The sequence below is a fragment of the Rhizobium sp. NXC24 genome (assembly GCF_002944315.1).
GTDB lineage: Bacteria > Pseudomonadota > Alphaproteobacteria > Rhizobiales > Rhizobiaceae > Rhizobium.
The window spans coordinates 1,660,691-1,776,033 of record NZ_CP024314.1 but is presented as its reverse complement, the minus strand read 5'-3'; the positions used below and the strand labels follow the sequence as shown (position 1 = coordinate 1,776,033).

Annotated in this window: 95 protein-coding genes and 7 pseudogenes (2 of these 102 running past the window's edge); 53 read left to right on the top strand and 49 right to left on the bottom strand. The window is 58.7% G+C overall.

What is annotated here, in order from left to right; all coding sequences use genetic code 11:
* The 10 genes from NXC24_RS32335 to NXC24_RS32290 form a co-directional block, all read right to left on the bottom strand.
* Positions 1–160, bottom strand: partial view of an alpha/beta hydrolase-fold protein gene (locus NXC24_RS32335; protein WP_158704605.1) — the start only. It extends 311 nt beyond the left edge of the window; only the first 160 of its 471 coding nucleotides appear in the window; its start codon is at positions 158–160; its stop codon lies beyond the left edge, outside the window.
* 122 nt (positions 161–282) lie between these two features.
* On the bottom strand, positions 283–1,125 hold the full coding sequence (locus NXC24_RS32330) for a VOC family protein (protein WP_104827354.1): 843 nt from the start codon (positions 1,123–1,125) through the stop codon (positions 283–285).
* Positions 1,126–1,138: 13 nt separating this feature from the next.
* Complete coding sequence (locus tag NXC24_RS32325; RefSeq protein WP_104827353.1) at positions 1,139–2,371, bottom strand: MFS transporter; 1,233 nt, start codon at positions 2,369–2,371, stop codon at positions 1,139–1,141.
* A 14-nt stretch (positions 2,372–2,385) separates the two neighbouring features.
* A complete protein-coding gene (locus NXC24_RS32320) occupies positions 2,386–3,492 on the bottom strand; it encodes an FAD-dependent oxidoreductase (RefSeq protein WP_104827352.1) in 1,107 nt (368 codons plus the stop codon).
* A 272-nt stretch (positions 3,493–3,764) separates the two neighbouring features.
* On the bottom strand, positions 3,765–4,445 hold the full coding sequence (locus NXC24_RS32315) for a cupin domain-containing protein (RefSeq protein ID WP_104827351.1): 681 nt from the start codon (positions 4,443–4,445) through the stop codon (positions 3,765–3,767).
* Positions 4,432–5,472: an alcohol dehydrogenase gene (locus tag NXC24_RS32310; RefSeq protein ID WP_104827350.1), complete on the bottom strand. Its 1,041-nt coding sequence runs from the start codon at positions 5,470–5,472 to the stop codon at positions 4,432–4,434. Before NXC24_RS32310 ends, NXC24_RS32315 begins: the two co-directional genes overlap by 14 nt.
* A 13-nt stretch (positions 5,473–5,485) precedes the next feature.
* Positions 5,486–6,625 (bottom strand): FAD-dependent oxidoreductase, encoded by a 1,140-nt coding sequence (locus tag NXC24_RS32305; RefSeq protein WP_104827349.1) that lies wholly within the window; start codon positions 6,623–6,625, stop codon positions 5,486–5,488.
* A gap of 211 nt (positions 6,626–6,836) precedes the next feature.
* On the bottom strand, positions 6,837–7,760 hold the full coding sequence (gcvA, locus tag NXC24_RS32300) for a transcriptional regulator GcvA (RefSeq protein WP_104827348.1): 924 nt from the start codon (positions 7,758–7,760) through the stop codon (positions 6,837–6,839).
* Between the two features lie 159 nt (positions 7,761–7,919).
* Positions 7,920–9,371 carry an NADP-dependent succinate-semialdehyde dehydrogenase gene (gene gabD, locus NXC24_RS32295; protein WP_104827347.1) on the bottom strand — a complete coding sequence of 484 codons (1,452 nt, stop codon included), beginning with the start codon at positions 9,369–9,371 and terminating at the stop codon, positions 7,920–7,922.
* 50 nt (positions 9,372–9,421) lie between these two features.
* Entirely contained in the window at positions 9,422–10,246 is an 825-nt protein-coding gene (locus NXC24_RS32290; RefSeq protein WP_104827346.1) for a bifunctional allantoicase/(S)-ureidoglycine aminohydrolase, read from the bottom strand.
* A gap of 438 nt (positions 10,247–10,684) precedes the next feature.
* Here NXC24_RS32290 and NXC24_RS32285 point away from each other — a divergent pair, with 438 nt between their 5' ends.
* Together NXC24_RS32285 and NXC24_RS32275 are read left to right on the top strand one after the other, a co-directional pair.
* The gene (locus NXC24_RS32285; RefSeq protein ID WP_104827345.1) at positions 10,685–11,377 is read left to right on the top strand and encodes a hypothetical protein; all 693 of its coding nucleotides are present in this window, start codon (positions 10,685–10,687) and stop codon (positions 11,375–11,377) included.
* Between the two features lie 352 nt (positions 11,378–11,729).
* On the top strand, positions 11,730–14,348 hold the full coding sequence (locus NXC24_RS32275; protein WP_158704604.1) for a hypothetical protein: 2,619 nt from the start codon (positions 11,730–11,732) through the stop codon (positions 14,346–14,348).
* Between the two features lie 625 nt (positions 14,349–14,973).
* On the opposite strand, the gene NXC24_RS32270 is transcribed toward NXC24_RS32275, so the two are convergent.
* The 5 genes from NXC24_RS32270 to NXC24_RS32250 are packed head-to-tail and all read right to left on the bottom strand — an operon-like array spanning position 14,974 to position 18,973.
* Positions 14,974–15,882: a homocysteine S-methyltransferase family protein gene (locus NXC24_RS32270; protein ID WP_104827342.1), complete on the bottom strand. Its 909-nt coding sequence runs from the start codon at positions 15,880–15,882 to the stop codon at positions 14,974–14,976.
* A gap of 57 nt (positions 15,883–15,939) precedes the next feature.
* The gene (locus NXC24_RS32265) at positions 15,940–16,629 is read right to left on the bottom strand and encodes an ABC transporter permease (protein WP_104827341.1); all 690 of its coding nucleotides are present in this window, start codon (positions 16,627–16,629) and stop codon (positions 15,940–15,942) included.
* 12 nt (positions 16,630–16,641) lie between these two features.
* Positions 16,642–17,367: an ABC transporter permease subunit gene (locus NXC24_RS32260; protein ID WP_104827340.1), complete on the bottom strand. Its 726-nt coding sequence runs from the start codon at positions 17,365–17,367 to the stop codon at positions 16,642–16,644.
* Positions 17,368–17,379: 12 nt separating this feature from the next.
* The gene (locus NXC24_RS32255; protein ID WP_104827339.1) at positions 17,380–18,150 is read right to left on the bottom strand and encodes a transporter substrate-binding domain-containing protein; all 771 of its coding nucleotides are present in this window, start codon (positions 18,148–18,150) and stop codon (positions 17,380–17,382) included.
* A gap of 43 nt (positions 18,151–18,193) precedes the next feature.
* Positions 18,194–18,973 carry an ATP-binding cassette domain-containing protein gene (locus tag NXC24_RS32250; RefSeq protein WP_104827338.1) on the bottom strand — a complete coding sequence of 260 codons (780 nt, stop codon included), beginning with the start codon at positions 18,971–18,973 and terminating at the stop codon, positions 18,194–18,196.
* Between the two features lie 170 nt (positions 18,974–19,143).
* Between NXC24_RS32250 and NXC24_RS32245 the strand changes: the two genes are divergently transcribed.
* The 6 genes and pseudogenes from NXC24_RS32245 to NXC24_RS32220 all read left to right on the top strand — a co-directional run.
* Positions 19,144–19,629 (top strand): Lrp/AsnC family transcriptional regulator, encoded by a 486-nt coding sequence (locus tag NXC24_RS32245; protein ID WP_104827337.1) that lies wholly within the window; start codon positions 19,144–19,146, stop codon positions 19,627–19,629.
* A gap of 151 nt (positions 19,630–19,780) precedes the next feature.
* Positions 19,781–20,179 carry a DUF1236 domain-containing protein gene (locus tag NXC24_RS32240; RefSeq protein WP_104827336.1) on the top strand — a complete coding sequence of 133 codons (399 nt, stop codon included), beginning with the start codon at positions 19,781–19,783 and terminating at the stop codon, positions 20,177–20,179.
* A 687-nt stretch (positions 20,180–20,866) separates the two neighbouring features.
* Positions 20,867–21,928: a porin gene (locus tag NXC24_RS32235; RefSeq protein ID WP_104827335.1), complete on the top strand. Its 1,062-nt coding sequence runs from the start codon at positions 20,867–20,869 to the stop codon at positions 21,926–21,928.
* 332 nt (positions 21,929–22,260) lie between these two features.
* The gene (yghU, locus tag NXC24_RS32230; protein WP_104827334.1) at positions 22,261–23,136 is read left to right on the top strand and encodes a glutathione-dependent disulfide-bond oxidoreductase; all 876 of its coding nucleotides are present in this window, start codon (positions 22,261–22,263) and stop codon (positions 23,134–23,136) included.
* 161 nt (positions 23,137–23,297) lie between these two features.
* Positions 23,298–23,696 (top strand): annotated as a pseudogene (locus tag NXC24_RS36065) (winged helix-turn-helix domain-containing protein); the annotation flags it as partial.
* A gap of 129 nt (positions 23,697–23,825) precedes the next feature.
* Positions 23,826–24,620: pseudogene (locus tag NXC24_RS32220) on the top strand (ATP-binding cassette domain-containing protein); the annotation flags it as partial.
* An 86-nt stretch (positions 24,621–24,706) separates the two neighbouring features.
* Here NXC24_RS32220 and NXC24_RS32215 read toward each other — a convergent pair.
* Positions 24,707–25,033: a DUF6665 family protein gene (locus NXC24_RS32215; RefSeq protein WP_104827332.1), complete on the bottom strand. Its 327-nt coding sequence runs from the start codon at positions 25,031–25,033 to the stop codon at positions 24,707–24,709.
* Between the two features lie 401 nt (positions 25,034–25,434).
* Here NXC24_RS32215 and NXC24_RS32210 point away from each other — a divergent pair, with 401 nt between their 5' ends.
* Positions 25,435–25,581: a DUF1127 domain-containing protein gene (locus NXC24_RS32210; RefSeq protein ID WP_104827948.1), complete on the top strand. Its 147-nt coding sequence runs from the start codon at positions 25,435–25,437 to the stop codon at positions 25,579–25,581.
* Positions 25,582–25,673: 92 nt separating this feature from the next.
* Here NXC24_RS32210 and NXC24_RS35635 read toward each other — a convergent pair whose 3' ends face one another.
* Positions 25,674–25,820 (bottom strand): hypothetical protein, encoded by a 147-nt coding sequence (locus NXC24_RS35635; protein WP_199773631.1) that lies wholly within the window; start codon positions 25,818–25,820, stop codon positions 25,674–25,676.
* Positions 25,821–26,381: 561 nt separating this feature from the next.
* On the opposite strand from NXC24_RS35635, the gene NXC24_RS32205 reads away from it, so the two are divergent.
* The 12 genes from NXC24_RS32205 to NXC24_RS32160 all read left to right on the top strand — a co-directional run bounded on the left by NXC24_RS32205 (position 26,382) and on the right by NXC24_RS32160 (position 44,774).
* Complete coding sequence (locus tag NXC24_RS32205; protein ID WP_104827331.1) at positions 26,382–27,053, top strand: invasion associated locus B family protein; 672 nt, start codon at positions 26,382–26,384, stop codon at positions 27,051–27,053.
* Positions 27,054–27,074: 21 nt separating this feature from the next.
* Complete coding sequence (locus tag NXC24_RS32200) at positions 27,075–28,823, top strand: ShlB/FhaC/HecB family hemolysin secretion/activation protein (protein WP_104827330.1); 1,749 nt, start codon at positions 27,075–27,077, stop codon at positions 28,821–28,823.
* The gene (locus tag NXC24_RS32195; protein WP_245464107.1) at positions 28,824–29,432 is read left to right on the top strand and encodes a hypothetical protein; all 609 of its coding nucleotides are present in this window, start codon (positions 28,824–28,826) and stop codon (positions 29,430–29,432) included.
* Positions 29,433–29,858, top strand: a complete 426-nt coding sequence (locus tag NXC24_RS36325; protein ID WP_348632773.1) for a hypothetical protein — start codon at positions 29,433–29,435, stop codon at positions 29,856–29,858.
* Positions 29,851–39,915 (top strand): hemagglutinin repeat-containing protein, encoded by a 10,065-nt coding sequence (locus NXC24_RS32190; RefSeq protein ID WP_348632772.1) that lies wholly within the window; start codon positions 29,851–29,853, stop codon positions 39,913–39,915. Before NXC24_RS36325 ends, NXC24_RS32190 begins: the two co-directional genes overlap by 8 nt.
* 15 nt (positions 39,916–39,930) lie before the next feature.
* Positions 39,931–40,272, top strand: coding sequence for an Imm45 family immunity protein (imm45, locus tag NXC24_RS35365; RefSeq protein WP_158704603.1), 342 nt, complete (start codon positions 39,931–39,933; stop codon positions 40,270–40,272).
* Between the two features lie 294 nt (positions 40,273–40,566).
* Complete coding sequence (locus NXC24_RS32185) at positions 40,567–41,247, top strand: hypothetical protein (protein WP_104827329.1); 681 nt, start codon at positions 40,567–40,569, stop codon at positions 41,245–41,247.
* Positions 41,248–41,471: 224 nt separating this feature from the next.
* Positions 41,472–41,729 (top strand): hypothetical protein, encoded by a 258-nt coding sequence (locus NXC24_RS32180; protein WP_158704602.1) that lies wholly within the window; start codon positions 41,472–41,474, stop codon positions 41,727–41,729.
* 335 nt (positions 41,730–42,064) lie between these two features.
* Complete coding sequence (locus NXC24_RS32175; protein WP_104826327.1) at positions 42,065–42,445, top strand: transposase; 381 nt, start codon at positions 42,065–42,067, stop codon at positions 42,443–42,445.
* Positions 42,442–42,789, top strand: a complete 348-nt coding sequence (tnpB, locus tag NXC24_RS32170; protein WP_104826328.1) for an IS66 family insertion sequence element accessory protein TnpB — start codon at positions 42,442–42,444, stop codon at positions 42,787–42,789. Before NXC24_RS32175 ends, tnpB (NXC24_RS32170) begins: the two co-directional genes overlap by 4 nt.
* Positions 42,790–42,852: 63 nt before the next feature.
* A complete protein-coding gene (locus NXC24_RS32165) occupies positions 42,853–44,478 on the top strand; it encodes an IS66 family transposase (RefSeq protein ID WP_104826329.1) in 1,626 nt (541 codons plus the stop codon).
* Positions 44,478–44,774: a hypothetical protein gene (locus NXC24_RS32160; RefSeq protein WP_104827840.1), complete on the top strand. Its 297-nt coding sequence runs from the start codon at positions 44,478–44,480 to the stop codon at positions 44,772–44,774. Before NXC24_RS32165 ends, NXC24_RS32160 begins: the two co-directional genes overlap by 1 nt.
* Before the next feature lie 11 nt (positions 44,775–44,785).
* Here the strand turns inward: NXC24_RS32160 and NXC24_RS32155 are convergent, their stop codons facing one another.
* A complete protein-coding gene (locus NXC24_RS32155) occupies positions 44,786–45,844 on the bottom strand; it encodes an ATP-binding protein (RefSeq protein WP_104827327.1) in 1,059 nt (352 codons plus the stop codon).
* A 59-nt stretch (positions 45,845–45,903) separates the two neighbouring features.
* Between NXC24_RS32155 and NXC24_RS36060 the strand changes: the two are divergent.
* The 3 genes and pseudogenes from NXC24_RS36060 to NXC24_RS35625 all read left to right on the top strand — a co-directional run.
* Positions 45,904–46,148 (top strand): annotated as a pseudogene (locus NXC24_RS36060) (hypothetical protein); the annotation flags it as partial.
* A 218-nt stretch (positions 46,149–46,366) separates the two neighbouring features.
* Complete coding sequence (locus tag NXC24_RS35630) at positions 46,367–48,304, top strand: hypothetical protein (protein WP_199773630.1); 1,938 nt, start codon at positions 46,367–46,369, stop codon at positions 48,302–48,304.
* Positions 48,305–48,487: 183 nt separating this feature from the next.
* Positions 48,488–51,676 (top strand): hypothetical protein, encoded by a 3,189-nt coding sequence (locus NXC24_RS35625; protein ID WP_199773629.1) that lies wholly within the window; start codon positions 48,488–48,490, stop codon positions 51,674–51,676.
* A 182-nt stretch (positions 51,677–51,858) separates the two neighbouring features.
* Here NXC24_RS35625 and NXC24_RS32145 read toward each other — a convergent pair whose 3' ends face one another.
* The 3 genes from NXC24_RS32145 to NXC24_RS32135 form a co-directional block, all read right to left on the bottom strand.
* Complete coding sequence (locus NXC24_RS32145) at positions 51,859–52,998, bottom strand: M12 family metallopeptidase (protein WP_104827326.1); 1,140 nt, start codon at positions 52,996–52,998, stop codon at positions 51,859–51,861.
* Positions 52,999–53,061: 63 nt separating this feature from the next.
* Entirely contained in the window at positions 53,062–53,616 is a 555-nt protein-coding gene (locus tag NXC24_RS32140) for a hypothetical protein (protein WP_158704601.1), read from the bottom strand.
* A 405-nt stretch (positions 53,617–54,021) separates the two neighbouring features.
* Positions 54,022–55,176, bottom strand: coding sequence for a hypothetical protein (locus NXC24_RS32135; RefSeq protein WP_104827324.1), 1,155 nt, complete (start codon positions 55,174–55,176; stop codon positions 54,022–54,024).
* A 79-nt stretch (positions 55,177–55,255) separates the two neighbouring features.
* Between NXC24_RS32135 and NXC24_RS32130 the strand changes: the two genes are divergently transcribed.
* Complete coding sequence (locus tag NXC24_RS32130; protein WP_104822827.1) at positions 55,256–55,501, top strand: DUF6429 family protein; 246 nt, start codon at positions 55,256–55,258, stop codon at positions 55,499–55,501.
* Here NXC24_RS32130 and NXC24_RS32125 read toward each other — a convergent pair.
* The 8 genes from NXC24_RS32125 to NXC24_RS32095 all read right to left on the bottom strand — a co-directional run bounded on the left by NXC24_RS32125 (position 55,470) and on the right by NXC24_RS32095 (position 65,978).
* On the bottom strand, positions 55,470–57,113 hold the full coding sequence (locus NXC24_RS32125; RefSeq protein ID WP_104822826.1) for an IS66 family transposase: 1,644 nt from the start codon (positions 57,111–57,113) through the stop codon (positions 55,470–55,472). The genes NXC24_RS32130 and NXC24_RS32125 overlap by 32 nt on opposite strands.
* Positions 57,114–57,160: 47 nt before the next feature.
* Positions 57,161–57,511, bottom strand: a complete 351-nt coding sequence (gene tnpB / locus NXC24_RS32120) for an IS66 family insertion sequence element accessory protein TnpB (RefSeq protein WP_104822825.1) — start codon at positions 57,509–57,511, stop codon at positions 57,161–57,163.
* Positions 57,508–57,936 (bottom strand): transposase, encoded by a 429-nt coding sequence (locus NXC24_RS32115; protein ID WP_104822824.1) that lies wholly within the window; start codon positions 57,934–57,936, stop codon positions 57,508–57,510. Before NXC24_RS32115 ends, tnpB (NXC24_RS32120) begins: the two co-directional genes overlap by 4 nt.
* Positions 57,937–58,208: 272 nt before the next feature.
* Complete coding sequence (locus NXC24_RS32110; protein ID WP_158704600.1) at positions 58,209–58,484, bottom strand: hypothetical protein; 276 nt, start codon at positions 58,482–58,484, stop codon at positions 58,209–58,211.
* Between the two features lie 288 nt (positions 58,485–58,772).
* A complete protein-coding gene (locus NXC24_RS32105) occupies positions 58,773–59,786 on the bottom strand; it encodes a hypothetical protein (protein WP_245464106.1) in 1,014 nt (337 codons plus the stop codon).
* 118 nt (positions 59,787–59,904) lie between these two features.
* On the bottom strand, positions 59,905–64,563 hold the full coding sequence (locus NXC24_RS32100; RefSeq protein ID WP_245464105.1) for a DUF3320 domain-containing protein: 4,659 nt from the start codon (positions 64,561–64,563) through the stop codon (positions 59,905–59,907).
* A gap of 141 nt (positions 64,564–64,704) precedes the next feature.
* A complete protein-coding gene (locus tag NXC24_RS36055) occupies positions 64,705–64,887 on the bottom strand; it encodes a hypothetical protein (protein WP_245464104.1) in 183 nt (60 codons plus the stop codon).
* Positions 64,884–65,978 carry a hypothetical protein gene (locus NXC24_RS32095; RefSeq protein WP_245464103.1) on the bottom strand — a complete coding sequence of 365 codons (1,095 nt, stop codon included), beginning with the start codon at positions 65,976–65,978 and terminating at the stop codon, positions 64,884–64,886. The genes NXC24_RS36055 and NXC24_RS32095 overlap by 4 nt, the downstream gene beginning before the upstream one ends.
* Before the next feature lie 138 nt (positions 65,979–66,116).
* Here NXC24_RS32095 and NXC24_RS32090 point away from each other — a divergent pair, with 138 nt between their 5' ends.
* Positions 66,117–66,470 (top strand): hypothetical protein, encoded by a 354-nt coding sequence (locus NXC24_RS32090; protein WP_104827322.1) that lies wholly within the window; start codon positions 66,117–66,119, stop codon positions 66,468–66,470.
* 168 nt (positions 66,471–66,638) lie between these two features.
* Positions 66,639–66,967 (top strand): annotated as a pseudogene (locus NXC24_RS32085) (serine protease); the annotation flags it as partial.
* 186 nt (positions 66,968–67,153) lie between these two features.
* Here NXC24_RS32085 and NXC24_RS32080 read toward each other — a convergent pair.
* Positions 67,154–67,714: pseudogene (locus tag NXC24_RS32080) on the bottom strand (transposase); the annotation flags it as partial.
* Positions 67,715–68,434: 720 nt separating this feature from the next.
* On the opposite strand from NXC24_RS32080, the gene ltrA reads away from it, so the two are divergent.
* A complete protein-coding gene (gene ltrA / locus NXC24_RS32075; RefSeq protein WP_245464102.1) occupies positions 68,435–69,664 on the top strand; it encodes a group II intron reverse transcriptase/maturase in 1,230 nt (409 codons plus the stop codon).
* A gap of 89 nt (positions 69,665–69,753) precedes the next feature.
* On the opposite strand, the pseudogene NXC24_RS32070 reads toward ltrA, so the two are convergent.
* From NXC24_RS32070 to NXC24_RS35360, 5 genes and pseudogenes are all read right to left on the bottom strand, one after another.
* Positions 69,754–70,845: pseudogene (locus tag NXC24_RS32070) on the bottom strand (IS66 family transposase); the annotation flags it as partial.
* Positions 70,846–70,909: 64 nt separating this feature from the next.
* Positions 70,910–71,263: an IS66 family insertion sequence element accessory protein TnpB gene (tnpB, locus tag NXC24_RS32065; protein WP_104827321.1), complete on the bottom strand. Its 354-nt coding sequence runs from the start codon at positions 71,261–71,263 to the stop codon at positions 70,910–70,912.
* The gene (locus tag NXC24_RS32060) at positions 71,260–71,703 is read right to left on the bottom strand and encodes a transposase (protein ID WP_104827320.1); all 444 of its coding nucleotides are present in this window, start codon (positions 71,701–71,703) and stop codon (positions 71,260–71,262) included. The genes tnpB (NXC24_RS32065) and NXC24_RS32060 overlap by 4 nt, the downstream gene beginning before the upstream one ends.
* Positions 71,704–72,009: 306 nt before the next feature.
* Positions 72,010–73,534 (bottom strand): annotated as a pseudogene (locus tag NXC24_RS32050) (transposase).
* A 68-nt stretch (positions 73,535–73,602) separates the two neighbouring features.
* Positions 73,603–73,758, bottom strand: a complete 156-nt coding sequence (locus NXC24_RS35360) for a hypothetical protein (protein ID WP_158704599.1) — start codon at positions 73,756–73,758, stop codon at positions 73,603–73,605.
* 223 nt (positions 73,759–73,981) lie between these two features.
* Between NXC24_RS35360 and NXC24_RS32045 the strand changes: the two genes are divergently transcribed.
* From NXC24_RS32045 to NXC24_RS31970, 15 genes are all read left to right on the top strand, one after another.
* On the top strand, positions 73,982–75,328 hold the full coding sequence (locus NXC24_RS32045; RefSeq protein WP_245464101.1) for an AAA family ATPase: 1,347 nt from the start codon (positions 73,982–73,984) through the stop codon (positions 75,326–75,328).
* An 891-nt stretch (positions 75,329–76,219) separates the two neighbouring features.
* Positions 76,220–77,212: an MsnO8 family LLM class oxidoreductase gene (locus NXC24_RS32040; protein WP_104827944.1), complete on the top strand. Its 993-nt coding sequence runs from the start codon at positions 76,220–76,222 to the stop codon at positions 77,210–77,212.
* Between the two features lie 23 nt (positions 77,213–77,235).
* Positions 77,236–78,585 carry an LLM class flavin-dependent oxidoreductase gene (locus NXC24_RS32035; RefSeq protein ID WP_104827318.1) on the top strand — a complete coding sequence of 450 codons (1,350 nt, stop codon included), beginning with the start codon at positions 77,236–77,238 and terminating at the stop codon, positions 78,583–78,585.
* Positions 78,586–78,603: 18 nt separating this feature from the next.
* The gene (locus tag NXC24_RS32030; RefSeq protein WP_104827943.1) at positions 78,604–79,791 is read left to right on the top strand and encodes a M20 aminoacylase family protein; all 1,188 of its coding nucleotides are present in this window, start codon (positions 78,604–78,606) and stop codon (positions 79,789–79,791) included.
* A 25-nt stretch (positions 79,792–79,816) separates the two neighbouring features.
* On the top strand, positions 79,817–80,341 hold the full coding sequence (locus tag NXC24_RS32025) for a GNAT family N-acetyltransferase (RefSeq protein WP_104827317.1): 525 nt from the start codon (positions 79,817–79,819) through the stop codon (positions 80,339–80,341).
* Between the two features lie 39 nt (positions 80,342–80,380).
* Positions 80,381–82,159: an amino acid ABC transporter permease/ATP-binding protein gene (locus tag NXC24_RS36215; RefSeq protein WP_104827316.1), complete on the top strand. Its 1,779-nt coding sequence runs from the start codon at positions 80,381–80,383 to the stop codon at positions 82,157–82,159.
* A 75-nt stretch (positions 82,160–82,234) separates the two neighbouring features.
* Complete coding sequence (locus NXC24_RS32015) at positions 82,235–83,179, top strand: ABC transporter substrate-binding protein (protein WP_104827315.1); 945 nt, start codon at positions 82,235–82,237, stop codon at positions 83,177–83,179.
* A 79-nt stretch (positions 83,180–83,258) separates the two neighbouring features.
* Positions 83,259–84,200: an ABC transporter substrate-binding protein gene (locus NXC24_RS32010; RefSeq protein WP_104827314.1), complete on the top strand. Its 942-nt coding sequence runs from the start codon at positions 83,259–83,261 to the stop codon at positions 84,198–84,200.
* A gap of 29 nt (positions 84,201–84,229) precedes the next feature.
* A complete protein-coding gene (locus tag NXC24_RS32005) occupies positions 84,230–85,285 on the top strand; it encodes an LLM class flavin-dependent oxidoreductase (RefSeq protein ID WP_104827313.1) in 1,056 nt (351 codons plus the stop codon).
* A 312-nt stretch (positions 85,286–85,597) separates the two neighbouring features.
* Positions 85,598–86,338: a FadR/GntR family transcriptional regulator gene (locus NXC24_RS31995; protein WP_104827312.1), complete on the top strand. Its 741-nt coding sequence runs from the start codon at positions 85,598–85,600 to the stop codon at positions 86,336–86,338.
* A 71-nt stretch (positions 86,339–86,409) separates the two neighbouring features.
* Positions 86,410–87,315, top strand: coding sequence for a 5-dehydro-4-deoxyglucarate dehydratase (gene kdgD, locus NXC24_RS31990; RefSeq protein ID WP_104827311.1), 906 nt, complete (start codon positions 86,410–86,412; stop codon positions 87,313–87,315).
* A 110-nt stretch (positions 87,316–87,425) separates the two neighbouring features.
* Positions 87,426–88,358, top strand: coding sequence for an amidohydrolase family protein (locus NXC24_RS31985; protein ID WP_104827310.1), 933 nt, complete (start codon positions 87,426–87,428; stop codon positions 88,356–88,358).
* 174 nt (positions 88,359–88,532) lie between these two features.
* The gene (locus NXC24_RS31980) at positions 88,533–89,510 is read left to right on the top strand and encodes a TRAP transporter substrate-binding protein (RefSeq protein ID WP_104827309.1); all 978 of its coding nucleotides are present in this window, start codon (positions 88,533–88,535) and stop codon (positions 89,508–89,510) included.
* A gap of 130 nt (positions 89,511–89,640) precedes the next feature.
* On the top strand, positions 89,641–90,219 hold the full coding sequence (locus NXC24_RS31975) for a TRAP transporter small permease (RefSeq protein ID WP_104827308.1): 579 nt from the start codon (positions 89,641–89,643) through the stop codon (positions 90,217–90,219).
* Positions 90,210–91,490 carry a TRAP transporter large permease gene (locus NXC24_RS31970; protein WP_104827307.1) on the top strand — a complete coding sequence of 427 codons (1,281 nt, stop codon included), beginning with the start codon at positions 90,210–90,212 and terminating at the stop codon, positions 91,488–91,490. Before NXC24_RS31975 ends, NXC24_RS31970 begins: the two co-directional genes overlap by 10 nt.
* An 84-nt stretch (positions 91,491–91,574) precedes the next feature.
* On the opposite strand, the gene NXC24_RS31965 is transcribed toward NXC24_RS31970, so the two are convergent.
* Positions 91,575–94,319: a glycosyltransferase family 39 protein gene (locus NXC24_RS31965; protein ID WP_104827306.1), complete on the bottom strand. Its 2,745-nt coding sequence runs from the start codon at positions 94,317–94,319 to the stop codon at positions 91,575–91,577.
* A 463-nt stretch (positions 94,320–94,782) separates the two neighbouring features.
* On the opposite strand from NXC24_RS31965, the gene NXC24_RS31960 reads away from it, so the two are divergent.
* The 4 genes from NXC24_RS31960 (at position 94,783) to NXC24_RS31945 (ending at position 98,545) form a co-directional block, all read left to right on the top strand.
* A complete protein-coding gene (locus NXC24_RS31960) occupies positions 94,783–95,847 on the top strand; it encodes a glycosyltransferase family 2 protein (RefSeq protein ID WP_104827305.1) in 1,065 nt (354 codons plus the stop codon).
* Between the two features lie 72 nt (positions 95,848–95,919).
* Entirely contained in the window at positions 95,920–97,203 is a 1,284-nt protein-coding gene (locus NXC24_RS31955; protein WP_104827942.1) for a DUF763 domain-containing protein, read from the top strand.
* Positions 97,204–97,282: 79 nt separating this feature from the next.
* Positions 97,283–97,495 carry a hypothetical protein gene (locus tag NXC24_RS31950; RefSeq protein ID WP_104827304.1) on the top strand — a complete coding sequence of 71 codons (213 nt, stop codon included), beginning with the start codon at positions 97,283–97,285 and terminating at the stop codon, positions 97,493–97,495.
* A gap of 111 nt (positions 97,496–97,606) precedes the next feature.
* Complete coding sequence (locus NXC24_RS31945; RefSeq protein WP_245464100.1) at positions 97,607–98,545, top strand: NADP-dependent oxidoreductase; 939 nt, start codon at positions 97,607–97,609, stop codon at positions 98,543–98,545.
* A gap of 98 nt (positions 98,546–98,643) precedes the next feature.
* On the opposite strand, the gene NXC24_RS31940 is transcribed toward NXC24_RS31945, so the two are convergent.
* Positions 98,644–99,036 carry a GFA family protein gene (locus NXC24_RS31940; RefSeq protein WP_104827303.1) on the bottom strand — a complete coding sequence of 131 codons (393 nt, stop codon included), beginning with the start codon at positions 99,034–99,036 and terminating at the stop codon, positions 98,644–98,646.
* Between the two features lie 206 nt (positions 99,037–99,242).
* On the opposite strand from NXC24_RS31940, the gene NXC24_RS31935 reads away from it, so the two are divergent.
* Entirely contained in the window at positions 99,243–99,833 is a 591-nt protein-coding gene (locus NXC24_RS31935; RefSeq protein WP_104827302.1) for an isochorismatase family cysteine hydrolase, read from the top strand.
* A gap of 30 nt (positions 99,834–99,863) precedes the next feature.
* On the opposite strand, the gene NXC24_RS31930 is transcribed toward NXC24_RS31935, so the two are convergent.
* Positions 99,864–102,200 carry a glucose/quinate/shikimate family membrane-bound PQQ-dependent dehydrogenase gene (locus NXC24_RS31930; RefSeq protein ID WP_104827301.1) on the bottom strand — a complete coding sequence of 779 codons (2,337 nt, stop codon included), beginning with the start codon at positions 102,198–102,200 and terminating at the stop codon, positions 99,864–99,866.
* A gap of 375 nt (positions 102,201–102,575) precedes the next feature.
* Here NXC24_RS31930 and NXC24_RS31925 point away from each other — a divergent pair, with 375 nt between their 5' ends.
* A complete protein-coding gene (locus tag NXC24_RS31925) occupies positions 102,576–102,767 on the top strand; it encodes a hypothetical protein (RefSeq protein WP_245464099.1) in 192 nt (63 codons plus the stop codon).
* A gap of 89 nt (positions 102,768–102,856) precedes the next feature.
* On the opposite strand, the gene NXC24_RS31920 is transcribed toward NXC24_RS31925, so the two are convergent.
* Both NXC24_RS31920 and NXC24_RS31915 read right to left on the bottom strand, forming a co-directional pair.
* A complete protein-coding gene (locus tag NXC24_RS31920; RefSeq protein WP_104827299.1) occupies positions 102,857–103,585 on the bottom strand; it encodes an alpha/beta hydrolase-fold protein in 729 nt (242 codons plus the stop codon).
* Positions 103,582–104,541 carry an acetylxylan esterase gene (locus NXC24_RS31915; RefSeq protein ID WP_104827298.1) on the bottom strand — a complete coding sequence of 320 codons (960 nt, stop codon included), beginning with the start codon at positions 104,539–104,541 and terminating at the stop codon, positions 103,582–103,584. The genes NXC24_RS31920 and NXC24_RS31915 overlap by 4 nt, the downstream gene beginning before the upstream one ends.
* Before the next feature lie 247 nt (positions 104,542–104,788).
* Here NXC24_RS31915 and groES point away from each other — a divergent pair, with 247 nt between their 5' ends.
* A complete protein-coding gene (gene groES / locus NXC24_RS31910) occupies positions 104,789–105,103 on the top strand; it encodes a co-chaperone GroES (protein WP_104827297.1) in 315 nt (104 codons plus the stop codon).
* A 55-nt stretch (positions 105,104–105,158) separates the two neighbouring features.
* Positions 105,159–106,787, top strand: coding sequence for a chaperonin GroEL (groL, locus tag NXC24_RS31905; protein WP_104827296.1), 1,629 nt, complete (start codon positions 105,159–105,161; stop codon positions 106,785–106,787).
* Positions 106,788–106,944: 157 nt separating this feature from the next.
* Here the strand turns inward: groL and NXC24_RS35620 are convergent, their stop codons facing one another.
* From NXC24_RS35620 to NXC24_RS31865, 9 genes are all read right to left on the bottom strand, one after another.
* Positions 106,945–107,118: a hypothetical protein gene (locus NXC24_RS35620; RefSeq protein ID WP_181316012.1), complete on the bottom strand. Its 174-nt coding sequence runs from the start codon at positions 107,116–107,118 to the stop codon at positions 106,945–106,947.
* Positions 107,119–107,287: 169 nt separating this feature from the next.
* Entirely contained in the window at positions 107,288–107,620 is a 333-nt protein-coding gene (locus NXC24_RS31900) for a cytochrome C oxidase subunit IV family protein (RefSeq protein WP_104827295.1), read from the bottom strand.
* A 10-nt stretch (positions 107,621–107,630) separates the two neighbouring features.
* Entirely contained in the window at positions 107,631–108,353 is a 723-nt protein-coding gene (locus NXC24_RS31895) for a heme-copper oxidase subunit III family protein (RefSeq protein ID WP_104827294.1), read from the bottom strand.
* 12 nt (positions 108,354–108,365) lie between these two features.
* Positions 108,366–109,073, bottom strand: a complete 708-nt coding sequence (locus NXC24_RS31890) for a cytochrome c oxidase subunit 3 (protein WP_104827293.1) — start codon at positions 109,071–109,073, stop codon at positions 108,366–108,368.
* Positions 109,070–110,848: a cytochrome c oxidase subunit I gene (locus NXC24_RS31885; RefSeq protein WP_104827292.1), complete on the bottom strand. Its 1,779-nt coding sequence runs from the start codon at positions 110,846–110,848 to the stop codon at positions 109,070–109,072. The genes NXC24_RS31890 and NXC24_RS31885 overlap by 4 nt, the downstream gene beginning before the upstream one ends.
* A 55-nt stretch (positions 110,849–110,903) precedes the next feature.
* Positions 110,904–111,719, bottom strand: coding sequence for a cytochrome c oxidase subunit II (locus tag NXC24_RS31880; protein ID WP_104827291.1), 816 nt, complete (start codon positions 111,717–111,719; stop codon positions 110,904–110,906).
* Positions 111,720–111,952: 233 nt separating this feature from the next.
* Complete coding sequence (locus NXC24_RS31875; protein ID WP_104827290.1) at positions 111,953–112,339, bottom strand: cytochrome c family protein; 387 nt, start codon at positions 112,337–112,339, stop codon at positions 111,953–111,955.
* A gap of 103 nt (positions 112,340–112,442) precedes the next feature.
* Positions 112,443–113,258, bottom strand: coding sequence for a DUF2189 domain-containing protein (locus NXC24_RS31870; protein ID WP_104827289.1), 816 nt, complete (start codon positions 113,256–113,258; stop codon positions 112,443–112,445).
* 194 nt (positions 113,259–113,452) lie between these two features.
* On the bottom strand, positions 113,453–113,761 hold the full coding sequence (locus NXC24_RS31865) for a hypothetical protein (RefSeq protein WP_104827288.1): 309 nt from the start codon (positions 113,759–113,761) through the stop codon (positions 113,453–113,455).
* A 254-nt stretch (positions 113,762–114,015) separates the two neighbouring features.
* Between NXC24_RS31865 and NXC24_RS31860 the strand changes: the two genes are divergently transcribed.
* Together NXC24_RS31860 and ada are read left to right on the top strand one after the other, a co-directional pair.
* Entirely contained in the window at positions 114,016–114,465 is a 450-nt protein-coding gene (locus tag NXC24_RS31860) for an ester cyclase (RefSeq protein ID WP_104827940.1), read from the top strand.
* Positions 114,466–114,595: 130 nt separating this feature from the next.
* Positions 114,596–115,343 carry the 5' portion of a bifunctional DNA-binding transcriptional regulator/O6-methylguanine-DNA methyltransferase Ada gene (gene ada / locus NXC24_RS31855; protein WP_104827287.1) on the top strand. Its footprint extends 344 nt past the window's final position, so 748 of the gene's 1,092 nt are visible here — the first part of the coding sequence; it begins with the start codon at positions 114,596–114,598; the stop codon falls past the right edge of the window.

The following is a 115,343-nucleotide window of genomic DNA, read 5'->3' as shown; positions in this document are numbered from 1 at the left end:
TGCTGTTTGCAAGCGCTCGGGCGTCGCAACTTAAGGTCGGAAAAGCCCGGCCGCCATCGGCGATGATCACCAGAGGATAGGTCTTTCCGGAACTCTCGGAATAATCCGCAGGCAGGCTGACATAGATCTCGTAACGGCGGCGCGAAACAGGATCCGGCAATTGCACCGTCAGATAATCGCTTTTCGAACAAAGCGATTTGGTTTCAGAGGCTGAAGAAGGCAATGAAACCGACATTGCCGTCACGAGCACTAGCAAAAGGACAAGGGCAGCTCGGATATGCATCAGTCGGCCGAGACAAAGCTGATGGCTACACCGAAGGCGTTCTCGGGCTTCACGACAACGCAATCGCCGACCATACTGAATGCGATGCCCGCTTCCGATAGCAGAGCTTGCTGTCGCGCCAAATCTGGAACGGAGACCGTATAGCCCGTGAAGCCGCCGTCGCTTCCACTCTTCTCCGCGACGAGTTTGCCATTTTTCGCCAGCTCATAAGTCACCTGGGTGTGGTCGGGCCTGTTCGGCTGGACATCTGTGAAGTCTGCCAGGAAGCCGGCATGATCTATGGGGTCCGCGCTCGCCAGCGTGACCGCCAGGATGTTTGTCGCGCCGTTCGGGTGCTTCTGAAAATCCGGGTTCCAGAAGTTCTCAGGAAAATGCTGCCGGCAAACGAAGAAGGAAGCGTTTGGAAGCTTAGGGTTCATGGCAAAGGCCAGCGTGAAGGCGACATGCGTCTCGCGGCCATCTGGACGGCGCCCCTTGCGTTCGAAAAAGAACGGTTCGAATTCGCCGATCTTCCTTTGCGAAAACGCCGCCGCGTCCGCCTTTGCGTCCGGGCTGTCGAGCACCAACATCGCAAAGCCTTCGCGCTTCCTGAGGTAATCCCGCACGAAAGCGCCGAAGCTGAAGCGCCGAGGTTCATGCGGCGGGATCACTCCGGGCTCGTCGCCCACCGTAATCAGCTCGATGAAGGAAGAGCCGAACTGGACAAGCCGGTTTTCGGTGCCCCAGGGATGGCGATTGCGGGCTCCAACCTTGAATCCGAGGCGCGCATAAAACTCCGCTGCGGCCTCAAGATCATGAACCGCGAGTACGATGTGATCGATACGGCGTTTGGAAACGGGCATTGCACTCAACCTTTCATCTGCTTTTTGTCAGCCTCGCCGCACGCCAAACCAGCGGAACAAGGATGAAGGCCACCGCGGGCAGCACTAGCCAATTGATAGTGCTCCAGCCAGAGCTATGCAGCAGCGATCCCGAAAAGAATGAGGCGCAAGCGACTGTACCGAAGACCATGAAGTCATTTGCGCCCTGCGCCTTGCCGCGTTCGGACGGAGAATGGCAACCGGCAACCATGGCGGTGGCGCCGATGAAGCCGAAGTTCCAACCGATCCCCAAAAGCACCAGTGCCCCCCAGAAATGCGCGACATCGAGGCCGCTCAGTGCAATGAGCGCCGAAGCGCCGATCAGGAGGAGACCTACCGCGGCGACACGCTCTTTGCCAAAGCGCGCCATCAGCCGGCCGGTGATGAAGCTTGGTCCAAACATCGACAGAACGTGCCATTGAATGCCGAGCGCTGCGGAATCGACGGAATGGCCGTGGCCAACCATAGCCATCGGTGCAGCCGTCATAACGAAGGTCATCAGCGCATAGGATACGACGCCGGTTGCGACCGCCAGGAGATAGCGCGGCGAACACAGGATTTGAGACAGTGGCCGGCAATCTGCCATTTCTGTCGATCCCGCCTTGGGTGTCTCAGGACGACGGAGTGCCAGCAGGATCGGAAGGGCGAGCATCGCCAGTGCCGCTTGACTGAGGAAGCTGCCGGCAAAAGAATGCCCCGGAAGCGCCTCACGCGTCCAAATGACCAACTGTGGTCCGATCACCGCCGCAATCAATCCGCCGACCATCACGCGGGAGATCGCCTTGTCGCGCGCTGCGCCAATCAGGCCGTCGGTCGCTGCGAAGCGGTAGCTCTGCACATAGGCCGAATAGAAGCCAGCCATGAACGTGCCGATGCAGAAGACGATAAAGCTCGCGTTGAGGATGCCGATGGTGGCGACAAGGCCCGCTGTCATGCCGATCGTTGCACCGAGAAGATAGCCGGTTCGACGCCCGAACCGCCGCATGATGGCCGCCGCCGGCAATGTCCCGAGAGCAAGCCCCAGATTGAACATGCTGACCGGCAAAGTGGCAGCGGTGGGATTGGATGCCAATTGTTGCCCGACAAGTCCGCCCAAGGAGATGATGATGGGGGAACTCGCCCCTCCGAGAGATTGGGCAGCCGTCAGCACCCAGACATTCCGGGAAGCGACATTCTGTTGTTCCGACAAACCGGTCGTGTCGCGGAACGTCCGATCGACGATTCCCATGAGCAAAAGTCCTTTCAATTCCTATTTGTCGCGAGCTTGTTGATAAGGTCGGTAGCCGCGCGAGTGGATGCCTCCACTGCGCCAGCCAGATAACCGGCTTCTACCGAGCTGGCCTCGCTCCCGGCCAGCACAAGCCGATCCTTCCACGGGCCGGTGATCCAGCCTTCATCCGGGGCGTGCGGATGGCCGGCGGAAAACCAGTCGGCGGATGTTGCCGTCAATGGATCGGCGGCCCAGTCCTTGTAGAGCGTGGCCCGCGGCTGGGCAGCTTCCGGCCCGAAGATGCGAGCGAACTGCTGGACGCAGGCCATAGTCAGCGCTTCCTCACCTATCGCCGCGCGTTGCTCCGCACCCATTCCAACGAAGCCGAACAGCGCCGCACTGCCGGTGGACGTCGTCGCATCATGGATCTCCGCCAGAGGCCCGACCATGCTCTGCGCCGTGCCCGAAAAGCCCGCCTCCCGCCAGAAGGGACGATCATAGACGGCAAAGAACTTTGCATGCGGCGCCATCCAGGTCGGGGTTTGTCGCCATAGCTCAATCGTCGCGGGTTCCTGGGGCGGCTCGAACCGGATCGTCGATTCCAGGATACGCGGCGGCAGGGCCGCTATGACCTGTGATGCCTGCAATTTCTCTTTCTGTCCGTCTGCGAACCGGATCGACAGCTTCACTCCGGCGTCCGTCAGGCGCATCTTGGTGACCTGCGCTCCGCACCGGAGCCGCGCTTCCGGCAAGTCCCGCGCCAGCGCCCGGACCAGCGCGGCAGACCCTCCGACAAGCCGCATCGTCTCGGGTTCCTGATCCAGTCCGGGATAGCGCTTTGCCGATTCCCGCGACATCCGTTCGAAGACGATGTCGCCATCACTATTCTGCGCGAAGGTTGGCAGATCGAGCTCCGCGACGAGCGCGGTGATCGCAGGCTGCATCCGGGGCCAGAACCAGGAGGGCCCAAGGTCGAAGCCATCTGCGTCGGGTTGGCCTGTCTCGTTGACGGTCTGGATCCGGCCGCCGAGCGTTGTTCTTGCCTCAAGGAGCAGGAATTCGATCCCTGCCGCATGCAACAGGCGCGCCGCATTCAGTCCCGCCAAACCTCCGCCGATAATCGCAACATCTGTGTTCATCTGTCTCTTTTCCGGGAAGTTGATCCCAGCGGCGCTTGCGTCGTTCAAGGCGGCGAATATGCCAATAAGGGAGTGGCAAGTGGTCCGCTAGGTCAAGGGCCGGTGGCCGGCGGGACGAATTCGTTGATCCGCGCGGCCATACCATGAGGCCTATCAAATCAGAAATGACGTTGCGTCATGTATCGATGAACTGCGCTCATAATGCTGAGATTCGACGTACCTCAAGCAGATGGCGCTGGCTCACGCGCGGATAAGAGTCCTTCCCGCTGGTTTCAGTCGGGCATCGGCAACACGTCGGGGTGCTGGAGAGGGGCATCCTTGATCCAAATCTGCGCACCCTCCGGCCCCGTCATTGCTTCAAGTGGCTCGCCTGCAGGCAAGCGACCCCAGCTCTGTGGCTCCAGTAGCTCGCCCCGAACTGTAAGGCTGCCCGAAAGCACTAAGAATTCGAGGCCGCGGCGATTTTTAACCGTTATGGTGAAATCCGGCTGCCAGTTCTCAAGCGAAACCTGTTCTTTTTCGTCTTCGAAAAGGACACGTGTTGTTTCGGCTCCATCGCGCAACGATGCCGCCTTGCCCTCGCCAGGCTGGCAGACGATTTGCACGTCGTCGCCCTTCCGGAACTGCCAAAGACGCACGAAGATCGTGCAGCCCTCTTCCGATGCGGGCACATGCGAGGTGCCGGGCGGATTGCGGAAATAACTTCCCACCGGATAATCCCCATGCTCGTCCTGGAAGGTCCCCTCGAGCACGAGTATTTCCTCGCCGCCGGCATGGACGTGGCGCGGAAAGGCGCTACCCGGCGCGTAGCGCACGATCGAGGTTGCCCGGGCGATTTCGCCGCCGACGCGATAAAGCATCCGCCGATCCACGCCGGCGGCAGGACTCGGCTTCCAATCGAGCCCGGCCGCGTGGACGATGACCGGTTTTGTCAGGTCTTCATTGATGCGCATTGGACTGATCTCCCATCGTCAGGACGATCCGGAACTTCACGTCGCCGGATCTCATTCTTTGAACGGCTTCCGCAGCTTGTTCCAGCGGCATGGTCTCGATCATCGGGCGCACTCCCGCCAGGACGCTGAAATCCAGCGTTTTCTCATTCTCGAACGGCGTACCCGTCATCGAGCCGATGAGGCCTCGCTCGCCGCCGACCAGGTATCGCGTCGACACAGGGAGCGGATCCTTGCCAACGCCGAGCACGACAAGGCGACCTTCCGGTGCAAGCGCGGGCATCAGCGCCGTGACCGCCGCCGGATTGCCGGTCGTCGTCAGGATCGCTTTCGCGCCGCCCATCTCGTTGAGAACGTCGGTGGCGTTTTCCTTATTCGTATCAATGTAGCGATGGGCACCAAGGTTCATCGCATCTGTGGCAATATCTTCGCCGCGCCCGACCGCCACGACGCGAAAACCGATCCTGCGGGCATATTGCAGCGCCATGTGGCCGAGGCCGCCAATTCCGAGAATAGCGACGGTGTCGCCAGCCTCGGCGCCCGATTTCTTCAGCGCGTTGAATGTGGCAAGCCCCGCGCACAGAATGGGAGCGGCCTCCTCGGACGACAGTTCGTCCGGAATGGAGACAAGCCCGGTCGCCCGCACGATCATCATTTCCGCATAGCCGCCATCGCTGGAGGCGCCGACCACGGTCTGGTTGCGGCAGAGATTGAAGCGGCCACGACGGCACTCGCGGCACTCGTTGCAATGGCCGCCGAGACGGCCGACGCCGACGCGCTGTCCCACCTTCCAGATCGAGGGCGTATTCGGACCAACAGCGGCAATACGGCCGATCACCTCATGGCCGGGAACACGGGGCGGCTGCAATGTGGGATCAGCATTGTCGATGTCGCTGGCATCGGCACCGCAGATGCCGCAGGCTTCGATGGCGATCAGGACTTCGCCCGCCTTGGGTACAGGGGTTTGCCGCTCCACGAGTTCAAGACCGTGTTGCGCGGTAATCTGCATCGCCCGATAAGTTGCCTTCATGACTTCCGCTCCTTTATGCGTTGGACATTGTCGGGATCGCTGTTTGCGGACCCGATCTGTTGATCAGGCTGATAGCGGCACGTTCCCCGGCTTCGACGGCGCCAGCCAGATAGCCGGGGTCGTGAACTGCGGTTTCGCTGCCCGCCAAGGTGATCCGATCGCTCCAATTATTGTCGGTCCATTCTCGACGGCGGCCGTCGGGATAGCCCGTCGCCATCTGGTCCAGGAAGGTGGCCGTCAGGGAATCTTCGGCCCAGTCCTTGTAGAGCGTTGCCGTCGGCCTCAATGCATCCGGTCCAAACAATTGCCCGAGTTGGGCGATCGAAGCGTCGGTGATGGCGTCGCGACCGACTTCTCTTCTGTAGTGTGCCGGAACGCCGACGAAGCCGAAGAGGGCTGCTTTCCCCGACGCGGTGGTGGCGTCATGGATCTCGACGAGTGGACCGGCCATGCTCCTTGCCGCGCCGGAAAGTCCGGCCGATCGCCAGAAGGGGGCCTCATAGAGAGCGAAGAACTTTGCATGCGGCGCCATCCAGGTCGGCGTCTCGCGCCAAAGCTTCTGAAGCAATGCACCCGGCGCCGGATCGAATTCGACCGTCTCGGCCAGCAAACGCGGCGGTAGCGCGAAGATGACATGGCCGGCAGCGATTTCTTCGACGAAACCGTCCGCCCCAACGACATGGATAGTAACGCCCCTGTCTGTTCGCTCGACCCGGGTCACTTTGGTTCCGAGACGTATGCTGTCCGGCGGCAAACGCGCTGCCAGCGCAGAAATGATCGAACCACTGCCGCCCACCAACCGCATGGACGGTGGGTCTTGCCGGAGCGTGCGATAGTGCTCGGTCGCCGTTTCCTGCGCACGCTGAAACACCGTCGCGCCATGGCTGTGCTGGGCAAAGAACTCAAGGCCCAATTCGTGTGCGAACCGGCTGATGGCGGGATGCACATCCGGCCAGAACCAGGATGGACCAAGATCAAATCCATCGTTTGAAGTTTTGCTGTCGGGATCTGCCGTCAGGATACGTCCGCCCAGACGATCCTGCGCCTCGATCAAGCTGAAACTGATGCCCGCGCGATGAAGGCGATAGGCGGCCGTCAGGCCGGCGAGCCCGCCGCCGATGATCATTATGGAGTTTGAAAAGGAAGATATCATTGGAGCGGCCTAAGGGTCGGCGTTCCGGCCCTCCTGTTACGGGTGGCTCAAGCCACGGCGTAGAAGCGGATCTCCTACGCGGCGGCCAGAAGCGGTTTGAGCCATTTGATGCCCCTGAAAAGTCGCCCTGACAAATGAGAGTTTCTTGCGTCCGACAAAGGAAATCTTTGCCGTGCTTGCGGGGAACCGATTGGGAGAAGACTCATCCCCGTCAGGATCGGATCGTGGATGCTTCCTCGATCAGCCAACTACGAAACGCCTGCAACTTCGGCAGCGAAGCGTATTCCGAACGATAGACCACGTAGTAGGCTAGCTTTGAAGGTACGCTTATCCCGGGAAACAGGCGCCGGAGCCGCCCGGCGGCCAGATCATCATGCGCCAGAATACTGCGCGCCAGCGCGATACCATGTCCCTCGATCGCGGCCTGAAGGACGGCGGCGGAATTATCGATCCTCATGCCTCTTTGCGGTTGGCTCTCGGGCACACCAGCCGCCCGCAGCCAGATGTCCCAGGTGACGAAGCCTATCGCGGGATCGACCGAGAGGTCATGGATGAGCGTGGTTCGCGTGAGATCGGGCGGTGCGGTCAAATTTCCCCTGTCGCAGAAACTGGGTGAGCAGACCGGAAAGACCTCCTCATCCATCAATTTCTCCGCAAGCAGTCCCGGCCAGTTCCCGTCGCCATATCGGACCCCCACGTCTATGCCATGTGCCTTGTAGTCGACGAGTTTCAGGCTCGTCTCAAGGCGGATATCGGTGTCCGGCGATCTGGCCTGGAAGCGGTCGATGCGCGGAAGCAGCCACTTGGCGGCGAAGGCCGGACTGACCGTAACGTTGAGGATGCGGCTGGTCGCAGAGTCCCGAAGCCGTTCCAGTCCAATCCCGAGGCGATCGAGTCCCGCGCGGATATCCGGAAGCGCGCGTTCGGCGCTTTCAGTCAAGGTCAATCTGGTTTTCCCGATAGCGCTGCGATGAAACACTGGGGCTCCCAGCCAGTCCTCGAGCCCGCGCACCATTTGCCCGACGGCCGCCGCGGTCACATTGAGTTCTTCAGCGGCGCCGGAAAAGCTGCCATGACGCGCACTGGCTTCGAAAGCCCGCAGCGCATTCAGATAAACCGGTGATTTCTTGTTCAAGGGACTTTCTCTTGCGCGGATTGCGGACGACTGATCGCCTAAAGATATTAAGCAACGTCTCCGTTTTGCGCTATCCGCCTCGCCGTCCTTGTACGCCGTTGCGGTCACGGCGAGGGGAACGAGGCGACAAGCCTCGATCACCCTCGCGTAGCGTCGGCGTCAGACGACGCCGCCGAGGCAGACATATTTGATTTCGGTGAACTCCTCGATGCCGTAGCGCGATCCCTCGCGGCCGAGACCGGAAAGCTTGACGCCGCCGAAAGGCGCTTCGGCCGTCGAGATCAGGCCGGTATTGACGCCGACCATGCCGTATTCGAGCGCTTCTGCGACGCGGAAGACGCGGGCGAGGTCCTTGGCATAGAAATAGGAGGCAAGACCGAATTCGGTGTCGTTGGCCTGGGCAATGACATCGGCCTCATCCTTGAAGCGGAAGAGCGGAGCCACCGGCCCGAAGGTCTCTTCCTTGGCGACAGCCATCGCCGGTGTGACATTGGCAAGTACGGTTGCCTCATAAAAGCGCCCGCCGAGCGGATGGCGATGACCGCCGGCAACGACGCGGCCGCCCTTGGAAAGCGCATCGGCGACATGCTCCTCGACCTTGGCAAGGGCTGCTTCGTCGATCAGCGGGCCGAGATTGATGCCTTCGTCGAAACCATTGCCGGTCTTCAGTGCGCCGACCGCCTTAGAGAGTTTTTCGGCAAAGGCATCATAGACACCGTCCTGCACATAGAGACGGTTGGCACAGACGCAGGTCTGGCCATTGTTGCGGAACTTGGCGATCAACGCACCTTCGACGGCGGCATCGAGATCGGCATCGTCAAAGACGATGAAGGGTGCATTGCCGCCGAGCTCCAGGCCGAGTTTCTTGATAGTCGGCGCGCTCTGCCTGTAAAGCTCGGCGCCGACTTCCGTCGAGCCGGTGAAGGTCAGCTTGCGCACGACCGGGCTTGCTGTCATCTCGCCGCCGATGGCGCGGGCCGAGCCGGTCAACACGCTGAACAAGCCCTTGGGAAGACCGGCACGTTCGGCAAGCACAGCTATTGCGATTGCCGAAAACGGCGTCTGCGAGGCCGGCTTCAGCACCATGGCGCAGCCGGCGGCAAAGGCAGGACCCGCCTTGCGGGTGATCATCGCATTCGGGAAGTTCCAGGGGGTGATCGCGGCGACGACGCCGATCGGCTGCTTCATCACCAGAATGCGCTTGTCTTTCTGGTGGCCGGGAATGATGTCGCCATAGACGCGGCGGGCTTCTTCGGCAAACCATTCGATGAAGCTGGCGCCATAGGCGATCTCGCCCTTGGCCTCGGGCAGCGGCTTGCCCTGTTCGGCCGTCAGGATGCGGCCGAGATCATCCTGGTTTTCCATCATCAGCTCGAACCAGCGCTTGAGGATGCCGGAGCGTTCCTTGGCGGTGCGGGCGGCCCATTCCTTCTGGGCGGCTTCGGCCGCGGCAATCGCCTTCCTGGTCTCGGCAGCCCCCAGATTGGGAACACGGCCAATGATCTCACCCGTCGCCGGATTGTCGACCTTGATTGCGTTGTCCCCTACCTCGATCCAGTCGCCACCGACCAATGCGGCCTGCCGGAACAATGTTGCGTCTTTCAAATGCATGACGGCCTCCTCGCAGATCCTTAAGGTCCAAATATCACATGCCAGCCTTGTTATCGGGACAGCTTCATATGGCGATTGACGTCCTTGTAAAGCAGGTAGCGGAATTTCCCCGGACCTCCGGCATAGCAGGCCTGTGGGCAGAAGGCGCGTAGCCACATGAAATCGCCGGCCTCGACTTCGACCCAATCCTGGTTCAGCCGATAAACGGCTTTGCCCTCGAGTACATAGAGACCATGCTCCATCACATGGGTTTCCGCAAACGGGATGACGGCACCGGGTTCGAAGGTAACGATTGTGACGTGCATGTCATGGCGCAGGTCTAGTGGATCGACGAAGCGGGTGGTTGCCCATTTCCCTTCAGTCCCAGGCATTGGCGTTGGTGCAATTTCCTGCTCATTGGTGAAAATTGGCTCTGGTGCGTCCAGGCCCGGAACGGTCTCATAGGCCTTGCGAATCCAGTGGAATCGCGTGGCGACCGATCCGTGATTGCGAAGTTGCCAACCGCTCGAGGGTGGCAAGAAGGCGTAGCCGCCGGGATGGAGCACATGAACGTCTCCCCCCAACTCGATCGTCACCTCTCCTTCCAAAACGAAGATTACTCCTTCGGCGTGCGGATCCGATTCCGGCTGCTCGCTACCGCCGCCTGGGGCGACCTCCATGATGTACTGCGAGAAGGTTTCCGCGAAGCCGGAGAGCGGGCGGGAGAGCACCCAAAGGCGTGTTCCGTTCCAGAAAGGCAAATAGCTGGTGACGATGTCCATCATCACACCCTTGGGGATCACAGCATAGGCTTCGGTAAAGACCGCACGGCCGGTCAGAAGGTCAGTCTGCGCCGGAGAGCCGCCCTTCGGCGCGAAATAGGTCGGTTTTGTCATTTTGCACTCCGCGAAATATGACGCCTCTGATCTTCGCCTGATCGAGGGCGTCAGGATGTGGCGAACATGATATCGGTTTGCCTATATCCGGCGGGCTTGTCCAGTCGCCGATGGTTCTGCAGCAAACTTTCCTACCCGTTTATCATGATGGCGCGTCGATCTCTCCTGGATGCTCAAAGCGTCTCAGACGCAGCGGTTGGACCGGGTGGTGGTCTCCGATGAGCCGAAAAACTCGATCTAACTTCGAAAATTAATGCCCGCATAAGGGGATAAAATGGGTAGAACAAGTTGAAATGGAAACAACTTAAAGGAATAGTGGCGGCCACGGTCAAAGTCGGGGCCGGAACGTCGAATTCTAAAATATCTGTTTTTGCCCGTCGTTGAAATCTCATCCGAGAGCGATGCGCGCGCTAGGCATACTTTGAGAAAAGGTTCGGAATGAAAAAGCTTATGATTCTGGTGGCTATCACTGTGGCGACTCTTTCTGCATCCGCCAGCGCCGGACCGGTCACGACCAAGGGCGGGTATGAATATGATCGAAATCAACTGAGCGATGCCACTGTTCTCAACTGGAACATCCAGGCATGCAGCCACGGTGGCATCAACCCGGACGCGCAACAGAAACTTGCGAAACTGATGGGCGTTTCAGAGGCCAATGTCCGTCTTGAGTTCTGTCGCCGCGTCCTCACCGCTTACGCGAAGGGAGCCATCCCCTACGAGGATTACGTTCAGTTTGTCCAGGGTCACCTCATGGCTCCAAGCATCATGAAGGCCTTGAGGATCGCCGGTTCGGCCCCGCTGAAGCCGCAGAGCCATGGACAAGGCGACATAGTTCTTCCGGTTTCAGCGAAAATGGACTCTGGCGAGACGTTCAAAGGCTCCACGATAGCCTCGCGCGAAGGCGGACGTTTCTCGGTTCAATCGTCGCGCCATTCTGTGAAATGTTCCGGCACCTACGATCCCAAGGATCGGCGCCCGACAGTCACTCTTCCGGTCAAATGCTCGGACGGTCGCACAGGCCAGGCCGAGGTCACGAGAGCGCCGGACCTCATGTCCGGATGGGGGAAGGTGAAACTGTCCGACGGAAGCGCCGGTCGACTGGTCGTTGGGTCAGTTCGCAAGCAGCCGTAACAGGCAGCTAAAGCGCCCACGGGCCTTCGGGCTGCTGTCTCTGTCGCGAAATAAAACGCCAGCCCCGATCTGGGCTGGCGATCCCGGTGCCGCGTTCTTCCATGAGAACCACGCAATCGATGACCGCGCTTCGCGCAAGCTTCGGATCAGGTGCCACTGCTACGGATACTTGTAAGAAACATCCTAGCGAGTAGCGCGGGCACCATGAAATTAAAAGCAGTCAGCTAGTTCGCAGTCGCGTTTATTCCTGCGCCTCTGCCAGCGTCGCAGCCTACTATCCGAAAGCCGCTGTGGCGGCTTGATGGGGCGGACAAGCAAGGCGTGATCAAGCTAACATTTGGAACGCTCGTTTATGACTTCAATCATTTCTTCTCTGTCCGCCAGTGCAATCCGGTCTCTCTCCACCGCCACGATCGCTGCTCTGACCACAGACGACGTCGCGGCGATGGGTACTAGCCAAATCAACGCGCTTACATCAACCCAGATCGCTGTGTTGAGTACGGAAGATATTGCTGTTCTCTCGACGAAACAAATGAAGGCCATATCGCCGAGCGCCATTGTGGGTTTGGGGCTGGATCAACTGGCGGTTCTTTCATCGGTCCAAATTGGAGGCCTCTCCACGGTCGAAGTGAGGGCGCTGACCACCGCTCAGGTCGCAGGGCTGTCGACGACGCAGATCAGTTCATTGACGACGACGCAGATCGCCGCTCTCTCTGCGACAGAGGTCGGCGCCCTTTCGACGGAGGATATTGCGGCGCTGTCGAGCAGCCAAATCGGGGCCATCAGCTCGTCCTCTCTGTCAAAGCTCTCCACCGATAATGTCGCGTTGCTCAGCACCGGCACGATCGCCGCCTTGAAGACGGCGCAGATCGCGGCACTGACATCCAGCCAGATCGCTGCGCTCACGACCAAGCAGATCGACGTTTTGAGTTCTACACAGATCGGCGCCTTGAGTCTGAAGCAGGTTGCGGCTCTAAGCACCGAGGCTGTGGCCGCACTCTCGACCGAACAAATCGCTTCACTGAAGTCTGCCTCGATTGCGGGTCTGACTACCAGTGAGATTGCGGCGCTGTCGACGACGCAGATCGCTGCATTGACGACGACGCAGATCGCGGCTCTCTCTGCCACAGAGGTCAGTGCCCTTTCGACCGAGGATATCGCGACACTGTCGAGCAGCCAGATCGGCGCCATCAGCTCCGTCGCCCTCTCGAAGCTTTCCACCGATAATGTCGCATTGCTCACCACCAGCACGATCGCCGCGTTGAAGACGGCGCAGATCGCGGCCCTGACGTCCAGCCAAATCGCTGCGCTTACGACCAATCAGGTCGACGTCTTGAGTTCGACGCAGATCGGCGCCTTGAGCCTGAAGCAGGTTGCATCTCTGAGCACCGCCGCCGTTGCTGCACTCTCTACCACGCAAATTGCCGCGCTGAAGACTGCTGCGATCGTGGGTCTGACCACGAGTGAGATCGCGGCGCTGTCGACAACGCAGATCGCTGCACTCTCCACCACGCAGATCGCAGCTCTCTCTGCGACAGAGGTCGGCGCCCTTTCCTCGGCGGATATTGCGGCGCTGTCGAGCAGCCAGATCGGGGCAATCAGCTCATCCGCGCTGTCGAAGCTCACGACGAGTAATGTCGCGTTGCTCACCACCAGCGCGATCGCCGCCTTGAAGACGGCACAGATCGCGGCGTTGACGTCCAGCCAGATCGCTGCGCTCACAACCAGTCAGATCGACGTTTTGAGTTCGACACAGATGGGCGCCTTGAGCCTGAGGCAGGTCGCGTCTCTGAGCACCGTCGCCGTGGCTGCACTGTCGACCACGCAAATCGCTTCACTGAAGTCAGCCTCCATCGCGGCCCTGACCACCAGTCAGATCGCGGCGCTGTCGACAACACAGATCGGTGCGTTGACGACGACGCAGATCGCGGCTCTCTCTGCCACAGAGGCCAGTGCTCTTTCGTCGGCGGATATTGCAGCGCTGTCGAGCAGCCAAATCGGAGCCCTCAGCTCGGTCGCTCTGTCGAAACTCTCTACCAGTAATGTCGCATTGCTCACCACCAGCACGATCGCTGGTTTGAAGACGGCCCAGATCGCTGCGCTGACATCCAGCCAGATCGCGGCGCTTACGACCGGTCAGGTCGAGGTTTTGAGTTCGACACAGATCAGCGCCTTGAGCCTGAAGCAGGTTGCGGCTCTGAGCACCGCCGCTGTGGCCGCGCTCTCGACCACGCAAATTGCCGCGCTGAAGTCCGCCTCGATCGCGGGGCTGACTACCGATGAGATTGCCGCGCTATCGACGACACAGATCGGTGCGTTGACGACGACGCAGATTGCCGCTCTCTCTGCCGCTGAGGTTGGTGCCCTTTCGACGGAGGATATAGCGGCGCTGTCGAGCAGCCAAATTGGAGCCCTCAGCTCGGTCGCTCTTTCGAAGCTCTCCACCGATAATGTCGCGTTGCTCACCACCAGCACGATCGCCGCCTTGAAGACGGCGCAGATCGCGGCACTGACATCCAGCCAGATCGCTGCACTCACGACCAAGCAGATCGACGTCTTGAGTTCGACGCAGATGGGCGCCTTGAGTCTGAAGCAGGTTGCGGCTCTGAGCACCGTCGCCGTGGCTGCACTCTCCACAACGCAGATTGCCGCGCTGGCGTCAGCCTCGATCGCGGCTCTGACCACCAGTCAGGTCGCGGTGCTATCGACGGCGCAGATCGGTGCATTGTCGAGCACGCAGATCGCCGCCCTGACCTCCGCGGAGATTGGCGCTCTGACGTCGAAGGATATCGAGGCGCTGTCGACCGAGCAAATCGAAGCCATCAGCACCCGAGGCATAAAAGGACTATCAACCTCTGATATTTCCGTGCTCTCCAGCGAACAGCTATACGCTATCACGACAACCCAGGCACAGGCTTTGGATTCCGAGCAAATTGCGGCGATCATTGCGGCCTATGCTGCTTATAGCTGACCATGACGTCTGTGATTGCTGAAACGTTGCGGTTTCCGCGAAATGATGACGAGGGACGGCGGCACTTCTTCGAATAGTTTTCGATCTGGAAGGCTATTTCGGCTGAAAGCCACCTGAGCGTCCCATTGCCATCAGCATTCTTGCTCGTGGAATAGAGAAGCGGCTCTACCTTGTGGGGCAAGGTAGAGCCGGGAGACCGCATAACGGCTCACTGAGCGCGCCCAAGCGTCGGGGAAACTTGTCCGCTTGCTAATTTTATACTACTCAAGGCTGAATATCCAGCTAAACCTAAGCGCGCCGACCGGTTTTAACAGCGACTGTTCCCGATATCTCAAGGACGCTGATCCATGTCGTCCGGTTAGGATGTTTGAATGACGGCTTTTGTCCGGCTACCGCAGGTTCCAGCTCCGGGTAATGCCTGGGGGCGCCCTGAGAAAACCCGCCGCTGGCAGGGGCGCTACCAACGACGGGCTCGGCTTGGAGACAGTTGGTCAGTGCGCGCGCCTGCCAACTGACAATTCAACATCCGCAGGGGCGAATTGTTCCATCGCCGCGTGAATTTGTCGCCGCTTGCGGTCGGATCATAGAGCATGACGAGCTGATTCTGGTCATTGCGCAGCTAGTTTCAGCGCAGGAGCGCCCTTGTCAGCCGGTGGATATGCTCTGCTCCGATGCCGCAGCAGCCGCCGATCATGGTCGCACCAGCTTCCGCCCATGAGCAGGCGAAGCGCGAATAGGTGTCGCTGGTCATATCCTCGCGGGTATCGTGGAGGCCCTCATTGGCGGCCGAATCACCTTGTTCGCCTTCAAAGGCATTGGCATAGACGCCGATCTCGAGCGCAGAGCCTTTATCTTTGAACACGCGAGCCGCTGTTTCGACCGCCGCCTGCATCACTTCCGGCTTGCTGCAGTTGAACAAGAGAGCCTTCGCGCCGGACGAGACCGCCCAGATCGCCGCATCTTCCACCCGTTCGCCGGAGCGCAGCTTCGGTTCGCCGCCTTTGACCTGTGCCTCGTCATCGGCCAGCGTGAACGAGATCCAGAATGGCTTCCCCGTTGCGGCAACCGCGGTGCGTACGGCTTCTCCCTCGGCGATCAGGCTGAGGGTCTCGCCAAGCCATACGTCCACATAGGGCGCTAGATTTTCAACCAGCACCTTGAGATAGGTCTGGACCTGCGAAGGATCGAAGTTCTGCGGCTCGTAGGAGCCAAAGATCGGCGGCAGCGAACCGGCAACCAGAATTTCCCGGTTGCTGACGGCATCGGCGGCTTCGCGCGCCAATTGGCCCGAGAGACTCATCAGCGACGCACCGTTCTTCTGAAACCGTTCCTCGCCGATGTGAAAGGGTACCAAGGCATAGCTGTTGGTGGTGACGACATCAGAGCCGGCAGCGATGAATTCCTCATGGACCTTTCGAACGATGTCTGGGGAATTGATCAGCGCTAAAGCTGACCATTCCGGCTGCTTCAGTTCGGCCCCGAGGCGCAGGAGTTCGCGGCTCATGCCGCCATCGAGAATATGAAGTTTGCTCATGGGTAGGGTCTCCGTAAATGCGTCGGGTCTGCGCGAAGGCACGACCCTTCCTGCGTGCTAGCGCCGCACCGGCACCTGCGCCTCCAAGTGGCGGAAGGCTCGTGCGATAATGGCGGTGAGAATGAGATAGAAGACGGTAACGACGATCAGCGGCTCGTAGACCAGCAGCGTGTCCTGACGCACCTTGCTGGCGACAGCGTAGAGATCCATCACCGTGACGGTGAAGGCGAGCGGTGTCGCCTTGAGCTGCATAACGATTTCGCCGCCGATCGTCGGTAAGGCGATGCGAATGGCGCGCGGCAGCCAGATGCGCCGGGTCAGCGTGAAGGGCCGCATCCCAAATGCACGGCCTGCTTCCAACTCCCCCTTCGGCACTGCGAGCAATGCGCCTCGCAACACTTCCGCCTCGTAGGCGGCATAGTTCAGCGTAAAGCTCAGGGCGGCAAAGAAGAAGCCCTCGCGTAGGATCGGCCAGAACAAGCTCTGACGGATGCCGGGGATCATCGGCAATAGCGAACCGACGCCATAATAGAGAAGCCAGAGCTGGATGAGCAGAGGCGTGCCGCGGAAGAAGGTGCAGTAGCTTCGGGCGAGAAGTTGCGTCAGCGGACCGCCGCTCACCTGCGCAAAGGCAAGGCCGATAGCGATGATGAAGCCGAAGACGACCGAGATCACCAGCAGCGCCACCGTCTGCGTAGCGCCTGCCAGAAGAAGCGGCCAATAGGAGGCTATCCATGAGAAGGTCATGCCGTTCGCTCCTCAGGCAGGTTTCGGCTGACCACGCCGCACATGGCGCTCGATCAGGTTGAAGACGACATTGGAGGCGAGCGTGAGGGCGAGGTAGAGAAAGGCGGAGGCTAGGAAGAAGATGAAATAATGCTTGGTGCTCGCGCCGGCGAGGCGCGTGGCGAGCGCCAGTTCCTGGTAGCCGACGACGGCGACCAGCGCGCTGTCCTTGGTGATCGACATCCACAGATTGGCAAGGCCCGGCAGTGCATTCGGCAGGAGTGCCGGCAGCATGACGCGGCGGAAACGCAGCATCGGCCCCATGCCGAAGGCCTTCGCCGCATCAATCTGACCGGCGGGGATTGCGAGGATCGCGCCGCGCAGCACTTCCGTCATGTAGGCGCCCTGCACGATGCCGAGCACGACGACGGCGACGACGAAGCCGTTCACTTCGATCGCAGGCAGGTTGAACGCGGCCAGGAGCCGGTTCAGCCCATCCATTCCGGCATAGTAGAGCCCGACGATCAGAATCAATTCCGGAATGGCGCGGACCGCTGTCGTATAAATATTGAGCAACAGGCCGAGCGGCCTGTTGCCGGAAAGCTTGCCAAGCGCGCCTCCGACCCCGAGCAGGAGGCCGATTATAAACGCGCCGGCGGAGATGGCGATCGTGGAGGCCGCACCCACGAGCAGCACACCACCCCACCCGGGCGGATACGGAGAGAGCAGGTCGAAGATACCTTGTGGAGCGGCCGCCATCGTCGAGATCGCTTACTTTGCGCCGTAGATGTCGAAGTCGAAATACTTCTTGGTGATTTCGTCGTACTTGCCGCTGGCACGGATCGCGGCGATCGCTGCATTGAGCTTGGTTTTCAGCTCGGTATCTTCCTTGCGAAGACCGCCGGAAACGCCAGCTCCGAGAATTTCCTTGTCGTCGGCGACGTCGCCCATCTTGGCGCAGCAATCCTTGCCGGCATCACTCTTCAGGAAGGCATCAAGAGCCAGCGAATCGCCGAAAACATAATCGATGCGGCCGGCGGCGAGATCCTGGAATGCCTCGTCCAGGGTCTGATAGGTTTTCTGATCCGCGACTTTGGCAAAGTACTTATTGAAGTAGTCGGACTGAATGGTTGAAACCTGAATGCCGATGGTCTTGCCCTTCACATCGTCGGCGGTTGCGCCGGGCTTCTGGTCTTTCGGGCCGATCAGGGTGCTTGGCGTGTTGTAATATTTATCGGTGAAGTCGATGATTTTCGAGCGTTCCACGGTGTTCGACATCGATGACCAGATCACGTCGAACTTTTTGCTCTGCAGGGCTGGAATGAGGCCATCCCAGGAGAGTTCGACGATCGAGCATTTTTCCTTCATCTGATCGCAGACGGCATTCATCAGGTCGATTTCCCAGCCCTGCCACTGACCGGAGGCATCCTTGGCGAAGAAGGGCGGATAGGATTCGTTCATAATGCCGAAACGAACGTCGGCCTGAGCCGTAAAGGCAGAAACGGCAAGCATGGCGCCGGCAAGAAGCAAGGGCAGTTTCATTCTGTGGATTCTCCTGATGTTGTTTTGTGAAAGCGGGGAGGGATCAGTGGCTGAGTGCGCCGGTGAATTCCCGGCAGCGGGCACTCAAGGGGGCATCGAAGATCTGCCGCGGCGGACCCTCCTCCTCGACCCGCCCTTGATGCAGAAAGAGAACATGACTGGAGACGTCACGGGCAAAGCGCATCTCATGGGTGACGAGCAGCATGGTTCGGCCCTCTTCCGCGAGGTCGCGGATGACCTTTAGCACCTCGCCGACCAGCTCGGGATCGAGTGCTGACGTTGGCTCGTCGAACAACATGACGGCGGGATCGACACAAAGCGCCCGGGCAATAGCGGCTCGCTGCTGCTGACCGCCGGAGAGGAAGGCGGGGTAAGCGTGGCGCTTTTCGTAAAGTCCGACTTTTTCGAGCAAGGCTTCCGCCTTTTCGACGGCCTCCCGGCGGGCAACGCCCATGACATGAACCGGCGCTTCGATAATGTTTTCGAGTACGGTTCGGTGTGCCCAGAGATTGAAACTTTGGAAGACCATGCCGAGACCGGTGCGCAGCCGCTCGACTTGCCGCCAGTTCGTCGGCTGCACCTGGCCGCCACGGCTGCGCTTTAAAGCGATTTCCTCGCCGTTCACGACGATGCGGCCGCGATCCGGTATTTCCAGCAAATTGATGCAGCGCAGAAAGGTGCTCTTTCCGGAGCCTGACGAACCGATGATCGAAATCACATCGCCTTTTTGGGCTTTCGTCGAAACGCCTTTGAGGACTTCATGGGGACCAAAGCTCTTGTGAAGATCATCCACATGAAGGGCTTGGAGAGGCGGTTCTGTCATACGGGGTTCCGAGTAAAAATAATTTGCGGAGAATATCGCGTATATGTGCCGTTTTTGCGCGCAAATTCTGATTGATTTGCATAATATATGCAGAAATTTGTTTCATATGCATCAAATGTGACAGAATGCCGGTATTGCCGGGCAATTCACGACTACGGTCTGGGGGTAGGATGGAAAAACTGGATCGCTTTGATCGCGATATTCTCGAGATCATCCAGCGCAATTGCCAGCTAACGGCGGAAACCATCGCCGAAAGGGTGGGGCTTTCGACCTCGGCCGTGCAACGGCGCCTGAAACGCCTGCGCGAGGAGGGGATCATCAAAGCGGAAGTCGCCGTCGTTGACCGCAAGGCGACCGGCACCCCCATGGTATTCATCACCGGGATGGAAATCGAGCGGGACAATTACGATGCGCTTGCGAAGTTCCGCCTTTGGGCGGAGAAGCAGGATCATATCCAGCAGGTCTATTATGTCACGGGCGCAGTTGATCTCATTGCCATCATCACGGCTCGGGACGTCGAACACTACGACGACATCGCTGCGCTGATCATGGCGGAAAACCCGCAGATCCGACGCATGCATACCAATGTTGTCCTGCGAGACGTCAAGCTCGGTCTGGTCGTCCCGTTGGCGACCGGGGATGATGACAACAAATAGAGTCGCAGATGCCGTCACCGACGGACGTCTCACGAATTCTATCGCCGTGGCGCAACTTGTGATAATTGCAGGTAACTCCGCAAAGGAACTTTCGGATGCAGTAGTCATTCCCCTTCCAGCTCACATGAGCCGAAAAGGAAAGGAGAATGCTATGAATACGAAACTCATCGTTTCAGCAGCGGCCGCCTTCGGCCTTCTCACTGGTTCAGCCTTCGCGCAGTCCTCGACGGTCACTGGGGCCGCGGGTGGCGCGGTTACCGGAGCAGTTGTCGGTGGCCCGGTGGGTGCGGCAGTCGGTGGTGTTGCGGGCGCTATTGTCGGTACCGCGATCGATCCGCCGCCACAGAAGGTTGTCACCTATGTGCAAGAGCAGCCGATGCCTCCGGCTGAAGCCGTCGTGCAAGAAAGAGTCGTCGTCGGTCAGCCGCTCCCCGAGACCGTTGTCGTAACGCCGGTTCCGGATAACCCGACTTACGCCTATGCCGTCGTCAACCATCAGCGTGTCATCATCCAACCGAAGACGCGCAAGGTTGTCAAAATTCTCGATTAATCCTACCGGAAGGACCTCTGCCGGAGGTCCTTCCTCTGCCGGCTCGCGCATAGATGCCGGACGCTTTTACCCAATTCCCTCATCGACCAGATTCCTGGCGCTTAGTCCCGCCATGTCCCGGCGGCCAGGGCAGGCGAAAGTTGGTGCCTCCTGCTATTTGTAAGCTTGCGCTTATGCCTGGGGGCTGTGACGCCCTTTATTGGTTGCCGCTTGTTTTCCGACAAGTTCAGCGCTTGGCGCCTGCACCAGTCGTGGCAGCATTCATTCATGACAACCCATGGAGGCAATATGGGGTGACGCTTTTGCAGCCCTGAGGATTCATTTTGCGCAATAACTCGACGGGAAAATGATAATATCGTCTTACAATATGGGCGCTATCGATAAGTATTATAAGTACAATATTCATTATTATACGTGCAGCGCGTATGTTTCTGAATATTTCTGCGGCCATATTTAGGGTTATATATTCGGTTATTCTTAATTTAATGATGCATTTCTGCATCTATGACAGGTTTATGTCAGCGTATTTCCATGGATTTATCAAAATATTGTGTTGGCGACGGAGCTTCTCTGGCTATCGTGCGCCCGGAAGTTCACGAACTTTCGATTCAAAGGGAACAGCCGGATGAATGAACGTAACGGATAATCTCCGGGTCGTTCCGATCAGGCACACAGATTGGAGACAAAATGAACATCAAGAGCCTTCTTCTCGGCTCCGCTGCTGCGCTTGCAGCAGTTTCCGGCGCTCACGCGGCTGACGCTGTCGTCGCTGCTGAACCGGAGCCGCTCGAATACGTCCGCATCTGCGACGCATACGGCGCTGGCTACTTCTTCATTCCGGGCACCGAAACCTGCCTCAAGATCGGCGGCAAGGTTCGTACGGAAGGTGAATGGTACAACGCCTACAACCCGAACGACGTTCGTGGCACGCTCTGGCACACCCGCGCTGAACTGCAGCTTCAGACGGCTACCGACACCGAATATGGTCCGCTGAAGACCAACACGGAACTGCGTTGGGATTGGCAGGAAGGCGGCTCCACGAGCACCAACTTCCTCCACGGCAGCATCAGCCTCGGTGGTTTCACCATCGGTAAGGAAGATTCGCAGTTCAACGTATTCACCGGTTACGCCGGCGACGTCATCAACGACGACGTGGTCTATGACGGCCCGTACGAACTGAACCAGATCACCTACAACTACGACGCCGGCAACGGCTTCACGGCTGTGATCTCGCTCGAAGACACCAATTCTGGCGTTGGCGCAACCGGCTCCAACGGCGAAGACAGCTCGGATCACTACGCTCCGGACGTCGTTGCCGGTGCTGGCTACAAGGCTGGCGCATGGTCCTTCAAGGTCGTCGGTGGTTATGACTCCATCGTCGAAGAAGGCGCCATCAAGGCTCGTGTCGATGCCGACTTCGGCGTCTTCTCTGCCTTCGTTATGGGCGGCTGGAACACGGACGGCGACAAGCTGAACAAGTACGCTGGCGCGAACGGTGGCGGCGACGCTTCCGGTATCGGCTGGGGCGACTGGGCAGTTTGGGGCGGCGCAAGCGTTCCGATCAACGAAAAGCTGAAGTGGAACTTCCAGGTCGCTTATACCGACTCGAAGATCTTCGCCGCTACGACGAACCTGAAGTGGAACCCGGTTAAGAACCTGCTCATCGAGCCGGAAGTTTCCTACACCAACTGGGATTCGATCAACGAAGATCAGTGGGCTGGTATCCTCCGCTTCGAGCGTAGCTTCTAATCTGATCTGAATTTGACCTCCGATCAGAAAAGGGAGAAGGCCCGGTTTCCCTCCGGGCCTTTTTCTGTTCTGTCGCAAGCATTTCCGCAGCGCGCAACTGCGCTAAATGATGCGCTCTAATGGTGTCTGCTGTCCTCAAGGGCGTAGGCGCCCCATTGTCGTCCTTGACAATCCAGCCACCGAAAATCTCAACGCTCATTTCGATAATTGTCTCACTGTTATGTGAAGTGGCATTCTCGCCCCTGACAAAACATCGTTACCTCTGCTAGGTGCATACAGCCTATCTACGCGATATCGATTGTACGTCCCTGTCAAATATCAGGAGTTTGAGCATGACCGGTTCTTCCGACTATACGCCGCCGAAAATCTGGACTTGGAACAAGGCGAATGGAGGCCAGTTCGCGAATATCAACCGTCCGATCGCTGGACCGACCCACGACAAGGATCTGCCGGTCGGCCGCCATCCTCTTCAGCTTTATTCGCTCGCAACGCCGAACGGTGTGAAAGTCACGATCATGCTGGAAGAGCTGCTGGCGCTCGGCCACAGCGGCGCGGAATATGACGCCTGGCTGATCAAGATCGGCGAGGGTGATCAATTCGGAAGCGGCTTCGTGGGGGTCAATCCCAATTCAAAAATTCCGGCCCTGATGGATCGCAGCGGCCCGACGCCGATTCGCGTCTTCGAGTCCGGTTCCATCCTGACCTATCTCGCCGAAAAATTCGGCGCCTTCCTGCCGACCGACCCCGCCGTGCGCGCCGAATGTTTTTCATGGCTGTTCTGGCAGATGGGAAGCGCACCTTATCTCGGCGGCGGCTTCGGCCACTTCTACGCCTATGCGCCGACGAAGATCGAATATGCGATCGACCGCTTTGCCATGGAGGTGAAGCGCCAGCTCGACGTGCTCGATCGCCGCCTTGCCGAAAGCGAATATCTCAGCGGCAAGGAATATACGATCGCCGACATGGCCGTTTGGCCCTGGTATGGCGGCCTGGTCAAGGGCTGGCAATACGGTGCGGCCGAGTTCCTTCAGGTCGAGGACTACAAGAATGTCCAGCGTTGGGCCGATGCAATCTTCGAACGGCCGGCAGTCAAACGCGGGCGGATGGTCAACCGGGTATCCGGTGAGCCCTCAAGCCAACTGCATGAGCGCCATGACGCCAGCGATTTTGAAACCAAGACGCAGGACAAGCTCGCAATTGCGAGCTGAACGATTCCTTTGCTATCAAAGCTGGGCGCTATTGCGCCCGGCTTAGCCGCTAAGGCTATCAGCCTTCGGTGAGCCTTTTGCTGCCGCCTCGACAAGAGATGTTCCGATGATAAAAGGCATCGGTGTTATCATGCGTCGAAATGTGACGAAGAAGAGGGTTCATGCGGCACTCCCGGTCAGATGTGCAAGGGCGCGCGCGCGTCGGACCTAACGTGCCGGCGACATCTAAGAAGGTGGGCCTTCGCTCGACTGAGATCGCCGATCGGAATTTCCGCGTCATCCTCGAAGCCATTCGCCGCTACGGTCCGTTGACGAGGCTCGAACTGGGACAGCGGACCGGACTGAGCGGGCCGGGCATCACCAATATATTGCGCCGGCTGAGCGATGACGGCCTCATCACATCCAGGCGGCGCAGGGATGCGGCCAAGGGGGCTTCGTCCACGGAATTTGCACTCAATCCGGATGGCGCCTTCTCGATCGGCGTCCGGCTGGGCGGGGCCTGCCCGGAAGCCGTGCTGATCGACCTCAGCGGTCAGATCCGAGAGCGGACGCAGCTCGACCAGACGATCGAGCTGCCGGCCGGCCTTGAAAAGGCGGCACGCGATCTTCTTGCCGGCAATAAGAGTATCGAGCAATCCGAGCTTGTTCATATAGCGATAGAGCGGCACCATGATCACCAGCGGTGAAATCCGCACGTGACGGTAGCACAGAACATGGGCTTTTCCCTGCGGCTGAAGCGCATGCCGCGGCCGGACATGAAGACGAGGGTCGATCGGGCGGCGCGCATTCTTGGCCTGGAGAGCCTGCTTGAACGCTATCCGAAACAGCTCTCCGGCGGCCAGCGCCAGCGCGTTGCCATGGGGCGCGCCATCGTGCGCGATCCGGCGGTGTTTCTCTTCGATGAGCCATTGTCGAACCTCGACGCGAAGCTGCGCGTCCAGATGCGTTCGGAAATCAAGGAGCTGCATCAACGCCTGAAGACGACGACGATCTACGTGACGCATGACCAGATCGAGGCGATGACCATGGCCGACAAGATCGTCGTCATGAAGGACGGCAAGATCGAGCAGATGGGCTCGCCGCTTGATCTCTACGATCAGCCGAGCAATCTCTTTGTTGCCGGCTTCATCGGCTCCCCGGCGATGAACTTTATCAAGGGCACGATGACGCAGGAGGGTTTTCGGACGGCCGATGGAATCCTGCTGCCGACGCTCAAAAAGCCCGAGAATGCCGCAACCTACGGCATCCGCCCGGAAAACATCCATCTCGATCCCCAGGGCATCGACATCAGCATCATCGTGCTGGAGCCGACTGGATCGGAAACGCTGATCATTGCCAAACTGGGCGAACAGACCATCACCTGCGTCTTCCGCGAGCGTATTCGTGCCAAGCCGGGAGAGATATTGCGGGTTTCGCCCGACATGTCGGCAATCCATCTCTTCGACGATGCCGGTGTGAACATACGCCACAGTCGCGTCCGATGATCTGGCCTGTGCAGGCGGAAGTTTGAGGCAATGCTGCCTGCACGAGAGGCTGCGCCTACGCGCTTATGTCGAAGATTCTGCCCGGTTTATCGGCGGATAACGCCGACCTTTGCGAGCACCTCGTTGGGGATCGCGTAACGTTGTATGATGTCGCGACCGTTTCGCAGACCGCAGATTTCGCGCTGGATGAAGAAGGCCCACACGGCGTCGGAAGCCTTATTGATAAGGTTCTCGCGTTCCGCATCGCTGTGGCGGGTTGCGTCCCATGCCCGCAACTCCGCAAGCGCGGACTCTACCTTCAGGCCGTTGCGACCAAGAGAAGCGGCGCGTTCGGACATGAGTTCGTATTCGAGAACATTGAAGCCGCCACTCGAATTGAACTGCCTCAGAGATTGCGGCGGACGAAGGCTCATGGATGAGTATCCTTTTGCTCTGCGATGATGTTAACCGATCATGTCCGGGAGATCGATAGGCCAGGCTTTTATGGTCCACCGGTGCTATGTTGTGGCAGGTATGCCGCAATCGCATGTCGACTATTCAAGCGTCGTAAGTGTGCAGTCAAAATTTGGCTCGCAGTCCAATTTGCGAAGCGTTTCGATCAATAATCGCGATCTTGCCATCGCGCCAAGCGCAATTTCCCATCTTTATCGTCTAAAAAATATGCGATCGTCTTAAAGATATGCGCTCATTGCAATGGTGCATTGACCGAACGGCCCTGTTAACCGGCGAGGGCGAGTCTTATATTCCAATCATCGAAAACACGGCGGCGCCCGGATGGCAGCCGCTTTTCCAAACCCGCAGAAAGGGGATGAACATGAGCGTAGCGCATTCCTTCAACAACTGGCGCAAGTATCGCCGGACCGTATCGGAACTCGGCCGCATGTCGAACCGCAGGCTGAACGATCTCGGTATCGAGCGCTCGGACATCCAGCGCATCGCTCGCGAAGCACTCGCACGGTAATATTGAATTCTCTCGCACGGTGACAGTGCGATGTTTGAACGCCCGCTCTCATACAGCGGGCGTTTTGCTTTATAAGGATGGCCGTATTCTCACTAGACCGGTTGGCCGAAAAGCTGGAAATATCCCCAGGCGGCAACGAAAACCGCAATCACGACGAGGATGACAAGCAACTTGCGTAGGCCGGGGCGCGGTGTCTTGGGCGGCTTAGGTCTCCGAAATTTGATGACATTGTCGTTCATTTGACCTCGGCTATCTGGCATTATGCAAGCTTCTCTTTCGCTCCAAATCCATGGGGCCATAGATAGAGCTGTAAGGCCCCCAAGAGCAACCCATTGCGAAACTGAAAGCGATGGCCGTAGCAGCCCCCTGTCAGATGGCACCTATCCTCTAATGCACCATGGCACGCGACTCTTGTTTCTGATGAAGGTAATCGCTAAGATTTTCGGCTTTTCACTCCATGAATGAGGAATGGAGCCGCAGCGCGAGCGCCCGGCTCCATTGTCTAACCACTGCGCTGAAATCGCCATTTAGTTGCAGTATCTTCCCGCGATCAGCGTGACAGCGGCGAATGGGCAACCATTGATGTTGCAAAATCAGCACGTTTCTCCAAAAACGAGCGCGAATTTGTGCGATGCACCCACTACTTTATGATGCACAAACCGGAATTCTGCTATTGACCTGCCTAGCTGATGATCAGCCGCGCAGAGTATTGAGCGCTGTTTCAAGAATTTGATAGTCCGTAAAAAAAGGGCAGGGGGCTCTCCTGCCTGATTGGAATTATTGCTTTCAGGAAGGTTTGCATGACGTTTTCGGCTGTGGCTAAGGCATTTTCCGTCAAAACCCTCGCATCGACGCTCCTCGTTTCGGCGTTCTGTTCATCGTCCGGCCTTGCTCAAGAACAGCCGGCTGCGCCCGCGAATACGGACGCCCAGCAGAAGCCCGCCGAAGCTGCAAATAACTCGCAGCCGCCGGTTCCGCAGGCGCGCGTTCAGAAGTTCGACGACTGGTACTATCGCTGTATCGATGGCAAGGCGGCCGATGGTTCGGCGGCCACGCATTGCGAAGTCGCGCAGATCGCCACGGTCAAGCAGGGTGACCAGGACGTCAATATCCTGACGCTTGCGATCGCGAAGGTAACGGACGAGCCGGCAACACCGAACAAGAAGGCAGCAAAGCAGCCGGCAAGCGAATTGGTTCTGACGGCGCTCGTGCCGCTCAACATGTACATTCCAGCGGGTCTTGGCATCTATGCCGCCGACAAGCCTGTGGTGCAGCTCGCCTACCGCAACTGCAATCAGGCCGGCTGCTGGTCGCAGCAGAAGCTGGACGGCAAGATGGTTGCGGCGCTGACCAAGGCTTCCGATGGCACCGGCCACGTACAGATGATGAATGGCCAGAAGGTCAACATCAAGTTCTCGCTGAAGGGATTGCCGGCGGCGCTGGATGCGCTGCAGAAGGCCGCTTCCAACTAAGGCCGGTCGGACACGCTTATTATGTCAATCCGGCGAGCAGCTTCCGCCCTAGATCGCATCGGTTTGGCCGCCAGTGCTCTGCTGGCGGTGACTTTTACTGCCTCCATAGCGGCCGCCCAGACACCCAATGCAGATTTCGCACGCCGGCAGGCGCAAGAGGCGGAACAGCAGCGCCTCAAGGCCCTCGGTGAGATGACCCCGAAACCAGCTCCGGCCGAGGCTCAAACGCCGCCCGCAGCGGGCGGCAAAAAGGCTGGTCCCTGTTTCGAGATCAATCGTATCGATGTTGAAGGTGTCACCAAGTTCCCGGCCAGTGTCATCGGCAAGATCACGGCACCGTATGCGAACCGCTGTATCGGTGTCGGCGAGATCAATGCGCTGCTGCGGGACCTGACGCAGCTTTATCTCGACAAGGGTTTCGTGAGCTCGCGCGTCTACGTGCCGGCGCAGGACATCGCCAAGACCAAGGCGCTGCGCCTGGTCGCCGTCGAGGGCACGCTTGCCGACATCTACATCAACGGCAAGCCGGCTCCGGGTTCCGGCATGCTTGCCACCGCCTTTGCCGGCCTAAAGGACCATATCGTCAATCTGCGCGGCATCGAGCAGGGTCTCGACCAGATCAACCGCCTGACCTCCAACAACGCCAAGACGGCGATGCTGCCTGGCAAAACCGACGGCACGTCGATCCTCAATATCGAGAACAAGCCAAGCCATCCCTGGCACCTCTCGGTCGGCAACAGCAATCTCGGCGAGGAACAGACGGGATATTCCAAGAGCTCGGCCTCGGTCGGCTATGACAACCTCTTCGGCATCAACGATCAATGGAACTTGGCCTATGAGCGAACCGGGCCGGACTACCCGTGGCGGGACGACGGCCAGGGGAGGAGCAACAGCTATTCCGGCAATACCAGTGTGCCTTACGGGTACTGGACGTTTTCGGTCAACGGCTCCTGGTATGAATACAATAGCTCCGTGCCTGGGAATTTCGGCACCCTGCAGACATCGGGCGATTCCAAGCAGCTCGGCATTGGTGCCGACCGCGTCATCCTCCGCGACAAGGATTCGATCACGACCTTCAACAGCGGCCTGACCTACAAGGAAACCAACAATTTCCTGCTCGGCAGCAAGATCGAGGTTGGCAGCCGCAAATATACCGTCGGCGATCTCGGCATCTCGCATTCGCGCCGCATGCTCGGCGGGCTCTGGGTCTTCGACCTTTCCTACAGCCAGGGACTGAACCTCTTCGACGCCGTCGACCCCGGTGATGTCGGAGCCGGCGATGCCGATCCGCGCTTCTCGAAGTTCACCGGTACGATTACCGCGACGAAGCCCATCGAAGTGGCTGGTCAGCACTTCGAGATCGATTCGCTCGTAACCGGCCAATATTCCCCCGACAACCTGTTCGGCGCGGAGCAGATCTCGGTCGGCGGCTATTCCACCGTGCGCGGCACGAGAGAGACCATGCTGTTCGGCAACAACGGCTTCTTTGTCCGCAACGACCTGGTCTGGCGGACGCAGCCTTTTGCCGGCAATGGCGAACTTGCCAAGATCCTTGGAGAGTTCCGGCCCTATCTCGGGCTCGATTACGGGCGCATCGCCTCGCAGGCCCGCTCTCGCATCGAGGGCGGCGACATGTTCGGCTGGACGGTGGGAGCCAAGCTCGCCGGCGGCTACGTCAATTTCGACATGGGTTATTCGGATGTCCTCGGCGGCACGGTCAGCCGGCGCGACACCGGGCTTTTGTTCGTCAGTACATCGGTGAAGTGGTGAATGAGAAAGGTAATCAAGGTGAAAGACAACAATAAAAGGCTGCAGCGCGGAACGGTCAGAGCCCTGTTTGTCGCGGCTCTTATGGGTTCCGCTGTCGGGACCGGATGCACCACGCAAGATCCACGCCTCACCGCAGCGCTTGGCACCGCCAGTATCGCTGATGTCCGTATAGAAGTGGCGCCCGATCTGAGGATGGGAGCACCTCTGATGAACGGTGACACGCGGGAATCCCAGGTCGCGCTTGTGTCGCGCGTCCTGCAGCAAAGACTTGCGCAGGATCTGAAGGGCTATCCAGGGGGTAAAATTCCCGCGAGGTTGATTGTTACCCTTCATGATCTGGATGTGGCGTCGGCTCCCGGCAGAATTATCGCAGGTAACAACAGCTTTATCGATGGAACCGTCCGCCTTGAGGACATGCGCACCGGCAACTTGATCGCGCAGGCCCAAGAGATACGCGCCGGCGACATGACAGTCCGCGGCAATGGGTTAGCTCTCCTCCCTGCGATGGTCATCAATGCGGCTGTCACACCCAATCAAACCGCAGTGGCAACCCAACTGGCCGAAACATTTATGAAGCAGGTGAAGGCGTGGCTGACGCCACGAAAGTAGTTGGCAAAAAATCCGAAGCGAGCAGGAAACGTTCAACAGGACAGGGCGATGACCAGGACGTCAGCATCTATTTCAAGCGGCGGAAATGACGAGGTAAGTGCCGATCGCTCGGGCAGATTTGCCCGCAAAACAGTTGCGATCTTGCTGAGCAGCCTGCTTATCTTCCAGCCCATGCTGGCCAATGCCCAGTCCGTCTCCGCAAGTACGACGGCGCCAACGGCCAATCAGCCAGGTGTCGGTACCGCGTCAAACGGCGTGCCGCTGATTGATATCGTCACGCCGAACAGCACGGGGCTATCTCACAATAAATACAATGACCTGAATGTCGGCACACAGGGCCTGATCCTCAATAACTTCAACGGCGAGGTTGGCACGTCGAATCTCGGCGGTGTCACCCCCAGGGCCGGCCTCGGTCATTTTGAATGAGGTAACCAGCGGCAATCGCTCGGCACTCAACGGCCCCACCGAAGTCTTCGGCACCAAGGCCGATGTCATCATCGCCAACCCTAATGGGATCTCGTGCTCCGGGTGTGGCTTTATCAATACGCCTCATGCGACGCTGACCACGGGTGTTCCGAATATCGGCACCGACGGAAGTCTCACCGGCTTCACCGTCAATGGCGGCGATGTCACCTTCGAAGGGGTAGGGGGCAACTTCGCAGTCAGCCCCGGTGCTGTCGATCTTTTCGATGTCGTTGCGCGCAACATCCACGTCAATGCGCCGATCTATGGCAAGACCATCCGGCTGACGGGCGGTGCGAGCCAATACAACTATGCGACCGGCGAGGCGACCGCGCTGACCGCCACCTCCGGCACACCGGAATACGCGATCGATGGCACCGCGCTTGGCGCGATGCAGGCCGACCGCATCAAGATTGTCGTCACGGAAAAAGGTGCCGGTGTCAACATGAGCGGCGACATGGCCGCCAATGCCGGCGAGCTGTCGCTGTCGGCCGACGGCAAGATCTCGATCGGCAATGCGTCGGGCAGCCAGGGCGTCAGCATCACCTCGAAGAAGAAGGTGACGGCGGCCAAGGTGACATCGCAGCAGAAGGTTGCGATCCAGGCCGACCAAGGCATCACGCTGCAGTCTGTGGCAGCCGACAGCGATATCGTTCTGTCCAGTGGTGCTGGTCTGCTCAGCGTTTCCGGCGATGTCAACAGCGGCACCGTCGTGCAAATGACTTCGGACGGGGGTATTGCCGCTGGCAGCGTCACGGCGGGCAGTGGTGCCGCTACGCTTTCGGCTACCTCCGGGGATGTGACGATTGCTGGTGCTGCCAACAGTGCCGGTGACCTCAATCTGACGGCGACGGCGGGCTCGATCTCGGCCGCCTCTCTGCTGAGCAACCAAAACATCGCGCTGAATGCCGGTCTCGACATTGCCGTCGCCGGCAACGTGCTGGCGCAAGGCAATGTCACCGCCATTGGCCGCGCGGTTTCCACGGGCTTGGTCGTCGCAGGTATCGATGTTGCCGCAACCAGCGCCGATCCGAGTGGTAACGTGGTGCTCGGCTCGACCGGCGACCTCAGCCTGACGGCGACAGGTGGCGATATTGCCACGGGCAATCTCCTGTCGGCTGGAGTCTTGAATGCCAGTGCCAGCGGTAGCATGAGCGCTGGCAGCCTCCAGTCGACCAACGACCTTACCGTGACCGCTGCGTCGCTGACGGCAAGTGCTGTCACTTCGGATGGGACGGTCACTATCAACGCCGCGACAAATGTGAGCGGCCAAGTCCTTGCTGCGAGTAACATCCTGATCTCGGGTTCTGCGATCTCGGTCGGGGCCATTGTCTCTGGGGTCGACTTTGCGCAAACCGCTGCGAACGGCGGCAATCTCGTCCTCGGCAGCGCCGGCGACATGACGCTGACCGCCTCCGGCAATCTGTCAGCCAACACGCTGCTTGCGGCCGGAACGACTTCCGCCACATCCACCGATCTCACTGTCGGCAATGTAACCGGCCACGGTGATGTAACCCTTGCCGCTAGCAATAGCCTGACCGCAACCGGCCAGGTTCTGGGAGCGGGCAACGTCTCGCTTACGGGCGGCACGGTTACGGCCAATGAGATTGTCGGCGGTCTGGACTTCGCGGCAACCGAAGCCAGTGGTGGCAATATCACGCTCGGCTCGGCTGGTGATCTGACGTTGCAAGCCTCCGGAAGTCTCACGGCCAATGCCCTGATTGCAGCCGGCACCATCACCGCCACCGCCGCAGATCTCAGTCTTGGCAGCGTCACCGGCCACACGAATATCGCGCTGACCGGCAATTCCAGCCTGACCGCGACCGGTCAGATCCTTGGTGCCGACGACATTACCCTTTCAGGCGGCACGGTCACGACCGGTGAGGTGGTAACTGGTGTTGATTTTGCCGCCATGGCGCAATCCTCGACTGGCGCTATCGTCATCGGCTCGGCTGGTGACCTGGTCATCAACGCCACGAGTGCAAGCACAGGACCACTACTTGTTGCTGGCGATCTCGACGTGACAGGTGGTTCGTTCACAGCCTCGGACATCACAGGCCACGGCGATGTCACGGTCAACGCCACTGCGACCATAACCGGTACACTCCTTGCCGCCGGCAATGTCGACATAACCGGCGCGAGCATTACCGCTGACACGCTTGTCTCCGGCGTCGACTTCGCCGCCACCAGTGCCGATCCGAGCGGTAGCGTTGTGCTTGGCTCGGCCGGCGCGCTGACGCTCAAGGCCACCGCCGGCAATATCAATGCCGCCAGCCTGCTGTCGGCCGAAGGTATCACGCTGACCGCCAGCGGTAGCATCGGCAATAGCGTCGCCACGAATGCGGTTGCGCACCAAAAGCTGACGATGACGGCTGGCGGTACGATTGCCCTTGCCGGCCAGTCGATGGCGGCGGGCAATGTCACCCTGCAGGGCCAGTCGATCTCAGCCGCAAGCCTGGTGTCTGGTGTCGATTTCACCGCCACCAGTGCATCGACGAGCGGGGCGCTGATGCTCGCGCAGGGCAGCAGCCAATCCGGCACCATGACGCTCACCGCGACGAACGGCGATGTCACCGCCAGCAATGCGCTGCTGTCCGGTGGCGATCTCACCGCTACGGCAAGCGGCGGCATCAGCTACGCGTTGCTGCAGAGCCTTGCCAGCGCCTCGCTGACCGCGCCGGGCAGCATCAGCTATACCAACAACAGCAATGTCACCGGCAATTTGACGATCGATACCGGCACGATCGATCTTTCCGGGACGCGCGGCGCCAATCTCGCTGTCGGCGGCACCCTGGCCGTCACGGCGACGTCCGCGAACCTGACCGGAAGCAGCCTGGTCCTTGGCGGCTTGACGCTCGATCTCACCGGTCAGGCCGATCTGACCGGCGCTGAGGTGAACACGGTCACGAATGCCGGTGGCTCCGGCGATATCGTGATCACCGCAGGCGGCATGACCACAAGCAGTGCCACGACGCTGCTGGCCGCCCATGACCTGACGCTGACCCTGTCAGCGCAATCGCCTGCGATTGTCGCGACGACGCTCTCCAACAGCGGACAGATTGCCGCCGCAAACAACCTGACCATCAATACCAGCGGCGATGTCACCAATACGGCGACTGGTCTGCTCTATGCCGGGAACGACGCGTCCCTGCTGGTCGCGGGAACGCTGACCAACAATCAGGGCGCCATTCTCGCCGGCAATGACCTGACGATCGCGGGCAGCTCGCTCAGTCAGCGCAACGCTGCGACCACAAATATCTCCGGCCTTATCCAGGCTGGCGGCGACATGTCGATCCTGACATCCAATCTGACCAACGAGCGCCTGACGACGCCGACCTGGACGACGGGCGTACTCATCTCGTCCGGTTCCGTTGTCGGCACCTTCGTGCTCAATCCAGCTGTCGCGGGCCAGCCGTTCGCCTATCTGGAATCGACCGACCAGAATATGTTCCAGCTTTACGCAGGGGTCGATCCGGGACTGTTTTCCGATTACCAGCCGCTACTCTGGTCGCAGGCGACGCTCGCCGACGGCACGAGCTATCATGCCTGGACCTGGATCAGCGCCAACGGGCCGACGGAAGTTGGGCCGATCTATGATTGGATCCTGGCGAGAGTACCGAAGGATGCCAACGGCAATCCGGTGCTCGATGCGAACAATCCATCCCGATACTTCATTGTCGACGAAGTCATCAATGGCGGTTCGGACGCTAGCACGACCTACACCTGGGACGGCAGTGCCAATATCAGCCAATCGGTCTACGAGGACCAGTTCACCAGTGCGTTGAGCCCGGAAGCGGTAATCCGCGCCGGCGGCAATCTCACCGTCGATGCCACCAATCTCACCAACTCCTATAGCCGGATCGAAGCGGGCGGCAATGCGACGCTCAGCGGATCGACGCTTACCAACCAGGGTGTCGTCCTTAACCGCACCACGACGCTGACCTGTAATGCCCAGGGTGCCTGCACGGCCTACAATGCTGATGGCACAGCCGATCCGTCGCACAATATCGCCAATGGCACGTCGATCGTGTCGGGATCACAGGTCATCGGCGGTGCGGCCGGTACCCTCAAGGCGGCCGGCGCATTGACCCTCAACTTTGGCACGGTCAACAACTCCTCCCTCGGTTCGACGAGTGGTGGCGCGGCCGTCAGTGCGGCATCGACATCAAGCAATCCGCTGTCGGCCCTCAGCGGCATGACCGCTGGCGGTGCCCTGTTCACGGTCAACAGTGTGCTCTCCAGCGTCGCCGGCAATAGTTCACTGACCACAAGCGGCGGCTTGACCGCCGCACTTGGCAATCTCACCCAGATCTCCGCCGCGAACGTGGCTCAACTCGCGGCACTCGCCAAGCCGCAGTCGGGCGGTGTCGGCGGCACCATTCCTGGCCAAGCCTTCATCTTCGAAACCCGCGCGGCCTTTCTTGATGTCTCGAAGTTCTACGGCTCGGCCTATTTCCTGAACCGCGCCGGTTATGATCCCGAGACGAACATTCCGTTCCTCGGCGATGCCTATTTCGACAACCAGTTGGTCGACACCCAACTGCGGCAACTGGTCGGCGACGGGCTCGGAAACGGCTCCTTCATTCCCGGCAACAGCGCCATCGAGCAGATGAAGTCGTTGCTGGACAATGGCGCTGCTTACGCAGAAGCCAACGGCCTTGCCTTCGGCGAGGGACTGACGCCCGAACAGGCAGCCAATCTGAAGCAGTCTATCGTCCTCTACCAGGCCCAGACCGTCAACGGGGTTCAGGTAATGGCTCCGGTCGTCTACCTGTCGGCCGCCGACCGCGCCAAGGCGGGCACGTCGGCCGGCGCGATGATCGCTGGCAACACGGTCGATCTCAACGCCACTGATGTCAACAATTCCGGCGCCGTGGCAGCAGCCGGCGGTCTTAATGTCGCCGCCAGCACGATCAAGTCGACCGGCACCTTCTATGCTGGCGGCAACCTGAATCTGACCGCCTCGAACGGCATCACACTCGCCGCCCAGACGATGACTATCGGCGGCCAGAATGTCGTCAACCGGAATGCCGGCGTGTCGGCCGGTGGCAATGTCCAGCTTGCCGCCGACAACAGCGACCTCAATCTCCAGGGCGCCAGCGTCAAGGCGGGCGGCTCGGCCCAGCTTTCCGGCAACAATGTCACCCTTGGCGCGGTCAAGGTCGACAATGGCGGCCAGCAAAATGCGACCGGCGCACGCGTCACCGCCGGGGGTAACCTTGCTATTGCCGCCAACAACGATGTCAACGTCATCGGCTCCTCCGCCAAATCAGGCGGCAATCTCTCGGTGACTGCCAACAATGGCGCGGTCAATGTCGTTTCGACCGATGTCGCCCGTCGCACGAACGACGGCTACACCAAGACCGCAGGCACCGACCAGCAGGCTTCGCAACTCTCGGCCGACGGCAATCTGCAGATCAATGCCAATACTGGCGTCCTGATCTCCGGCTCTGACCTGACGGCCAAGGGCGATGTCGGCCTGACCTCCAACGGCGACATCAACGTCACCACCTCGCAGAACCAATCAAGCTCGACTTTCGGCAAAAACTCAGCGTCTTCGCTCACCCATAACGGCTCGACCATCACGGCTGGTGGCGATCTCGTCGCGAAGTCCAACAACGACATCAACGTCATCGGCTCGACGATGGCGGCCGACGGCACCCTTGGCCTGCAGGCGAAAAACAATGTCACCATCGCCGAGGCGACCGATAGCGCTACCCTCGATGTCAAGAGCTCCACCAAGAAGAGTGGTTTCCTCGGCTCGACCAAGGAGAATGCCTCCGGCCACCTTGAGACCACGACGGAGGTGGGATCCTCGGTCTCTGGCAAGGGCAATGTCACCATTATCTCCGGTGGCGACACGACCGTCTCGGCCTCCAAGGTGACGGCGGGTGACGTCACGCATACATCGGATCTCAATATTCAGACCGTCGGCAATCTCATCGTCACCGCTGGCAAGGATACCGAAACCGAAAACGACAAATCAAAGCGCAAGGGTTTCCTGCGCAGCGGCAGCTCAAGCTATGACGCTTACAATGAGACGACCGTTGGATCGCAGCTCTCGGCCTCGGGCGATGTCAACCTGGACGCCGGCAAGGCGGCCGCCATCGTCGGCTCGAAGGTCAATGCCGACGGTTCGCTCAACGTCTCCGGCGAGAGCGTTTCCATCATCGGCGCACAGGAGAACCATCAGTCCGACAGCCAGCGTAAAGATTCCGGCCTGTTCGTCGGCTCCGGCGGCGGCTTCATCTCGCTCTATGGCAAAAACGAAAAGCAGGGCGAGCAATCCTCCACGGACAATGTCGGGTCCACGCTTTCGGCCGGTCAGGACGTCAATCTGACGGCCAAAGCAACCGACGTGAACATCATGGGTTCGTCGGTCAGTGCCGATCAGGATATCAACCTGTCGGCAGCCCGTGATGTCAATGTCACCCCAGGCGCCGAGAGTTCGTCGCAGTCCGAACAGCAGAAGAAATCCGGGTTTGGTCTCGCCTTCTCCACAGGCGGCGGTGGCTTCTCCATTGGTATCGGAGCGCAGTCGACGAAGGACAGCAGCGCGGAGCAGTCCGACACCAACGCCATGTCAACACTCTCGGCCGGACGTGATCTCAATGTTTCGGCGGGTCGTGATGTCAACTTTCAGGCGACCAGCGCGTCGGCCGAGCGTGATGTCAATCTCTTTGCCAAGAACGACATCAACCTTCTCTCGGCCAACGATGTCACAAATTATCAGGAGGTTCACGAGAAGACCTTCGCTGGTGTGACCCTGACGGTTTCGAGCAAGGTGGGGAAGGCGGCTCAGAGCATCTATAACTCGGCCGAGCGGCTCAGCGACAGTGGAGGCGTCAACGCCGTCACCAATACGGCCATTGCCGCTCTGGGCTTCTATCAGGGCTATGAAGACCTGAAGAGCGCTAATCAGCAGCTCAACAGTAAAGATGGTCTTGCCTTGGATGTCTCGCTCTCCGCCGGCATCAGCCATCAGCAAAGCAGCTCCTCGTCGTCGTCTACGACACCGGTCGTAACTAACATCCGCGCCGGCCGCTCGATCACAATGGCGGCGCAAGACGGTTCGATCACCAGTGATGGTGCGCAGATTTCGGCAGGGTACGGCAAAGATGGCTTGCCCACTGTCTCCAGCGATCCCTTGACCGGTGACATCTTCCTGTCGGCACAAAACGGCGACATCAATCTCAATGCAGCCACCGGCACGTCAGATTCATCAAGCTCCAACAGCTCTTGGAGCGCGGGCATCGGCGTCGGCTTCTCCTGCGGCACGAAGAGCGGCTGCGATAAAACTGGCGTTTACGCCAGTGCCTCCTATGGTGAAGGTGGAAGCGGTACAACCACCGTCACCCACACCAACACTCATGTTGATGGAACGGGTGATGTCACCATCCTCACCAATGACCTTCTCCTGAAAGGCGCGACCGTTGCCGGGAACTCTGTCACCGCAGACGTCAAGAACCTTACGATCGAAAGTCAGGTTGATACGGGCAAGGCCAGCGCCAATCAGCTCAACCTTTCCGGCTCGATTGGTACCGGAAGCTTTAGTGTCTCGGGTGTGACGCAAAATGCAAGCGGTGACGCGGCGATGGTCTCCGAGCAGTCCGGCATTCATGCGGGCGCGGGCGGCCTCGATATCAATGTCGCCGGTCAAACATCGCTCATCGGTGGCCTGATTACCAGCGGCGCGGCGGCCGATCAAAACCACTTTGCCACCGGTACGCTGACGGTTGCCGATATCGATACTCACTCGACCTGGAAGGCCGAGACCTACGGCGGCTCGATCGGCACGAGCGGCCTCTCCATCGCACCACCAGTCAAGGACGGTGAGAACAAGACCGGTCAGGCCCTGTCGGCGATCGGCGGTAATATCGGCATCACCATCACCGATCCTACCCATCAGGTCCTGGACATCGCCACCATCCGCCGCGATACTGAAAACACCAACACCTCACTGCCCAGCTTGCCGGACCTGCAGAACATCTTACGGAACCAATACAAGACCCAGGCCGATCTTCAGGAAGCGCAGAAGACGATGGCGGGATTGGTGGGGACGATCGCCGATCAGCTTGAAGCGCAAGCTCTGGCTGCGCGGCATCCGGAGGATGCCGCGTATTGGGAAGAGGGTGGTGCCGGCCGCGCACTACTACACGCCATCGGCGGCGGTCTGCTTGGTGGCGTCAACGGCTGGGAGGGAGCGCTCAAAGGCGCCCTCGGCGGCGCGGCCTCGACTTTGCTCGCGCCGGCGATCGCAGATCTCGTTAAGGGCATGCTGAAGGACAGCACATTGTCGGCCGCAGACAAGCAGACCCTTGCCACGCTGCTCGGTGCCAGCTTGAGTGCGGCCGCCGGTGGTATAGTTGGCGGAGGTGAAGGTGCCGCCTATGGGGCGGCCAACTTCCAGTACAATTACCTGGCACAGAACAAGGCGCGTTCTCGTGTTGTGGCAAAAGCAAAGCTGGCGGAATGCCAGGACAGTGGAACCTGCTCTGATGCGCAGATCACCAAATACCAGTCTATGGTCGATCAATACGATCAAGAGGACAGACAGACCGATCAGCAGCTCAAGACAGCATGTGATGCGGCACCAAAGGGACCCGCTTGCGTATCGGCCATCAAGGATGCGCTGATCGCTGCGGAATACTATGTATCATCGGACTATCTTTCGACACTCATGGATTTGCCCGACAACGGGTATCGTGAAATCGAGGACGAAATTCTCAGCGGTCATTTTGAGGGGACCGCAAACCAAGCGCTCAAGCAGGCGGTGTATGACGAACGCCAGAGCATCATCGCGCTGCTGCAGCAATATCGACCGTCTGTGGCGGAGACGTGGAAACAGATTGGCTATGATAGTATCGCCCAGCTCGTCATCGCTGGTGCCTCCCTCGGGCTCGAAGTATATGCCGGTGGTGGAACCAACGCAGGGAAGGCGATTGAAGGGGAAGGCGCTTGCGCTGGAGGCACGTGCTCAACGGGCTGCTCCTTTGATGCTTCGACCTTGGTCAAGACGGTCGATGGCTTCACGGCGATCAGCCGAATTCGTCCAGGAAAGACACTCGTCTGGTCACAAGATGAACAGGGTCACGCAGCCTATAAGCTAACGCTTGCGAGGATCACCGAGAAACATACGGAAACCTTACGTCTCACTGTGAGGTCGGATGCAACTGGAGCGCGTCAAACAATTACTACGACGACGAACCATCCGTTCTTCGCTGTCCTCTCGGAGGGTAGGACTGTCCCGGTATCACTGCCGGAAGGTCACCTATATCAGGGGGCAATTAAAAACGGCGCGTGGGTAGCCGCCCACGACCTGCGTCCAGGCGAAAAATTGTTTAATGCCGACGGAGGCTGGAGTTCGGTTGTCAACGTCCGCGTCGAGGATAAGTCGTTCGACGCCTACAATCTGACGATTGCAGATTTTCATACTTATTTTGTCAAGCAGGCAGGCAACGACCAAGCGGAACCAGTATGGGTACACAACGAGTGTTTGGGACCCAGCAAACCTTCAGGCGCATATAGTTTGGCGGACGAAGTGATTGATACTGTTAGTGGGTTGGCCCTGAAGGATGGCATTCAGGAGATTAACACGTACTACGTCAACGGCGAGCAGCGATTTGCTGTCCAAGGGGCGGATGGCCAATGGTATCGCGTGGCACAAGCGACAGATGGAAATTGGAGCGTTTACCAACCCCCAGCTTCGACAATTCCATCCTCTACCGATTTCTACTCGTCGCTGCAGAATTTGGCGCCAAATGAAAGGGTAGCTAAAATTAATACCATTACCAGACAGGTGGCCGATGCCAACGGTTGGACGAAATCGACAACGATCTCTGCGGCAAACAATAGAACGGTATATCAGGCGCAAGACGGGACCCTATATGCAGTTGACACAGCTCACGGCTCATTCGAAGTGTTGAATTCCAGGGGCGTGCATCAGGGCGAAATTCGAATCGATGGCTCCGAGTTGGACACCGCTGATCTTAGCGGGGGGCACGATCTAATAATCCCGTGACGCAGAGGACCGACAATGTCAGAAATGTGGAAAAGAATATCTGAATGCCCAGACTGCCTCTTTTACAAAGGCACGGTATTTCGATTTCCTGCCGCTTATCCCTATGAAAAGATCGTAGAATTTATGCTTGTTCTCTCCGATAGCCAAGACGGTTTAAAAGTTGTCGTTCGGTCCGGTTATAAAGCGGGACACATAGTTGCTAATCTGCCGTCAAACGCGATGGCACCAAATAAGATCGCTTTGTACGGAAGTTGGATCGTTGAGAACTGGCAGACGTGGTTTTATCCGGAGGGCGATCCTGCAGTGGTTCTGGCGCGTCATATTCCGCATGTTCCAGAAGACATGCTGGAATCGTGACAGATCTGACAAGCTAGGCAACGATTGCACGTTCATTTTAACGATTCGAATCGTGAGAAGCCGTCGCAGCCGAGGCGGAGGAGTGCCAAACTTCGCTAATCTACCACAACTCGCGAAACGCGATATTAGTCAAGCTTGTTGAAGCCCTGGGCAGTGTATCGCGGGTCCAACAGCGGGGTTGCAACTTCACTTGGTCGCGCGCAAGAACGTGCCCGCAAGATTAGTGGGATGTCAGGTCGGCATGGTTTCAAGACGTGCTGCCGCCCCTGCCGTGGTTATTAAAAGGATATTGGAATGCGCTTTGCCCTATTGGCATTTATTGGGCTCGGTTCGGTTATCAGCCTGCTGAGTGGATGCGCTGGGAGTACTGATCCGGCCAAAACCGCCGCTCAACAACAGGCAGTGTCCGCTCAGATACTCGCGAATAAAAACCGGAAGGGTGCGTTGCTTCTCCTCCGTATTTACGAGCCGGGTCTGTTCGCTGACCAGCCATGTTTCGGAGGCATCCGCCTGCGCAGGCTTGGCAGTGGAGTGCCCGACGACAAGGCCGAGGTCGTCGATCTTGGTGGTGCGCGCCGCATGTTTTTGCCTAAGGAGACGAAGGCCGAGGGCAAGAAGGCAGGTTTCCTCAACAACGTTCCGGACGCCAATACATATGAGGATTCCTTCTACCCGATTGCATCTGGCCGTTACGTGATCACAAAAATTCGCTGCCAATACGGTGCGCCCATTGTTGAGCTCGAAGGCGGACACGATGACGATGGATTATTTAGTCACGTCACGCCCTTTGCTGGGGCGAGCACGATCACGATCGGCCAAGGCCAGATCGTCGACGCTGGCTATGCGCACTTCGAAGGGAAGCGCGACGAGCCGACTGTGGTCGCAACCGAAGCTTCGGCTACCGAGCGCGAGTTCATGAAAAAAGTTATCCCGGAAGTGTATCCGGCGATTACGTTCAAGAAATTTGGTGAATAGGCGATCCAGGTTCGGAAGGAATGAGCCGCCTGCTTTGTGGTAGTCGGCGGGCTGGCGCAGGCGAACGCGGGTTTGCGTCTGAAAGTTGGCATTTTGGTAGTCGGGGGATCGTTAGGTACCATCTCCTATGGATCGCGCCGATCGCATGTTGCGTGATGTCAACACTTTCGTCGCCAACATAATGGCACCAGCCATTCTGGTGGTCGCAGTCCTATGGTGCATAATTGGGTGATCCCGAGATAATTGAAGCTGATATGCGGCCGGTAATTTTTTGCTCAATGCAAGAAGTGGCAGATATTATGTTCATATCGGACGAGAACCAATTTCTGGCTACTTTCCAGAATGCTGCCAAAGAAGAGTTCAAAGGATGGTCGTTACGCGAGGTAAGAAGGTCAACGGCCGCCGAGGGGGTGGGGCGTGCCTATCCCCTGGACATAAACGATCTGTTGCCATGGTGGGCGGATATTCGCGACGCCAAATGAAAGCGCGGTTGATCGGGGGCTTGCCCGATTTAAGGAAATGTCCCGATAGCCGTTGGTGGCAGCAGAGATTCGGCGAATGAGCCCTTGGTCGGTGAGAAACCTCACGATGCAAGAATATTGCCGTTCGCGTCGTACACATCGCAATGATAGTGGCCAAAGGCATTCCAAAGCACGTTGAACGCGGGGCGCATGACCTTAGCCACATCTATATCAAAGCTATCGATGTAAATTTCCGGGTAACCGCCCGATTGTGGCCGCCTGTCGGAGATCGGCTTACTTGTTTATGACCCGTCTATAACGACGTCGTTAGCGACGTGCTTTAGGCGAGACCTGTGATGCGCGTGGAAATTCTCGGCGATGAACGTCGCCGACGTTGGAGTGATGAGAGCAAGCTGGAGGTCGTGCTGTCGGTAGGCGTCGACGGCGCGTCGGTGACAGAGGTGGCGCGCCGGTATTCGGTCACGCGGCAGCAGGTTTACACCTGGCGGCGTGAATTGCGGAAGAAGGGCCTGCTGTCGCCGCCGTCGACGACGGTGTTTCTGCCGCTGGACATGCCGCCGGCAGGGGACAGCAAAGAGGCTCGGGCTTTTGAAGGCATGCAGGTTTTGCCTGCAATGATGGAATTGCAACTGCGCTGCGGACGAAGCCTTCGCTTCAGTGGCGATGTTGATGTGGTTGCACTGAAGCGCCTGATCCGGGCAATCGAGGCGGCATGATCGGGCCTGGGACAGGTGTTCGGGTTTATATCGCCTGCGGTGTCACGGACATGCGCAAGGGGATAGAGGGGCTGGCTGCTCTTGCCCAGGATGTGCTGCGCCAGAAGCCGACGGGAGGTGCGGTCTTCGCGTTTCGGGGCAAGCGGGGCGACCGTTTGAAGCTATTGTATTTTGACGGCCAGGGGTTCTGCCTTTATTACAAAATCTTGCAGAAAGGGCGGTTTCCATGGCCCTTGGCAGCAGATGGAGCAGCCCGGTTGACGTCTGCTCAACTGGCAATGCTGTGGGAAGGGATTGATTGGCGACGGCCCGACTGGGGCGTTCCTCCGGCCCGTGTCGGTTGACTTTATCTCCCTGAATCTGCGTGTTTTTATGGATATTGACCCTGACCTGTGGTAGTCAGGTTCATGTCAAACGCGAGCCAAAATCTTCCCGATGATCCGGCCTTCCTGAAGGCGATGATCGCCTCGCTTGAGGCGAAGAACGCGAAGATGTCTGCGACCTTGCAGGCGCATGATCAGTTGATCCAGTCCCTGCGGCTGCGCATCGCCAGGCTGAAGAAACATGGCTTCGGCAAGTCGTCGGAAAAGATCGAACGGGAAATCCAGCAGTTGGAACTGGCGCTCGAGGACCTGATGATTGCCGCTTCGGAAGGCAGCAGCGAGCCACTCGCCGAGGACGAAGAAACGGAGCCTGCCGCGCCTGAGGAAAGCATGCCTGAAAAGACCATGCGCCGCCGTCCGCGCGTGTCGGACAAGGCCGCTCGCGAGCGCAGGGAACTTGATCCCGGAACGTGCTGCCCCGCTTGTGGTGGCGAACTGCGGCTTGTCGGCGAAGACGTCAGCAAAATCCTCGACATGATCGCCGCACAGATGAAGGTCATCGAGATCGCCCGGCTGAAGAAGTCCTGCCGCTGCTGCGAGAAGATGGTGCAGTTGCCCGCGCCCAGCCGTCCGATATCGGGCAGCATGGCGGGCGCTGGTCTTCTGGCCTATATCCTGGTCTCGAAGTTCGACGACCACTTGCCGCTCTATCGCCTGAACGAAATCTTCGCCCGCATGGGCGTTGATATCCCCGACAGCACGTTGGTCGATTGGTGTGGCCGCGCCATGCAGGTGCTCCTGCCGCTGATCGAGTTGATCGAAGCCGCGATCATGAGCAGCGACCTTCTCCACGCCGACGACACGCCGATCCGGGTTCTGGATCGTTCTCTACGCGACAAGGGGCTGGGGAAAGGGGTGAAGAAGGGCAGGCTCTGGACCTATGTCCGGGACCAGCGCCCATGGGCGGGCATAGCTCCGCCCGGTGCGGTCTATTATTTTGCTCCCGACTGGAAGGAAGAGCACGTTCACCGTCACCTCAAGGAGGCGAGCGGCATCCTTCAGGCCGATGGCTACAAAGGCTATGCGAAGTTATATGAGGCCGGAACGGACGGGAAACGCCGCTTCCGGGAGGCTTCATGTTGGGCGCATTGGCGGCGCGACTTCCACGATATCTGGACCTCGAACAAATCCGAGATTGCCCGCGAGGCTCTCGACCGTATCGGCGCGCTTTACGACATCGAGCGCGGCATTGCAGGCAAGTCTGCCGATATCCGTCTTGCCGCGCGCCAGAAGCACAGCAAGGCAAAGGTCGAAGCATTCCGCGTCTGGGCCGAAGCGCAACTGACCCGTATCCCCGGCAAGAGCGATCTGGCGGGCGCTTTCCGGTACGGCTTGAGCAGGTGGTCTTCATTCTGCCTGTTCCTGGAAGATGGCCGTGTCGCAATCGATAACAACGCCGCCGAGCGGGCGTTGCGTCCTATCGGCGTTGGAAGACGAAACTGGCTCTTCGCGGGTGCCGACACTGGAGCAGAAACCCTGGCGCGGGCCATGACGATTATCGAAACCGCCAAGATGAATGGCCTTGATCCGCAGGCCTATCTGGCTGATGTGCTCGACCGCATTCAGGATCACAAGATAAATCGCCTCGCGGAGCTGCTTCCATGGAACTGGAAGCCGACAGCGGCAATCATCTGCGCCGAGGCCGCTTGATGGCAACGGTCAGCTTCGTCTTCACCATCGACTATGTCGCCGAAATCCTCGATGAGGACGTCGACCTCCTCAGGGAGATCATCAGCAATGATGACAACCTGACCTATGGGAATATCATCAGCGTCGTGACCGGAGATGACGAGAGCACACCCGCTCTGACAGACGATGGCATCGACGAACTTAGGCAGATGCTGACTGAGGCGCGTCGGTCAGCCGAAAAATGGCAGGAGTTCCTCGATTGCTTTGTCCTCGACGAAGAGATCGCCGCACGCGTCAAGCCATATTCCCCGCGGTAGCAATCGGGCCGTTACATTTCCGGCAAGGCGACTATTTCTCGCCCTAGTGGTTCCGTTTCCTGGAATCCGCCTCCTGATGGCGCGTAGCGATAGACGGTGTTCGACACGTTGCACAACGACAAAAAGACATACGCCGGTAGTCCCATGTCATAGTGATCGACTATGTTCAGATACTGCTTTACGCGATTGACGACCAACTGGACGAATGGGACGCCGACAAAACGTGATGATTGGCCGTCGCCCGTTCGCAGATCAGCGGCCCCCTCGATCACACCGTTTCGAAAGAACTGAGCATATGCCATCCGAGAGCCGTCGTGCGCCTGGGGAATGACATAATTCAAATATCCTTCCAGATTTACGGCTTCTCTCTTTGGTGTTCCGACCTCATCCGGAGGAATTGGAATTTCAGTCCCAAAGCTAAGTTTTGCAATGAGGTCCATCATTGATCCCTCAGTGAACGCAGGAACAGGGACGACGTGGATCACCAGTTTGCCCGCATTATTCATAGCGATGGGCGTCTCACCAGCTGTGATCCTGACCAAGCGATCTGCGTGGAACGCTTTGATTTTCTCTGCAACAATCGTCGTCGAAGTGAACATCTGACGCAGCTGGTCAACGTTCGGCTCGTAGGTTGTGGTACCCGCACGTGCATAGAAGCGGGCACTGTTTTCGAGAATTACTCTGTGGGGAGCTAGATAGCTTCGGGGGACTCGGACCATGATGAGATTGCCACCGGCCGTCAGAGGAATCGGCTTAATCTGCAAGTTCCGGATGCGAGGATCTAGTCCCGTGATAGCGATCTGCTCAAGTCGACGCATCTCTTCATCACAGTCGCCGAAAAGTGGGCTAATTGAAGTAGGAACCCCGTCCTTTTCGGCGATCCCGATCAGTAAATCTCCGCCCAATGTATTTGCCATCGCGGAGATGTCTTTCAGGAATTCTTTGCGTTCAGACTTCTCGTAAGACTGTCGTTTATAGTCCAGATAAACGGATTCTCCGACACTAAACTCGAGCAGTCGCTGGATATCCGCTTCTGAGACCTTGCTGAAGGGAACGCCCTGTAGAGACATTGGACATCAACTCCTTTCGGTGCTTAATCCACCTTTAGTGCACGCTTTGTGGAACAACCGGTCGTATTCAACGGAAAGGGGAGGTCGTCCACCTCGTCGCCCAGCAACTGTTAGACCTTTCTACCGATCTGTCACGTCTGGCCGACCGCGATCAGTCCTTCACGCTGCCTTTTACCAGGGCGGATCATTTTACGCATCGGGGGCCTGATTCGCGAGAGACCCCGAAGCTGCCGTCAACCCCAGAGACATCTACAATCCGAACCTTTACGTCGACACGCTCAAGGTAAAGAGCGGCAATTTTCATTGCGCGAAGGCTGCACCGGTCCAAAGCGAACATCCAGGAATTCGTAACATGAGCCCTCTTGCGTCGTTCGGCAGTCTGATCTGTGTATCGTTTGGGATTGACGCCTGTAAAATCTTTGCCCGGTTCCCAATGTCGCTTAATATACAGTGCCTAACCTGCGTCGCGCACAATGCTCGCGCACTGAAAACCCTTTCAAAAGAAATTCCCGGCGAGACGCTTTGACTGACACATTAGATCAGAAACCGGCCTCCACGGAACTGACCGGCGGTGCAGGCTTCACGTACGAAGACACGGTCGTTGCCTATTACCTCGCGCATCTGCTGCGGCACGAGCGCGCGGCAGGCAAACCTGGAATCGTCACCAGCGTCGCCGTTCAACGGCAAGGTCACGGTCATCCGATGGATGACGTCATCATCGAGTTCGACGATGCAGGGACAAAAAGGTCGCTCGATCTTCAAGTCAAACGCTCTGTCACGATCAGCAGCGCTGACAAGCAATTCAAGGAAATCGTCGCTGCCGCCGTGAAGACACAAGAGGCCGATACCTTCGTAAAGGGTTCGGACGCGAGTGGATTTGTCGTTGAGCACGTCACGGATACGACATACCGAAGCCTTTCACGGCTGATCAGCAAGGCGAAGGCGAGCCCTGATTCCAAAGACTTCGAAGAATACTTCGCGCCGACAGGCACGGCCGGAGCAGACGACAAGAAACTGCGAGAAGGCTTGCTGCCCCTCATAGGCGCAACAAATCTGGATGAGGAAGTTAGTTTCTACCGAGGTTTTGCCGCCCTCCATCTGGCCGGTCTGGAAGAAGGCGGAGCGCTTCGCGCCGAGATCGTCAATCGCCTGCAGGAGCTTGTTGCGGATGATGTGGACGGTCAGGACATCCTCCTTTTTGACCGCCTCTGCCGCATTGCACGCGAAGGCGCAGCGAACGCGGCCAGATGGACGCGCTCATCCTTGCTCGCTCAACTGCATGGCTCGGTGCGTCTCAAAGTGGCCCCGAACCTCAGCGGTGACATCGATAGGCTGAACACCGCGTCGCTCGATGCTCTCAACGATGTTTCCGAAACCGTCGGTGATTTTCACGTCGTGCGCGATGGTTTGCAGGCGGAAGTTGCCCAGGCCCTCCAGAAGCATCGCGTTGTTTCGATCGGTGGTCTGCCCGGATGCGGCAAGTCGGCGGTGCTGAGGCACTTTGCTGCCGAAGCGGCCAAGTCAGGACCGGTCCTATTTCTCAAAAACGATCGGCTGCAAGGAACAAGTTGGACAACATTTGCAACGGCGCTAGGTCTCCGCAACAGTCATGCGCCTGATCTTCTCGCCGAAATCGGTGTTTCCGGTACGCCGATTTTGTTCATCGATGGAATCGACCGTATCCGGCCAGATCAACAGCACATCATCACCGATTTGATCCGCGCCATTGAGTCAGCCCCCAGTCTCCGGTGCTGGAAACTCCTCGCCAGCTCGCGCGACCAAGGGCTCGAAGCCTACCGGGCTTGGTTTCCCCAGTCTTTTTATTCCGAAAAGGGTATGGGTAGCGTCTCGGTAAAGGGGTTCTCCGACTATGAAGCGGAGCTGCTTGCCAAATCAAAGCCCAACCTCCGCAGCCTTCTTTTCAGTCCCAGCCCAGCCGTGGAGCGGATCGCCCGCCGCCCATTTTTTGTGGCGGTTCTCGCCAGGGCTTTTCCGCAAGACGCCCAGCCGCAAACCGAAGTCGACCTGATTAATGCGTGGTGGCTGCGGGCGGGGCACGACGCGATGCCAGAAAAAGTGCCGCAACGTCAGCGCGCACTCATCGATCTCGCCGAACGGGGCGTGCGTAATCTCGGCAAGGGAATCTCTGTCCGAGACCTCAAGCCGGAGACCGTCGAACATCTGGTTGCACTTCAGGCCGACCAGATCCTGCGTACCGAGCGCGGCGGTGCGATAGTGTCCTTTACTCACGACATATTCTTTGAGTGGGTTTTCTTCCGCCTGCTTATCGAGTTGGGCGATCAATGGCCTTCAGCGCTTGCCGCCGCAGGCGAGCCACCTTTGCTCGGTCGCGTGGTGGGTTTGCTAGCACAAGACGCGCTTACCGAAACGGGTTTATGGACAGCCGGTTACGCCAAACTTGAGGGCTCTGCTCTTCGTGCCCAATGGCGGCGCGAATGACTCACTGCGCCGCCCTTTACGAGCGCATTTGAAAAAGCTATCGACGAATTCACGCAACGCGTCGAGGCAAAAGACTTTGCGCAATGCGAAAAATTACTGGTATGGTTTCAGGCGCAGCATACCGTGCCAAGTCCTATCATCATGCAAAAGGCCACTAAGATCGCCGGTATGGACCCGGTTCGGATGGCCGACCTTCTCGGATGGCCTTCCGACGGAGTGGCCTGGGGACGCCTGATTGACTGGATCATCGCACGTCAGCAGACACTACCGGCCCGTCTTGTTCCGCAGGCGCTCGAAGTCTTCAGTGTGTGGCAGAACGTTCTCGCAGATTTCAAGAACAAGCGCTCGAAGGATATTCTGGCCACATGCGGTGCGTGGCTGATCGATCTCGAAGGCGAAATATACGCCGAGGGTTATTCGCGAGCACGCGGAAAATGGGACGTACTCGGCAGCGAAGCGCAGAACAGCCTTGCGACTGGGTTGCGAGGCCTCATTCTCCGCTCGGCCCGTGGTTATCCTGAATTTGCGGTTACTCTTTTTGAACGAGCTGCTGGCAACAAACAGATACTGCGGTCAGCATTCGACGATCTGATGGGCTTCACGCCGATTATGGCAGAAGTGGCACCGGAGGCAGTTGAAAAGGTTAGCGAAGCAAAACTCATACAAGAGTTGCCGCAGGCTGCATACGACCGCCGCCGTCGCGAAGAAGCGGAACAAACTGAATGGCGTCAAAAGATCGCGGCGATCCCGGAGGCGAAACGCACGCGTCATCAAAAGGTGGCGCTGTCGTCCCCACCGCACTTTCCGACAAGCTATTCCGATTTCAGATTGGACGATATCGGCCTAGAAGCCCACAATAGCTACTTCCACCCGCCGTCAGCGCTGCACGAGCCTTTCGCCAGCCTGCTTGCGAAAAGACCCAGCGTCGGACTTCGCCTCATCACCAAGCTTACAAACCATGCGACCACCGGCTGGCGTCAAATCCATAAATTTCGCCGTCGCGAGCGCGGCACGCCGATCCCCGTCGTGCTGGAGTTTCCGTGGGGTCGGCAGCAGTTCTGGGGAGATTGGCACGTCTTCGGCTGGGGCCTTGGAATGTTGGGCTCCGAGCTGCTTCAGTGCGCCTATCTTTCGCTCGCTTACTGGGCGTTCAAGGAGATCGAGGAAGGACGCTCCACGAGCGACGTGATCAAGCAAATCCTCGAAGGCAGCGAGTGTTATGCATCCCTGGGACTTTGCTTGCGCCTCGCCATCGAGACGTTCGAGGTCTCGGAGACCACGCTCCCAATCATCACATGCCAGCGTCTCTGGGAACATGATCTTGCGCGCTGTATCCAAGAGCCACAGAAGGACATCGACCTATTCGGGCTCGGGTTCCTCACACAATTGAAAGGCGAGAAGGCAGAGGCGAAAGCATTTCTCGAGAGCCGAGAATACCGCAAACACGATGTGCGCGAGCTCGCGATGCGCTTTGCCATCAACAGTGACACAAGCTTGCGGGATCGTTTCAAGACGGCGCTTGAGGCGTTTCCCGAAAACCTTCCGTATATCGTGGAAGAAGAACGGGAACACCCCGAACGAACGAAGGATTTGAAGGAGAAAGCGGAGCTCTGGTCCGGTCTCGGCAATATCGAGAATTATCGGCGGTATGAAACGGAAGGCGATCAAATCGCCATCGGCTATGAACCGCCGAAGCCGCCGCCCGAGGCGACACAGGAACGAGCCGCTAAGGCCACGGAATCGTTGAACCAGCAGTGGGTGCTCAATTGGGCATTCGAATCCCTGAACGAGGGTAAGCCTACCGAGGGATGGACGTTGGCAAACGCCGTATCCTACGCCAAAAAGCACGATCGCGACGACCTGTTCGATGAGCGCGCCGATGTCGGGCCCCATGCAATCCAGAGCGGCGTCTCCGCGATCGCCGCGTGCGTTATCCGATTTGGCGAGGGCGATTCTCCCGATCGGGCATGGGCGTGGAGCGTGATGGAACGCGTTCTGAAAATGCCGGAACCCAGCGATTTCTATGGATCGGAAATTCCGTGGCATCCTTCTTTCCCTCTCATTTCCGCGCTGTTCCATGATCGCAAGAGCGTCGCGCCCCGTTCAGGCTCCTCCGCAAGCCTGATTCAGCTTGCCAGTCATCCGAACGAGGATGTGCAAAACATGGCTTTCCAAGCCCTCTTTGCGGACCCGGACCCGCATGTGAAGTGGGTTGCGGCGCATTTCGCGTTCGATCTCACGCACCACATCGATCCGATCAGGAATGCAAAGACCTTCGAGCGCGACGACATGGTAAATCGAAATGCACGCGAAGCAGCTCTGATGAAGGCATTGCATGCCCTCGATGTCGAAACCGAGGAGGGTTTTGAGCCTCTGCCACCTGCGTGGGTGAAGGCATCCAAACAGAGCGGACGCGTGGAGGGCTATTGGACAGACCCTGAGCGTTCTTTCAATGGTCAATACGCCGCCAAGCTCTTCGCGCACTTTCCGGTTGAAGAGTGGTGCCGGTCAGATGTTTACCGCCCGAGAATCCAGTCGCTTCTTCTCGATGTCGTGCGCTGGACCGCCGAGCGCTTGATGCCATCTTGGGACGATAGAAAGACGCGCCAAGGCAAAGATACCACTCTTTTCGAATGGGATCGCACCTTGGGGACAATGCTTGCCCGCGCCTTGCCTTTTTTTGATCTGCAATGGGTTCGCGACAATTTCGTCAAGCCGTTCTGCTCGAACGACGAGGAGGCATTGCGCGTACTTGCGAAATTCGCGGAAAGCATCGTGACCCGCCATGTCCTCGATGCCAAAGAAATCCCCGCGAATGCACTGCCAGTTCTCGGCGATTGTGCGCAACGGGTCATCGACGACAGAGCATTTGCGCCGAACGGTTATCGCGCGGGTGAAATCTACGGCTACGATATGCCGAACCTCATTAAGGCGCTTCTGTTTGTGAATGTCGACGCTGAATGTCCTGGAGCTGCGCGGTTTGTGAATGGCGATTGGAGCGGTATCGCAGTTATTATGCCTCTCGTGACGAAGCTCGTTAAAGCGACCGGATGGTCAACATACGTCATGCAAAACTTTTTGAGCCTGTGCGAGCGTGCTGCGGCGTCTTACCCGATCGAGGCCTTCATTGAACAGGCTACCGCAGCATTGGAGTCAATCGAATACGCAAAAGGAAGTTGGGTAGGAACGTCATTGCCCGCGCGGCTTGCAGCCATAATCCAAGGTTTGGCTGAAGCAAATTATCCCCTTGAAGTTAATCGCGCACGGGGATTGCTGAAGCTCCTCGACGCGTTGATTGACCTCGGAGACAGACGCAGCGCGGCGCTTGAGCAGGATGAGGCGTTTCGCCGTGTTCAGGGTTCAGTCGCTTGATTGGAGCTTTTTTCGGCGCGGCCTCCTCCGTATCAACAGGCACGCGAACTCGGCCACGAGAATCTCGGACGGTGCTCTCGCTTGCGCGGCTGAGAAAGATCCAAACGTGTTAAACTGTTAAACCGCGTCCAGAGAAAACTAGGCACTTGAGCCGGGATTGCGAAGGAGCCCTCCGGGTCTTGCTATTTTGCAACACTCTCCAATGCCGAATTGAGAACGGAGAACGCTTTCGGATCGGCGCGCACTGCATCGACAGCGTTCTTCAATTTTATCGAATAGTCGGACTCAGGTTCCGGTGCACTAATACTGAAAGGCAAAAGGCCTAGTGCTTTGATTGCGGGCGCAGATAATGCCTCATTGGAGTTCGACTTGCCTAAGCTCGACATGATTGCCGCGTTGATTTCGCGTGAGCGACCGTACACTTTTCGAACGCCCTCAAAATCAAGTTGTGAAATGTCGCTTATCCAAAACGATTTGTAGCAAGGACTGTTGGACCCGTCTTTATAAACCTTTGGGTCGTCGTGATCGGGAGATTCCTTGTCGGACATATTATACTTCATGATCGACAAAGGATCGTAAGGCGTGCTGCTGTCAATGCTGTTGTTGGTATAGGAATCATCGGAAACAAAGAAAATTTGCTTCATCTGTTCCTCGGCGTCTTTTGCGCTCTTAAAGTTGAAGTGCTTGGCGATGTAGTCGAAGTCGTAATCGCAGTGTTTCCGCTGGTGCTCATGCTGTAGTCCCAGGGCATGGCCGAATTCATGTAAGACGTAGAATCGAAAGACTTTTTCACTGGAATAGTATTCGTACCAATCGGGTGCGGCCTGTGTCGGAAACTGAAGCTCCATGGAAAAGTAACCGTCATCGGGGATGTTTGCGTGCGATGCCCTTCCGACCTGGGAGAAAAACTTTGCGTGGCTGCCTCCATCACTTACGTCGATTCTGATGTCTGCAGATGCCGAGGCGCTGCAAAGTCGAAAAGAAGGGTGCCCAAAATCGAGCACGACGCCGCTATTGTTTGTGGTCCATTCACTTGCAACGGCTATGATGTGGCGAACCAAGTCGGATCGCTCAGTTGCCGTTTTTGACGGACCAAAACAAACAGTAGGAACGGGTTTTGTCCAAACGTCGGCATGTTCGACTATCGACTGTACGGCCGTCCGGTTCTGAGCTGATAAGGTGGCGGTCGCCAGTTTAGGAAGCAAGCTATTGAGGAGGCTATCCGGCGGCGGAGGGGGACCCAAATTTGCAAGATCATGCGAGACTGCCGACTCAAGCCCCATAAAGAGAATCGCAATCGCAAAAGTCGCTTTGTTAAACATTTCGGGCTTCCTTCGACCGATTTCGATGCTGCAGCTCCCGGTAATTGCCGCTCTGTAAAGGAGTTAATTCCCCGGGGGCGGCGGCGCTTCTCTTGGCCCCGGCGCTGCCTTGCCAACTTCGCCGCCGCCCCCGGGAACTTCTACCTGTTTGAAGGTTGCGATAAGAGTGTTTCCGGTGACGGATTTGGCCTCACCGCTTACACCTGCGGTCACAGGTGCGAGCTTGAGCGAAACGCCAGCATTGCCAGAAGAAGTGAATGTAAGACCCCACTTATACGTATTGCCCTTGTCCCCATTCTTGTCCTTGTAGTCGTAATCATAATAGCAAGCACCCGGCTTTGTTGCCGCGTCCAAGAAGCCTTTACGAACATTCAGCAACTCATCGGTGAGCGGCGATTTTGAGCCATTGGTTGGCGTGTACGCAAAATTGGATTTCACCGGGCTTGGGTAGACGGCAATGTTAAGTTCTTGCGTATCCTCAATCGTTTGCGAGGCGCCGCCAGAGAACTCCGCCGACCCAGGCAAAACAGGAACGGAGAATCCTATAGATGCCCCGGCTGTCTCGTCATTTGTCGTTGTCAGTGATAAAGCGACAGAAGTTATTTCGAATTGGATCAAGCCTCTCCCGCATCTGAACCCGGCCTTCTTTGCGTTCTGAAAATCGGTATCCGTCTCAGGGTGAGCCTTGTACAATGCTATTTTAGCGTCGTATGTACTCAGCTCACGCTTTACTTCGGATATCGCCTCTCCGACGCGAGAAGATGGTATTGCATTGACTTGTTGAAGCTTTGTTGCGCATGACGACAGAAGTATTGTCGTCAATATTAGAAATGCCGTCGGATTCGTCATGAATTTCGCTCGTCTTTATTTAGAATTGAGGATATTGTTTTGTATTGATAACCAGGCGGAATTTTCGTTGACGAGGTCACGTTGTATTCTTGTATGGTGACGAGGGCGATGCGCAAGGCGCGTCTTGGCTGCCGGTTGTCAAGAACCGTTCAATGCGGATATGGACAACGGAGATCAAAGCAGCTCTCCTAAATGTTGAACGCCACCAAGAGCAGCCTCTCGTTTGCTTATATCTTCGCCCCCCGTCGTCGTTTTGGCCTTAGCCCAGAGAAGCGCTTCAAGGAAATCCCGGAATGGTTTAAGCCATATCCCGCTGTGTCCATTGATGACGCCCTTTTCTGCACGGACTACCCAGAAGGGATTTGCTTGGCGCAGAGGAGCAACCCCGCTGGCGTGTTTCAACTGTAGAAAGAAGCTATCGTTTGCAGTGCTTATGAGGTGGGTGGTGAAGTCATCGACATGGCCAACGGTTCTATTGAGAATCCTACGCTGCAAATCACCTCGTGTGCTCTGTTTAAACGCCGAGATGAAGTTGCCCGCAAGGAATGCGTATTTCGTTGCCAAATCGTTGTTCGCGCACGCACAAACGAACACCGGCAATTGGATGTTGGTCCGATTGTCCAACAGCTTCGACAGGCGATCTACGGGCAGATAGCGCGACGCTTCGAACGCCGGATTGATCAGCAGAACAAGATCAGCGAAACTGGGAATAATGTGTCCGGCTTCGGCGGACGCAGCCTCGATAAGTGATTGTTCAAGTGCAGAGTAGACGATAAGGCCGCCAAAGCTGTGCCCGGCGATGACTAGCATCGGCGCGCCGCCATCGCCCTTAAGCCGTTTATGGCGATAGCGGCGCAATCGTCCGAATAGCTCGCGAACCGAACCGTTCGATATTCTGCGAGCGGCACCCTGTCGGCCCCAGAATGTGGTGTATTCTACCGGTGTGTTGCCGTAGAAGCTTAGGCCGCGCCAACACACAAAGATTCCATAGACTGGGCGGGGCTTCGCTTCAGATGATTCACGCAAGGCAATTTTAACGAGAAGCTCCTTGACGTGCTTAAGGTTGTCGTCCTTTGGATCGGCATCGTGTCGCCAGCCATGAGTGAAAACTGCAATAATCGCGTCCTGCTCCGCAGAAAGAAGCCGATCCAATTCCGCTTGAACCGCTGCGGTCTGCGCGTTGTCATAGGCTTCTCCCTGGTCGTCGAACTCTGCGAAGGCCAGATTATATGAGACGCCCGATCCCGCTATATGCGGCGTGAAACCTAGTGCGCTTTGGCAGGGGTCGTTTCTCATAAGGCCGAAAAAAGTCGCCTTGCGTCTTTGCATGACAGAAAAGCTCCCTTTAACGTATCCATCCGAGGTAGGCCGCAGGGATCTTTGGGGTCGCGCGTGGTAAGCTTGCGGAATGGAGATCGACGAGGACAAAATTGACGACACGGTGCTGGCGTTGCTATGGCTGACGCTTCACAACGAGCGTTGCGCCTGGAAGGGGTTTGAGTGGGCGACGACTGATCGCTTGTATCAGAAAGGCCTGATCGGCGATCCGGTGAACAAGTCGAAGTCACTGGTGCTGACGGACGAGGGTCTGCGCCGGTCGGAAGAGCTGTTTCGGAAACTGTTTACGCGGCAGCCGGGATTTCCATCGCCTTGATCACCTTCCACTCCCAAGGCAAGAGCTCATGCAGGCGGGAGACGGGAAGCTCGGCGATGCGGGCCAGCACGTCGGCAAGCCAGACCTTTGGATCGATGTCGTTGAGGCGAGCCGTCGTAATCAGGGTCAGCATGATGGCGGCCCGGTCGGCGCCGCGATCGGAACCGGCGAAGCTCCAATTTTTTCTGCCGCAAGCCACGCCGCGCAGGGCTCTTTCCGCCGCGTTATTCGTCATGCAAATCCTGCCGTCATCGGCGTATCTGGCAAAATCGACCCAGCGCGACAGCATGTAGTTGATCGGTTCGATGACCGGTGAGGAGCGTGAGAGGCCCTCCTGTTCCTGGCGCAACCAGGCCTCCAACTCGATGAGCAGCGGCTTGCTCTTTTCCTGGCGCACGGCAAGCCGCTCCTCGGCGCTTGTGCCGTTGATATCGCGCTCGATGGCAAACAACGCGTCGATGCGTTTAACCGCTTCCAACGCCGTCGCCGAGACAGGCCGTGCGCCTTTACCGCGGCGCGCACTGCGAGAGACGTCGGCCAGCTCGAAGAACTTCCGGCGCGCGTGGGCAAAACAGAAAGCCGGCGTCACCGGTATTTGTTTCTTCGTACGATCAAAGAGCGGATTGAAGCCATTATAGCAGTCAGCTTGCAGAATGCCTTTGAACTCGGCCAGATGTCGTTGTGGATGTTCGCCACGCCGGTCGCTGGAGGCGTAGAAGACGGCGGCCGGTGGCGACTGTCCCCCAAAGGGCCTATCGTCGCAAACGTAGGTCCAGATCCGGCCGGTGATGCACTGCCCTTTGGCGAGAATCGGGATAGTGGTGTCGTCGCCATGCAATCGCTCGGCCGCAAACACGTGCGTCTCGATGAGATCGAAGAGCGGCTTGACGGCGGCGCTGACGTAGCCAACCTGGTCGGCAAGCGTCTGGGTGGACAGATCAATTCCCTCGCTGCGGAAACGCCGGCTCTGGCGGTTGAGCGGCTGATGCTCGGAGAATTTGTCGAAGACTATAGTGGCGAGAAGGTTGGGGCCGAGAAAGCCGCGCGGTGTGGCATGGAACGGCGCCGGCGCCTGGCTGATGCAGCCGCACTCCCGGCAAGTAAACTTATCCCGGACGGTCTCGACCACCTTGAAGCGGCGTGGGATCTCCTCCAGCGTCTCGGTAGTATCCTCGCCCAGCTTCGACAGCCGTTCGCTACCGCAATGGATGCAGGCGCCAGGAGCTTCGATGACGACACGTTCCCGCTCGATATTGTCCGGCCAGGGTTTGCGCACCGGCCGCTTGCGAGTGAAGGCCCGAACGGTCTGGCTTTTGGCAGAGGCCGCTTCGGACGCAAGCTCGTCCTCGGTCGCGTCGGCGACCAGCTCTTCGAGCTGCAATTCCATCTGGTCGATCAGCCGCTGGGTGCGCTCCCGGCTCGGACCGTGTTTGTCGCGTTCCAACTTGGCGATCAGCAATTGCAGATGGGCGTTGAGCGCCTCGATGCTGGAAAGCTCTGCCTTGGCTTTGGTCGCTTCGGCCTCCGCCTGCAACCGCGCCTCGCGTTCCGCCAGCAGCGCGGCGTGGGCGCTGGCAAGATCGTCCGGAAGGGAAAGCGGTGGCAATGACATGCAAATTTTAGAGCATATTTCCTGAACAAATTCAATGAAGAAGGCGCTCAAACCCGTGTCGGACGCCAGGTTTCCTGCGGCGCCCGCCAGTCAATTCCCGACAGCAAATAAGAAAGCTGTGCGGCCGAGATCGCGACGGCGCCGCCTTCAACATTGGGCCAGATAAACCGCCCGCGCTCCAATTTTTTCGTGAACAGGCAGGCGCCTTGGCCGTCATGCCAAATTAATTTTACCAGATCACCTCGTCGACCCCTGAAGCAGAACAGATGACCGCCCAGAGGGTCATGTTTCAACACCTCCTGCACCCGAAGGGCCAGCGAAGGAAAGCCGCACCGCATGTCTGTATGTCCCGTCGCCAGCCACACCTTGACCCCCGTTCCCATCGGAAACGGGTTCATCGCAACGTCTCCAGACCACAAATGAGCCGCAGCAGGACGTCCACGTCGACATCCCGACCGACGATCACACGCCGGCCGTTCGCACTCACCACCTCCATGCGACCGGGCGCGGTGACAGAAGGCGGCACAGCGACAGTCGCCGCAGGTGGCGTATTCGCAACATTAGGCTCGGTAACAACGATCGCTGGAACAAATCCGTTCGCCGAGCGGGGGACAAGCCGTCCTTCCCGCGCGGCCCTGCGCCAGGCATTCAACTGCCAGCGCGTGATCCCATGACGCTGCGCCGTGGCCGTCACCTGTCGCGGGCCGTTATAACTCTCAGCCACGATCGCCAGCTTCGCTTCATCCGTGAAACGCCGGCGACGCCCGCTATCGACAATCTCCATCCGGCTGAAATGCCCGGTGAGATCATTCCTCAAGTCCATGTGTGAAGCACCGTCTATATTGCCGTCTATATAGACAGAGCATCCACACTCTCACTCACTGCACAATGCGGCCCAACTCGGATGCGTACCCTTTAACTTAAGTGCCTCAAAGTTGAACTGATTATGCCTGCCGCCGTCAAAACAAAACCGATTGCCGCCTGTCCGCAAAAGCTGCGCGTCATCGTTCGTCAGCGCGCAACTTTCCAAGTCGACTTGCGCCTCAAAATGCATCCTGGCTGACACGCGGGCGCCGCGTCTGACGTCTCGCTGGCCTAGGAGGCATCCAAGCTCATCGTCGCTGCATTTCCTTGAATAGCTATCGGGGCTGCTTTCACATCCATGGACTCGAACTTGTCGACTTCAGTTTTGGTGATGCCCGGATTGAACTTCAGGGATTGGCAGGGCTGCGCATTGGATATGGCGCGATCAATCACGTTGTCGGCTCGGGCAGCATCAATAGGAGACGGCAGTAAGAGAATCGAACCGGCTGTTGCGGCCATCTTAGGCGCTGCGCTTGGCTTGCGTGGTAGACTGAGCAATTTTTGCACGCACATTTCCTTCCTCAAAAGCCAAGTACTTTCAAGTCAAAAGACTAAATTGCGTATTGAATGCCCTAAGGGCCTATTTGTAGCTCACTTACACGTCATGGGCTAGAGAAAATTATTCTGTTACAACCTTATTTATTCGGCTGCTGCAAGTTGTTGCTGGCCGTTGCTCAACATGGCAATAGACAATTACAGGATGTGGCTTGCTCGATTTTGGGTGTTGCTAGATTGGGATGCCCCAGTATGCTGGCAACATCGTCGTAAAACCACATGTATCGTATTCGAACCGGATCAGCAGCCGTCTAAAGCTTTGATATGTGAAATCAGCGTTCTGCCGAATTGATATACGGTCTGGACATCGGCACGCCCCTGGCAGTTTCGTCCCGCATTCGTCTTATACTCATAGCCGACTCTTACGTCGCTCGTTGAAAGGCGGGTAGTCGAAGTCACGGTCAATGGTCGTGCCATCGCTGAATAGAAAGCATGAATATTCGCCTCACTAAAGGGGCCTTTGCCGCGCTTGTCGGGGATGACAAACGCAGCTGCGGTCTCGCCGTCCGCGACGGCAAGCGCACCGTAAAAGCCGACGACGGCTGCCAGCGGATCGTTTGGCAACTCGACTGCACCGGGAGGGGACGAGGGCGCATCAGACCTCGGCATCTCAAAATCGATGCCCGTTTCCTTTGCTTTTGCGGCCGTAAGCCACTCGATGCCTTCGGGCGGGGCGGAGGTCACGTAAACAACGGCATTTTCCGACAGCCCCATCTGGTTGAGATAGGCTCCTACGAGGGCATTTCCGACCCCGCTCTCGCTAGCCTTACCGTCTACCAGCCGAAATGCAGCGTGAAAGCCGAGTTTAGAGCTGGGCTCTAGGAAACGTGGTGATCCCGCCAGCCACGTAAGCGCACAGGCAGAGGCGCAAAGCGCGTTAGAGGCGACCACGGTTGCGAAGCCCCGAAGTCGGATTGCCTTTCCGATCTCGATACCTGTTTTGACGGAACCGCCTTGGCTGTCGAGGGCAATGAGTGCCTTCTGTGATTCTGCAGCAATCTTGCGGAATACGTCCTCGTCGCCGCTGTTCATGACACCGCGAAGCTGGATGATGTCGAGACCGCCAGCGCTCGGTGTGCGTGTAATATCCGCCGCGTTGCATACCTCCGAGCAGGCAAACGCTCCGATCAGAGCGAATATCCAGCTGCTTCGTCTACTCAATTGTCGCCCCTCGTGTGTTTCAAATATATCGAACTGTCTAAGGAGTCGAAAAAATGTGAGGGCCACAAACACGGAGACCACAATTTTCGACACTGTATTCTCTGCTGCCCTTGACTAGGCAGTGGCCCTCAATGTGCGACGAGCATTCCATCCTTCTCAACGATCTGGCCTGCAGCAACAGCGCCATCGATAGCTAATTCTAAAACTGACCTCAGTTGAGAGCTGGTCGATAGGAAGCCGAACACCCTAGCAGGACGAGTTGATCCTTGGATGCCCCGAAATTTTCCTTCAAAACGGCAATGGCCGCTGCCGCGATCTCAGTAGGAGGTAGCGCTTCCGGACGACGCACACTTAGGGAAGCGTCGGAACGGTCTCGAATCAGGATTTCCTTGTTCGCCACCGTGTAGAAACCATCATGCCCAACGATTGAGCCGGATCGTACCGCTGCGGACAGACCAGCTTCGACTGCGTCCCGTATACGATTTCCGGCTCGTGCCAGGCCCCATGCAGAACGGATGCGGACAACGACTTCGCTGTTATGGATCGGACATTCAGCAACAACCACGGAGGTAACGTAGCGGGCCATTTCGCCGACACTGACCTCGTGAGGCTCGCAGTCCCTTCGAACGGCGATTTTGGCTTCTTCGTAAGGTATAGAGATTTGTTTCCGTTCGGGCGCGGCATGTGCCGTTACCACGTCGACATCTTCCCGCTCCTCGGCGGTGAAGTGGAGGGGAACTGCTTGCTTTGGTCGGGCAAGATCTTCATCGCGGGCACGCCATTCACCCTTCGCCGACTCGATTGCAGCAACGACTTTGTTGAGCTCGTCTTGCGGACGCAGATACCAATCTGTCGACCAGATCCTATGGATGATCCATCCATGGCTTTCGAGAACATTCTGCCTCAACCGATCGCGATCTCTTGCAGATCGCGACGAATGGTATTGATAGCCATCGCACTCTATGCCGAGCACGAACCGGCCTGGCTTTTCAGCGTCGGAAATCGCGAGATCCACGAAAAAGCCCGCCGATCCGATCTGGTTTTTGACATCGTAGCCCAAGCTCCGGAGCCGATCGCCAACCTGCTCTTCGAATACAGAGTCCGCGTCATTGCCCGTCGCTTCGGCGATCCCAAACTTTCCGGTTTGAGCGAAGGTCAGGAAGAGTTTGAACGCTACGACGCCCCGGCTCCTTACGCGCTCAAGATCGATGTCATCGCCGATAATCGAAGAGAATACCTCGCAGCGCAATTTAGCCCGGGAGATCAAAACGTTAAGACGCCGCTCACCACCATCGCTATTCAGCGGACCAAAGCTCATGGACATGTAGCCTTGCTGGGTCCGGCCATAGCCAACCGAGATGAAAATCACGTCCCGCTCGTCACCCTGAATGTTCTCCAGGTTCTTCACAAAGAACGGTTCAGTCGAGACTTTGTTGAAGAAATCTTCGACGTCAGGATTCTGTCGTCGCAAGAGTTCAAGCTCTTTCAAAACGGCTTGCCGCTGAGCAACGCTGAACGTTGCAACGCCAAGCGATTGGCCCGGATTCGATCTAGCGTGGGCAATGACTGCTTCGGCAACCGTCCGTGCCTCGATCGGGTTCGTCCGAGTGTTACCCCGGTCGTAATGGGCATTCGGCAGATAGTTGAACCGCAGGCCCATGCCTGCGATCGCATCGTAGGGGCTAGGGACAATAAACAGGCGGTTGTCGTAGAATTCTCGGTTGGAAACCGCGATGAGGGATTGGTGCTTGCTTCGATAGTGCCACCGCAACATTCGGTCGGGCATGCCCTTGGCGAGGCAGAGATCGAGAATGGATTCCGCGTCGCGAGCTCGTAGCGTGACATCCTCCGCGTCCTCATCAGCCTCATTAATGTCGGTAGTCAGTTTGGCGAAGAAGCGGGTAGGGGGAAGCTGACGCTCGTCGCCAACGATCACGACCTGCTTGGCACGCGCGATGGCGCCCAGTGCGTCGACGGGCTCGACCTGTGAAGCCTCGTCGATGACCAGAAGATCGAAAGCCACCGCGCCCGGCTTCAGGAACTGAGCCACCGAAAGTGGGCTCATCATGAAAATCGGTTTGATCTGCTGGATCGCCGGTCCTGCGCGTTCCAAAAGCATACGGATGGGCAGATGATTTTTCTTCTTCGCCAGTTCCGCGTTCAGCACTCCCAATGGCCCGATTCCGGCGTTCCCACGTGGCAATTCTTCAGCATGTCTGGTCACGATCTTTTCGCGTGTCAGGCTAACTCGTGCGGCCTCCAGCTCTCGAAACTTTCCGACCGTACGACTGTGCAGATCGCCGTCGAACCGCTTGAGTTCGGGCATCTTTTCGAAAAAGGCGTTGCGAATTGCCTGGTAGTAGGCACGTTCCATGGATGGCCTAAGCGACGCAGCATCAAGGCGGCCCGCCGTCGTTGCAACGACTATTTCCTGCAGACCCAGGGACGAGGCGTGGTGGCATCTATCGACGAAGGAAATCCACTTCGTAATGCTTTCGACGTTCGCGTGCCAGGCGTCGACCTTTGCACGGATTGTTTCGAGTGGCGCTTTCGCCAGCTCATTGCTCCCAATCGCATGAAGCTCGTTGAGATCGATAAATTGGACCAATTCTCCCCACTGCCGAACCACTTCACGATAGTGAACGTCGAGAGCAAGCAGGCTGTTTTTGAGAGCAGCAATATCGGAAACCTTGGCAATCCTGGTTCTGGCTTCGGCGTCCAGCACCGGGCGGTATTGCATGTCCCACGAAACGATCCGTGAAAGCTTGGACCAATCTGACGCTTCGCCTTTCCAGTCGTTTCCAAAGACTGATTTTCCAAGCTCGCTATGCGCAACGATGGCCTTCCGCCGCTTCTGTCCAGCCATGAGGAGATCAATGGCGTCCAACCGGGCTTTCTGCCCTTTGGGTAGATCGGCCTTCATATACGATCGAAGAACGGAAAGCTGGCTCCGATAGCCTCCGTTCAGGAAGCGGAATAGGGAGGCTCCGTGTGCAGCAATTGCAGATCGCGTCTCCGCGGGGTTCGCGTCCCATGCGGCTTCCGAGAAAGTGGCATCGATCTTGCCAACTATCTCACGCAGTTTTTGCCCCTCGTTGACGAGTTCCGCAACCGCTGCGGGATCATCCCAGTTGGCATCAATCATTTTCGATCTATCGCCAGGGAAGGTGACAGCCGCCTCGCTGATCTTCATCAGCAAACCGATATCATCCAAGGTGCTGGGGGATCTGAGTTCGAGAATTGCACGGGTGGTTTCGCAGGCTTCCATTAGAGCCCCGAGTTCATCGTGCAAAGCCCCAACATCCTTCGACAGTCGGTCGATGTCCTCAGGCATTAGCGCGTCGCGCTGCACGCCGTACCAGGGGTGATCAGGCGGTGCTCCGGTCGTTCTGAGACGATCGGCAAGCTCGTCACAACAATCTACTCGCTTCAGAAAATCAGCGGGCGTCCAGGTATGCGGGTCCTTGAGATTGAAGCCTTCGATCCCATGATCTCGCGTTCGCATAAGGTGGCCGATGAGGGCAAACGGAGTCAGGCCGCTCGGATCCTGCCGAATATGCATCAGGTCGGCGTGGCCGTTCAAAGTCGCCTGGATGTCCTTCAGCCGCTCAATCACGGTGACGTCGGACTTCGGCTGCCGAGTAACTAGTTCCTTAGTTTTTCTCAGCTCTTCCAGTACGCCTTTTTTGTTCGCTTTGTTCGAATGCAGTTCAAAAGTGAGAGCGCCGAGACCGGAGTCGCGAAGACGCCGGTGCACGACCTCAAGAGCGGCCATTTTCTCCGCCACAAACAGTACGCGCTTTCCTTCTGCGGCAGCTGAAGCGATGATATTGGTAATTGTCTGGCTTTTGCCTGTACCTGGAGGTCCTTTAACGACCAGATGATGGCCACGTGTGGCTTCCTCGATGACGATGGATTGGGAAGAATCTGCGTCGACGACATGCGATATGCGCTCGGGTGTAATCTCCTCATCAATACGACCAGTTTCCGGAACAATAGAATCGCGGTAAGGAAAGCCGTCGCGCAACAGACCGGCAACAACCGGATGCTCATCGAGCTTGTCGCCACTCGGCCAATTCTCAGGATCAAGGTCTCGATACATCAGGAACTTCGAGAAGGAAAAGAAACCTAGCACTATCGCGTCGGCCATCACGTTCCAACGTGATTTTGCTGAGACGGCCTCGGAGACAACCTGCAGATACTTCTCGACATTCAGATCATCATCGTCGGGAAGGTCAGGAAGCTTGATGCCAAATTCCCCGTTGAGTTTCTCTTGCAAAGAAAGGTTGGTTGACGGCGCTTCGCCACGCCCCTTGAGCGTAAAGCGCTCAGACGCGGATGTTCGTTCGAGCTTGACTGGCAGCAGAATTAGCGGAGCGTTTCGCTCGACATCCGACTTGTCATCTTCGAACCAACGCAAAAGCCCGATAGCCAAATAGAGAATGTTGACACCCTGTTCCTCTTCCAGCGTGCGGCTATCGTACCAAATGTCGAAGAGCCGCTTCTGCAGCCCCTCTGATGTCAGTCTAGTTTGGAGGCGGCTATCCGTGTGTCGGCGCGCGATGCCCTTTTCGTCGAGGTCTTGGTCATCCGGCTGCGGGATACCTCCAACCATGTCGTCGCCATCGAGGCCAAGTTCTTTCTTTTCTTCTTCTGTAAGCTTGACGCCAGGCAAGAACGTCATGCCGCGCCCTTCGGACAACATCCTGCAAACCTCGACCGATTTTTCGTCGACGATCTCCACGATCCTGTTGTTTTTGGAGCGGAGCGGTAAATGGATCAGTCGGTTTCGCGTGCCGAGATCGAGAAGGTTCTTCCGATCTGCCAAAAGCTGATCGCGAAGCGTGTTTCCAGTCGCCAAAGTATCCATGACAGTCCCTCAACAATAGGAGGGAGAATATCGGCAGGTGGCTATCATGCAACCGATACGTTTTGAAGAGACTTAGAAATCCCCATTTAGGTTGATTGGCGCCGCAGGCCGGGATGGTGGGTCTCCTAGTCGCACAGCGGGCTAGCTGAATTTGGAACGATATCTTTCGTCGGGGGCCAGCCAATTTTCGATGAAATCCAGAGGATCCACGCTTTCCATCATTGCCCGTGCAAGCGTCAGCCGTTCTACCACGCGCTGGCGGCGCTCTTCATCAACGCCTCTCAGTCGCTCCTCGGCATCGGCGAAAAAGCGCTCGATTGTCATTGCCTTGCCCCTTTCTCGATGATCTCGGCAAGCTGCTGTCGACTGTCTGTTTGAGCTTGAGCGACCTTGCGGGCATCCTCGCGTCGTTCGTAACGTTCCCACTCGTCCTCCCTTTCTCTCTTTCGCTTGGCTGCCGCCTGATCTTCGGCTGTCATAAGGCGTTGCAGATTGTTTTTTGACGATTGCAAAGTCTCGATGATTTTTGGGATCATCTTGTTAAGCGACTCCAGCTGCGTCTCCTGCCAGCCAAGGGTCCAGTCGACGCCCTTCTTTGGAGAGTAGGCAATGACCCGAAAGCGGCCGGAGGGTATATCCTGCTCGGTTGTCCAGGAATGCGTCAGCTGCCAGGGCTTGGCTGATTGGACAAGCCTGCTGTCCTCACGGTGGTAATCGCCGTTAAGGTATCGCATCGTAACCCTCTCTGTCATTTCGGTGAGAGCCAGTCCTATCGGCACGGTGTCGATGTAGAATATCGTCGGCCGGTCCGGTCCCCAGATTCTACCTGTATGATAGCGCCCGTATTTTCTATCTTTGTGCTCGACCTCCTGCTCCTTGACGGGAGTGCGATGTAGTTCATCGCTGGGTGGGGCGATGTGCACTCGATATCCCCCTTGGTCCAGTGCTAGGTAAAGATCGTTGGCGATCGAGAGCGCACGAGGTAGGCCAGCTTCCGATGATATCAGGTCGGGCAGGATTCTCTTATATGGCCGCAGAAACTCCCCTTCTTTTATATCCCGGGTCTTCCGCAATTGCTCTTCGACACCAGAGAGCAATGGATGATGTTCCATGCGACGGGCCTTTTTGACGGCCTTGGTCTTACGGGCAGGGCTATCGTCGAGCAACCTCTTTTGCCGTGGCTTCGGGCTCGAAGGTATTATTTCAATGGTTTCGTTGGATGCTTCTGGCAGCACTGGCAGCTCTGCCGCTAGCCCGAGTGATTTACGTGTCCAATAGCCAGATCCGGGGTACGGAATCTGATGCTGTCTGCAGACCGCTGCCAGTGCCGTGCCGGAAATGCCAAATTCCGGCGCGAGCTTACTAAGCGGTAAGCCACAGACCCGCTCGTAACGCTGAAGACGTGTCAATTTCATGGTGAAGAATCCCGATCTCAACGCCGGTTGATATCACACTGTCCTCATGGCTATTGGGTAAATCTTCTTGTATTTATGGTTGTGGTCCCCGATATTGGCATCGGGTACTATCTAGCGACAGTTGTGAGATAACGTGCAATGCCTCACTGGCTACGTCAAATATCAACGTTCATATGGGGCGAGCCTATCAAAGAACGCGCTGATACCGATCTGGAGAGTGTTTGGGAGGCAGCAGCGGCGGCGGAAGCAATCATTCGCCAACGCGAGCAATATCTGAGAGAAGGCGACGTCAAGAAAAACTCAACCGCAGACGTTCTGAAAGGAATTCAACTGAACGTGGCCGATCTTCGCAACGGGTCGGTCGACGATGCGATTCAGAGTATGGCGTTGGCTTACACACAGTTGGAGCCTCTTCTCAGCGATGATGACAAGGATGATCCGTTGCGAGAAGCGTGCAGACTTCTGGATCAGGCAGTAGGCGAGCTGTTCTGAACGTCAAATTATTCAGCGCGGAAATTTAGCGGCTATGAGGGGTATGCTCTGGGCCATTCGCTCAGCACAATAGAGCACTCGTTCAAGAACAGCAAACCTTGCACACGAGATCCGGTTGCGTAACCGTGCCGCTGAGTTCTAGTGTCCCAATACTTTAGGGAGCTTCGCATGTCGGTTCTGTTTCGCGTTCTTTTCGTTTTAGTTTCGTGTGCCAGCATCGCGTCAAATTGCCTGGCTGACAGCCCAACCTCTTATGGCACTGGCTTTGCGGTCACCAGCGACGGATGGTTGCTCACGAATGCCCACGTCGTTGAAGGATGTGTGCGGGTTGAGGTGAGGGGAAAGGGCGATGCCAGCGACCCGCGTGTCGACGCGAACAACGACCTCGCCCTTATTAAGATTGCTGCTCCGGAGCCGCTGAAGCCCCTCGTTTTTCGACGCGCACCGACAAGGCTGGTGAGGACCTCATCGCCATCGGCTATCCTCTTGCTACCCTGTTTGCGCGGCGACAATCACGGTGAGACTCGTATTGCCTCACCCAAGAGTGTTCCCAGAGAATAATGCCGTTGCCTCACTCGGATGTTCTGTATGCAGCGTCCGCGCCCCATCGATTTTTCAGTTGCAGCGATCTGAGGTTGATCTACGGGCCGTCAAATGAGCTCACCGAAGAGTACCTGACGAGCTCATTGTGAGGCCTTGATGCGGGCGGCAAAGGCCCACGGCATCAGGGCATCGATGTCTTCGGCGAGGTGGCCGTTTGCGAGGCGGGTGAAGAGGTCGCACAGATAGGCGTAGGGTTCAACGCTGTTCATTTTACAAGTGCCGATCAGGCTGGCAAACCGGGCCCAGTTGCGGCCCCCTTCATCGTGGCCCGCGAATAGCGCATTGCGGCGATTCATGGCGGGTCGGCGGATCGCGTTTTCCACCAGGTTGGAGTCGATATCGACGTGGCCGTCGTCCAGGAACAGCCGGAAGCCGTCCTGTCGCGTCAGCATATAGGCCAGGGCTTTTCCGAGGTCAGACTTGCGTGAGACGCGTTTGGCTTGCGCTGCCAGCCAGGTGAAGAATTCGTCCACCAGCGGGAGGGACAGGTCCTGTCGAACTGCACGGCGATGTTCGGGATCTGAGCCCCGGATACTGCCTTCGATCTTGTAGAGCGCGGCGATCCGCACCAGCGCCTCGTCGACGATGGGCGATCCACTCTTTGGCGCGGCCTTGATCAGCTTTCTGCGCCCGTGCGCCCAACTTGCGTCAGGCAAGCCCCGGAACGGGGGATGAATACGAAAGGAGGTGAGAGCCGAACAGAAACCGTTCGCAGCGATTCAGCGGGTTCAACGCCCGTCCGCCAAAGGCGCAGCCCGCCAGCCGGAAGCGAGTCTTGCATGGATGGCGGCAACGTCATTCGTGAAGCGTAGACAGCGGGTGATGAAGCGGTGGGGTAAGCCCCGATATCATGATCTTGATGACGCCTTCGGAGTGTTGGGACCGGGGGCAGCACCCGACTTGCCGGTATTGGCGAGGCAGGTGGGGTCGTCCGGGGTCTTGGGCCATCGCAAAGTCACGGGATGGATCGCCGGGGAACCTGAGAGATCCCACTCACGCCCACGGAGGCGATGCCGGAAACGGGGGTGCCGGCTGACGTAGAAGACTCCAGGCCCTGCGACAGCCCTGCATGTCGGAGGGAGCGCCTTGGCGGACACGAATATGCAGGGCCGCATGGGACCCGGAAAGCGAAGCAATAAGCTGATGGGTGAGCGTGAGCGGGAAGTCGTAGCACCCTCATAGTACCAATGAGCGCGGGGAACCGTGTCCGGCGGGACCCGAACGAGGAAAGGGGGGTGTCACGGAACCAGAACCACTGACAGGAAACATCGGAGGGGACCCTGAGCCCTACAAACGTGTACACGAAACGGCAGTGGATAGCCGAACAGGCGAGGAAGCACCCGGAGAGGGTGTTCACATCCTTGCACCATCTGATTGACCTCGACTGGATGTTCGAGGCGTGGGCTCTGACGCGCAAGGATGGCGCGGCGGGCATCGACGGGCGCACGGCCGCCGACTATGAGAAGGATCTCGGGGCTAATCTTGAAAGCCTCCGGACCCGGATGATGTCGGGCAGCTACCGCGCGCCCCCGGTGCGACGCCACTACATCCCCAAGGTCGATGGGTCTCTGCGACCTCTGGGTATCCCAACCTTCGAGGATAAGGTGGCGCAACGGGCAATCGTGATGCTGCTGGAACCGATCTACGAGGAGGACTTTCTGGACTGCTCGTTTGGGTTCCGGCCGGAACGGTCGGCGCATGAGGCCATCCGCACATTGCGCGATGGCATCATGGAGACTGGTCAGCGCTGGGTGATTGATGCGGATATCTCGAAGTATTTCGACAGCATCGACCACGGGCATCTGCGCAGCTTCCTCGAACTGAGGATCAGAGACGGCGTCATCAGACGTATGATTGACAAGTGGTTGAACGCAGGGGTGCTCGACCAGGGCATCCTGAGCCGATCGGTAGCTGGAACTCCACAAGGCGGAGTGATCAGTCCACTTCTCGCGAACATCTTTCTGCACCACGTGCTGGATAGATGGTTCGTGGAGGTGGCGAAGCCTCGCCTAAAACGGAGGTGCCAGATGGTGCGGTACGCTGACGACTTCGTCATGAGCTTCGAGGATCACCTGGACGGCCGGCGCATGCTGGCCGTGCTGGGCAAGCGTTTTGAGCGGTATGGGCTCCGGCTCCATCCCGACAAGACGCGCTATGTGGACTTCCGTTTCCGGCGCCCGCACGGGCGGCACCCTGCAACAAGCGCCACCAGTTTCAACTTTCTCGGTTTCACCCATGTCTGGGGCCAGTCGCGGAAGGGGAAGCCGGTGGTGCGGCAGATCACGGCCAAGGATCGGTTTGCGCGGGCCTTACGGGCAGCCAGGGAGTGGTGCATCAAACACCTACACCTGTCGCTCACGGTCCAGCACCGACATCTGGCCCGGATGATGCAAGGCCACTACGCCTATTACGGGATCACGGGCAACGGACGGCGTCTGAAGTGGTACCACCATCAGGTCGAACGCATCTGGAAAAGCGGGCTCTCGCGCCGCGGCCGATCCGGAAAGCCGAACTGGAGCCGGATGGCGCAGGTTCTGGACCGATTTCCCCTGCCGCCGACCCGGATCGTACATCAATGGAGCCGTATCTGAGCGAAACTGGACCGTGAGGAACCGGATGCGGGAAATCTGCACGTCCGGATCTGTGAGGGGCGGGGCTCGGTAACGACCCCGCCTACTCGGCAAAAAGCCAGCTTCAAGGGATCGCCACCCATACGGTCCGACGTGGCGAGGTGAGAGTAACCACCGTAGGCATCCACCTGGATTGTCCCGTTGAACCCGTCGAGGATTTCAGCGGCATATTCGCCTTTACGCCCGGGCCGATAATGGAACACCACGCCCGGCGGCGCAGAACCGTTCCAGCCGCGGTCGTCACCCAACACAGCCCAGAGATAACCGGTCTTCGTCTTGCCTCGCCCCGGATCCAAAACCGGAGCCGTGGTCTCGTCGACATAGAGCCGCGTGCTTTCAAACAGCAGCCGTTTTGCCATGTAGTCGACTACCGGTGCGATTTCGCTGCCCGTGCGCCCCATCCAATCGGAAAGGACCGTGCGGTCTATCGGCACCCCGTGTCGCGCCATGACTTCGGCCTGCCGGTTGAGCGGCATATGTTCGGAATGCTTGGAGACGGCAATCTCAGCCAGAAGGGCTTCCGTCGGCCAGCTCCCTTCCAGCAGATACGCCGGCGCTCTGGCCTGGACGACGCCCGTTCGACCCTTGGGGCAGGCGTATTTCGGGCGGATCGTGACGATCACCTCGTAGCGCGCCGGAATCCGGTCGAGCCGTTCCGTCCGATCTTCGCCGATCCGGACCATGTTGCCGCAACCGCAGGGGCAGACAATACTGTCGGGCTCAATCACCTTCTCGACCCGCGGCAGGTGTTCGGGCAGTGCACGGGCCTTACGCTCCTTGCGAGGAACGGCCTTGTCCGGATCGGATGCGCTGGCTTCGATCTTTTTCTCGACGGCGGCGATCCGCGCCTGTGTTTCGGCAATCGCCGTTTCAAGGTCTTCCAGCGCCAGTTCCATCTGCGCCGGATCGAGCTTTTCCGATTTCGGCCCGAACTTGGTGCGCCGATAGTCGTGAACCTGTCCCTCAAGCTTCTCGATCAGTTCCTTCAGCTCGGCGATGAACGCGTCCTTTTCGGCCACCACAGCCTGCTCATGCTGACGTGCGGCACGCTCGACCGACAGCTCGAACTGCACGTCCGCAAAGGCTTTCAAAACCTCGGGAGGAAGGTCCGGGAACTGGCTAAGATCGATCGGCTGCGACATGCAGCTTCATAGCAAATCGAAGCAGAAAAACCCAATAAAACAATACAAAAACAGGACGGCTGAGTCATCCTGCCGCAGTCGGCGCTGTTACCCGTTGCGCCATGACCCGTCGCCAATCAAGCCCTTCGAATAAGGCTTCGTATTGACCCCTGGAAAGACGCATCGTCCCATCCTGAACCTTGGGCCAGGCAAAGTTTCCATGTTCGAGAATTTTGTAGGTTAGCACCATTCCGGTGCCATCCCATACCAGGATTTTCAGGCGATCCCCGCGCTTCGACCGGAAGATCACCGTCACCCCGGAATGCGGATCGAGCTTCAACTCGGTCTGCACCATCAGAGCCAGCGCCTGATGCCCACAGCGGAAGTCCACCGGCCGCGTTGCAATCAGAATCGGCAGGCGTTGGCCCGCGACGATCATGCCGTCCCTCGCATGGCTCGCACCAGAGCCGCCACACGTTCAACCGGCACATCGCCGGGAACCCGCATCACAACATCCGGGCCGATCTCCAACGTCAAGACCGACGAAACCGTCGCCGGCAGCGGCGGCGCCAAAACATTCACAGCCTCGCTCGGCTCTGCCGCAATCGCCAAAGGCACAAATGCAGGCTCGGCATCGCCGCTCTCCGACTGGCCCGACATAGTCTCAAAAGGCAACGCCAGAATGCCCTCGCGCACTTGCCGGCGCCACAAGGAAAGCTGGTGCGCAACAACGTCATGACGGCGCGCGACATCAACAACACGAACACCAGGCTCAAGGCTTTCCGCCACGATCCGCGCCTTCACATCATCCGGCCAACGCCGGTTTCCGCGGCGCGGCTCGACAACTTCGTACCGACCAACAAATCCATCATCTGCCATGCAAATCTCCAGATATTCCTGGAAACTTTCTCGCACACGCGGCAAGCCTCAAAATACAGCCAATTCAATGGGGCGGAGACGGCGCTTACGATGTTCTCGAATGCCTCACGGGTTGTTCCGATCGTGTCCCCGCACATGGTGCAGAGGACGGAGGTAGCGAAGCCGCTCGCGAGCGCGCCCTCAATAGCGCTGTAGCGAGCGGGCGGCTTCGCGGGCGGTCCTCATGTTTTGCGTAGGGTCGCGTTGTCGAAGGCCAACCTGGCGGTATGAGCGCGGATGCCGATTCGGTATTGTTCGGTAACGATCTCACTGCACGACCTCTACGATTTGCGTCTGCCGCGCGACATCGGCGAATGGCCCGAACACTAGCGCATTGGCCTGTGTACTGCGCCAGATCTTCATTCGACGCTGCACGGTCCGAATGAGGCCGTCGGGATACACGCCGGGGTATTTGACCTGCAAGCGTTCAAGCAACTCTCGCGAAGTCCGCCAAGGCTCCGCCTCGAACCATTCCTCGAGTTCGGCAGTGACGGCGAGTAGAGGATCGGGCCTCCGCCGCTCTCGCTTGGCCGCTGGCTTGGATCGGGCAGTCGGTTTCACTTCACCACCACGCCAAGCAATCCGTAAGCCAGACAGAAAGTCTTCGAGCGGTAATGCCTCGCCGTCGGTGGCAGGCGAACCATCAGGCTTGTCAGCAATTTCGACCAATCTCTCTTGTGCCAGGCGTATGTCGCGGAGCAGCCGGACCGGATCGAGCGTCAGGTACATCGCCTTGAGCCAAAGGCATGTATCCTCCGGCGTGCGTGGGTCGTCAAGCAGCCGCTGGTAGGGCGTGGCGGGACGATGATAGCGCTTGACTACCTTGGCTCCGTCACGGTGCTTTTCTTTCAGCTTGAATGATGGCTGAAAGAAATTCACGAACAACCGCATTGACGAATAAAGCTTGGCCAGCTCCCGAGTGGCTCGTAGCCCCTCGAAGCGTCGGTATCCAACGATCTTGCGCACGATCGCGCCATTCTTCTGCTCGACAAATGCCTGATCATTCTTTCGGTAGGGGCGGCAACGGGGTGAGTTCGATATTATCGCGCAAGCAATACTCATGAACACTCTCGTTCATGAATACACTGTCGTTGTCGGTGTCGAAGCCCAGCAGCGGGAACGGCAGCAACTTGCGCAGTTCGGCCAACGCAGTGATCAGTACCGTTTGCTCGCGAACCAGCAGCGGCGCGCATTCCGTCCAGCCCGTGGCTATATCGGTCAACACCAGCGTTTGAGAGAAGGCACCCCTCGCGTACGGGCCGGAATGAGAAACGAGATCAGCCTCGACAAAGCCGGGTGCGGGGTCATCCCAATCCGAGAAGGTTCGAACGGGAACACTACGCCGTATCGCCGTTGATCCTTTCCGGCGCCGCGGACCCGTGGCGCTCGCTTTGATCTCCTTGAGGACCCGATCAATCGTCGCTGGGCTCATCGCCAAGAGTTGCCGGCGCGTCTCGCAATTCATATCGCCGTGTCCATGACGTTCCATCGCTTCGATCAGAGTTGGCAACAGAGGGTGTAGTCGCTTGCCGCAAATTCGATCCGACGCCTCCCAAACAACAACGAGCGCTGCCCGCACGTCATCGCCGTAGACCCGGCGCCCTGGCCTAGGACCACCCTTCGCCGGTTCGCGTTCTCCTCTCAGCAGTCGCATCGCATGATTGCGGTGAAAGCCCGTGAGCGCCACGAACTCGTCTAACATCCTCGCCTTCTCGGTCCGCCCACCTAACACATAGCGACAACTGATCGCCGCAACCAATTCCGCACGTGTCGCCATGCTTACCTTCCTCATCACAGCTCCCGAGGTTGATTCGTCGGGAGCAATTTAGATGAGGCAATAACCCATTCTCAGGGAGCAGTTCAGGCGAGGCAATGCGCATCGCCAAGCACGTTCAGCATGGAATTGACGCGGTAGAATTTCTGCTTGCCGCACCTGGGGCACCAAAAACAGGCAATCTCGCCCTGGTGATGTGACAGCCAATAGATGCTGTCGGTCCATTTGTACGCTTCTTCCATGCGGGCGCACCTCTGCTCAAGGTTTTCAGTTGCCGCATGTCACGCTGGCCCGCCCGCCAAGCCAGAAGAAAATGATGCAGTTTGAAGGTGGTTTCAAGTCGCCTTCAAACTCCAATTCTAGTTGCGATTTTGGGTAGAGCACGGCACAAAGATGGGCAACCAAAGGCCTGTGCACATCCAGCCACCTCGAACCAAAACCTCACATCAAAGCGGTGTTCCCACCATGACATTTACGTTCAACGTTCCTGGTTTGTCGGACCAGCTTTACGTTATTGAGCTGGAGCCCGGCTCTTCAACTTTTTTTGTCGGCGCGAACGGAAGTGGAAAGACGCGCCTAGCAGCCCAAGCTGAAAGTCAGTGGGGGTCAAACGCTCACCGCATCTCGGCTCACCGGGCTTTGATTTTGAATACGCACATTGCGAAAATCAGCGAGGGAAAGGCTCTCGCAGGTTTACGCTATGGATACCCGGACGCAGGTCCTGGACAAGGTACCAATTATCGGCCAAGCAGCAGGTGGGGAAACGAGGCAGCAACACGGCTTCTCAACGATTTCGACTTTCTCGTCCAAGTTCTCTTTGCGGATCAATCCAACATCGCGCTAAAAACGCACGATGCGGCTCATGCTGGGGCCCTTGGCACACCAGAAAAAACAAAATTGCAGAAGCTTCGTGCCGTATGGGACAGGGTGTTGCCGCACCGTACTCTCGAAATCACGGGAGACAACATCAAGGCGGTCACGGCAGGTCATCCCGCATACGATGCGGGACAAATGAGCGACGGTGAGCGCGCCGTTTTCTATTTACTCGGTCAGGTCTTGGTTGCTGAACCGAACTCTGTCCTCATCTTTGATGAACCCGAACTCCACGTTCATCGCGCTATCCTTAGCAGGCTTTGGGACGAGGCTGAGGCTGCGCGCCCTGACTGCGCCTTTCTTGTGATTACTCATGATCTGGAGTTCGCAGCATCGCGGCCAGGCCAAAAATTCGTTATCCGCCGCTATCAGCCCCCTGGTAATTGGGAACTGGACCTGGTGCCTGAAGGCACCGGCTTCGATGAAGCCGTCGCCACCCTCATTCTCGGTAGCCGCAAGCCAATTTTGTTTGTGGAGGGTACCGGCTCAAGCCTCGACCTCGCAATCTATCGAGCCTGCTATCCGGATTGGACCGTGGTGCCGCGAGGTGCTTGCGAGAACGTTATCCACGCGGTCGCCACCATGCGACATAACGCGAGTTTAACCCGGATCACCTGCTCGGGCGTCGTTGATGCGGATGATTATAGCGAGGAGGACAAGGCAACGCTGAGTGAGCTAGGCGTTGCCACGCTGCCGGTGTCGGAGATCGAGAATTTGTTTCTACTGCCGAGCGTTGCCACCGCCATCCTAGAAGAGGAGAAGTTTGAAGGCGCGGAATTGCAGTCCAGGCTGGATGCACTGAAACAGGACGTGCTGGCAGAGGTTAATAAACCTGGCTCAATCGACAATGTCGTACTGCGCTACTGCCGCCGTCGGATCGACCGCACACTGAAAAAGATTGATCTAACGGAAGCCTCGACTGCGGAAAGCTTGGCGTAGACGTTCGCCGAGAAGACCTCTGCACTTGATATCGCTGCAATAGCGAGCGGGATGCGACGCCGGATCGAGCAGGCCGTTGCGTCGGAGGACCTCACGACACTTATGGCCAATTTCGATAACAAGGCGTTCCTTGCGCTGGCCGCCAGGCACCTCAAAGGTACGCCCAAGGCCGCATTCGAAAGCTGGCTCGGTCGCGCGATGCGAGATCCGCAAGCAACAAGGCTCAAAGCCGCGCTTTCCCAAGTTGTCCCAAGAGTTACTGCCGGATAGTTTGGAGGGCCATACTGGTCGCGCCGCGCCATAGTCCGGCTACATTGAATATCTGTTGCCATCTGATGTTGCGCGCTTTGCCATGCGATTTTGCGCGCTACACCAGTTTTGCCGTGCCAAAGCTAACGCCGATCTGTGGCAAACGTCTCGCCGCGCCACGGCCATAAAAAAGTGCCGCAAATCCGGGGTCTTCGGTTTGGACGCATAGCTAACGCGAATTTGACAACAAAGCGCCCCTTCTGGACGCAGATCAACGCGGTGGCATCAAATGCTCATCTGGGCTGTCAGGTTTTCATTGAAAGCATGCTGAACGCGGCAGATTTCGAACCTCTGACCTTTTGAATCGGTAAACACGGTCAACCTCTTCCAATCATGTGACAGTACGTTCCGTTCGCGCGGCCATTTTGCGCCTGTGACATTTTTTACGGCACAAGTTGTCGCCTAACCCCGGGTCAGGTGACATTTGTTACCGCCCCATCCAGACAGGTGCGCACGCTCTGCAACTTATTTCCCCACTTTGCCGCGCGAAGAGAAAGTCGTTTCTTATAATACATTTAATCTACGTGTTTTATAGATTATAGAGCCGCACCAAAACGCCGGCACGATAATCGGATGATCCATATGTCCTATCTTCTGAGTCTTCTCGACAAAAGCCCTATCGACGCCGGGAAAAATGCCACGGATGCGTTGCGGGCGACCGCCAGACTGGCGGTTCGAGCCGAGGAGCTTGGCTATCATCGTTTCTGGGTGGCCGAGCACCATAATATGGCGAACTTGGCGAGCTCCGCGCCGGAGGCGCTGATTGGCTATTTGCTCGCCAAGACATCGAAGATCCGCATCGGCTCCGGCGGCGTGATGCTGCAGCATTATAGCGCCTACAAGGTGGCGGAGACCTTTAATCTGCTTTCCTCGCTAGGGCCTGGCCGGGTCGACCTCGGCGTCGGAAAAGCGCCGGGCGGCTTTCCGCTATCGACGCGGGCGCTGCAGGCAGCGGTCGATCCAGAGCGCAAGCCGAGCTTTGCCGATCAACTTGCCGACATCAACGCTTATCTCTCAGGCGAATCCTCGGCGGATACCGCCGTTGCCACGCCGCTTCCTGCGGTCGCTCCCGAACGCTATTTGCTCGGTGCTTCCGTCGACAGCGCCAAGCTGGCAGCCGAGAAGGGCTGGGAGCTGGTCTTTGCCGGCCATCTGAATGGCGATCCCGAAAATCTCCGCAAGACCTTCGAAGCCTATGAGGCGGCGAGCGGCGGCAAGAGCCCGATCTTGGCGCTGGCGGCCTTTGCCGCCGAGAGCGAGGAGCAGGCGCGCGCACGTGTCGGCGATCTCCGCATCGTCAAGATTTTCCTTCCCAACGGTCAGACGATCAATGTCGGCAGCGAGGAACAAGCGGCCGAATTCGCCCGCCAGGCTGGCGTCACTGATTACCGGACCGAGGAGAAGGTGCCGAGCGTGCTGCACGGCACGGCGGCGCAGATCCGCAATGAGCTGGACGAACTGCATCGCCGCTATGGCGTCAAGGAATTCATTCTCGACACACCGGCGCTGACGGCTGCCGAGCGCCTTTCCTCCATCGAGCTGCTCGCCGAGGAGCGGCTCTCCCTCGTCGCTTGATAATACTGAAGAGGATTGCACCCATGGCTCAGAAACACGTCACGTTCGGCATCATGCTACAGGGTCCCGGCGGCCACATGAACGCCTGGAAACATCCGAGCGGTCCGGCCGATGCCAGCGTCAATTTCGGCTTCTTTGTCGATACGGCACGCAAGGCGGAAGAGGCCGGCATCGCCTTCGCTTTCGTCGCCGACGGTCTCTACATCAACGAGCAGTCGATCCCGCATTTCCTCAACCGCTTCGAGCCGATCTCGATCCTCTCGGCGCTTGCCGCTTCCACCTCGAAGATCGGCCTCGTCGGGACGGTTTCGACCTCCTATAGCGATCCCTTTACCATCGCGCGGCAATTCGGCTCGCTTGATCTGATCAGCGGCGGTAGGGCAGGGTGGAATGCGGTGACCTCGCCGCTAGAAGGCTCCGGTCGCAACTACAGTCGCGAGCATCCCGAACACGAGCTGCGCTACGAGATCGCCGACGAATATCTGGACGTCATCAAGGGCCTGTGGGATTCCTGGGATGACGACGCCTTCATCCGCAATCGCGAAACCGGCGTCTTTGCGGACAAGACCAAGCTGCGGCGGCTGAACCATAAGGGTCGCTTCTTCCGCGTCGAAGGGCCGCTGAATATCGGCCGCTCCAAGCAAGGGCAGCCAGTGGTGTTCCAAGCGGGCGCGTCGGACTCGGGCATCCGGCTTGCCGGCAGGCATGCCGACGCCGTCTTCACCAATGGCGGGCCGATCGAGGAGGCGCAGGCCTTCTATCGCCAGCTCAAGGACAGCGCGATCGCACACGGGCGGTCGGCTGCGGAGGTCGGCATCTATCCCGGCATCGGCCCGATCGTCGGCGCGACGAAGGAAGAGGCTGAGGCGAAATATCAGGCAATCCGCAATCTCGTCACTATCGAAGAGGCGCTGCTCTATCTCGGCCGTTTCTTCGATCATCATGATTTCAGCGTCTATCCGCTCGACGCGCCTTTCCCCGATCTCGGCGATATCGGCCGCAACAATTTCCGCGCGACCACGGACCGCATCAAGAAGACGGCGCACGAGAAGGGGCTGACGCTGCGCGAAGTCGCGCTCGATTCCGCAACACCCCGCACCGCTTTCATCGGCACGGCGGACCATATCGCCGACGAGATCATCCGCTGGGTGGACCAAGGGGCGGCCGATGGCTTCATCCTCGGCTTCCCGGTGATTGCCGAAGGCTTCGACGACTTCGCCCGATACGTCCTGCCGATCCTGACCGAACGCGGCTATTTCGGCCCCCTGCTGAAGGGCTCGACGCTGCGTGATCATCTAGGGCTGCCCTATCGCGAGAGCCGTTATGCGCAGGCCAAGGACGAAGTCGAACAAGGAAGGGCGATCCGTGCCTGAGGCATGGTCGACGCTGCCATGAACATGATCACCCAGCATCATCGACCGACTGATGATATCGAAAAGGGGATAGCCTCCTTTGTCGATGAGATCATCGCTCTCCGTCATGATCTGCATCGCTATCCGGAGCTTGCCTTCCAGGAGCGGCGGACCAGCAAGATCGTCGCCTCCCTGCTTTCTTCCTGGGGCTATGAAGTGACGACCGGTGTTGGGGGCACTGGCGTCGTCGCAACCCTTCGGGGCGGCGACGGCGGCAGGCGCATTGGCATTCGGGCCGACATGGACGCCCTGCCGATCGAAGAGGCCACGGATCTTCCCTATGCCAGCGACAATCCAGGCGTCATGCATGCCTGTGGCCATGACGGGCACATGTCGATCCTGCTCGCCGCAGCGCGTTACCTCGCTGAATCCAAAGATTTTTCCGGTGTGCTGACGCTGATCTTCCAGCCGGCCGAAGAGATCGGTGCCGGCGCGCGCAAGATGATTTCCGACGGGCTTTTCGAACGATTTCCAGTCGACGCCGTTTTCGGCCTGCACAATTGGCCGGGCGTACCATCGGGTCAGTTCGGTTTCGTCGCCGATGCGGCCATGGCCTCGGTCGATCAGGCCGTGATCCGCATCGTCGGCAAAGGTGGTCATGGGGCTGAACCGCAAAAGGCGGTCGATCCGGTATTGGCATCTGCCGCCTTCATCACGGCCCTGCAGAGTGTCGTGGCGCGCAATATCGATCCTCAGGATATGGCGGTCGTCACTGTCGGCTCGATCCATGGTGGTTCGGCCTCGAACGTGATCCCGGAAAGCATAGAGCTGAAGCTGACCATGCGTGCTTTCAGCGAGGCGGTGCGCCAGCAATTGCAAGAGCGTATCCCCGCACTTGCCCGCGCCCAGGCGGAAAGTTTCGGTGCGCAGGCGGATGTGAACTATCGCCTCGGCTTTCCGGCGCTGATCAATCATCGCGAAGAGACGGCCTTCGCCCGCGCAGTGGCGCTGGAGACCTTCGGCGAGGGGCGGATCGTGCAGAATTTCCGGCCGCGCACGGCAAGCGAGGATTTTGCCTTCATGCTGCAGGCGCAGCCGGGCAGCTATCTCTTCGTGGGCAACGGCGACAGCGCCCCTCTCCACTGCGCCCAATACGATTTCAACGACGCGATCATCGCGCCCGCCGCCCGCTACTGGGTGCGGCTGGTCGAGACCTTCCTTTCATGATGACGACAACAGGACGGCTGATGAGATGAGTGACAGCTTTCTCTACACGACCCCTCTCGACCCCCGCGCAAAGCCGCTGATCGATGAGCTGATCCATGAATATGACAGCCGCTACGGCACCTATTTCAGCGCCGAGGGTGCGGCGGCGGAGCTCAACCGCTATCCGCCGGAAGCCTTCGCGCCGCCCGATGGCAATTTCGTGCTTTTGATCCGCGATGGCGAAACCATCGGCGGCGGTGCGTTCAAGCGCTATGACGAGCGCACCGCCGAATTCAAGCGCATCTGGACCCGCCATGATCTGCGCCGGCAAGGGCTGGCGCGCAAGGTCCTGATCGAGCTGGAAGCGCAGGCAGCCCGCCAGGGCTATTCCCGCATCTACCTGACCACGGGTTTCCGCCAGCCGGAGGCGGTCGGCCTCTATCTCAACTATGGCTACACCGCCCTGTTCGACCAGGCGGTCGATCCGGAAATCCACCGGACCCTCCCTTTCGAGAAAGATGTCAGCCATCTGGCCGAACCGGAACTGCGCGTGGCCGGCGGCAACAGGTGAAAACGGTCACGGACCGATAGTCCATAAAAGGGAAACATCATGGCACTGACGACAGATTTCGCGGGCATTGCTCCCGGCAACAGGGTCGCCGATCAAAAGCAGGATTATTCCCGCTATCGCATCGTTCCGGCCCGCCATCCCGGCCGTGTGGCGGGAACCATCTTCGCCGCCCTTGTCATCGCCGCCGTGCTCTATTCCACCTTCACCAATCCGCGCTGGGGTTGGAGCGTTTTCGCGCAATGGTTCTTCGCCGAGCCCGTTCTCGCCGGTCTCGGCAGGACATTGCTTCTGACGGTGCTTGCCGCGATTTCGGGCTCGATCCTCGGCACGGCGCTGGCGCTTGCCCGCGTTTCCAAGTCGCCGCTACTGTCAGGCCTTTCCTGGGGCTATATCTGGCTGCTGAGATCGATCCCGATGATCGTGTTGCTGCTGGTACTGAACAATCTCGGTTATCTCTACGAGACGATCAAGATCGGTATTCCCTTCACCGATACGGTCTTCATCGACTATCCGACGGTGCAGCTATTGACGCCTTTCGCTGCTGCCTTCCTGGGGCTGACGCTCAACCAGTCGGCCTTCTTCGCGGAGATCGTGCGCGGCGGCATCCTTTCCGTCGATCAGGGACAACTTGAGGCGGCCTCGGCTCTGGGCTTGTCGCGTCGCCGCCAGGCCTTCCGCATCGTGCTGCCGCAGGCCATGCGCTCCATCCTGCCGACCGGCTTCAACGAGATCATCGGATTGGCAAAAAGCACCTCCGTGGTCTATGTGCTCGCCCTGCCGGAACTCTTCTATACGGTCCAGGTCATTTATCGCCGCAACCTCGAAGTCATTCCGCTGCTGATGGTCGCGACCGTCTGGTATCTGGTCATCATGACCGTGCTGTCGATCGCGCAGCACTATATCGAGCGCTATTTCTCGAAAGGCGCGGTGCGCAACCCGACGCCGCTTCCCTTCCAAGCCTTCTTCGAACGGTTCCGCCGTCCGCTGCCAGCTTTGGACGTCTCGACGGATGCCGCGCTGCGGCCCGGCGTCATCGACGTGGCAAGCTTCCGGGCGGCCGGAGGGGCAGTGCGCATTCACGGCATTTCGAAAAGCTTTGGAGCACTGAAGGTGCTCGATAATATCGAACTCAGCCTTTCGCCCGGCAGCGTGACCGCCATCCTTGGCCCATCCGGCTCCGGCAAATCGACGCTCCTGCGTGCCATCAACCATCTGGAGCGCGTCGATAGCGGCTTTATCTCCATCGACGGCAATCTGATCGGCTACAGCCAGAAGGGCGACACGCTCTACGAACTCAAGGAGAAGGATATTCTGAGGAGCCGCGCCGATATCGGCATGGTGTTTCAGAGCTTCAATCTCTTTCCGCATCTGACCGTGCTCGAAAACCTCATCGAGGCGCCGATCCAGGTGCGGAGCATCGGCCGCGAGGATGCCGTGCAATTGGCGCAGGAGCTGCTTGCCCGCGTCGGCCTCAGCGACAAGATCAACGCCTATCCGCGCCAGCTTTCCGGCGGCCAGCAGCAGCGCGTCGCGATCGCCCGCGCCCTGGCGCTCCGCCCCAAGGTGCTGCTTTTCGACGAGCCGACGTCGGCACTCGATCCGGAACTGGTCGGCGAGGTGCTCGACGTTATCAAGGAGCTCGCCCGCACCGGCACGACGCTCGTCATCGTCACCCACGAGATCGGCTTTGCCCGCGAGGTGGCCGATACGGTGGTCTTCATGGAAAGCGGCCACATCCTCGAGGCCGGCCCGCCGGCCCGCATCTTCAACGAAGCGGAACATCCACGCACCCGCGAGTTCCTGGCAAAAGTTCTCTAGCGAAAACCCGGCCCCTTCGCGAGAGGAAGAGAGTAAACGCAAATACAACCATAGAGAGAAAAAGAGGTAAGCTACATGACTATCTTCAAGACAACGAAATCTCTGGTGGCCGGCATTGTCGCCGTAGCCACCATCGGCCTCGGCTCTGCACATGCGGCAGAAAAGTTCAATCTGAGCCCGGATACGTCGAACCGTGTCCGCGCGGAAAAGGACGATGCGGCGATCAAGGCCATCGCGTCCAGTTTCAAATTCGTCAACCCCGGCAAGTTTACCGTGGCAATCAACCCGTGGGATCCGCCGGTTTCGACCTATGCCACGGACGCCAAGACGGTGGTCGGCACCGATCCCGAGATCGCACAGTTGCTCGCAGATTCGCTCGGTCTTGAGCTCGACCTCGTGCCGGTTGCCTGGGAGGATTGGCCGCTCGGCGTCTCCTCTGGCAAGTATGATGCTGTTATCAGCAATGTGACGGTCACCGAGGAACGCAAGGAGAAGTTCGATTTCTCCACCTATCGCAGAGATGTGCTCGGCTTCTACGTCAAATCCGATAGCAAGATCACCGCGATCAAGGACCCGAAGGACGTTGCTGGCCTCAAGGTCATCACCGGCGCCGGCACCAACCAGGAGAAGATCCTCCTGGAATGGGATCGGGAGAACGTCGCCGCCGGGCTGAAGCCGATCGAGGTGCAATACTACGATGACCGTGCCGCAGCCGATCTGGCGATCCAGTCCGGCCGCGCCGATGTCGAGTTCAACCCGAACGCCACGCTCGCCTACAGCGCATCCATCAAGGGCACCACCAAGCTGGTAGGGACCGTCAGCGGCGGCTGGCCGGTGTCGGCGGAGATCGCGGTGACGACGCGCAAGGGTGCCGGTCTTGCGGACGCGGTCACCATCGCGCTCAACGACCTGATCAAGGACGGCAAATATGGCGAGGTGCTGAAGCGCTGGAGCCTTGGCTCCGAGGCGCTCGAAAAGTCGCAGACCAATCCGCCCGGCCTGCCGAAAAGCGGCTCGTAACCGTCTCTCAAACGCAAGACGGCCGGCTCGCTCGCGCGAAGCCGGCCATTCATGAAGACAGGATATGGAGAAGGCTCCCATGACAGGCATACCGGCCATCCGGGCATGTTCATTCGCTTTGATGATGACGGCGCTGGCGTCCTTCGGCGCGGCCCGTGCCGATGATCTAACCTTCGACTTGAGCCCCGAGCAACCGGGCCGCATTCACGTCGGACGGGACGAGACCGCGGTCGCCGCTATCCCTAAGGATTTCAAGTTCGTCACGCCGGGCACGTTCACGGTTGCCGTCGCACCCGGCGGGCCGCCGCTTGCCACCTATGCGACGGATGCCAAGACCGTGGTCGGCGCCGATCCGGATATCGCTTATGCTATTGCCGATAGCCTCGGGCTCAAGCTGGAACTGGTGCCGGTCGCCTGGATCGATTGGCCGCTGGGTCTCACGTCGGGCAAATACGATGCCGTTATCTCCAATGTCGGCGTTACCGAGCAGCGCAAGGAGAAGTTCGATTTCTCCACCTATCGGCAGGGGCTGCACGGCATCTATGTCAAATCGGACAGCAAGATCGGCTCGATCAAGGAGCCGAAGGATGCGGCCGGTCTCAGGTTCATCGTCGGCGCCGGCACCAATCAAGAACGCATCCTGCTCGAATGGAGCAAGGAGAACGTGGCGGCCGGCTTGAAACCGCTGGAGCTGCAATATTACGACGACGATGCCGCAAGCCTGCTGGCTCTGGCGTCGGGCCGCGCCGATGTGATCGTGCAACCGCATGCGCAGCTCGTCTACATCGCCGCCCGTGACGAGAACATCAAAAGCGTCGGTACGCTCAGCGCCGGCTGGCCGGATCGCTCGGATGTGGCGGTGACGACGCGCAAGGGAAGCGGCTTGGCCAATGCACTGACCGTCGCCGCCAACGACCTGATCGCTAGTGGCACCTACGGAAAGATTCTCGATCATTGGCATCTGGCGGAAGAGGCCCTGCCGAAGTCGGAAACCAATCCGCCCGGCCTGCCGAAATATTGATCGCCTGACGGCATCGACAGGAGCAAAACATGAGCGGCCGCAAGATATCCATCAGCCATATCGGTTTCCTCACCCCCGGCAACTATCCGGACGAGGATCCACTGTCGGGGTTGGAGCAGACCCTCCAGCAACTGCGATATGGGGAAGAGCTGGGCTTCGACAGCGCCTGGGTCCGCCAGCGACATCTGGAGCCCGGTATTTCGTCGGGCACCGCCTTCCTGGCGGCGGCAACCCAGCGCACCAGCCGGATTCAATTGGGAACGGCGGTCATTCCGATCGGCTATGAAAGTCCCTACCGGTTGGCGGAGGATCTTGCCACCGTCGACGTTCTGTCGCGCGGCCGGCTGAATATCGGCGTCAGCGCCGGACGTCCACTGCACGCCGACCTGATCGCGCCGCTGGTCTTCGACGGCGACTGGACGAACAACGATTTTTCCCACGATCGCGTCCTGCGCTTTGCCGACAATCTGCGCGGTACCCATCTCGGCGACGAGCGGACCTTCATCAAGACGCCCTTCGGTCCGATCCGGCCGCGTCTACAGCCCTATGCCAAGGGGCTGATCGACCGGATCTGGTATGGCGGCGGATCTCAGCGCTCGGCCGAGTGGGCTGGCCGCAATGGCTTCAACCTTTTGACTGGCAATGTGATTACGGGCGAGGGAACCGATGATTTCTTCGTCGCCCAGTCGCGATTGATCGAAACCTATCGTGCCGCCGCCGGGCCAAAGCGCCGTATCGCGCTTGGGCGCGTCATCGTACCCTTCGACAGCGCCGATGCCGCCACCCGCCGCCGGTATCAGGACTATGCCGCCGGCCGCGACGGGCGGACGCTGTCACCCCAAGGCGAGAAGCGCACCCTGTTTGCCCGCGATATCGTCGGCACCTCGGACCAAATATTGGAACGGCTCTTTGCCGATCCGCTGCTGCCTGAGGTCAGCGAGTTGCGGCTGGAACTGCCTTACGAGTTCGAGCACGAGCAGTACCGCCAGATCCTCCACGATTTCGTCACCCGGATCGCGCCGGAACTTGGCTGGTCGGGTGCACCCTCGAGCGCGCATGGCGGAGAGGAAAGACGCTCCGCCTAACTTGCCGGCAGGTAATTCGGCGCTTGCATCGGTGCGGAGGTCCGCGCTGACGGCAGCGCTACGCGCCCAATCAGACACCGATTTCCCCCAACCAGCGCTTGAAGTGCTTGGAACCTGTCGATGTCCTGTCCCTGTTTCCTCCAAGGCACGGTCCAGGGATAGCCGACGCGCGCCTTGCCAAATCAAACCCATCATACATGTTGGCAATATCCGTTTACAAGTTTGGCAGGTTGCAAGTATGGGCACCAACTTGACATACGACTTCGCGCAGTGCTTTTCTCACCGCTTACGCCCAGCAAGAGAGGTATCGACGTGGCCGTTCAGCCAAAGTCCCAGACTGAAGCCAGGTCGCAGACGCTGGTTACGCGTCTCAGCAATACGCTGCGTCGGGCCATCGCCAGCGGACAGTTTCCGCCCGGAAGCAAGCTGCCGAGCGAATCGCAGCTCACGGAGACCCACGGTGTCAGCCGCACGGTCGTGCGCGAGGCGATCGCGGCGCTGAGGGCCGACCGTCTGGTCGAGGCGCAGCAGGGGGCGGGGGTCTTTGTGCTCGAATCGCCGGCGTTGCCGGTTCTCTCCTTCGGAAATCTCGATCAGGCCCGGGTTTCGTCCGTCATCGAGCTTTTGGAGCTCAGAACCGCCGTGGAAGTCGAAGCCGCCGGGCTTGCCGCATTGCGGCGGTCACCGGCGCAGGAAGAGACGATCTTCGAGCGGCATCAAGCGCTGCGCGACTGCCTCAATGCAGGCGTTCCGACGAGCGAAGCCGATTTTGCTCTCCATCTCGCCATCGCCGAGGCGACGAACAATTCGCGTTTCCGGGAATTTCTTTCGATGATCGGGCCACGGATCATTCCGCGCGCGGCCATGCGCGAAGGCGAGCTCGAGTCCGATCAGGACGCCTATATCCTGTTGATCGACGAGGAGCATCGTCAGATCGTCGTGGCGATATCGAATGGCGACGAAGAGGGCGCCCGCGAGGCCATGCGCAGGCATCTGCGGGGCAGCCAGGAGCGCTATCGCGCGCTTCTGCGCGAACAGCGCAAACCTGTATGATGAGTCGTTGACAGGGAAGCGTCATACATATATGACAACTGCTGCCTGAGGAGGCAGAAGAGGAATTCCTGATGACGCCGCAAGAAATCAAGGCCGCGCTGGGCGCAGGCCTGTTGTCCTTTCCTGTTACGCATTTTGATGCGGAGGAGAGATTCCGCTCCGACAGCTATCAGCGTCATATCGAATGGCTGTCGGGCTATGACGCGCCGGTATTGTTTGCAGCCGGGGGCACGGGCGAGTTCTTCTCACTATCGCCGAACGAGATCCCGACCATTGTCAGGGCAGCCAAGGAGGCGGCCGGCAAGACGGCGATCGTGTCCGGCTGCGGCTTCGGCGCACATGTCGGCGTCGAGCTGGCGCAGGCGGTCGAGAAGGCCGGCGCCGACGGCATCCTGCTTTTGCCGCACTATCTGATCGATGCGCCGCAGGAAGGGCTTTACGCCCACGTCAAGCGCATCTGCCAATCGGTCGATATCGGCATCATGGTCTATAACCGCGACAACTCGGTGCTTTCGGTCGATACGCTGAAACGCCTGTGCGACGAATGCCCGAACCTGGTGGGTTTCAAGGACGGCACAGGCGACATCGGCGGAGTACGCCAGATCACCGCGACTATGGGCGACCGGCTGACCTATCTTGGCGGCATGCCGACAGCCGAACTTTTCGCCGAAGCCTATCTCGGGGCTGGCTTCACCACCTATTCCTCCGCCGTCTTCAATTTCGTACCAGCGCTTGCCGTCGAGTTCTATGAGGCGCTTCGCGCCGGCGAACGTGCGCGCTGCGAGACGATCCTGAAGGACTTCTTCTACCCGTTCATGGCCATCCGCAACCGCCGCAAGGGCTATGCGGTCGCTGCCATCAAGGCCGGCGTCAGGCTTCAGGGCTTCGAAGCGGGCAGGGTACGGCCGCCTCTGGACGATTTGACTGCCGAGGAAGAGGTCATGCTCGATAAGCTCATCGCGCCTTGGAAGCGGTGAGATGATGACCGTCGCCCGTTCATATCGCCTCGAACATCGCTGGGCTCTGTACTCGACCGAGATTGCCTTCGATGCGGCGGCGGTTGAATTTCGTACGGAGGACAAGTGACATGCTGGTGCGCACGCTCTCAGGCACTCCACCTCGCACCGTGCTTCCGCAGGGAACAGTAGACACGCAGATGCACATGTATCTGCCCGGTTTCCTGGCGCAGCCCGGCGGCCCCGATCTGCCGGCGGGCAGTCTGCCGACATCAGACCAATATCGCCAGGTGATGGGCTGGCTCGGCATCGACCGCGTGGTCATCACGCAGGGCAATGCCCATCAGCGCGACAATGGCAATCTTTTGGCCTGCCTTGCGGAAATGGGCGATATCGCCCGCGGCGTTGCCGTCATCGACGCCGAGACGCCGGAGGCCGAACTCGACAGGCTCGCTGAGGCCCGTGTCGTCGGCGCGCGCATCATGGATCTGCCTGGCGGCGCGATCGGCCTTGATGCGCTCGAAACCATCGATGACAGGGCGAGCGCGCGTGGCTGGATGCTGGCCGTGCAATTCGACGGCAGCCATATTCTCGAACACGAGCCCCGGCTGGCTCGGCTGAAATCGCGCTGGGTGCTCGATCATCACGGCAAGTTCTTTGCCGGGGTGACGCCGGAGAGCCCGCAGGTCAGGGCTGTGAAGCGGCTGATCGACAAGGGCAATTGCTGGTTCAAATTCGCTGGCTGCTATGAATCCTCGAAGAGTGGCGGCCCCGCTTATGAAGATATTGCCGCTGTCGCGCGCGATGTGGCCGCCCACGCGCCGGAGCGGATCGTCTGGGGCACGAACTGGCCTCACAATCTGGCGCGGCAAAACGCTGACTATCCTGACGACGCAATGCTCACGGACACAGTGCTCGGCTGGCTGCCGAATGTGGACGCCCTCGGGCTTGCCCTTGTCGACAATCCCGAGGCGCTTTTTGGCTTCGCGCCCTTCCGGGGCGCAATGCAGCGAGATTTCGGCCGGGACGAGGAGGTTCCGGTCTCGTTGAGGAGGGGGAGATGATGAATATTGCCCGTATCTTTGAAGTCCGAGGCGGCTGCGCCGTTGTTGGACCGGCCGCTGGATCGAACTCGGCATTCCAAAAATAACGACCATTTTCAGCCCGCCCGTGACTTGAATTTCCAGGCACGGAGGCGGGCGGCCATTCTTGTTTTGTGATTAGGAGAGAGGAAAACAATGAAGCGCACCACCAGAATCATCACGACAGCATTTGCCGGCCTCCTCGCGCTCGGCACGTTCACGACGGGGCAAGCCCGTCAGTTCCGCTCGGCCGATGTGCAGCCGCCGGATTACCCGACCGTCAAGGCCGTGCAGTACATGAGCGATGAACTCAGCAAGGCAACCGATGGGAAATATACGATCAAGGTCTTCCCGAACTCGCAGCTCGGCAGCGAGAAGGACACCATCGAGCAGGTCAAGCTCGGGGCACTCGACTTCATCCGCGTCAACTCCGGAACGCTGAACACCATCTGCCCGGCAATGATGGTGCCGGTCCTGCCGTTCCTCTTCCACGACAAGGCCCAGATGCGCACGGTTCTCGACGGGCCGATCGGCGATCAGATCCTGGCGGACTGCGACGCCCATGGCCTCGTCGGCCTCGCCTTCTACGATTCTGGTTCGCGATCCTTCTACACCACCAAGCCGGTGCGGAAGATGGAGGATCTCAAGGGTCTGAAAATCCGCGTGCAGCAGTCCGATATCTGGGTGGCGATGATGAAGGCGCTCGGCGCCAACGCCACGCCGATGCCAACGGGCGAAGTCTTCACAGGCCTCAAGACCGGGCTTATCGACGGCGCGGAGAATAATTGGCCGAGCTACTATAATTTCCATCACTACGAACTCGCCAAGTACTATTCGTTGAGCGAACACTCGATGGCTCCCGATGTCCTGCTGATGTCGAAGCGCGTCTATGACAGCTTCACCCCGGAAGAGCAGGTGCTGGTGCGCAAGCTCGCCAAGCAGTCGGTCGTCTACATGCGTCAGCTCTGGGATGCGATGGAAACGACGTCTGAGGAGAAGGTGAAGCAGGCCGGCGTCGAGGTGATCCCGCTGGACAAGGCGCCGTTCGAAGCCGCCATGCAGCCGATCTATGACCAGTTTGTCACCGATCCGGCCCTCAAGGACATGATCACCCGCATCAAGGCGACGAAGTAACGACGTTCGTCGGGGGCGCTCGGTTGCGCCCCCGCACTGCCTGCGATTGCCTTCGCCAACGTCTCGGGGACGGGTGAAACGGAGGGGATCGATCGATCAGCATCACATTGTCAATCCGAGGAGACACGCAATGGGCGCGCATATGCATGCACTGCCGGCAGATCCCGCCGTGCGTTCGCAAGTGGTCCGCACCACCACCAATACCACAGGCTTGCTCGGCGCCTACTTCGCCTTCCACGCATGGCTCTCGCGCATCTGCCTGATGATTGCGGTCGTGGGGACAATTCTCATCGTTGCAGCCGTCCTCTATCAGATATTCGGGCGCTACGTGCTCAACGACTCCCCGGCCTGGACCGAGATATTCGCGCTTGTGGTCATCCTTTACGTCACCTGCCTGGCGGCAGCGGTCGGTGTTCGCGACGGACGCCATATCGGCATGGACTCGCTCCTGAACTTCGCGCCCGAAGGGGTTCGTCTGGGGGCCGAGGTTATCGTCTATCTCGGCATGGTCGTCTTTGGCCTGTCGATGGCCTGGAGCGGTGGCGAACTCAGCATCGAGATGGCGCCTTACATCAATCCCGGCCTGCCGATTTCACAGGCCTGGAGCTATGTGCCGCTCGCGGCCGGCGGCGTGCTCATCGCCCTGTTTGCCGTCGAGCGCATCGTCGCCGCCGTCCTGAAAATCAAGGTTATCCCCTCATGGCATTGATCATTCTCTGCGCAACCTTCGTGGGCGGGCTGGTGCTCGGCATGCCGGTCATCTTCGCCATTGGCCTGTCTTCGATCGCCACGGTGCTCTATGAAGGGCTGCCGCTGGCCGTCGTCTTCCAGCGCATGGCGTCGGGCATGGGCACCTTCTCCTTCCTCACTATTCCGTTCTTCATCTTCACCGGCGAGCTGATGATGTACGGCGGCATTGCCGACCGGATCATCCGCAGCTCCAAGGCGATGGTCGGCCATGTGCGCGGCGGGCTCGGCATGACCAACGTCGTCGCCTGCACCATGTTCGGCGGTGTCTCCGGTTCGCCGGTCGCAGACGTTTCGGCCATGGGCTCGGCGCTGATCCCCCTGATGAAAAAGGAAGGGATCGATGCGGATTACGCGGTCAACGTCACCACCTATTCCTCGCTCGTCGGCGCGCTGATGCCGACCAGCCACAATATGATCATCTATTCGCTCGCCGCCGGCGGTCTCGTGTCGATGAACGCCTTGATCATGGCAGGCGCTATTCCCGCGCTGATCCTGACGGTTGCCAATGTGTTGACCGCCTATTTCGTCGCGCGATCGCGCGGCTATAGCCGCGGCGAGTTTCCGGGCTGGGCGGAAGTCTGGCGCAGTCTCGCAGCCGCAGTTCCCGGCCTTTTCATCATCGTCATCATCGTCGGCGGCATCCTGTCCGGCGTCTTTACCGCGGCGGAGGCTGGTGCAGTCGCTGTCCTCTACGCGCTGCTTCTGACGATTTTCGTCTATCGCAGCCTATCCTTCGAAAACTTTCTGAAGGCGGTGGCGAAGGCGACCAAGACGACGGGCGTCGTGCTGCTTTTGATCGGCATCTCGACGATGTTCGGTTATCTGATGAGCATTTACGGCGTTGCCGACATGGTCGGTGAGGCGCTCAGCCACGTCAGCACGCAGCCATGGGTGATTTTCATCCTGGTCAACATAGCGCTGTTCATCTTCGGCATATTCCTCGACATGGCCGCGCATATTCTGGTGTGCACGCCGATCTTCCTACCGATCGTCACGCAATACGGCATGGATCCGGTGCAGTTCGGCATCATCGTGCTGTTGAATTCGACCATCGGGCTAAACACCCCGCCGGTTGGTGCCGCCTTCTATCTCGGCTGTGCCATCGGCGAAGTGCCTGTCAGTAGGGTGATCCGCTCGATCTGGCCGTTCATGGTCGCGCTCTGGACCACGCTCATGATCGTCACCCTCATCCCGGAAACCTCCATGTTCATCCAGGATCTCTTCCGGTAGGCTGATCGTCTGCTGTCCGGCTGCGCTTATCAGGCCAGGGTTAGCCGCCCTGGCCTGCAGTTCTTTGCCCGGCTTTCCGCCGACTCAAGACCCGTGGCACGCTATCCCAGACGTTTGGGCGACAAGCGGAAGACAACTGCGAAGATCATATCCGACCCTGTAGAAGAAGCTGCCCACAGGTTCGCCATGCTTCGTCACCTGCTGCTCCTTGACTTCGGTTATCCGGGAAAACAGCGGATCAAGAGAAGCCCGCTCCAGGTCGCCCCTTTTCAGTCCGAAAAGAATGACGGTGCGCCCCTGCAGGTCGGCGGGTTTGAACCAGTAGCTATACATCAAGCTATCCTGGCCGAGTGCGCCCCGCCCCACGGAGGTATGAACGGTATCGTCGTCGGTGCGATTGTAGAAAGCGATCTCGCTTGCCACGAAATACTTGTCCATTCCGGCGAGCAGGACCTGCTTACCCGTTTCCTGCTCGACACTATGCTCGATCAATCCTGTTTCACGACCGAATTCCTGCCATGCGACAGGTAGCGTCCGGATATTGCCGAAGTGACCGACCATCGGAAATCCGAGGACGAGATAATGCAAACCGAGCCCATAGACCACGAGCATGTTCCCCACGGTCGGAACCCATAGCCGCCGCAGTAGACCGTCGAATTTCGATACGCTGCTACCGGCCGCGACGATGGTCGCCGAGATTGCCGGCAGAAGGGCAAGCCAGAGCGGCCCCGTCCAATTCAGCTTGACCTCGTGAAACAGGCTGAATGCGACGAAGACCAGCAGCGGAACGATCGTATAGATCTTGATGAAGAGAGATCGGCGGGCAGCTTCCGCGTCCGTCTTCATTGCAAATGTCACGCTGTTTCTTGTCACCAGCGCGGCCAGCGCTGCTACCAATCCTATTGGCGTCAGCAGGATCGCGACACTGCTGACCAGCGAGGGAAGCGAGAAGGTCTTTGTGCTTTGCAGACGGTCCGCACTCTGGAAGGCGAATGATGCCCAGCCATGCGTCGCATTCCAATAGATCACCGGTGAGAAAAGTACGGCAGCGAGCACGGCGGCAAGATAAGGTTCTGGCCGCAGTAGCCAACGTCGCGCCCTGGGATCGAGAAGGAGAAAGATTAGCGCGGCGGGGCCGAGGAGCGCGATCGTATATTTGGAGAGCATTCCGAGGCCGACACACAGGCCGACTCCCCACCAGGCCCGGCGCTTTCCCGCTAGCAGCGCACGCTCCAGGAAATAAAGCGTTCCGGCCCATGCGGCCGTCAAAGGTACGTCCGGCATCATCATGAAGCCGGTGGAAAAGAAAAATGGCAAGATGGCGATAAGCAGCACGCTGACGAAGGCTGCCGACTTGCCGAACAGATTGCGCGAGAAGCCGAAAGCGAAGAAGCCGGCCACGATCCAGGCGAGATAAGCGCCGATGCGGACGCCAAATCCTGTGTTGCCAAACAGGCTCGTTCCGGCCCATATCAGCCAGGCAACCATCGGTGGATGGTCGAGATACCCGATGTCGAGATGCTGCGCGTAGTTCCAGTAATAGGTTTCCTCCGGCACGAGATCGACAAGCCCGAGATAAACCAGTCGCAAAGCAAGGACATAACCCAGCACGCCGATTGCGGCCACGCGCCACCGGACGTCGGATGGCATGCGCGGGTTCTCAGACGGGAACACGAAGAAGGCATTGCCGAGATAATTGACGACAGAGGCGGCCCCGACGCCGAGAATAATGGCGGCCTGAGCGGGCCATCCGAGAAGATCGACGGCGCCGGCAAGCACACCGCCCCGCAAGGCAAAAGCAAGCAGGCAGATGGTCATGAAGCGGATGTAACGTCGCCAATCCCGCTCATGAAGCCGTGGTCCATTGCTTGCAAATGCCCATCTGGAGTTCAGAATGTAGTTGGAGATCGTGGCGACGGCAAAGCTGACGAGATGGGCCGTCACCAGACCGAATCCCGCCCCGAAGAGAATCTGGAAGATCAGTAGGTCGAGAGCCAGGCCGATGAGGCCGACGCCCGCAAAACGGGTCGCGTTCCCAAATGAAACCGCGCCTCCGGCAAGGACCAGCAGACGGCGGGCATAGTCTATCATGTGCCCCCATCCGATTTTCGTTTGCCCGTGCACTCGATCACGAAAGACGATCGGGATCTCGGTCAGTCGAAGTGCGTCACCACCTTCAGCGATGATCTCCAGGCCGATCTTGAAGCCGATTGCCTTTGGATCGATTGCCAACAGCCGCTCCTTGCGCACGGCGAAGAAGCCGGACATCGGATCCCGCATATCGGTCAATGGCCATGCCAAGGCGCCGCCGAGGCGCGAGAGGAGCCGGCGGGAGCGCGGCCAATCCGGCGTGGCGCCGCCTGGCACATAGCGGCTTCCAACCACCATGTCGCTGGTCCCGTCGATAATGGGACGAACGAGGTTGCCGATCTCCTCCGGCGGATGGCTGAGATCGGCATCCATGACCACGACGATGTCGCTACGAGCATATTTCGCAGCCCAGAGCACGTCTCCTGCCAGACCGCCCTTTCCGCCTGAGGAAATGAGCCTGACGGGCGCCTTGCTCTCCCATGCCCGGACGCGGTCGATCGTGCCATCGGTCGATCCGCCATCGGCGATCAGGACCTCCAGCGCGATATCGCCACCGGACTGCGACAACAGGGAGGACAGGAGAAGATCAATATTGTCGGTCTCATTGAGGGTCGGAACGATAACCGAGACGGATTGCGAATATTTTATCGCCTTGTCAGGAGAGCCGTCGAGCTCGGAAACAAGAGCTTTGCCGGTCGCCGTCAGTGACCGATCCGAAATATTGCGGGAATAGTTCACAGGCTTACAGACGATGACAAAGCGCTGGAGCGAGGAGACGTCAGTACAGCCCTAAACCAATACGGTGGGATCTGAACGCGCGAATAATAACTTTGGGTCTGCACTTGCTTCATGGGAGATGGCTTTCTGTTCCGATGCGGCGCGACTATCGGCAATGACGCTGACAGCCACCTGAAGACCGTTTTTAAGTCTTTGCTGAAGCGGTAGGACCCAAACCGCGCCGAGCCGCCGGCCGGCGTCGAACCAGGATTCCGTAACGTGATGGTCATTCAAAAGCCATAAAGCTGGGGAGGCTCGGGGCGGTATAGACAGATCAAACGTCTCTTCGCCACCCATCGGCAGCATGTCTGTGACAGCAGCTTTTCAGCTTTGGAGGGTTGCGCTCGCCGGACCGGGTTTCAATCCACAGGACCTGAATGAGTAGGTTCGCCGCGACCAAAGCAGATTTGCGAGGTTCAATGCGATGCACCCCATCACAGACCGTGCTACAGTTTCCATTATCATCTCGAACTACAATTACGCGCGCTTCCTGCCGCGCTGCATCGACAGTGCGTTGGAGCAAAGTTACGACAATACGGAAGTCATCGTCGTCGACGATGCCTCGACCGACGATACGGTCGGTGTCCTAGCTTCCTACGGGTCCCGAATCAGGACCTGCTTGAAAAAGACGAACGGCGGGCATGGAGCGGCGTTCAACACCGGTTTTGCAGCGAGCCGGGGTGAGGTCGTCCTCTTTCTCGACGCCGATGATTATCTCTACCCGAACGCCATATCGGAGATCATAGACGCCTGGGAAGACGATGCCGTCCAGGTGCAGTTCAGATTGCACATGGTCGATGAGGACATGCAGGTAAAGGACGTATTCCCACCTCCGGAGCTCCCGTTCGATTCCGGCGACGTCACCCCAAAGCTGCTGCAGAGGGGACGGTATCAGACGACCGTTACCAGCGGCTTGGCCTTCAAGCGCTCGGCTCTGGAGGTGGTCATGCCAGTTCCGGAGACGGATTTCCGCCAGGGCGCCGATGGCTATCTCGTCACCGTAACGCCTCTTCATGGAAAGGTGACGTCGATCGAGTCCTGTCTCGGAGCCTACCGCATTCACGGCGCCAATCACTCCGTCTTTGCGGAGAAACTCGGCCAGCGCGCGCGCTGGCGAATGGAGCATGACTTCCATCGGCTTGATGCCTTGTCGGATCAGGCGGCCGAGATCGGCCTGACGGTGCCGGAGGACGTCAATCTCCACGACCCCGTTCATTTGGAAGAGCGGCTGGCGTCGCTTTGCATGGACAAATCCAAGCATCCCATGGTCAGCGATTCCAGATTTGCGCTCGGTACCGCCGGTGCCGTCGCCAGCCTGGAAATGAATGCCTCACTCCGGCGGCGCGCGATGCTGGCGGCATGGTTTCTTTCCGTCGGCGTTCTTCCCGGCCGCATGGCGAAGGCGATCTTGTCGTGGAAGCTGGTCGCCTCATCGAGACCCGCCTTCCTGTCGCGTCTTTCGAAAACCATTCGGCACGCCATCGGATAGGTTTTTGCAGAGCATGGCGCAATCCGGTCGTCGGTATTACATTGCGTCGATCTGAGACGGAGTGCGATGAACTTGGCGCAAAGGGCTGGCAACGCTGATCTTCCCCTGCATGGTGGGCGGGTTCCGAAATGGCTCGGCGACCGGATGACGCGCCTGGGCGCAGTGATTACCGAGGCGGTGGTCCAGCATTACGGGCGCGACGAATTGCTGCGGCGGCTCGCCAGCCCTTTCTGGTTCCAATCCTTCGGCGCCGTCATGGGCATGGACTGGCATTCCTCCGGCATTACCACCAGCGTTCTCGGCGCGCTGAAACGCGGTCTGACGCCGCTCTCCGGCGAACTTGGAATTCACGTCTGCGGCGGCCGCGGCGCTCAGTCGCGCAAGACGCCGGACGAACTTGCGGCCATCGGCAATCGTGTCGGCATCGACGGTGCAGCACTCGCGTCGACAAGCCGGCTTATCGCCAAGGTGGACAGCGCGGCACTTCAGGATGGGTTCGATCTCTATCTGCACGGTTTCATCGTCACGGACGACGGCAAATGGGTCGTTGTCCAGCAGGGCATGAACGGCGATCGACGGCAGGCGCGGCGGTATCATTGGCTTTCCGAAGGGCTGACGAGCTTTCTCGATTCCCCGCATGCGGCGATCGAGGGAATAGACCAAGGCCGGATCGTCAATCTCGCCGATCGGCGCGCCGACCGGTCGCGTGCGGGTCAGCTCGATCTACTGTCATCGTTAGGCCCGGATAGGATCGTGCGCGAAGTCGCCGCGCTGGAGGCAGAGCCGAGGGCAGTTGCCGAAAACAACACGCAACCCATGCTGCCACATCTGATTATGCCGGCCCATCACGATGTTCGCGAAACCGATGTGAACATGCGGCGCCTGCACGGGAACCTGGCGGCAGCCGCCGATCGCGGGCCGGTGGATTTCGAGAGCTTGCTGCTGACGCCCGGCGTTGGCGCCAGAACGGTCAAGGCATTGGCAATGGTTGCCGAGGTCGTACATGGCGCTCCCTATCGTTTCTCCGATCCCGCACGCTTTTCGCTGGCGCATGGCGGCAAGGATCGCCACCCGTTCCCAGTTCCGTTGAAAGTCTACGACGAGACCATCAAGGTGATGAAATCGGCGGTGCGGAAAGGGCGGCTCGGCCGTGACGAGGAGTTGCAGGCGCTGAAACGCCTGGACGATCAGTCGCGCATGCTGGAGCGATATGTCACTGGCCCCGATCTCAAGGAGATCGTTGCCGGCGAATTCGACAGGTCCGCTTTTTACGGCGGGCGCAGCGTCTTCGGCTGGGAGCCTCCCGCCTATCCCGAAGACGAGACAGAAAGACGCCGGCAGCCTTCAAAAGGTTAACGAGAGGCTTTTGCGCCAAAGGGAACATAATACCCGCTCGATTGTTGACGTTCGTATGATCGGCGCAAGGAGCAGGACGATGATGACGAATGCTGCAAAAGAACTGGCGACGGAATATTTGCGGTTGGGTGGCCATCGTCTGCTGGTGATGGACGACAACATCCTGTCGACAAATTGCTGGGAGCCGGACCCGCCTGAAGCGGAGAGCTTCTGGAGCGAGCGCATCGAGACGCTGAGCCCCAGACGCCGCAACGAGGTGATGTCCTTCCTGCCGTCAATCAACGCTCGCTGACCCGGAGCGGCCACCGCAATCTCTGAAAATGCGCAGTGTCCGCAAAGGACCGCGAAAAGCAGTTGCGCCCGACCGGCGAGATTTCATTCTCAAACCGCGAGGAGAGAAACGATGAGCGTCATGAAAGCTGTGCGCATCCACGCATTCGGCGGACCAGAAGTCCTTCGCCTCGAAGAAATCGAACGTCCTGAGCCCAAGATCGACGAAATCCTGATCCGTGTCGAAGCGGCCAGCGTCAATCCTGTCGATTGGAAGATGCGCGAAGGAAACTATCCGGCTGTCCAGGAAGAGGATTTGCCATACGTGCTCGGCCGTGATGTCTGCGGAACGGTCGAGAAGATGGGCGACGGGGTCGCCGCCTTTCGGCCAGGTGATGCGGTGTACGCCTTTCTTAATCCCAGACACGGCGGTTACGAACAATTCGTCATCGCCAGGCCGGAAGAAATAGCGCCGAAGCCCCGATTGATGAACCCGGTACAAGCTGCCGCAATTCCGCTGGCGGGCATTACCGCATGGCAGGGCCTGTTCGATCATGGCGGGCTCCAGGCCGGGCAGCGCGTCCTCATCCATGGCGGTGCAGGCGGCGTCGGCCACTTGGCCATTCAGTTTGCAAAGGCGAAAGGCGCCTGGGTCGCGACGACGGTTTCCAGCGCCGACATGGATTTCGCGCGCTCCCTCGGGGCCGATCAGGTCATCGATTATAAGAGCGAGCGCTTCGAGGATGCGATAGAGCCCGTGGACATGGTGTTCGATCTGATCTCCGGCGAAACCCAGGAGCGATCGTTCGGTGTGGTAAAGCCGGGTGGTATCCTCGTTTCGACGCTGACCCAGCCCGACAAGAACCGTGCCAGCGAGCTCGGGATGCGCGCCGTTCGCTATACGGCGCAGCCGAACGGGGCGCAGCTTGCCGAAATCAGCCGTCTGATCGAAGAGGGAAAGGTGCGCGTGGAGGTTCGCCGCGTCTATGCGCTCGAACAGGCTCGCGCGGCGCAAGAGGCAATTCAAAACGAACATAATCGCGGCAAAATCGTCTTGCGGGTCGAGCATTGAGGCACGCCTCATCTACGAGACGCGCCTAACCTGCGTGTTTACCCAATGCCCCAATCTTATGGAGATCCGCGCATTTTCGATATGCGCGGCAGTTCGTCTTAAAGTCTGGTCTGATCGGCTAGCCGGTCTTGGTCATATTGCTCCGCTCCCGGCAGAGGTTTCAGCCAGGGTTCGCGCCGCTTTACCCAAAGTTCGTAGGTCGGAACCATACCGGTCGGCGCGGTATCGAGGCTTCCGAGCTTGATCTCGGCTTCGACGTCGTCAATCGCAAAAACATGCGACCCACAATGAGGGCAGAACCTCCGGCCTTCGTAGACGGCTGTCTCCCCCGTCGTCGAGAATGCCTCGGCCTCCCAGATTCCGAAAAACGTAAAGGCCGAGCCGCTTTCCTGTCGGCAGTCGGTGCAATGGCAGATGCCGACGCGGTTCGGCTCGCCGCTGACGGAATAGCGAACTCTTCCGCAGCGGCATGCTCCATGTCGCAATGTCATTTCAAAAGCCTCCGTTCCGTTTTTTGGGCCAGAACAACATGAGCGCAACCTGACGTCTCATGTGAATCGGAAACACGCGAAATTGGCGAAATGTTCCCGAGATCGACAACCTCCTCTGCTGTTTTTCGAGATCAGTATCTTCCGAAGTTCGGCTGCTCAGGAACTCGCCGCTGTCGCGATTGTTATGGCTGAAAACGGAGGAGCGGATGAAGGCGCTTGGCAGTTGGCGGCATGTATGTGTGGACATGCAACGCATGTTTGCGGAGGAAACCCCATGGTTTGTTCCGTGGATGGACCGCATTCTCCCACAGGTCAGGGAAGTGAGCGGGGCGTATCCGGAGCGTACGATCTTCACGCGGTTCGTACCGCCTCGTACGGTCGATGACGTATGGGGTCAGTGGCGTGACTACTATATGAAATGGTGGATGATGACTGGAGAGCACCTGCCTTCCGAGATGGTGGGGCTGGTGCAGCCGCTGGCTGATCTCGTGCCTCCGGCGCGGGTGTTCGACAAGCGGGTTTATTCGCCCTGGGTAGGCGGCCGCTTTCATGCTGCACTCGCCAATGAACAGGTCACGACCCTCGTCATCAGCGGTGGCGAGACGGATGTTTGCGTCTTGGCGACGACGCTCGGCGCCATCGACCTCGGCTACCGGGTCGTGCTGCTCAAGGATGCGGTTTGCAGCGGCACGGACGAGACGCACGATGCCTCGCTCGAGCTTCTAAACGACCGCTTTTCGGTTCAGCTCGATCTCATTACCGCAGAGAAATTCCTCAGCATCGCTGCGAATGCCTAAGCCGCAACTCGCGTTCAGCCGCTATTCGCCCTACGGCAGCCGGTAGGCGATAACATAGTCGCCGGGCTTGGTGCCGATTGAACCGTGGCCGCCGGCCACCATGACGACATATTGCTTGTTGTCGCCCGCCGTATAGGTCATCGGCGTCGCCTGGCCACCCGCCGGCAGGCGGGCTGCCCAAAGCTGCCGTCCGGTCGTGACATCGTAGGCGCGCAGATAATTGTCGACCGCCGCTCCCAGAAAGGCAACGCCGCCCTTTGTGATGATCGGTCCGCCGATGCCGGGAACGCCGACCTTGAAGGGAAGGGGCAGCGGCGTCATGTCATGCACCGTGCCGTTCTTGTGCTGATAAGCGATCTTGCCGCTCCTAAGATCGACGCCCGCGACGTAACCCCATGGCGGCGCTTGGCAGGGGATGCCAAGGGGTCCGAGAAACGGCCCCATATAGACGCCGTATGGCGCGCCTTCGTTTCGGTTCAGTCCCTGCTCGCTGCCCTTCTGGTCCTGAGCTCTCGCGGGAATGTCCGCACGGGCAACGAGCGTGGATGTGAAGGCGAGATAGGTCGGCATTCCGAACATGATCTGGCGCTCGGGATCGACGGCGACGCTGCCCCAGTTGAAGGTACCGAAATTACCGGGATAGATGATCGATCCCTTCAGCGACGGCGGTGTATAACGGCCTTCATATTTGTAGCGGTGGAACGCGATGCGGCAGGCAAGTTGGTCGAGCAGCGTGACGCCCCACATGTCCTTTTCCTGGAGCGGTGGGGGTGAGAAGGTAAGATCGGAAATCGGCTGCGTCGGAGCGGTGTGATCTTCGCGAATGGCGCCGCCGGGTGCAGGTATTTCCTTGAACGGAATGAGGGGCGCGCCGGTGCGTCGGTCGAGCACGTAAATGTCGCCCTGCTTGGTGGAAGCGACCAGCGCGGGTACCGACGTGCCGTCAGTTTTCGTCAAGTCGAAAAGCACAGGCTGGGCAGGAACGTCCATGTCCCACAGATCATGATGGACGAATTGCTGAACCCATTTGAGCTGGCCGGTATTGATATCCAGCGCAGCAACCGAGGAGGAGAAGCGCTCGACATTTGCGCTTCGGCCCATCCCGAGCTGATCGGGGACTTGATTGCCAAGCGGAATATAGACCATGCCGAGTGCCTGATCGACGCTGAACACCGACCAGCTATTGGGCGAGTTGGTGGTGTAGGTCTGCCCGGCCGGCAGGGGTGTGGTTTGGTCCGGGTTGCCGGAGTCCCAGTTCCAGAAAAGCGCGCCGGTGTTGATATCGAAGGCGCGGATGACACCGGATTGCTCCTGCGTGGAATAATTGTCGTTGACGGCCCCGCCGACGATCAGCTTGCCCGCTACGGCAACGGGAGGCGAGGTCGAGTAATAGTAACCTGCCGGATTATATTTCATTCCGGCCTCGAGATGGAGCACACCCTGATTGGCAAAGCTCGTGCAAATTTTGCCGTTGACTGCATCGAGCGCGATCAGCCGCGCGTCTGACGTCGGCAGATAGACGCGGTCGGCGCAGGGCGCACCTGCGGTTGCTGCCTCATCGTGATAATAGGTGACGCCACGGCATGTCTGATGTTGCCGATCCGGGTTCATTCCGGAATTGGCGTCGAATTTCCATTTCTCCGTGCCGGTTTGCGCGTCGAGCGCGATTGCCAGATTGTGCGGCGTGCAGAGATAGAGGGTATCGCCTACCTTGAGCGGCGTTACCTGATAGGTCGTCTCGCCGATATCGTCGGGGCGCTTTACGTCGCCGGTTTGATATCGCCAGACCTCCTTCAGATCGGCGACATTCTGGACATTGATCTGATCGAGCGGCGAATAGCGCTGGCCGAACGGTGTCCGGCCATATTGATGCCATTCGCCATCCGGTACGTTGCCGCCCATCGGCGCATTGGCCGCAACCGTTGTCGGCAAATCGCCGGAACGATCGTGCGGATCGGTGGTCATCGAATAGAGAGCGACGAGGATGGCGACGATCAGCGGCACGGCAAGCGGCCAGGGGTTTGCGGCATAGTCGATGCCGGTTGGGCTGCGGAAACCGAGCGGACGTCTGATCCAGGGGGTGAGCAGCCAGAGGCCGATCAGAATGATGACACCCCCTCGCGGACCAAGCTGCCACCAATCGAAACCAACCTCCCATATGGCCCAAAGAAGGGCGGCAAGCACCAGGATCGCGTAAAGCCAAAGGGCAGCCGCTTTGCGCATGAACAGCAATATCGCGGTGACTATGAACATGAGGCCAGCGAAGAGATAGAAGAAACTGCCGCCAAGCAGGACAAGCCAGAGTCCGCCGCAGCCGAGCGATAGTCCGATGATCGCCAGAAGTACCGACGTTGTGAGGATGGCCATGATCTACTCCAGTATTTATCCGCTCGTCGACGGCGATTGATCGAGCGCAGGCGACGACCATCGGCCACGATCCGCTTGGGGATCACGTCCGGCGAAGCTGAAACTCATGAGAGTAATGATGGAAACGATATGGATTGGGGTCGCTGATTTTGGATCGATCCATGGAGACCTCCAAAACAAAATCGTGAGTTGAACGTCGGGCCACAAAAAATGTTCCGAGCAAAGCGAAGGGCTCAGATGTGCTCCGTTGTCGCAGGCTAAAATTGATCAATCACCCGAATTAATTAACGAACGTAGTTAATTTTTTAATAATTTTGTGTTTACTCATGGAACTAAGCGCGGGGTTAGCCGTTTCTGCGCCGCACCGGAGGAAACATGATGAATTTCAAAATCGTCACCGCTCAGTCCGAAGTGGAAACCGAAGACACCGGAACCTATCCGGATGGCATGATGGAACACGACCGTATCGACTTTTCCTCAAGTCGCGAAAAGCGGAACCGCAGATCTCACGAGCGCGATTACGGCGCCAGCAAGAAGCTTGCGCCTATTCCGGTCGGCTTGGTGTAAGCCGGCCGTTCGGTGATGCCTGGATCGCCTCGGGAATAGATCTCTAAAGCCTCCGCGGGTCTAGCTTCGGCCGCTGCTCTGGCCGGTCGTCAAATGTACAGCGCCGCCATTTTACGCCAGGCACCGGCCCGGTGCGCCCGCCCGCCCCAGACATACAGTTGATGTCCGACCTGTTTGTCGACGAGAAGCCGGCTCAGGTGGCGGTTTTTGTCGAGGAAGGGATCGGCGTCCCCGATAGTGAGGACGATGTCGATCTGGCGCAGCCTTTCAAGCTGCCACTCGCAGGCAAGCCCTGGAAGGAAGTGCATCGGCGTGTGAAAATAGATATCGTCGTCGTAGTAACCCTCGAAGAGATCACCAAAGGATTCGACCTTCATCGTCAGATCGTAACGGCCTGAAAAGGCAACCAGCTTGCGAAAGAGGTGAGGGTGGCGAAAGACAAGGCTGGCGGCCTGGAAAGCGCCGAGGCTGCAGCCGTGCACGATGGTGCAGTCATGAGGGTTTTTCTGCGCCATCAGCGGCAGAACTTCGTTCAGAATATATTCCTCGAACGCGGCATGCCGGCGAATGCGCTCGGCCGGATGCTGCCGGGATCCGTAAAAGGTCTCGGTGGCGAGACCCTCGATACAGTATAGCTGGAGATGACCGGCCTGCAATTTGTCGGCAAGGCTGGCAACGACGCCAAGCTGTTCATACTCCCAGAAACGCCCGTCCCTCGTCGGAAACATCAATACCTTGGCGCCGGCGTGGCCGAACACCAATAGCTCCATCTCTCGATGCAGGCGCTGGCTGTACCAGCGCAGGTATTCCCGATTCATGGCACCTTGAAAAATCGTCGGACTTTTTCATGAAGGAGCGCATTCTGCTCGCTGCTGCCAACATAATCGAAATGGCCAGCGTCGAGGATGAAGATTTCGTTAAATTTTGCCAACGAATTCGCGACAGCGAATTGGCAAGGCGGTGCCACCGCCGGATCGAACAGTGCCGGAGCGACGAGCATCGGAACCTTGATGCGGGCAGCCGCGCTCGCCGCATCAAACAGGCGCAAGGTCTCAAGCACGCTTCCGTGCTTCTTCTGGTACGCCTGGACGGATTGGGCGCTGCCGATTGTCGGCAAGGTCACCCACAGCGACCGGTGCCCGAAGGTCGGCACCACGAGATGCCCGCGATCGATCCGGGTATCGAAAGGGATCGCCAGCGCCCCGATACCGCCGCCGAAGCTGATGCCGCTATAGCCGATATTCCCTGCGAGCCAGGGATAAAGGGCAACAAGCGTCGAGACGGCAAGCCACAGATCGTCGACGCAGCCGCCGATAATGTAGGAATCCGGCTTTTCGATACCGTATAGAACATGCCCGGCGGGATCGTTCGGAATCGGCGGATGAGCGCTGAGGGATAGCCCGCGAAAGCATGGGAATAATACGGCCGTATCTTTCACCGGCAAATCGAAGTCGGGCAGATCTCGCCCGCCATAGCCGTGCCCGACGACGAGGCCGCGCCGCACCCGCCCATCACGGGGAAGCAGCAGCCAGCCGCCGATCTGAAACGCGCCGGTCGATGTGTAGGTCATGTCGAGAACATGCCAGTCGGGATGTTCGATTTTGCTGCGAAGGAGTTTCGGCCGAGGATCGACCGCAGTCGCGCGCCGATACCGCTCGGTCCAAAAATCGTCGAAACCGGGCGCCGTCTCCGGCGGTTCGATCGCGAGGAGTTGTTTAAGCTTCATGCCATAGGTTGGATCGAAGGCGAAGGGATGTGTCGTTGGAACGCTCATGTGATGCTTGTCCCGTGAAAGAATGGGCGAAGCAAGGCCGGAACGTTCGCAATACTGACAAAACCTCTTTCGATCGCATTAGCAGTCGAAGATATAGAGTGCTAAAATTCTGCTCGTCTCCTTGAAAACGCGGTTTCCGGAGCCAGATCAAATTTCACCGGAAGCTGGAGGGCTTCGGCACCTATCCGGACGGTTGTCCGGCCCGGTCAAGGGGCATTGATCATCATCGTTTGCCATGGAGGAGAACATGACGTTCCGACCGCTTCACGATCGCATCCTCGTTCGCCGCGTCGAGTCTGAAGAAAAGACCAAGGGCGGCATCATCATCCCCGACACCGCCAAGGAGAAGCCGCAGGAAGGCGAAGTCATTGCCGTCGGTCCCGGGGCTCGCAATGAGGCCGGTCAGATCCAGCCGCTCGATGTCAAGGCGGGAGACCGCATCCTGTTCGGAAAATGGTCCGGCACCGAGATCAAGATCGACAATGAAGACCTGCTGATCATGAAGGAAAGCGACGTTTTAGGTATCATCGACGTCCAAGCGGCAGACCAGAGGGCCGCCTGAGCCGTTTTCTTTCAAGCATTAGTCAAAACTGTGCCGCCTATGGAGGAGTAAAAAAATGGCTGCCAAAGAAGTCAAATTTCACACCGATGCTCGTGAACGCATGATGAAGGGGGTGGATATTCTCGCCAATGCGGTCAAGGTGACGCTCGGTCCGAAGGGTCGTAACGTCGTTATCGACAAGTCCTTCGGCGCACCGCGCATCACCAAGGACGGCGTCACCGTCGCCAAGGAAGTCGAACTGGAAGACAAGTTCGAAAACATGGGCGCCCAGATGCTGCGAGAAGTCGCCTCCAGAACAAGCGATATCGCCGGCGACGGCACGACGACCGCAACCGTTCTCGCCCAGGCCATCGTTCGCGAAGGCGCCAAGGCGGTCGCCTCAGGGATGAACCCGATGGACCTGAAGCGCGGTATCGACCTTGCCGTCGACGCCGTCGTCAAAGAACTGAAGACCAATGCCCGCAAGATATCCAACAATTCCGAGATCGTTCAGGTCGGCACCATCTCCGCCAATGGCGACCCGGAAATCGGGCGCTATCTCGCCCAAGCGATGGAAAAGGTCGGCAACGAAGGCGTCATCACCGTCGAAGAAGCCAAGACTGCGGAAACCGAACTCGAAGTCGTTGAAGGTATGCAGTTCGACCGCGGCTACCTCAGCCCCTACTTCGTGACCAACCCGGAAAAGATGCGGGTGGAGTTGGAAGATCCTTATATCCTGATCCACGAGAAGAAGCTCTCCAATCTTCAAGCCATGCTGCCGATCCTGGAAGCTGTGGTGCAATCGAGCAACCCGCTTCTGATCATTGCCGAGGATGTCGAAGGCGAAGCGCTTGCGACGCTCGTCGTCAACAAGCTGCGGGGCGGCCTGAAGATCGCCGCCGTCAAGGCTCCTGGCTTCGGCGATCGCCGCAAGGCCATGCTGGAAGACATTGCCATCCTGACGGGCGGCACCGTCATTTCCGAAGACCTCGGCATCAAGCTGGAAAGCGTCACGCTGAATATGCTCGGCCGTTCCAAGAAGGTGATGATCGAAAAGGAAAACACCACCATCATCGATGGAGCCGGAGCGAAGAGCGAGATCGATGGGCGCGTCACGCAGATCCGTGCCCAGATCGAAGAAACTACCTCCGACTACGACCGCGAAAAGCTGCAGGAACGCCTTGCCAAGCTCGCCGGCGGCGTCGCCGTCATCCGCGTCGGCGGCTCGACTGAAATCGAGGTGAGGGAAAAGAAGGATCGCGTCGACGACGCCTTGCATGCGACACGCGCCGCCGTTGAGGAAGGTATCCTGCCAGGTGGTGGCGTGGCGCTGCTGCGCGCCGTCAAATCGCTCGACGGGCTGAAGGCAGAAAATGACGACCAGCGCGTCGGTGTCGAGATCGTCCGCCGCGCAATCGAAGCGCCTGTCCGCCAGATTGCCGAGAACTCCGGCGCTGAGGGCTCGATCATCGTCGGCAAGCTGCGCGAAAATGCCGATTTCTCGTTCGGCTGGAACGCTCAGACCAACGAATATGGCGACCTCTACGCCATGGGCGTGATCGACCCAGCCAAGGTGGTGCGCACGGCGCTGCAGGATGCAGCCTCCATTGCGGGGCTATTGGTGACGACAGAAGCGATGATCGCAGAGAAGCCGAAGAAGGACTCCGCACCGGCCTTGCCCCCCGGCGCCGGAATGGACTTCTGAGAATTCCGAGGGTGGCTCGCCCGCTCGGGCGGGCCATCGTGGCGGAGATTGACGAAGACGCTCGGACAACCGTTTGGCTCTGTCCGGGACTTTGTATGCCTGTGCTCTTGGCGCCTCGGGGAGGTTGGGCGCTATGCTGGTCTGACTTACAATGGAACTAGTTGCTTCCATCGTTCTTGCGCGCTTTGGCGCTGTCATTGCTGGATGACGAGATTGTCTTGCCGTCAGGCTGCTGACCAAAATAGGTTCCGCCTAGATGGCCACCGGCGCTGGTGTTTTTTACTTGTCGTTCGGCTCGCTTCTGGAGCTTGTGAACGTCGCTTTTGCTCATTTTTTGTCTCCATTGTTCAAGTCGTACATTGGAACAACTGAGACAGACGGGATGGGTTCCCCAGATTTTCGAGATCGAAATCTTCAAAAGGTTGTGCGAGGAAGGGCGAGAACCGGCAAGTCCGCTCCTCGCTACCGGCTCCACTATCGGCAATATGGCGGCTTCATCCCTATTGGCCGGCGCCGAAAAAGGCGAGCCGGTTAAGCGCCGTATAGTGCGATTCCGACACCATCAGAGCGACGAAGACAAGCACCAGGACCGGCGGAACCAGGATGGCGTAGATCAACGCCAGCCGTTCCCAGGCCATGTGCATGAAGACGGCGACGATCAGCCCCGCCTTCAGGATCATGAACAGCAGGATCAGAAACCATCGGAAATAGCCCTGAATGCCGAGATAGTCGACGAGATAGGAGAAGGTGCTGAGGACGAAGAGCAGTCCCCAGACCACCATGTAAAGCCGTATCGGATGCTGCTGTCCGGAATGTGCCTGCGTCTGTGCCATGATGCCATCCTCACCACAGATAGAAGAATGCAAAGATGAAGACCCAGACCAGATCGACGAAGTGCCAATAAAGCCCCATGATCTCGACGATTTCATAATGACCCTTGCGGCTGGTGAAGAACCCTCGTCTTCCTTCATCGAAATCTCCCCGCCATACCTTGCGAGCCATGATCAGGAGAAAAAGGACGCCGATCGAGACGTGGGTGCCGTGAAAGCCCGTGATCATGAAAAAGGACGAACCGAACTGCGCCGCACCCCATGGGTTTCCCCATGGGCGGACGCCCTCCGTAATCAGTTTGGTCCATTCGAATGCCTGCATTCCGACGAATGTCGCGCCAAGGGCTGCCGTCACCAGCATCAGCACAGCCGTCTTGCGGCGATCATGGCGGTATCCGAAGTTGACGGCCATGGCCATCGTGCCGCTGCTGCTGATGAGGACGAAGGTCATGATGGCTATCAGGATCAGCGGGATTTCCTGGCCGCCGATCTTGAGCGCGAAAACCTCGCTGGGATTGGGCCAGGGGACGTTGGTCGACATGCGCGCCGTCATGTAGGCCAGCAAAAAACACCCGAAAATGAAGGTGTCGCTCAGGAGGAAGATCCACATCATCGCCTTGCCCCAGGAGACGTTCTTGAACGCCCGCTGGTCCGATGACAGATCGGCCGCGACGCCGCGCAATCCCGCTGGCCGCAGAAGTGGATCGTGTACCGGTCTTTCTATGGATTCGGTCATCGTCGAAGCTCCTCAGGTGACCAATTGACGGCAGAGATCGGCGAAACTATTGGCCCAGCCGGCAAAGAGCGCAAAAAGGACCAGCCAGACAACAAGCATGAAATGCCAGTAGATGGCGCAGAGATCGACGCTCAGGCGGATTCTCACAGGCGCGTGGTTGGCGGCTTGGGCGCGGATTGTCGTGCGTCCAAGCACGAAAAGGCCGCCTAGAATGTGCAGGCCGTGCAGGCCGGTGATCATGTAGAAGAAGCTGTTCGATGGGTTGTCCGCAAGGAAGTAGCCGGCCGCAACCAATTGCCGCCATGCCAAAACCTGGCCGGCAAGGAAGAGAACAGCCAGCACGAAGGACACTGTAAGAGCTGTGTTCAGCATCTCGCTGCGCTCAAGGCGGGCTTCGGTTTTCGCCCATTGCAGTGCGACGCTGCTGGCGGCAAGCGCGGCGGTATTCACCCAAAGCAGCCGAGGGATCGGGATGCTCCACCAATCGGAGCCGCTGAGGCGTGTAAGATAGGCACTGATGAGGAGCGTGAACAAGGCGCCGACGACGGCGAGAAAGATGCCGAGGCCGACTTTCGCCGCTGTCGCCGGCGATCCCCGCATCTCCGGCGCATCGCCTGCCAAACCCGCCTCCAACCAGGGCTTCGAGGTCAGCCGCTGCCGCGCCATCCACCAGGCGATGATGCCGAAAAGCCCAGCCATGAAGATGAGAATGGCGCTCATGACGGCGCCCTTTCGGGCAGCCTGCTCGGCGCCGGCTGGTTCTGCGGCAGGAAGTCCTGATCCGCGCCGGGGACGCTGTAGTCATACGGCCAGCGGTAGACGATCGGCAGCTCCTTGCCCCAATTTCCGTGCGCAGGCGGCGTTTGCGGGGTCTGCCATTCCAATGTCGTTGCCCGCCACGGATTGCCGCCCGCCTGCCGGCCCCAGCGAAGGCTCCAGGCGAGATTGAACAGGAACAGAAGCTGAGCAGCGCCGACGATCAGTGCGGCGACGGTGATGAACATGTTCAGCGTATGCGCCGACGGTGGAATGAAGGCCGTTTCGCCCAGTTCGTAATAACGGCGCGGCACGCCCATCAGGCCGAGATAGTGCATCGGGAAGAAGATCGCATAGGCGCCGAGGAAGGTGATCCAGAAGTGGATATGGCCCATCGTTACGTTCAGCATGCGCCCGGTGATTTTCGGATACCAATGATGGATTGCGCCGAAGATCACCAGGATCGGCGCGACCCCCATCACCATATGGAAATGGGCAACGACGAACATGGTGTCGGACAGCGGCACGTCGACGACGACATTGCCGAGAAAGAGGCCGGTCAGCCCGCCATTGATGAACGTGACGATAAAGGCCAGGGCAAACAGCATCGGCAATGTCAGATGGATATCGCCGCGCCAGAGCGTCAGCACCCAGTTATAGACCTTGATTGCCGTCGGAATGGCGATGATCAAGGTTGTGGTCGCGAAAAAGAACCCGAAGTTCGGATTCATGCCGCTGACATACATATGATGCGCCCATACGATAAAGCTCAGCGCGGCAATGATGACGATCGCCCAGACCATCATCCTGTAGCCGAAGATGTTCTTGCGCGCATGAGTGCTGATCAGATCCGAGACGATGCCGAAGGCTGGCAGCGCGACGATATAGACCTCCGGATGACCGAAGAACCAGAACAGGTGCTGGAACAGGATGGGGCTGCCGCCCGCTTGCTGCAACTGCTGGCCCATCTCGACGATGGCGGGCATGAAGAAGCTCGTGCCGAGCAAGCGGTCGAACAGCATCATGACGGCGGCGACGAAAAGTGCCGGGAAGGCGAGCAGCGCCATCACGGTTGCGGTGAATATGCCCCAGACCGTCAAGGGCATTCGCATCAGTGTCATGCCGCGGGTGCGTCCCTGCAGCACGGTGACGACATAGTTCAGCCCGCCCATGGTAAAGCCGATGATGAACAGGATCAGCGACGACAGCATCAGGATGATGCCCCAGTCACGCCCTCCAGGCGTACCCGATAGAAGAGCCTGTGGCGGATACAACGTCCAGCCGGCGCCGGTCGGCCCGCCGGGCGCGAAGAAACCGACGACCAGCACGATGACCGCAAGCAGATAGAGCCAGTAGCTCAGCATGTTCGCGTAAGGAAACACCATATCGCGGGCGCCGAGCATCAATGGGATCAGATAGTTGCCGAATCCGCCGAGGAACAGCGCCGTCAGCAGGTAGATCACCATGATCATGCCGTGCATGGTGATGAACTGATAATAATGCTCCGCGTCGATGAAGGAGAAATAGCCGGGAAAGCCGAGCTGCAGGCGCATCAGCCAGGACAGCACCAGCGCCACCATGCCGATCGAAATGGCGGTCAGGGAATACTGAATGGCGATGATCTTGGCATCCTGACTGAAGACATATCTCGTCCACCAGCTTTTCGGATGATAAAGCTCCACATCCTCGACTTCAGCGGGCTGGATGACCTGCTCGGTGCCGGACCCAATATCGACCATATTCCATCCTCCCTATTCCTCCGACGCGGCCTTCCTCCTCAAGTGCGGATGGCACTTACTTGGCCGCCGACTTTTCCACGGACGCCAGCGATTTCGCGAAAGTCGGCTGCTGCTGCAGCCAGGCTTGATAGGCGGTATCGGTATCGACGACGACCGTGCCGCGCATCTGCGGATGACCGACGCCGCATAATTCCGCGCAAAGAACTTCGAAGGTTCCCGTCCGCGTCGGTATGAACCAGTAATAGGTCACCGTACCGGGAATCATGTCCATCTTGGCCCGGAATTCCGGTACGTAGAAATCGTGCAAAACGTCGATCGAACGCAGAAGCATCTTGACCGGCTTGCCGGCGGGGATGTGCAGCTCGCCACCTTCGACGATGACGTCGTCCAGTCCCGCGGGATCGCTCTTGTTCAAGCCGAGCGGGTTGTCCGGGGTCACATCGCGCGTGTTCGCCCGCCCGAGCTTTCCGTCCGCGCCCGGCAGCCGGAAACTCCATTGCCATTGCTGACTGACGACTTCGACTTCGCTGGCGTCGGGCGGAACCGTGACGAACTGTTTCCACACGAACAGGCCCGGTGCGAGCATTGCCGCTACGCCGATTGCCGTTCCGGCGGCGAGCCACCATTCCAACCGCTTGTTTTCGGGCTGATAAGCCGCCCGGTTTCCGGCGCGATGCCTGAAGCGGAGCACGCAGTAGGCGATGAACAACACGACGACCGTGAAAACCACGCCGGTGATCCAGAACGTGATGACGATCGTGTTGTCGATATAGCTCCAATTGGACGCGATCGGCGTCCACCACCAAGGGCTCAGCAGATGGAACCCGATCGATCCCACCACCAGCAGAACGAGAATCAATACGACAGCCATCGTCTCCTCCCTGACCCGGCCGCGAACGTTTCCACAATCTCATCGCGAAACGTTTTAGTATTATCTCATGAACAAATCACCCGGGCAATTGCGGCAAAGGTAGTGGTTGATCCAGCCGAACCGCACGCAGCATACCCACGCCGCGGACCAAAAGGGGACGTGCCGTATTGAACCGAACTTCCGCCGATCCGACCGGCGACGCAGAAAACAGCTCGTCCATATCAGGCATCTCGCTATTTAGAGTATTGCTTTAGATAGGCGATCAGATTGGTAATCTCGGTATCGTCCTTCAGGCCGACGAAGGTCATTTTCGTGCCCTTCACCTTCGCCTGGGGGGCGTGCAAATAGTCGCGGAGCGTCGTCTCGCTCCACACCAGGCCGCCCTTGCCCGCCTCTTGCATGGCCGGCGAATAGGCGAAATTCGGGTGTGTTCCGGCCGTCCTGCCGAACAGGCCGTTCAGCGACGGGCCGACCTTGTTCTGGTCCGTTTCGGCTACATGGCAGATGGCGCATTTCTTGAAGACGGTGGCGCCTGCCGTGGCATCACCCTCCTGCGCGAGGGCATCAAATGAAAAAGAAACGGCGAAAAGCAGACAGATCGGAAGAAAGCGGTAAGACATGGCAATCCTCATTCTCTTCATCGCTATCCCAACCAAGGCGACTGACATGTGGCAGCTCGCAACGGCTTGGAGGATGATGCCGGAGTAAATTTCCTTTGCGAATTCAAGGCGTGCGGTTCGGGTAGGCGGGGGCAATCAATTTTCGATACAGGTGCCAGGTCGAATGCCCGAGGATAGGCATGACGACTGCAAGGCCGGCAAAGATCGGGATGGTGCCGACGACGAGCAATGCCGCGACGATCAATCCCCAAAGAGCGACCGGTCCTGGATTGGCAAGGGTTGCGCGTATGCTTGCGTCGATGGCTGCAACAGCGCCGATATCCCGGTCCAGCAGCAACGGGAAGGTCACCACCGTCGTCGCCAAAACAATGATTGCGAAGATAAAACCGGCTAGGTTTCCCCACAGCATCAGCGAGAAACCGCGCGGGGTCGTCAGCACGTCCGATAAAAAAGTGGAGATCGAGGTCAGACCGGCCTCATCGAAGGTCATGGCGTAGACGAGCTGTGCGACGATCAGCCACGCGACGAAAAGCACGAGCAACATGAGGCCGACCGCAATGATCGACGGCAGCGCCGGCGAGTGGCGAACCTCCAACGCATGATGCCAGGAACTGTCGAGCCCCTGCTCACGGCGTCGACTGATCTCATAGAGACCGATGGCCGCGATCGGACCAATCAGCGCAAAGCCCGACATCAAGGGATAAAGCAGCGGCAGCAGGTCGGCACCGGAGCTCCACATGACCAGAAAGATGCCTGCTATCGGGTACATAAGACAGAGAAAAACATAATGGGATGGTTTCTCTCTGAAGTCATCAAGTCCCGACCTCAGTGCATCCACAAGGTCCGCGATACCAATCTTGCGGACCTCGGGGCGCGTAAATTCGCCCTTCGCACCGGCCATGACATGGAACGCCGCCATAGCACTCTCCTCCTCCACCACGATCCGGTTGGCGGTGCGAAGACGCCCGGCAAATTTTTACCGACACGTCAAACCGCAACCGGTAGTCTAGTTTTATCAAATCTAAATGCCTTTGTCGCCTATTCCTTAAATAAGATATTCGTCATTTCTTGCGACACCGGGCGGCGGCGATGCGTGCCGCTGCATGCGCCTAGTCACGGGCGCAGATCGGTGCTGGAGCGGCAAACCCAAATGGCGCAATTGCGCTGGTCCCTCGACGGCACAGAGCTTCGTTCGCCGAAGCCGTTGCCAAGGCAAACATCGGAATTGGCAACGGCGCGGTCATAAAGCAGGGCACCGGAACCCCGCGCCGACGGATACTGCAGGATGACCGAGCGGTTTGCCTGAACGAAGGATTGGATTTCGGAGCACGACCTCGAGGCCGTTTGCAGCCGCTGGATGGCGGATGCCGGAGAGGCTGCGAAGATCGCGAATGCGACAAGCGTGGTGATTTGAGCTTTCATCTGCGTTCTCCCTCTGTAACAGGCGAACTTTCCCACCGATCCGGTCGGCCGGCACCCCGTTCCTTGCTTTCAAACTCAAGCATCTCTCTTTACGTGTCGTCTGTCATCATGCGCGGCCGTAAAGCACGCGTTGGACGGATTCGATTGCGGAGCAAGAACCGGAGTTTTGACGCTGGCGGATCGGCCTATCCCTTTGCTCAGGTCGTCGATCGAGATCGATGATCCCCAATGGATACATCAAAAAGGAACTTCACATGAGCAAAGAACAGGACAACAAGGCCATCGTCGCGCGCTGGTTTACCGAATTCTGGGGTGAGACCTGCAACCTGTCTGTCGTCGCTGACCTCGCCACACCGGACATGCTGTTGAAGTATTCGCTGCATGAGCCGCGTCGCGGCCATGAGGACATCAGGGATTTCATGACCAGTTTCCGCGCGGCATTCCCTGATCTCAATTTCTGGGGCACCGCCGACCTCATTGCCGAAGGCGACTATGTCGTCGGCCAGTGGGAGGGCGGCGGCACGCATACCGGTCCGGCGTTTTCCGACTTTCTGGTCGGATCGCTGCCGGCTGCGACTGGTCGCAAGATGCACTTCACCGGCACCACCATCCTGCGCATCGAGAATGGCAAGATCGCCGAGGAAATCGGCCTCGACGACGGTGTGACCGCGCTCACGCAGCTTGGCCTCATCAAGGCCGCCTGATGGCAGGTCGCCGCCCATCTTTCGGGCGGCGACCTTCGGATAATCCGCTCACGCAGGAATCGGGTGGCTGCGCGGCTCTTCCGCTGCCAAGAATGATGTTCTTACTCTGGATCGCACAGGGACGAACGACATGACCGTGATGCCCCGAAACCGGACAGCTTTTACACAAACGGCAGTGGCCGATGATCCGCGCTGGGCACGTATCGTCGCCCGCGATCGAACCGCCGATGGCCATCTCTGGTATTCGGTGGCAACGACCGGTGTCTATTGCCGGCCCTCCTGTCCATCGCGAACCGCAAACCCCAAGAACGTGCAATTGCATGATTCACTTCAAGCCGCGAAAGCGACGGGCTTTCGCCCCTGTAAGCGATGCAAGCCGGATGGTCTTTCCTCAGACGGTGAGAATGCCGCCATCATTGCGCGCGTTTGCCGATTGATCGAAGAGAGCGAGGAAGAACCGTCCTTGCACCAGCTCGCAGAGGCGGCCGGACGCAGTGCCAGTCATTTCCATCGGCTATTCAAATCGGCGACCGGCTTGACGCCCAAGGATTACGCCTCGGCACACCGCGCGGCGAAAGTCCGTGAAGGCCTTGCGAACGGCAACAGCGTGACCGAGGCGATCTACGATGCCGGGTTCAATTCGAGCGGCCGCTTTTACGAGAAATCCACCGATATGCTCGGAATGACGCCGACCCAGTATCGATCGGGAGGCGCCAACGAAGATATCCGCTTCGCGGTCGGTCAATCGTCGCTGGGCGCGATCCTGGTGGCGTCGAGCAGGAAAGGCGTGGCGGCCATTCTCCTCGGCAGCGACCCCGAGGCGCTGGTGCGCAATCTTCAGGATCGTTTTCCCAACGCCAACCTGATTGGTGCGGACG

Excerpts from the sequence above, each read along its gene's own strand:
- NXC24_RS32005 (WP_104827313.1), top strand. The coding sequence starts at position 84,230 with ATGAGCGGCCGCAAGATATCCATCAGCCATATCGGTTTCCTCACCCCC.
- NXC24_RS32240 (WP_104827336.1), top strand. The coding sequence starts at position 19,781 with ATGAATACGAAACTCATCGTTTCAGCAGCGGCCGCCTTCGGCCTTCTC.
- NXC24_RS32305 (WP_104827349.1), bottom strand. The coding sequence starts at position 6,625 with ATGATATCTTCCTTTTCAAACTCCATAATGATCATCGGCGGCGGGCTC.
- imm45 (WP_158704603.1), top strand. The coding sequence starts at position 39,931 with ATGTCAGAAATGTGGAAAAGAATATCTGAATGCCCAGACTGCCTCTTT.
- NXC24_RS32015 (WP_104827315.1), top strand. The coding sequence starts at position 82,235 with ATGACTATCTTCAAGACAACGAAATCTCTGGTGGCCGGCATTGTCGCC.
- NXC24_RS35360 (WP_158704599.1), bottom strand. The coding sequence starts at position 73,758 with ATGGAAGAAGCGTACAAATGGACCGACAGCATCTATTGGCTGTCACAT.
- NXC24_RS32155 (WP_104827327.1), bottom strand. The coding sequence starts at position 45,844 with ATGTCTCTACAGGGCGTTCCCTTCAGCAAGGTCTCAGAAGCGGATATC.
- NXC24_RS32290 (WP_104827346.1), bottom strand. The coding sequence starts at position 10,246 with ATGACAAAACCGACCTATTTCGCGCCGAAGGGCGGCTCTCCGGCGCAG.
- NXC24_RS32200 (WP_104827330.1), top strand. The coding sequence starts at position 27,075 with ATGTCAATCCGGCGAGCAGCTTCCGCCCTAGATCGCATCGGTTTGGCC.
- NXC24_RS32030 (WP_104827943.1), top strand. The coding sequence starts at position 78,604 with ATGAACATGATCACCCAGCATCATCGACCGACTGATGATATCGAAAAG.
- NXC24_RS35635 (WP_199773631.1), bottom strand. The coding sequence starts at position 25,820 with ATGAACGACAATGTCATCAAATTTCGGAGACCTAAGCCGCCCAAGACA.
- NXC24_RS31865 (WP_104827288.1), bottom strand. The coding sequence starts at position 113,761 with ATGAAAGCTCAAATCACCACGCTTGTCGCATTCGCGATCTTCGCAGCC.
- NXC24_RS32330 (WP_104827354.1), bottom strand. The coding sequence starts at position 1,125 with ATGCCCGTTTCCAAACGCCGTATCGATCACATCGTACTCGCGGTTCAT.
- NXC24_RS32095 (WP_245464103.1), bottom strand. The coding sequence starts at position 65,978 with ATGAAATTGACACGTCTTCAGCGTTACGAGCGGGTCTGTGGCTTACCG.
- NXC24_RS32025 (WP_104827317.1), top strand. The coding sequence starts at position 79,817 with ATGAGTGACAGCTTTCTCTACACGACCCCTCTCGACCCCCGCGCAAAG.
- NXC24_RS32215 (WP_104827332.1), bottom strand. The coding sequence starts at position 25,033 with ATGAGCCTTCGTCCGCCGCAATCTCTGAGGCAGTTCAATTCGAGTGGC.
- NXC24_RS32205 (WP_104827331.1), top strand. The coding sequence starts at position 26,382 with ATGACGTTTTCGGCTGTGGCTAAGGCATTTTCCGTCAAAACCCTCGCA.
- NXC24_RS31920 (WP_104827299.1), bottom strand. The coding sequence starts at position 103,585 with ATGAATCGGGAATACCTGCGCTGGTACAGCCAGCGCCTGCATCGAGAG.
- NXC24_RS32035 (WP_104827318.1), top strand. The coding sequence starts at position 77,236 with ATGGCTCAGAAACACGTCACGTTCGGCATCATGCTACAGGGTCCCGGC.
- NXC24_RS32210 (WP_104827948.1), top strand. The coding sequence starts at position 25,435 with ATGAGCGTAGCGCATTCCTTCAACAACTGGCGCAAGTATCGCCGGACC.
- NXC24_RS32310 (WP_104827350.1), bottom strand. The coding sequence starts at position 5,472 with ATGAAGGCAACTTATCGGGCGATGCAGATTACCGCGCAACACGGTCTT.
- groL (WP_104827296.1), top strand. The coding sequence starts at position 105,159 with ATGGCTGCCAAAGAAGTCAAATTTCACACCGATGCTCGTGAACGCATG.
- NXC24_RS32270 (WP_104827342.1), bottom strand. The coding sequence starts at position 15,882 with ATGAGCAAACTTCATATTCTCGATGGCGGCATGAGCCGCGAACTCCTG.
- NXC24_RS32145 (WP_104827326.1), bottom strand. The coding sequence starts at position 52,998 with ATGTTTAACAAAGCGACTTTTGCGATTGCGATTCTCTTTATGGGGCTT.
- NXC24_RS32045 (WP_245464101.1), top strand. The coding sequence starts at position 73,982 with ATGACATTTACGTTCAACGTTCCTGGTTTGTCGGACCAGCTTTACGTT.
- NXC24_RS31915 (WP_104827298.1), bottom strand. The coding sequence starts at position 104,541 with ATGAGCGTTCCAACGACACATCCCTTCGCCTTCGATCCAACCTATGGC.
- NXC24_RS32320 (WP_104827352.1), bottom strand. The coding sequence starts at position 3,492 with ATGAACACAGATGTTGCGATTATCGGCGGAGGTTTGGCGGGACTGAAT.
- NXC24_RS32040 (WP_104827944.1), top strand. The coding sequence starts at position 76,220 with ATGTCCTATCTTCTGAGTCTTCTCGACAAAAGCCCTATCGACGCCGGG.
- NXC24_RS31960 (WP_104827305.1), top strand. The coding sequence starts at position 94,783 with ATGCACCCCATCACAGACCGTGCTACAGTTTCCATTATCATCTCGAAC.
- NXC24_RS32195 (WP_245464107.1), top strand. The coding sequence starts at position 28,824 with ATGAGAAAGGTAATCAAGGTGAAAGACAACAATAAAAGGCTGCAGCGC.
- NXC24_RS32265 (WP_104827341.1), bottom strand. The coding sequence starts at position 16,629 with ATGACCTTCTCATGGATAGCCTCCTATTGGCCGCTTCTTCTGGCAGGC.
- groES (WP_104827297.1), top strand. The coding sequence starts at position 104,789 with ATGACGTTCCGACCGCTTCACGATCGCATCCTCGTTCGCCGCGTCGAG.
- NXC24_RS31870 (WP_104827289.1), bottom strand. The coding sequence starts at position 113,258 with ATGGCGGCGTTCCATGTCATGGCCGGTGCGAAGGGCGAATTTACGCGC.
- NXC24_RS31925 (WP_245464099.1), top strand. The coding sequence starts at position 102,576 with ATGATGAATTTCAAAATCGTCACCGCTCAGTCCGAAGTGGAAACCGAA.
- NXC24_RS32185 (WP_104827329.1), top strand. The coding sequence starts at position 40,567 with ATGCGCTTTGCCCTATTGGCATTTATTGGGCTCGGTTCGGTTATCAGC.
- NXC24_RS31985 (WP_104827310.1), top strand. The coding sequence starts at position 87,426 with ATGCTGGTGCGCACGCTCTCAGGCACTCCACCTCGCACCGTGCTTCCG.
- NXC24_RS31945 (WP_245464100.1), top strand. The coding sequence starts at position 97,607 with ATGAGCGTCATGAAAGCTGTGCGCATCCACGCATTCGGCGGACCAGAA.
- NXC24_RS32255 (WP_104827339.1), bottom strand. The coding sequence starts at position 18,150 with ATGAAACTGCCCTTGCTTCTTGCCGGCGCCATGCTTGCCGTTTCTGCC.
- NXC24_RS31930 (WP_104827301.1), bottom strand. The coding sequence starts at position 102,200 with ATGGCCATCCTCACAACGTCGGTACTTCTGGCGATCATCGGACTATCG.
- NXC24_RS36055 (WP_245464104.1), bottom strand. The coding sequence starts at position 64,887 with ATGACAATCGAGCGCTTTTTCGCCGATGCCGAGGAGCGACTGAGAGGC.
- NXC24_RS31895 (WP_104827294.1), bottom strand. The coding sequence starts at position 108,353 with ATGACCGAATCCATAGAAAGACCGGTACACGATCCACTTCTGCGGCCA.
- NXC24_RS32165 (WP_104826329.1), top strand. The coding sequence starts at position 42,853 with ATGTCAAACGCGAGCCAAAATCTTCCCGATGATCCGGCCTTCCTGAAG.
- NXC24_RS32160 (WP_104827840.1), top strand. The coding sequence starts at position 44,478 with ATGGCAACGGTCAGCTTCGTCTTCACCATCGACTATGTCGCCGAAATC.
- NXC24_RS31875 (WP_104827290.1), bottom strand. The coding sequence starts at position 112,339 with ATGTCTTACCGCTTTCTTCCGATCTGTCTGCTTTTCGCCGTTTCTTTT.
- kdgD (WP_104827311.1), top strand. The coding sequence starts at position 86,410 with ATGACGCCGCAAGAAATCAAGGCCGCGCTGGGCGCAGGCCTGTTGTCC.
- NXC24_RS32250 (WP_104827338.1), bottom strand. The coding sequence starts at position 18,973 with ATGACAGAACCGCCTCTCCAAGCCCTTCATGTGGATGATCTTCACAAG.
- NXC24_RS31860 (WP_104827940.1), top strand. The coding sequence starts at position 114,016 with ATGAGCAAAGAACAGGACAACAAGGCCATCGTCGCGCGCTGGTTTACC.
- NXC24_RS31900 (WP_104827295.1), bottom strand. The coding sequence starts at position 107,620 with ATGGCACAGACGCAGGCACATTCCGGACAGCAGCATCCGATACGGCTT.
- NXC24_RS32245 (WP_104827337.1), top strand. The coding sequence starts at position 19,144 with ATGGAAAAACTGGATCGCTTTGATCGCGATATTCTCGAGATCATCCAG.
- NXC24_RS31885 (WP_104827292.1), bottom strand. The coding sequence starts at position 110,848 with ATGGTCGATATTGGGTCCGGCACCGAGCAGGTCATCCAGCCCGCTGAA.
- NXC24_RS31890 (WP_104827293.1), bottom strand. The coding sequence starts at position 109,073 with ATGAGCGCCATTCTCATCTTCATGGCTGGGCTTTTCGGCATCATCGCC.
- NXC24_RS36215 (WP_104827316.1), top strand. The coding sequence starts at position 80,381 with ATGGCACTGACGACAGATTTCGCGGGCATTGCTCCCGGCAACAGGGTC.
- NXC24_RS32260 (WP_104827340.1), bottom strand. The coding sequence starts at position 17,367 with ATGGCGGCCGCTCCACAAGGTATCTTCGACCTGCTCTCTCCGTATCCG.
- NXC24_RS35620 (WP_181316012.1), bottom strand. The coding sequence starts at position 107,118 with ATGAGCAAAAGCGACGTTCACAAGCTCCAGAAGCGAGCCGAACGACAA.
- NXC24_RS31980 (WP_104827309.1), top strand. The coding sequence starts at position 88,533 with ATGAAGCGCACCACCAGAATCATCACGACAGCATTTGCCGGCCTCCTC.
- NXC24_RS31970 (WP_104827307.1), top strand. The coding sequence starts at position 90,210 with ATGGCATTGATCATTCTCTGCGCAACCTTCGTGGGCGGGCTGGTGCTC.
- NXC24_RS32135 (WP_104827324.1), bottom strand. The coding sequence starts at position 55,176 with ATGCAAAGACGCAAGGCGACTTTTTTCGGCCTTATGAGAAACGACCCC.
- NXC24_RS31880 (WP_104827291.1), bottom strand. The coding sequence starts at position 111,719 with ATGGCTGTCGTATTGATTCTCGTTCTGCTGGTGGTGGGATCGATCGGG.
- gabD (WP_104827347.1), bottom strand. The coding sequence starts at position 9,371 with ATGCATTTGAAAGACGCAACATTGTTCCGGCAGGCCGCATTGGTCGGT.
- tnpB (WP_104822825.1), bottom strand. The coding sequence starts at position 57,511 with ATGAACCCGTTTCCGATGGGAACGGGGGTCAAGGTGTGGCTGGCGACG.
- NXC24_RS32100 (WP_245464105.1), bottom strand. The coding sequence starts at position 64,563 with ATGGATACTTTGGCGACTGGAAACACGCTTCGCGATCAGCTTTTGGCA.
- NXC24_RS32125 (WP_104822826.1), bottom strand. The coding sequence starts at position 57,113 with ATGTCATTGCCACCGCTTTCCCTTCCGGACGATCTTGCCAGCGCCCAC.
- NXC24_RS32060 (WP_104827320.1), bottom strand. The coding sequence starts at position 71,703 with ATGGCAGATGATGGATTTGTTGGTCGGTACGAAGTTGTCGAGCCGCGC.
- NXC24_RS32315 (WP_104827351.1), bottom strand. The coding sequence starts at position 4,445 with ATGCGCATCAATGAAGACCTGACAAAACCGGTCATCGTCCACGCGGCC.
- NXC24_RS31975 (WP_104827308.1), top strand. The coding sequence starts at position 89,641 with ATGGGCGCGCATATGCATGCACTGCCGGCAGATCCCGCCGTGCGTTCG.
- NXC24_RS32090 (WP_104827322.1), top strand. The coding sequence starts at position 66,117 with ATGCCTCACTGGCTACGTCAAATATCAACGTTCATATGGGGCGAGCCT.
- NXC24_RS32115 (WP_104822824.1), bottom strand. The coding sequence starts at position 57,936 with ATGGACTTGAGGAATGATCTCACCGGGCATTTCAGCCGGATGGAGATT.
- NXC24_RS32175 (WP_104826327.1), top strand. The coding sequence starts at position 42,065 with ATGCGCGTGGAAATTCTCGGCGATGAACGTCGCCGACGTTGGAGTGAT.
- NXC24_RS32285 (WP_104827345.1), top strand. The coding sequence starts at position 10,685 with ATGAAAAAGCTTATGATTCTGGTGGCTATCACTGTGGCGACTCTTTCT.
- NXC24_RS31950 (WP_104827304.1), top strand. The coding sequence starts at position 97,283 with ATGATGACGAATGCTGCAAAAGAACTGGCGACGGAATATTTGCGGTTG.
- NXC24_RS32235 (WP_104827335.1), top strand. The coding sequence starts at position 20,867 with ATGAACATCAAGAGCCTTCTTCTCGGCTCCGCTGCTGCGCTTGCAGCA.
- NXC24_RS32010 (WP_104827314.1), top strand. The coding sequence starts at position 83,259 with ATGACAGGCATACCGGCCATCCGGGCATGTTCATTCGCTTTGATGATG.
- NXC24_RS32130 (WP_104822827.1), top strand. The coding sequence starts at position 55,256 with ATGGAGATCGACGAGGACAAAATTGACGACACGGTGCTGGCGTTGCTA.
- NXC24_RS32275 (WP_158704604.1), top strand. The coding sequence starts at position 11,730 with ATGACTTCAATCATTTCTTCTCTGTCCGCCAGTGCAATCCGGTCTCTC.
- tnpB (WP_104826328.1), top strand. The coding sequence starts at position 42,442 with ATGATCGGGCCTGGGACAGGTGTTCGGGTTTATATCGCCTGCGGTGTC.
- NXC24_RS35625 (WP_199773629.1), top strand. The coding sequence starts at position 48,488 with ATGGCCGACCTTCTCGGATGGCCTTCCGACGGAGTGGCCTGGGGACGC.
- NXC24_RS31940 (WP_104827303.1), bottom strand. The coding sequence starts at position 99,036 with ATGACATTGCGACATGGAGCATGCCGCTGCGGAAGAGTTCGCTATTCC.
- tnpB (WP_104827321.1), bottom strand. The coding sequence starts at position 71,263 with ATGATCGTCGCGGGCCAACGCCTGCCGATTCTGATTGCAACGCGGCCG.
- NXC24_RS32325 (WP_104827353.1), bottom strand. The coding sequence starts at position 2,371 with ATGGGAATCGTCGATCGGACGTTCCGCGACACGACCGGTTTGTCGGAA.
- yghU (WP_104827334.1), top strand. The coding sequence starts at position 22,261 with ATGACCGGTTCTTCCGACTATACGCCGCCGAAAATCTGGACTTGGAAC.
- NXC24_RS31935 (WP_104827302.1), top strand. The coding sequence starts at position 99,243 with ATGAAGGCGCTTGGCAGTTGGCGGCATGTATGTGTGGACATGCAACGC.